Here is a 115343-nt window from a genome sequence, read left to right on the forward strand (position 1 = left end):
GTATTAATTGAATTTATCTTTGAATTTGTTTCAGTAATCTCTGACTCTAGCTTTTCTAGTTGTTTGGTTACATTAGATTGTTCGCCTACTACATGATCAATCGATTCATTTGTTTCATGAATATCTTTATTTACTTCCGCTTTTTCACTTTTAATTTGATTCTCTCTTTGCTCTAATTCAGATAAGGAAGCAGCAGTAGCATAACCTCCGGATAATAATGAGCCAGCACCAACCGCTAGAGCAATATTAAATGCAATTATTGACTTCTTCAAGCAATGATCCCCTTTCAATGTCTCCACATGTTAGTTTATGTATCTTGCCTTCTCTACTAAGTGACTACTATCTATATAAGTGACTCTTAATTGTTTTTTAAAAATTTATTACCAATCAAGCCAATCTTTGGTACCGTCTTATTATATCAATCTAGTGTAATTTTTCTACCTTTTAAACATTACATTTATATTTCGTCAATTTTCGCATTTGTAATATATTTAATAAACGGACTTTTTCTATTTCTTTCGGCATGTTTTTCTCCATTTTTCTCTCTCCACATCAATAAAAGTAGTTATTTTAACCTAGTATTAAAATCCCATCTTTTCACATCTTTCTTTTATTCGACAAAAAGTTTATATTTTCTGACTACTTAAATAAACAAAAAAAGCCTATTTCTTAACAGAAACGGCTTCTTATAAATGGACTCTAACCTTTTTTAGTTATATAGATTTCAGGAAGTTTCTTTCTTTCTTCGAGGTGCTCTTTTTTTCGCTGGTTTAGCTGCAGGTTTTGTTTGATCAATGGAAGCTTGCAATGCAGCCATCAAATCAACTACATTGGAAGCTGCTTTTTTGCCTGCAGCAGGTGTGACAGTTTCTGATTGCTTTTTCTTTTCAATTAGTTCCAATAAAGCTGTTCTATACTCATCATGATATTTGGAAGGATCAAATGTGGTTGTCAACTGATCAATTAATAAAATAGCTGTATCCAATTCCTTCTGTACAACTTCTTCAACAGCCGGAATATTCGGTACATCTGCTGCCTTTCTTACTTCATCCGGAAAGTGAATAGTTTCCATTAATAAAGTATTTTCTAAGATCCGCACGACAGCAAGTGACTCCTTAGCGCGAATTGTGATTTTTGCAAGACCAACCTTGCCTGAGGTTTCCAGCGCTTTCCTAAGCAAGGAATACGCCTTAGTGCCACCCTCGTTTGGTGACATATAATAGCTCTTTTCAAAGTAAATAGGATCGATTTCTTCTATTTTAACAAAATCTATGATTTCAACTGCCTTATCCTCTTGCTCTTTCTTCAGCTTTTCCAGCTCTTCTTCATCCAGAACAACAAATTTCCCTTTTACGTACTCATAAGCTTTGACAATGTCTTCTTGCTCCACCTCTTCCCCGCAAACCGAGCATACTTTTGAATATTTTATAGGTGCATGACATTTATTATGTAATGTTCGCAGTGGTATATCTTTATTTTCTGTTGCAGCATGGAGCTTTATCGGGATACTAACGAGTCCAAAACTAATGGTTCCCTTCCAAATTGTATGCATAAATACACCTTCCTTTTTGAATATCATAACCAAAATCATTAATATCATGATTTTTACAACAATCTCTGCCAATTCTAGATTTTTAGTTTTGTTCTTCTTTTATAAAGTCTATAATTTTTTTGAGTTGCTTCGATTGATCCATTGTAAAGTAATTCTCAAACGGATTCAGTCCTTTAAAAACGCGATCCTTAACGATATTCATAGAATATTGATCTGTTTTCAATCCTGTCTTTATTTCTTCCCAAAACAATGGCGCTGCAATACAGGGGCATTGTGTCTCCCTAGGTGAATACGGACATATAATCGTCTTGTCTTTATCATGCTGGATATAGTCGATATAAAGCCGGTTTCCTCTATTTTTTTTCAATCGTTCCGTTGTAAAATCATCAGGAAATTGATTAACCAGAAAGTTGGCGATGAATTCAGTGAATAAACGTGTTTCCGGATAGCTGATGGTCCCTTCGATCAATGGAATATGGATTTGAATTCCTTTTCGTCCTGACAATTTCACATAAGCAGTTAATTGAAATTGATCGAGAATTTTCTTCATTTCCAGTGCAGCTTTTATAGCTAACTGTAAATCACCTAATTGAGGCGGATCAAGATCAAAAACAATTTCTGCAGGATTTTGTTTCTCCATTTCATTGAATGGAATATGAAATTCAATTGCTGCCTGGTTTCCGAGCCACAAAAGAGTCTCAATATTATTACACACGGTATAGTTAATTTCATGATTTATGGCTGTTTCCACAAACCCCGGTGCATAATCTGGAGTTGATTTTTGATAAAATCCTTCTGAGCTCACGCCTTCAGGATACCTCTTAACCGTTAAGAACCTATCCTTTAAAAAGGGGAGCATGAAGTCAGATATGGAAAGAAGATAGTCCATATATACCTCTTTTGTTACTGATTGTTCTGTCCAGATCAGTTTTCCTGGATTTGTCATGTTTATATTCTCAAATTGGGATAACACCAATTTAGTCCATGTACAGGTTGTCCACTTCTCGCTCACTGCCAGACTTACATAAACAGGTGATACCAATTTAAATTGTGCGATGGCCTTATAACCAATTTGTACACAAATCCCTGGCGGTACTTGATAGATTCCTGTTTGATGTTTTGTCCCAGTTTGTTGCAAAATGGCTAGGATTGCCTGCCGTTCTTCCTCCGTGAATCCTTCTTTCACTTTCCCCACTTCCAGAATTTCACCCTTATAAAGGACAGCCACCGTACAAACTTTTTTCGCACTATCATATTCAGTTAAAAAGCAAAGTCCTTTATACCTCATAATTCAAGCTCCATTAAGCATTTCTCTGGATCATGTTCAACAAATGACTCCAATAAAGGCTGCCTTAGTGTCATGGATTCGGTCCATTCCAAATACGATACTTTGACTGTATAAATGGGTTGAACCCATTGATACTTCTTAGGTTGGTCTATTTTTGTATTGAAAGGATTTTGGGATTGAGAAGCTTTCTCCATAAATTGTTGAATTACCTTCCATCCCTCTTGTGTATAGCATCCTTTCCCTGCACGGCCGATATAATGAAGTTTTCCTGAAGAGTCGTACAGCCCTAATGCCAATGATTGCAATTCGCTCCCCTTTAACAAATAACCACCTACAACAGCGATGAGGTCTTTATAAAACTTAACCTTTTGCCACCGTCCATCTTTCCCGTTCAAACTATATGGTTTATGCAAATCTTTAGCGACAATCCCTTCCAGATTTTGTTCCATGACAGCTTTATACAATCCTTCTCCATCCCGAAAATTTTCAACAATTTGGACATAATCTGTAGGCATAATAATTGATGACAACAGTCTTTGACGTTCTTCAAGCTCCTCTTCGATGACCCATTTACCGTTCAAGTACAAAATATCAAATATCATGTATAGAATAGGCCTTTCCTTAATTGCATCCAAAATAATAGGGGAACGGTTCATTCTGTCTCGCTTCATAACTTCATGAAATGAAGGTTTTCCGTTATGTAGAGCAATGATTTCTCCATCCAGAATCACTGAGGATGCAGAACAATAGGTATCCAAATCCGTCAGCTCAGGATACTGTTTTGTTCTATTATTCAAATTACGATTAACCAGTTCTACTTTATCATCCACTTTATAGACCAACATTCGTACGCCATCCCACTTAACTTGGAATATCCATTCATCACCCCTGGGTATCACTTCAGCAGAAATCGGCTCAAAGGGTTTTACTGGATTCATATCTATCTCCTTCCATCTAATTAAATGAATTTCATTCGATAGTAAAGTATGAAGAAAATCAAATAGATTGTGTTTGAGTGTAACCATGGATAATGCCTCTGGCACTATTCTCACTAAGAAATCATAACAATATACCTGTTTCTATTTTTTCTTTTGTAAATATGGTTAAATTTTCTTGAAAAGAGTATTTTTATCAAATAGTATGAGGAGGAAGATGTTTGAAATACAACTATTTAAACCTTATATGATAATAAAAATAAAGATAGCCTCAGCAAATAGTAGAAATCGCATCATTCTTATGCCAATTATGCTATTTGATTTAGTGAAAGGAACACGATTATGGCTTGCGTACACCAATTTGGAATTCTAGATTATTTTGATGACCAAAAAAAATACAATGATTACACCCCGCACACCTACAATTGCATTTCTGTAAATGACGATATAATCAATCGTCTAAGTAAAGATCTATCAACCATGAAAACATATTTTCATTCCTTCAATCGCCCTGAATTGGGATTAGCTTACTATGGAATAACCATTATTCCACCTGAATCTTTAGTCTTATTTTATGATGCTGTTGTATCCTCTCGTGATTTCAAAAGTTCCAATGAACTAAGTAGACTGGCTTCAAAAATTATGAAAGCCACGGAAGAAAAGAAATATATGATTCATTACGGAGTTTAAATTAGCTTTGTTCATCCTTAAATAAGAGGGAATTATTTTTGCTCACAATAAAAAGGACAGCCATGACTTGGCTGCCCTACTATTTAAATTAATTCATTACTACCTCTTTTAACCATCTTCACTGTTACATAAAATAAGGGTTACTCCTGTCTCTTTACAATAACGATTCTGTACCGTCTACGTATATTTCAGTGCCGGATATATGGCTTGATTCATCTGAAGCAAGGAAGTATACCAAGTTGGCTACCTGTTCCGCTGATCCAGGTCCATCTGCCAACGGCTGCATTCCTTCTGGATATTCGATTGGTATTTCGATTTCTTTTAAACTTTCAGATTTAGTCGTGCTGTTATCGATATTCGTTTCAATTGCACCTGGACAAATTGCGTTAACACGTATCTTATATCTCGCCAACTCAAGTGCTGCCATTTTCATAAACCCAATTTGACCTGCTTTTGATGTACTATAGGCTGCCATTCCAAAGCCCGAATACCTTCTGTTTCCATTAATGGAGCTAGTGATAATAATACTTCCTCCATCTGTTTTCATATGCGGAATACAGTATTTAACAAACAGGAATGTGCTTCTGAGATTTGTTTCTATTACTTCATCCCAATCCGCAACATCAAATTCCTCAATCGAAGACCATGTCCCATTTATTCCAGCATTACTGAACAGAATATCAAGCCTTTCCCACTTATTCATAACTTGAGAGATACCTTCACGAATTTGGGCTTCATCACGAATATCTACCTGATAAACACAGGCTTCTCCTCCAACATTCGTAATTTCTTCTTTTACTTTTTCTGCATTTTCGACATTTATATCCATAATACATACACGAATATTATTTTCAGCAAATTTCTTAGCTGCGGATGCTCCTATTCCAGAACCACCACCAGTGACGATTGCGACTTTTTTCTTTAATTTTTCTGACAAAGTCATACGTTTCACATCTCCCATGTTTCATTTCTACTTATTTATCCATTTAGCGTAAGAATGAAACGTACCATTTCTTAAGTTTAGATGTATATGTAGAGGGATACTTCTTAATATTGACTAATTTTTTTAAATTTTTTCCCAAATACTCTTATAAACGTTATATCTAACAGATATAATGAACGTATCAAGCATGCTACCGAAAGGAGAAACAACAGGTTTATGTTCTCACTCAACCAATTTATAAAAAGCAGAGGGTTCATTCGTTTTCTCACCATCTTATTTTTGATAGGTGTCTTCTATGCACTTAGAGATATGATGAACTTAATTCTGTTCACCTTTATTTTTATTTTCTTAATGGGCGGTCTGGAAAGAATCATATCCTCTACCATTACCAAATTCAGTCCAATTCGGGTCAAACCTCAAATCATCATCATCCTGCTATACACAATTATGATTTCCGCTTTGGTTATGATCGTCTATAAATACATACCTATCATTACAATGCAAATTACCGAACTTGTAAAAGTAATTATTGATTTTTATAAGCACCCGCCGGATAATACAGCCATTGATATTGTGATCAGCGCTATGCAACAATTTATATCACCTTCTGAGATTGAGGCAAATGTGGGGGCCATATACAGTTATGTAGCGGATATTGGTAAATTGAGCCTTCAGCTATTTTTGGCCCTGTTGTTGAGTTTATTTTTCCTCTTGGAAAAAGATAAAATCAAACGATTTACCCGTTCCTTTAAAAGTAGTAAATTGGGCTTGATTTTCACTGAATTGGAGTATCTCGGTACTACCTTTGTGAACTCATTTGGTAAAGTCATCGAAGTTCAATTTTTAATTGCTTTTGTAAATGCCGGTTTATCAACTATTATTCTCTATTTCTTAGGTTTTCCACAGCTACTGGGACTTGCCATCATGATCTTTTTATTGGGGCTCATTCCTGTAGCCGGGGTCATTATTTCTTTGATTCCCTTATGTACGATTGCCTATAATATAGGCGGAGGTATGCATGTATTATATGTTGTGGTCTTAATAGCAGCGATTCATGGATTGGAAAGCTATGTTTTAAATCCGAAATTTATGTCTGCCAAGACTCATTTACCTACCTTCTTTACATTCCTGGTACTGGTATTCGGAGAACATTTCTTAGGCATATGGGGGCTGGTTCTTGGGATTCCTATTTTCATCTTTGTATTAAAAATGCTTGAAGTCCCAGAAACTGAAGTAGAGGAAACAAAAGAGATTTAGCCAGAAATCCTCATTCAACTATCTTATAAAATAGGCATGAGCTGGATGCAATATACACAGCCTCATGCCTTTTATATTGTTTTCATTTTATATCATTCATTGTGCCTTAAAGAAAAAAGGTAGGTTAGCTTCCTGTAATCTTTAGACACCATCCAACCTTTAGTAGAGTAAATGATCCGATCTTCAGCGTAAATTCCACACAATTAAACCCTTTGTCTGTATAACGTCAATAATTCTTTTGTAAACCCATCTATATTAGAAAAATCGTTTTCCAACGTTTTAGCAAGCTGTCCATTTTCTATAAATAAAACCTGGTCGGCAATCTCTGCCGCAACGTCCATCATATGGGTGGAAAATACCGTAATTGTGCCTGCCTCTTTAAGCGTTTTGATGATAGCGATAAATTCGTTAATCCAAAAGGGATCAAGCCCATTGGTTGGTTCGTCCATGATTAGCAGTTTTGGTTCATCCAAAATAGACTGTCCCAATAATAACCTTTGCCGCATTCCTTTTGATAAATTTTTGACAAGTTCTTTTCGTTTCTCGTATAACCCTAAATTTTCGATCACATCTCTCACTCGATCCTCAGATACCTCGCGAATAGCAGCATAAAAAGACATGAACTCTTCTACATTCATTTCTCCCTGAGCATAGAACTCATCAGGCATATATCCAATCTGTGATACATACTCTTTATTTTGCTTAACCATATGAATCTCATTAAGGATAACTTCTCCTGAAGATGGTGTAGAAATACTGGCCAATATATTCAAGATCGTACTTTTTCCTGCTCCATTCCCTCCACATAATGCAATACATTGGCCTTCCTGTACAGATAAAGAAAAAGGGTGCAGCGCTGTTTTCAATTTATACTGTTTTGAGATATCAATCACATTCAACTTTTTCATTGTGCTCTTCTCCTTTTCAAGAACCAAATAGAAAGGAAGCCTAGAGCGGCTATATACACAAATGCATACAGAAACAACACTCCCCATACGATGCCTTCGTTAAATAACGGGACCAGTCCATCATAAACTTGACCAAAAATTGAACCGCCATCCAACCTGATTACCAGGAAAAAGCGCAGAAACTCTGCCGGATTAACCATCATCGCGATCTTCATGATGGGACCAATCATCGTATAAGGTAATGCTCCTAAAATTGCGATTAAGGCAGTCGGCCAAATCATGATAAGGAAAAACCAAAGGGCAACGGATATAGTTAGTGCCTGCCATCTCGTGCTCACAAGTGACCCTATGAAAAGACCCAGAGTCAGGAAAAATAAGATTAACAGGATGCTGAATAAATAAAGAACAAGCATCCACGTTAAGGAAATATCAATACCGGTTACTAAACCAATGATCATGCTTAGCCAGTACGCCAGCGAAAAACACACTGCCTGAGCGGTAAATTGTCCGCCAAGTTTCCCAAAAAAATAAGATACAAGGTCTAATGGATACGTACATAATAGTCTCCACTGTCCATTTTCCATTTCGTTGGCCACTGAAAAAGATCCAAAAATCAACATAAATAGTGGCAATATATATAACATAATATTAACAACGGTCCCCGTAATATTTGTATATCCAGAGATTGCTCCATTTGTGCGCTCTAGAGCCAACAATAGAGAAATGACAACAATCCAGAGAATAGCAATGGAATAATAGGAACGACCGCGTGCAGTCATTCTCCATTCAGAGCTCCATATGTTCCACATGTTCCTTCCCTCCCATATCTACATAAAAGGCAACCATGCTGGCTGCCTGTTTTACTTTACATTTCACTATGTTCATGACTATCTGTATCTTCATGTTCCATCTCTTTATGCTGTTTCCAATCATGTTTTTGCAAGTCTTCGTAGGATAATAATTTTCCTCCTGACTCAGTGGCAAACTCTTCAGCACTTGATTGATCTTCAAAAGAAACGACATGGTAAGACATTGGAGTTTTGATATCATCGCCATAGACGAAATAAGATTCTTCCATATCTATCCATTCTTTAGAATGATAGTCTCGTACAAAGGTCTTATTAATTTCCTGATCTTCATTTTCATCTGTCCAGTTATACATGCAGCCAATATCATCAAACACCATTGTTTTTCCACTAGTCAGGATTATTTCTGTTGCATGTTGATTATCCGCTACAGACATATTACAATTCGCACAAGTATCATTTTTTGGATCAATCGCTACAGGTTCAGCTTCATCTTTACTGCATGCAGACATTAGCATGATCGCCCCTATACCAACTAAAGCTGTTTTCCATATTGATTTTTTCATCCTTTTTTCCTCCCTTTTATGAATAGAATTAAACTGCAAATAAATAATAATCCGCTGACAAGCCAAACGGCTAGACCAGCATGATTAGTTTGTTTATTAGATTGGATGGGTTCCATTAAAGGAGCCGAATCCGTTAATAACCCTTCATCCGTGCTTTTCAGCATTTTTTGCAAAATCGTCATCCCTGGAGCCTGAAAAAAGAGTTGGTATTCAGGAACTTCCTCTGTTAAAGCCAAAAAATAGGGATCGGCCCGGTAAATTAGCTCGCTTATTCCATCACTATCAGAATCTATCCTTGAGGAAGCATCCCAGTAGTTCCCATCCACTTGATTCCCCTCACTATTGATGGCTTGAGCGTCATTTACATTTCCAAGAAAATTATTGTGATTGACTCGATTATCTTCTGACTCTTTAAACTGAACACCGACAAAGTTCGATTGCAGTTTGTTTTCTTTGACAGAATTGGAACTTGATTTTTCAATAAATATCCCTATGCGATTATTATGGATCTCATTGTCTGCAACCTCTACATTCCTTGAGTCATACAGTAGTAGTCCTTGGGAATTTACATTCTCATTGTTTTGGGAGAATATATTCTTTCGTACAATCGCTTTTTCCGCTCCCATAATCATAGCCCCAGTAAAATTATCAACAGATTCATTTTCTTCGAGTAAACAAGAATTGGAATACATTAAATGCACCCCATAATGGGCATCACGAATGTCATTTTGTTCAAATATATTATGATGACTGTATTCTACATAAAATCCATCTTGAACACTTCGAATTGAATTCCTACTGAACACATTGTGACTAGATTCCCATAAATGAATAGCATGACCTTCAGAAGTCCCCGTAAATGAACTATCTTCCACAATTACATGATTGGCTTTATCCAGTTTAATACCAACTCCAGCAGATTTTATCGTTAATCCGTTAAGATTATGGTCATCCCCCGAAAGAACCATTGCAGCCTCATCTTTCGGCATGTTGGCGGCGTTAATTTCAACATTTTCCATCTCAACCTTTTGACCTGTAATCGTTATAAAGGATTGATCACCCGTAAAAGTTAAAACCGTATCTTTTGTACCTTTAATCGTAATTGGTTTCGTAATGGTAATTGGCTCTTCATAGGTACCACTTTTAACCATTAACGTTCCCCCAGCGGGTGTTTGGTCGATTTGCTGTTGAAGAGTAGCAGAGTCTGCCAAAATACTCGGATTATAAGTCATCCATAACATTATGTGTAATACAAAAACACGTAAACCCTTCCTCATAAGATCACCCTTTTATCAATCACCATGTATTCACCCCCGTAAAGTTGATGGATGATAATATGGATTTTATTTATATAATTATTTTACTCGAATAATAATTCTGAATTCCAGTAAAAAGGTATATCTGACACAAGAGGTATTTTTATTAAAAAATCAAATATTCCATGATATTAGTATTTACAGAAGAAGATTGTACCGTAGAAATTATTTCTTCAAAAATAACTGGATATAAATTACAATAAGAAGAAATGATTTGCTACGGTTGTTCCATACATATAAATCCTTTTTCTTAAAGCAATTCACCTTTAACCTCAACGGCTAATTTATAATAGACAGATTTCGGCATACTCTTTAATAAATTACATGTTTTATTAATTTGTTCCAAAGCTTCATCCTTATCTCCCTGTTGATTCAAACAAAGAGCTATATATATTCCAGCAGAGTGCACCATCCCTACATCAATAGGATGAATTAACATATTAGATAATTGGCATTTACGTAAACTTTCCAAAGCTTGATCTACTTTACCTAGGCCAAATAGGGCTTTTCCATGTTCCAGATAAAAGAGTTCTTCTATTTTATCTGGCATCCCTGCATATTCTTCTAGATAGGTTAAAGCGGTTGAATAGTCCTTTGTTAATTCATTATGATAAACCGCATATAAAATTGGGAACATCATCAGTGCTATCCTGTTTTCCGAAAAAATCGCATATTGCTCAGACTTTCTTATTAATCTAAGAAACTCCTGATCATCCTTCATCACAAGAGGATAATTGGAAGCAATCCTGTATATATCATCCATTCGATAATAGACATTCGTTTCATTTGATAGTTGAATAGCTTCCTGCATTTTCAAATGGGCTTTTTCATATTCTTCCAAAGCCAATAAGTCGATCCCTTCATCCAGCAAAAGCTTTAATTGAAAAACAATATTTTCTTCAAGACCATTACCAGTGTAGTTCTTTCTGATTTCATCCAGGCAGGATAAAGATTCATTCCATTTTCCAAACCATAAGCAATATTGATGATAGAGCCATAATGTTTCAGCACTGTCTAAGAATAAAGAGTTCTTCTGAAAATAGGCAGCTGCCAGTTCAATATATGTATTCATATTAGGTTTATCTAATTGAAAGCCCGCTTCCGCATACAGACTGTATAATTTAGCTTCAATGACGCCCTGGGGCATATTGTCTGAAACTATCTTAGATAATTTATCGTAAATAGCGGAATATTTTTTTTGATTACGCTCATCTTTGATTTCTTTGAGTAACGGTAAATAATTTTCTTTTTCAGTTAGAAGATCACCCGGTTCACAACCAAGTTGTTCAGCTATATAAGCAAGTACGCTCATCGAAGGGGTAGCTTTACCATTTTCAATTTGGCTTAACATCCCTTTTGTCAATCGATCTCCAGCCAATTCAGATTGAGTCAGTCCCATTGATTTCCGTAAAGTTCGTATTTTATCGCCAAGCATGATACTCCCTCCCTATGGAAAGTATACGGTAATGTATTCCAATCCACAAATAAAAGTTTAATTATTTTAAACTTTCTGTTGACTTACCAAAATTTGTATTTATATAATAAGTTTAATAATATTAAACTTTGAAATTAAAGGAGAAAAGCCCATGAATGCAGGTTATACGGAAGCAGAGCAAGATCGTTTAAGCGCAAGGAATATTTTATTATTTGTCACAGGAAAATTCATCTCGTTGTTTGGTTCAAGTATCTATTCGTTTGCCATTGGATTATATATTTTGAAAATCACCGGTTCAGGTACGAGCTTTGCGCTTGCTCTTGTATTTGCCTCTGTCCCCCGGATTATCTTCGGACCAATCGCCGGTACACTGGCAGATCGCTATAATCGAAAAATGATCATCATCTCATCTGAAATATTAAGTGGATTACTCATGTTTTTCATGATTGGCTACTCTCAATTTTTTGGATTTCCTCTTGCATTACTATATACATCAGAGGTTCTGCTCGGGATTTTTTCTACTTTCTTTTCTGTGACTGCATCTTCTACGATTCCCTCAATGGCTGGGAATAAATCTATACAAAAGGCAGGATCTTTAAATCAATCAGCATCCTCCCTTGCCGGAATTTTGGGGCCAATTATAGCTGGTATTTTATATGGCTTCTTAGCAATTGAAGAAATCATACTATTAACTGGAATCACTTTTTCACTGGCTGGTGTCATTGAATTATTCATTATTTTTAACCTTTATACGGAGAAGGCGGAGAAACAAGAAAAGACGCCATTCATGCAAAGTTTGACTGAAGGTTTCTCGTATTTAAAAGAAAATGTATTTCTATTCTCCCTGCTAAAAGTATCTCTTTGGATTAACTTCTTCTTTGCGGGTATAAATGTTGCCATCCCCTACATCCTGAACACTTCACTGGAATTTTCTTCACAATCATATGGAATTGCTGCTTCGATGGTTTCCGTTGGTGCCCTTATCACTTCATTAATTATTTCACAACGCCCGGAAATGAAAAATAAATTAAAGAAAATCCGCCTTGGCTTAATTGGGTTGGCTGTACTAGTCATGATGATTGGCTTGCCACCTATGCTCCATTTGACTTCACAGATTGTCAATGTCAGTTACTATATCATCGTCCTTGGGGTGATTGGTTCTATCGTCATGATCGTAAATATCCCGATTCATGTATTAATCCAGCGCACAACCCCGAGTCATTATCTTGGACGGATATTTGGATTGGTCGAAACCATTGCATCTGCTATCTCTCCACTCGGGATGATCCTGTTCGGCGTTTTGCTCGACTATATCCCATCTTATGTGATCCCGCTCATTACCGGATTTTCATTACTCTTAATCAGCATGATTGCTATGTCAAAAGTAAAAGAACCAAAGGAAGTCGAATTAGCAAGTTAATAAAGGAAAAGCAAACGACCCAGCTGGATTGTTGTCCAGCTGGGTTATTTTTATGTGATTTATGATTTAATACTGAACATAAGGTTTCCTTATCCATTTTCAGGGTGTATTTAAATCATTCCTCCCTGATTCAGTTGAGCCCACCCTTAATGTTACAGATTTGAATGTTGATATAGCTTGAATCCAGCCAAATTCAGACATAATCCGGCCGATTCTTTTGCGAATCCAGCCAAACTTAGCTTTTATTCAGCCAATATCTCATCTAATCCGGCCAATCTAAGCCATATTCCAGCCGATCTCTTAAATGACTCTCCCTCCCTTTTTAGCCAAAGCTGTCTCGCTGCCAAAATAAAAAGGCTCCTTCACGCTGCATATCACTAGCATGAAGAAGCCTCAAACTCTTACTTTGTATTAATTTTTCTCAGGAAATGCCTTGGAATATAAATTATATCCACCATCAAGATTCTGAACTTTAATACCATTTCCTTCAAGTATTCTGGTAGCTAAATAGCCTCTCATTCCTACTTGGCAGGTAAGATACAAATCTTTATCAGTCGGAATCTCTGATAAGCGTTCTCTTAGTTCATCTACAGGTATATTAATCGAACCGGCAATTGCTCCTTTAGCAACCTCCTGTGGCGAACGAACATCAATTAAGTAGCCGCCGTTTTCCACAATGTCATCAATTTCATGCCATTGTACGGTGCTGGCCATTCCTTCTATAATATTTGTAGCTGCATATCCAGCCATATTTACCGGATCTTTTGCCGAGGAATATGGTGGAGCATACGCAATCTCGATATCAGGAAGATCCAACGCTGTTAATCCACCTTTTATAGCTGTGGCGATGACATCAATACGTTTATCCACACCGTCTTTCCCAACAGCCTGTGCTCCATATATTTTCCCTGTTTCCTTATCAAAAATAAGTTTTAAGTGCAGTTGGGAAGCACCTGGATAATAACCTGCATGGCTGCTTGGTGCTACATGGACAACTTCATAAGGAATACCTAAGCGTTTCAAAGTCTTTTCATTGTTTCCAGTCGAAGCGACTGTTAAATCAAACACTTTTGCAATGGAAGTACCTAGAGTCCCACTATATATACTTTCTTTCCCATGAATATGATCAGCTACTAAACGACCTTGACGATTCGCTGGCCAAGCTAGCGGTACATAGGTATCCGTACCGTTAATGTAATCTTTAACTTCAATTACATCACCAACCGCATAAATAGAAGGATCGGAGGTTTGCAAATGCTCATTGACTTTTATTGCATCACGGATTCCCAGTTCAAGACCGGCTTCTTTGGCAATGGTGCTTTCCGGTTGAACGCCAATCGCTAAAAGAATCATATCCGTCTCTACTTCCCTGCCACTTTTCAATCGGATGACACGGCCATTCTTCTCAATAGCTGAAACGCCATCTTCTAGGACTAGACGAACTCCCCTATCTTTCAAATGGGTATGGACAATCTGAGCCATTTCCAGGTCAATCGGTGCCATCACCTGATTGCCCATTTCAATGACCGTTACATCAATGCCGCGCTCCCGTAAATTTTCAGCCATTTCAAGTCCAATAAACCCGCCTCCAATGACGACTGCCTTCTCAGGTTTTTCTTGATCGACTTTTTCTTTAATACGGTCCGTATCAGGTACATTCCGCAATGTATAAATAGATTTTGCTTCCTCAATGCCCGGAATAGCTGGCCAAACAGGTTTAGATCCCGGTGATAGAATCAACACATCATAGGATTCTTCATATTCTTCTCCTGTCATTGCTTTTCTGGCTGTGACAGTCTTCTTCTCACGATCTATCTTAATAATTTCGGTCCAATTACGGATGTCTAAATGATAACGTTGGCCCATTCCCTCAACGGTTTGAACCAGCAATTTATTACGATTTTGGATTACATCCCCTATATAGTAGGGAAGGCCACAATTGGCAAATGATATATATTCACCTTTTTCAAACATGATGATTTCATCTTTTTCACTGAGACGACGAAGTCTTGCTGCTGCTGATGCTCCACCTGCAACACCGCCTACAATTAAAATTTTCATCTTTAACGCCCCCATCACTATTATTATTTCAATCGTAATATACCCATATGGGTATGTCAATTTTTCCATTTCCCACAGGACAGAATTTCTTTATTTCCTTTATTCAATAGAGAACGTATCCGGTTGACAGACTTATTCCAGAAGAATCGTACAAAAAAAGCAAATCCAATTCAATTCTTAATGAAAAAGAAATTGGACTTGCTCAGTATACTTTTAAAATGCTTTTTTCAAGTAATATTCTTCATGTTTTTTAACTTCCTCCTGATTTTTAGGAAGGAATCGATAGAATAGGATTCCACTTGCTAAAAGGATAACCCCGAATATAAATGTTTTTAAATCAGCGGTTCCTTTAATGATAACCCAAATGGAGTAGGCGGTTGCCAATACGGCTATTGCCCCATCTATGATTCGGGAACGCATTTCACTAGGTTGATACGTTTCACCAGTCCAAACTAATTTCATTTGGAAGGTGGACGAGATTAAATAAGGCACTAAATAGGAAAGCGTCGCTATATAAATAATGAAGTCAAACGCATGGGCAATTGAATTTGAAATGGTTGAAAAGATGAATAACTGACCCAAACCATTTGAAACCAGCATAGAAAAAACAGGAATATTATGCTTATTAATCTGCATGAATTTTGGTATAAATAATCCTTGTTTGGCTGCCTGGTATGGTATTTCAGCACTTAATAAAATCCAACCGATTGTGGAACCAAATAAACTGATTAATCCAATCACCGCTAAAGCTTTCCCGCCGATCGGCCCTAATACCGTTTCGATTGCATCGATTAAAGGTTTTTCTGACTGAAGAAGCGCATCCTGTGTTAATAATCCCATAACAAGCGTACTGATTCCCATGTAAATGGCCAACGCAATCAATAGACCTAATATAGTCGCTCTCTTTACATCCGCTTTTTTCTTAGCCCTTGATGCGAATACAACTGCAGATTCTACACCGACAAACGCCCATAAGGTAGAAACAGCCGCAAAATTCACCTGACTGAGCAATCCTCTACTTTCCCCATCTATCATACGGGTCTCTGCAAACGGTAAAATATTCGATTGCTCGAAAGCGAATAGCCCAATGATAATAAATAATCCAAAGCCCACCACTTTGGCAGCAGTCGCAACAAAGTTTAGCTTACCTGCATTCTCCATGCCCTGCATGATAAAGAAGTGAACGCCCCAAAGCATGAGGGTACATACCAGGAATGTTAGAGCATTACCCACTTTCAGAGTAAAATTCCCTATAGTAAACAGTTCAGCTGTACTTGTTAGGCTTGGGAAAAAGGTGGATAAATAGCCAGCAAACGTAGTAATAATCGCGATATTACCAGCAAAATTTCCAATCCAATACCCCCATGTGGACATAAAGCCTGATAATCTTGAAGCTAATGAATTTTCCTTAAATAATTCCTTCGCATAGATTTGCGGACCACCTGTTAAATGTGGTTTACGAATAGCCAGATTTCCAAATACTAAGGCAATCGTCAGTACACCTAAACCTGTTAATCCCCATGCCATGATGACTCCGGCAGGACTAGCTACTTCTGCTAATGTTCTTGGCAACATAAAGATACCGGATCCCACCATATTGCCGACCACAAATGCCGTTAAAACCCATAAACCTAGTTCCTTCTTGTTTTCCACGATAATTCCCCTTCCAAAGCTATCCTATACTCTCTCTTTGAATTATCCATTTTTCGTGTCATGTAAGTGTTTGTAAACAAAATAAAAAACACACCTTATCGTAAAGGTGTGCAACATTTATATATAGCCACACCAGACAATAAACGGATAGTTCTCCATGGTATGCATACCCATATAGGTATACTAATATTCCCATGACAGTCCTGCACCTGTTCGGATACAGTCCCAGCTGCTCTTTTCGGAAAAAAAAGAGCGCTTCGGCAGATTTTCCTTTCAACCAAAGTCAACAAGCTTTCCGGCTCTCGTTTCGTTTACTAATAAAATCCGCGACCTCTACCTCATCTTGTTCTGATGAGGATTTATATTAAATTTAGTCCTATTTAAAGGATACAGGGAAATTCTGATTTTTGTCAACAAAAATCGACACAAGTATTTTAGTATGAATTAATTTTTCTCAATCCATTTATTCTGATAATCTGCAATGCTTTTATATTCTTCTTCCAATTTGCGATATATATTGATATAGATAGAAAGTAACTCTTCATATCTTTCTACATTTGCTTGGATCGGTCTGTGAACATGTGTAGTTCCTACATAATCAGACACTATAGATAGATCGTCGATTTCACCAAGCGCATACCGGCCAAGTACAACAGCACCTAAACATGAACTTTCAAAACTTTTAGGTACGTCGACTTCCTGATTAAAAATATCGGCCAGCATTTGTCTCCAGAGCGCTGAACGTGCAAATCCTCCCGTTGCTCTGATTTTAGTAGGTACTCCTATCAATTCCTGTAAAGCCAACAATACTGTATAAAGATTAAAAATGACTCCTTCAAGGACCGCTCTTATCATATGTTCCTTTTTATGATGAAGTCCCAAGCCAAAGAACGACCCCCTGGCATCAGGATTCCATAAAGGTGCTCTTTCTCCTGCTAAGTATGGATGGAATAATAATCCGTCTGCTCCTGGTGCCACTTTCGATGCAATCTTAGTAAGTACATCATACGAGTTTATTCCCAGTCGTTTAGCTGTTTCCACTTCAGCAGAAGCCAGTTCGTCTCTTAGCCATCTGAATGTCATGCCCCCATTATTGACTGGTCCCCCAACCACCCAATGCTTATCCGTCAATGCATAGCAAAAAACCCTGCCCTTTTCATCCGTAATTGGTTTATCCGTCACCGTACGAATGGCTCCACTGGTCCCGATTGTGACTGCTACGATGCCAGGATCCATTGCATTTACGCCAAGATTGGATAAGACACCATCACTGGCACCAATCACGAACGGGGTATCGGGCAATAATCCCATTTCTGCGGCATAACCAGTATCCATACCTGATAGATAATAGGTAGTTGGGACAGGCTTAGATAAATAGTCATCTGTAATACCTGCAATCGATAAAGCTTCCGAGTCCCATTTCAGATTTTCAAGATGAAACATGCCTGTTGCTGAAGCAACCGAATAATCTATCAAATATTGTTTAAATAGCTTAAAAAAGACATATTCCTTAATTGAAATGAATTTATGCGTCCGTTCTTTTAATTCAGGATACTCGTTTGTCAGCCAAGTTATTTTGGTCAAAGGGGACATCGGATGAATCGGAGTTCCCGTCCTTCGATAAATCTCTTGTCCATTTAGTTCATTTTTTATATGGTCCGACCATTTTTTCGAACGGCTGTCAGCCCATGTTATACATTCAGTTAACGGGATTCCATTATGATCAACAGCAATCACGCTATGCATAGCCGAACTAAATGAAACCAATGACAGTTGATCCGCCTTTATTTCACTTTGGTTCATTACTCCTTTAATGGTCTCCAGAACCGCATGAAAAATCTCATCCGGATTTTGCTCTGCTATAAGTGGAGTAGGACTGTTTAACGGATACTCTTTATGATGGGTACCCATAACGGTTGAATCTTCCGAAAATAAAACAGCCTTTGTGCTTGTGGTGCCAATGTCCACACCTATATAAAACATATCTATCTTCCCTCATTTCCCTAAAAGCTCATACTAGATTCTTACCTTTATTCATATTTTTATAAACAATTTAACACGTTTTTGATATCTGTGATTATTTTTTTCAAGACTGGCAAATACTTTCTACTAACCAATACGAACTTATAAACTCGAAGGATGTGGCATTCATATTGAAAAGAAAACAACTAGCTTTCCTTCCTCCACTCCTACTATTAATTGGTTTATCTATTTATTTTACGAATCTCAAAGAGCCGGTACCTAAGGAATCCATAACGGTAACGAAACAAACTGGCATCAAAGAGGGCCAATTCGCTCCAGATCTTGAGTTAAAGACAGTAGATGGACATTTAGTACGTCTCTCAGATTATCGCGGTCAAAAGATACTACTGAATTTTTGGGCAAGCTGGTGTCCACCCTGTAAATCAGAAATACCAGACCTAAAGGATTTCTATACCGAACATAAAAAAGAGAATATGATCGTATTAAGTATTAATATGACCTACGCAGAGAAAAACGAACAATCCGTACACGCTTTCCAAGATATGTATAAGATAAACTATCCAATATTACTGGATAAATCGGGTAATACCGCGAAATTATATGGAATTATGACCATCCCCACCAGTTATTTCATTGATTCTAAAGGTCTTATCCGTAAGCGAACCATTGGACCTTTACAAAAAGAAAATATAGAAAACCTAATTGACACACTAGATTAATGATTTCATCGATCTCACACGGAAAATATCACATAATAGACAAAATTTTACTTAAAATAATCATAAATCCGTAGTAAAATAAACTCATAAAAGGTTAATTTTAACTCAAGGGGTGTTGTTTCACGAATGAAGGCATACAATATTTTAATTACATTGATGCTTGTACTAATCAGCGTATTGTCTATTAAAAATTTGTATACAGGACAATGGGACATACAGTATGCCATGTTAAATGGCGGAATGGCAATCATTGTTTTAGGAATCTATACAGCCTATATACAATCCACAAAAGAACAATCTAATTAAATAACAGCTGGTTTGGAAAAATCCAAACCAGCTTTTTATATACTATTCTTTTTTTCTTGCTATTGCCTGAACACAAACAGGTTTCGGTAATGGTACGCTAGTTCCTGTATACGTTGGAATTCCATCCTTATTGATTTCAAATAATACTAATGAATCAGTCTGCTCATTTGCTACAATAATGACATTTTCTTCGTCTATTAATGTAAAATTCCTCGGTCCCTTTCCCTCGGTAGGTGTAAAAGCCATAATTTCCGGCATACCTGACTCAGAAACTTTATACGTGACAATACTGTCATGTCCTCGATTTGAGGCATATAAAAATTGACCATCAGGAGTAATATGCAAATCAGCCGCTGTATTTTCCTCTTTGTAATCATCCGGCAAAGTGGTGATAACCCCCAAAAGAGACGTTGGAACATGATCTTCATTTAGTTCAAATACAGCGATTGTATTACTTAATTCCTGGATCACATACATAATGGGCATATTTGGGTGAAAAGCAAAATGCCTTGGACCTGAACCTGGAATAGTAGACATTTCCCCAATATTGGTAAAATCATTTGCATCATATATATATATTTTATCTGTACCTAAATCAGCTGCCACTACAACGGAAGAATCTGGTACTGGCACGATAGAATGAGCATGTGCAGCATCCTGTCTATCTGCCCAAACCCCTGAACCGATATGTTCATTTGTTGTTGTATGTTCACCAAGTGATCCATCCTCCTGGATAACAATCTGTGTTACCGTGCCCCCATAATTGCTGATGTATAAACAGTCGTTATTTTCATTCAGGCTCACATAACAAGGTGCCATTCCATTAGTCGCTTTTCGATTCAGTTCCCTTAACTGATCTGTCTGCCTATTGATCCCGTAGGAAACAACCATTCCATATCCCACTTCACTTACCGCATATAAATGTGTTTGAGCTTTATTTATAACCAAATACGAGGGGTTTTCTATCCCCGTATATTTCTCGATTAATTCCAGCTTTTTTTCTTTTAGATTTAATTTAAACAAATGAATTCCAGCACTATTTTCTTCTGCGTAGGAACCCGTATAAATCATCCATTCCTGTTGAGCGTTTTCCTGAATATTACCCATCTTACCTGCCCCCAATCCAATTTATCTATCTATCATTTCGGCTTTTTCACTCTATTCCCCTTTTTTACTATATTGAATCTCAAAAAAACCCCACAACCCGTATTTATGGATTGTGAGGTAAATTTACGCGTATACGTATTAGTTCATAATAGGCTCAGCTTTCGGATAAGCTGCATCATGCAGCTCAGTTTCAAGCTCTTCTGTATAAGCCTCTGTCTGCTGATCCGTCCAGTGCAGTACTTGTTTCATATATGAAATCACTTGATCTTTATATTCATGTACACGTGCAATATCAAATAAAATCATGCCTGTTCTGCGATTAAAGAAATCAAGTGGTGTATAAGCCATTTCATATTCCATTGCATAGGTCAATTTTGTGAACACGGATAATGGCAATCCAATTTCTTTAGCTTTTTCTTTATTTTTGCGTGCCATTTCAAAAAGGATTGGGGCATTTGATCCATATTTTGAAATAATCTCTCTTGCTTCTTCATCTGACAAACCAGTGCCGGCTGCTTTTTCTTTTGTTTTGCTAATATAAGTATTAAATTTGGTTGAACCACCAACTCGGCCGCCTGAAATCGGCATTTTTTCCGTATAACAATTGCTAAAATGTTTATACCCTTCATCCCTGAATTGTTTCGCTACTAAATCTAATACTGTTTCTGCCATTTTTCGATAACCTGTTAATTTTCCACCCGCAATTGTTATCAATCCGGAATCAGATACCCAAGTTTCATCTTTTCTGGAAATCTCTGAAGCACCTTTACCCTCTTCCATAATCAAAGGACGAACACCAGCCCAACTGGATTCAACATCCTCTTTTGTTACATTAACAGAAGGGAACATATAGTTAATGGCATCCAATATATAATCTCTGTCTTGATCCGTCATTTTCGGGCTAACCGGATCTTGATCATAAAATGTGTCTGTAGTTCCAACATAGGCTTTCCCTTCACGAGGTATAGCAAAGACCATTCTTTCATCCGGTGTATCAAAATAGACGGCTTGTTTCAATGGGAAACGAGATTGGTCAATAACCACATGTACACCTTTAGTATGCTGTAGTACTTTACCTTTTTTCGAATGATCTTTTTCACGGATAAAATCTACCCATGGACCAGTCGCATTAATGATTTTTCTCGCTTTAATCTCGAAGGTGCCTCCATCCATCATATCCTTAACGATTACGCCAACGATTTTTCCATTTTCATAAATTAAATCCTCCACCTTGGCATAATTCAGCAAGCTGGCCCCTTGATCGAACGCTTCTTTCATTACTTCCATTGTCAGGCGAGCATCATCTGTTCTGTATTCAACATAATAGCCGCCGCCCTTTAAACCTTCTCTTTTAACCAACGGGGCTTTTTCAATCGTTTCTTCTTCTGTTAGCATTGTGCGACGTTCTTCTTTTTTCACTCCTGCAAGAAAGTCATACATACGCAACCCAATAGAAGTAGTAAATTTACCAAATGTACCCCCTTCATGGAAAGGCAGCAACATCCATTCCGGTGTAGTAACATGAGGGCCGTTTTCATAAACGATCGCTCTTTCTTTCCCAACCTCTGCCACTACTCCCAGTTGCATTTGTTTTAGATAACGCAATCCTCCATGCACCAGTTTAGTCGAACGGCTTGAAGTACCGGCTGCAAAATCCTGCATTTCTACAAGTCCTACCTTCATTCCTCTCGAAACGGCATCCAACGCAATCCCTGCCCCGGTAATACCGCCACCTATTACAAGAACATCAAAATGTGTATTCTGTAATTTACTTTTATATTCATGTCTATTTAAACTATTTAAACCCATACTCTTGTTCCTCCTCTAATGGTAGTACTATATAAATATAAATAAAAAGAGACCACAAAATACATTACCCTCATTGTAAGGAATGTACTCGCGGTCTCTCGATTTCTCTAACCTAATATTAACTTATCTTCAGTATATCATTTTTTGCGAAAAATTCTACAATATTAAATTATGATTTAAAGCTTCTTGTACTTGCAACTGCTCTTTCCCAACCATCAACCAGTTCAGTACGCTTTTCTTGGTCCATTGTAGGTTCAAATGATTTGTCGATGATCCATTGGGAAGCAATTTCTTCCTGGCTTTCCCAGAAACCAACAGCAAGACCCGCTAAGTAGGCCGCTCCGAGTGCAGTCGTTTCGTTGATTTTTGGTATTTCAACCGGAACATTTAAAATATCACTCTGGAATTGCATTAAGAATGAATTTTTAACTGCACCACCATCGGCACGCAATGTTTTCAATTTAATCCCTGATTCTTCTTCCATTGCATCAAGGACAGCATTTGTTTGGTAGGCTAATGATTCAACTGTTGCCCTAATAAAATGATCCTTTGTAGTCCCTCTTGTTAGACCGAAGACTGCACCTCTTGCATCACTGTCCCAATATGGTGTACCCAGACCTACGAAGGCAGGAACGACATATACTCCATCCGTAGAGTCTACTGCCCGGCAATATGTTTCAGTATCGGCTGCATCCTTAATCATTCTTAACCCGTCACGTAGCCATTGAACTGCGGAACCAGCTACAAAGATACTTCCTTCTAGCGCATATTCTACTTTTCCATTTAATCCCCAAGCTAAAGTCGTCAATAAACCTTTTTCCGATTTAACTGGTTTATCACCTGTATTCATTAGCATAAAACAGCCTGTTCCATACGTGTTTTTAGCCATTCCTTTTTCAAAACATGCCTGGCCAAACAATGCTGCCTGTTGGTCACCAGCAATACCTGCAATTGGTATACTCTTACCAAAGAAGTGATAATCAATTGTTTGTGCATAAACCTCAGATGACTGACGAACCTCTGGAAGCATAGATTTTGGAACATCTAAAATTTCCAGCAAATCATCATCCCATTGTAGGTCATAAATATTGTACATCATGGTTCTTGAAGCATTGGAATAATCCGTAACATGCGCTTTACCACCGGATAGCTTCCAAATTAGCCATGTATCAATTGTTCCGAATAACAATTTGCCTTCATTCGCTAATTCACGTGCTCCATCCACATTATCCAGGATCCATTTAACTTTTGTTCCTGAAAAATAGGCATCTATTAATAAACCAGTTTTAGAATGAAATAAATCATTGTGACCAGCTTCTTTCAGTTCCTCGCATATATCTCTTGTTTGACGGGATTGCCAAACAATCGCGTTATAAACAGGTTGACCTGTCTCTTTATTCCAAACCACGGCTGTTTCACGTTGATTTGTAATTCCAATTCCTTCTATATCGGAGGCGTCTATACCCGATTCTGAAAGACACCCTGCAATAACAGCAAGCACTGATCCCCAAATTTCACTTGCATTATGCTCCACCCAGCCTGGCTTAGGAAAATATTGTGTAAATTCCTTTTGAGCACTATGTACAATTTCCCCTTTTTTATTGAATAAAATAGCTCTGGAACTGGTTGTTCCCTGATCAATTGATAAAATATATTTCTCCATTTTTTTCATCTCCCATCTACTAATTTTTATATTATAATCGATTTCTATAAAGTTAGTAACTTATAACCTAGCTTTTACTGGATTATTTGCTTTTCGTAATGCTTGTTCTGAATCCTTGTTCGTCATGAAATAAGCGATTACAAGGATAGCTACAGTGGCAGCTAATACTGTCCAGAAAGACCCTGTCACCGTATTATTGAAGACTGCTTTATGGAACAAAGCCCCTAAAGATCCCCCTAGAAGTGGTCCTACAACCGGAATCCAGGCATATCCCCAATTAGATGGCCCTTTCCCAGCAATCGGAAGAAGCGCATGTGCAATACGCGGCCCCAAATCACGCGCTGGATTGGTAGCATACCCTGTGGTACCACCGAGAGCCATACCAATTCCAACAATCAATAGACCGACTGCTATTGGATTTAATCCTTCCGTAAATTCATTCGCTCCAATAAACTGCAAGCCAAGCACTAAAATAAAGGTTCCAATTATCTCACTTAATAAATTAGAAAATGTGTGAGGAATAGCAGGACCAGTTGCAAAAACCCCTAATTTTGTCCCTGGGTCCTCAGTCGCCTCCCAATGCGGTAAGTATTGTAAATAGATAAGAGTTGCTCCAATAATTGCTCCAATCATTTGCGCTAAAATATATCCAGGTACATCTGCCCAATCAAAATTCCCACTAAACGCTAGACCAAATGTGACAGCAGGATTTAAATGAGCACCGCTGATCCCACCAACCGCAAAAACACCAAGTGTAACACCAAGCCCCCATGCTATAGTAATCACGATCCAACCTGCATCTTTTGCATAAGATTTAGTCAAATTGGCTCCCGCACACACGCCTGCTCCAAAAACGATTAAAATCATTGTACCTAATACTTCTCCCCAGAATGGTGTCAATTCTCCCAGCTCCCTTTTTATTAATAAAGAAAAAATGGAGAAACAGACCTACCAAAATATTCCTATTTTCAAGGAATACGGCCACCTGTGTCTCCATGTCTTTTCACATACCTATTAACTTAACCAAAGTGTAAAACTAATTGTAAACGCTGTCAAATAAAAAGAAAAAAATAGGGAATATGTATTATTCCCCTGCAAAATACTGCCAAAGTTCGCGTTTGGATGAGGTTACAGATACAGCTCCCGCTTTAAGCGCTTTTTCTGCTTCTTCAACTGTTCGTATTAATCCCCCTGCAAAGATTGGCAATTTGATTTCTCCCGCAACTTCTTTAATCATATTTGGAAGTGCACCTGGAAGGACTTCTATATAATCGGGCTGTGATTTTCTGACTATCTTATAACTACGCTCAAGCGCATGACTATCAATCATAAAAATTCGTTGGACAGCGATAGCTCGATGTTTCTTCGCCTCTTGAATAACTGCTGATTTTGTAGATATGACACCATAAGGTTTAAATTCCTGACAAAGGAACTGAGTGCCATATTCATCACTTTTAAGCCCACTGATCAAATCGATATGGAAAAACAGTTGTTTATCAGCCGCCTTGGCCATTTGGGTAATATGTTTGATTTGTCCAATATGAGTATCTAAAATAACCCCTATTTTAAAACCAGATTGTAAAAATTTTTCAAAGTCCTTCATAGTCGAAGTTGCTGGCAATATTTTCTGATTCATCTTATCTCTCCCCCGTTCGGACCCTCTGTTCATAAAAAAATCCCTTTCAGTATAGAATACAATTAAACAATGCATTCTTCTACTAAAAGGGATTCACAATAGGTTGTTAAACTACTAGTTCTGGATCATCTGCAGAATCTTTCTTTTTGAAAAAGGATAATCCAGCGGAAAGGGCAGTAAATAGAACCAAGAACACTAGCAGTATTGTTCCATTAGCAAACATCATACCAAAGTCATCCAGTGATACTAAGGCACGGAAGCCTGCAATGGAATAGGTCATCGGTAAGAAATTGCTTAGATCCCGTAGATATTCAGGGAGCATATCGATAGGCAACGCAGATCCTGTCGTAGAGAGTTGCATTACCAGAAGCACCACACCTATAAATAAGCCAATGTTGCCTGCAAGCATAGCCAGGAAGAAAACAATCGACAGAAAGGAAATGCTCGCCAATACAGCAAATAAGATGAGTAATAGACTATTCACAAGCCCTGAATTTACAAAGAAAATGGTAAAGACAGAAAGGAGAATGGCCTGACCAACCACCAATAAAGCAAGGAATCCATATCTTCTTGCATACCATGCGAAGCCAGATACAGCCACATCCGCCGGTTTTCTAACCCCTACAACCAATGTCATTAATAACACACCTACAAATAATGCTAATGATAGGATATAGGGTGCATTGGCGTAACGATAATATGGGTAACTATTAATTTTTGAATCTACCAGCTCAACCGGAGAAGAAAACATTTTAATCGTATCATCTGTTGCGTTGATGCCAGATGTTTTTGCAGCTCCGTCTCCTAAACCGCTGGATAACTCCTTGGTACCATCCTTAATTTGACCAACACCCTTATCAATTTCAGTTACTCCATCCTTCATTGTGCCCCAGCCTGAATTCACAGTGGCATTACCATCTGCCACTTGCTTAGAGCCATCATGTAACTGTTTAGATCCATCGACAGCGGTTTTCCAGCCTGCATTCACAGTAGCGTTTCCACCCGCCACTTCAGCTGCACCATTCTTCAACGTATTTAAAGATGTCGACAATGTACCCCATGCACTGTTTACTGTTTCTGTGCCTGCAGCCACTTGCTTGGAGCCATCATACAACTGCTTAGAACCTGTGACTGCGGTTTTCCAGCCATCATTTACGGTTGCATTACCATCTGCCACTTGGACAGCGCCATTATTTAAGGTATTTAAAGAAGTCGATAATGTACCCCATGCATTATTGACTGACCCTGTACCTGCAGCTACTTGTTTGGATCCAGCATAAAGCTGTTTAGAACCGGTAACTGCTGTTTTCCAGCCTTCGTTAACTGATTGGTTACCTGCATTTACTGTAGTAAGGCCTGTGTTTAATGCATTAGCACCATCAACAGCTGTCTTCCAACCGTCACTAACTGATTGATTCCCAGCGGCTACCGTAGTTAAGCCACCCTTAATAGAACCAACTCCATCTGCAATGACTCCCCAATTAGTATTTACTGAATCAGTACCAGTTTCTATTTCCGCTGCTCCAGTTGCTAACTTAGTTGCTCCTTTAACAATTGTCTCTTGGCCCGGGATAATTTGTTGATTAAAAGCACTTGCCAATGTTTGTACCCCTGGTTGCAATTTACCAGAAATCCCTGCAGATAAGGATTCCGCTCCATTTTTTAGACCATCTTTACCTCTAATACCCTGATCAACTGCTTGGATCCCGGATGCTACATCTTGAGCTCCCTTTAATAACTTTTGAAAATCCGGATCATCTTTTATTCCTGGATAGATTAGCGCGATTTTATCTCCTAATTGTTTTATTCCATCAGCTACATCATTTGATCCTTTTGCAAGAGCCGGTGTATTGTCAGCTATTTTATTAACACCATCTCTTAATGCTGCACTTCCTCCCACCAACGAAGGCATACTATCATTGAGTTGATTTACGCCATTTTGTGCTGACTTCAATCCATCGAACATATCAGTGGTTCCCGTTTTTAACTCACCTGCTCCTGCATTTAATGCTTTACCACCATCTGCAAGTTCCTGAATTTTCCCTTTATTCCCATCCAGTTGAGAATATAATGTTGCCGATCCATCTTTAAGATCATTCGCACCCTTTGCAAGTTCTTCAATATCCTCAGATTTCCCACTCATAGTATTATATAAATCTCCTGATCCTTCCTTAAGATCTTTGGTTCCTTTTGCAAGAGCTTCAATATCCTTCGCCTTCCCACTAAATGTTCCGGATAAGGTCCCTAATCCATCTTCAATTGTCTTCGATCCATCCGCCAGCTGTTGAATTTCAGCAGATTTACCACTTACTGTGGAGTGAATTAAGCCAGATCCATCTCTGAGATCAGCTGCTCCATTTGCTAGTTTAGCAATATCAGCGGACTTACCTGCCATGGTGACATTCAACTGACCTAATCCCTGCTCAACCTGCTTCGATCCATCTGCAAGTGTGTTGATGTCACTAGTCTTACCACTAACCGAGGAATAAATGAGACCTGATCCATTACTGACCTGGGCTGCTCCATCTGCTAGCTTGGTGATGTCAGCGGATTTTCCTGCCATGGTGCCATTCAGTTCACCCAATCCCTGTTCGACTTGCTTAGACCCGTCTGCCAGTTTTTGAATATCCCCTGCTTTTGTTGTTAATGAATCAAGTAAGGTTCCAGTACCTTTCTGCAGGACAACTGAACCTTCATGAAGCTTTGTTGAACCATCAGCACCAGATTTGAATCCTTCCGCCACCTCACCAAGTTGGGCAAAAACTGTGCTTGTATAGGTGGCTGTAATTGTATCAGCAAGCTGTTCCTTGATTGTTCCGATAGCTGTTTTTGTTGCGGTTGCAGCTATAAAATGCAATCCTTCATTCTGCGTATACTTTAGTTCAGGTCTCACCGGATTTTCGTCCATTACGGTCGAAACCTTTTGTGAAAAGTCTTCTGGAATTTCAATAACCATATAATATTCATTATCATTAAGTCCGCGAGTTGCTTGTTCTTTACTGACAAATCTCCAGCCAAGATCATTCCCTGCTTTAAGCTTTGCTACCAAATCATTTCCTACATTTATTTCTTTACCATCTGTTACTGTGCCTGCATCATTATTCACAACTGCGACTGGCAAATTTGATAGATTATCATATGGTCCCCAGCTTGGCGTTAACATAATAAGTCCATAAACTAACGGTACCAGTAAAACGGCAATTAATGAGACCCAAAAACCTCTCTTACGGCTGAGTTCTGACATCCGATTTCCGTTGCCTAAAGCGTTCATGCATTACCCCCAACTTGTCCGATTTATCTATATTAAGGTGGTTATGAAAGCGCAACCACTCGTGTACAGATATATATTCTGAATATTAAGTCAAATTCCTCTATAAATTTCACAAATTTGTAAAATAATTAGATACTTCGTCCCTTTTTAACTTATTATTAAGATAAACTTATGAGATAATTTAAGATAAACTTATCACTAGTAATTATTTAGACCCATTTCAAACCAAAAACTTCAATAAAAAACTTCCCTACTTATAGCGGGAAGTTTTCTAATTTATCATTTTGGTCTTTCTAACACAAATTGTTCTCCAACTTTCATATAGTTTTGTCCGGAGAGTCGTGATACCGGCTTCAGTAATTCTGTATCAATTATGCCGTTCGTATAAATGGATTCATCAATATGATAGAGAACGATATTACCAATTATTAAATCACAACCAGCATCTTCAGCTGTATGACCCCCTAATGGAATAACTTTATGTACCGTACATTCCATTCGGATCTTTGCAGGAGCAAGGCCTGGAACTCTGACGCTGACACTATCGACTGTCTGAAACGGAGATCCTTCAAGCTCACTTCTTTCGGGTGGAAATTCTGCAGCTGTCCAATTGGCCCCTTCTACATTATCCTCATCGGTTATATGGACCACAAATTCTCCTGAGTCTATTGCATTCCTTGATGTATCCTTTCTTTCACCGTTCCTTCGCTGAATGGATACAGCAATCAGCGGGGGATTTGAACTGACAATGGTAAAATAACTAAAAGGAGCAATATTAATAACTCCTTCGTTAGATATAGTTGAAATAATAGCAATCGGCCTTGGGACAATTGCTCCTGTTAAGAGTGTATAATTCTCTCGTTCGCTCATTTCGCTTGGATTTAAAGATAGCATGTTATCATCTCCATTTTATGAAAACTCCTGAGAAAACCACGACACTGCAGCCCCTACTTCAGACTGTGTCAACTGATGTCCATTTTGTTCCCAGTTAATGGTTACGTTGGCGCCGGCAGCCTGCAGCATCTCATTTAATTCTTCCGTTTCATTTGATGAACAAATCGGATCGTTTATTCCTGCACCAATAAAAATTGGCAGACCTGTCATTTCAGGTAACATCAATCCTCTGATTGGAACCATAGGATGGTGCAAGATAGCTCCCTTAAATGTATCTTGAAAATGAAATAGCATGCTGGCAGCTATATTAGCCCCATTAGAATACCCAACAACCACAACTTGATCACGGTCAAATCCGTATATGACAGAAGCTTCATTCAAATAATCCCTTAGTTCTTTTGTACGGAATCGTAAATCTTCTTCATCAAAGACACCTTCAGCGAGCCTCTTAAAAAATCTCGGCATTCCGTTTTCCGAAACATTCCCCCGGACACTCAATATGGATGAATCTGGTGAAATCATTTTTGCAATCGGAACTAAGTCTTCTTCAGTTCCACCCGTACCATGCAACATAAAAAGGGTTGGCAGTTTCGTATTGATCCCTTTAAAAAATAAGTCTCTCATTCTTAAAATTCCCCCAATCTTTGTCCTGAAACGTTCCTAATTTTCCCTCTATGGACCCTGTAGTTTTTATATCAAAAGCTCACTAAAATAATAGCCATTACTTAATAAGAATAAAAATTATCTTGAAACTAGTATATTATAGAAACCCATTTATTTCAAAATCGAAATAAATCATGCACTATTAAACTCGATTTTTATGAAAAATCGGTTCAGTTTTAAATAGCCAAGAAAAAAGATCCTGATCAGTTTATATAACTACCAATCAAGACCTTTTTCATGCAAACCAATGATAAAATCTATAAATTTTCATCTAATCCTTCTCTTATTCTCGTTTTCTTTTCTTTCGGTTCAGTCCATTTAAATAGCTTATTTAGCTGTTTAAATATACTTTTAGAGTTTTTGGTTAATATCGGGCCAAGTATCGCCAATATTAAAACATATAATGCCGAGAAAGGTTTCAACATCTCGGAGAGTCCACCGGCAATCCCTATATTGGCTAATATAATGGAAAACTCACCTCTCGAAACAATCGTTAGCCCAATATTCGCAGAGGATTTATGTGACAATCCTGCTTTTCGGCCGGCAATCATACCAGCAATAAAGTTTCCAAGTACTGTTAAAATGACTGCACCAAGCGTTAACCAAACTGCTCCGCCAAGCGTAAATGGATCAATACTTAATCCAAAGCTAAAGAAGAATATGGCACCGAAGAAATCTCTAAATGGTACGACAAGCTTTTCAATACGTTCACTTTGTTCAGTCTCAGAAAAAACTAAGCCCAACAGTAGTGCCCCAATGGCTTCCGCAACATGAATGGTTTCGGAGAATCCTGCAATAAAGAAGAGGGCAGCAAATACGACAATGATAAAAATTTCGTTAGAGGATATATTTAATAATTTGTTTAATATCGGTGTGGCTTTTCTTGCAATGATAAAAAATAACAACATGTACCCAAAGGCAATTAAAACGGAGATTATAGAAGAACTGACGGAAGTGGCATCACCCAATACTAACCCAGAGATAATAGATAGATAAACAGCCAGGAAGATATCTTCGAACATAATAATACCCAAAATCAATTCGGTCTCTGTGTTTCCTGTTCTTCTGAGATCAACAAGTACTTTAGCAACAATCGCACTTGAAGATATGGTGATAATTCCCGCAATGATTAAGACATCCAAAATAGGAAATCCTGCAATAATTGCATATAAGAAACCTAAAGTAAAGTTTATTGAAATATAAATAGATCCGCCGACCACAATAGATTTACCTGATTTAATCAACTTGCCGACTGAAAATTCTAATCCAAGATAGAATAGCAAGAAAAGAATCCCAATTCTACCCAGAAACTCAATCATCTCAGCACTCTCAATAAATCGTAAATCAATAATGCCTATTTGCGGTGCATGCGGTCCTACCAGCATTCCAAGGATTATTAAAAATGGAATAATGGAAAATTTAAATTTACCGGCAAGGACTGCCGCAATAGCGACAAGCACCAAGGCAGTTCCGACTTCAAATACCATATGGTCCATTTAAACCGACTCCCCTTCTGCGAAGAGAGCTTGCTTCATAAATGCATTTACATCTTTTCTTTCCCCGGACAATACAATGGTATCCCCAGCATCAATAATAGAAGATGGTCCAGGATTTAATATTTTCTTATCGGGCTTATGCAAAATAGCAATGATATTAACAGCGAACTCTTGTCTAATATTACTTTCATCAATTGTTTTCCCTGCAAGCTTTGAATTTTTCTTTACCTTGACCCACTCTATTCGTAAATCATCCAGAGCTAATTCAATTGATTCAATTGCTTGTGGTTTATACACCATTCCACCTAAAATGGCCGCAATCTGTCTGGACTCAGCATCATCAAGAGTTACACTAGAAATACTTTCATCCAAATCATCAAAATCATAATGATACATATCTCTTCTTCCATCATCATGCACAATAATGACGATCTTTTCATCCTCCTTTGTCATGACTTCAAACTTCTGCCCAATGCCCGGCAGAGCACTCTCGCGTATTCTCAAATCATTTCCCTCCTTATGTTATAAAAAAAAGAGGCCTATTTTTATAGGTCTCTTCATTCTTGTAATATATATAAATTGTATAGTTTCTCACAAATATTTTCAAATAATATGATTTGTCTAACCAATTTACCTGCCCAATCAATTAAGACTAAAGGGAATAACCCTTCTATTCACTTATGAAATGATGAGAAGAAGAGTCTCCACTTTAGACGGTCTATCTTATACATCCACTACGTTTTACGCTCTACCCAGTAGCGCCTCGCCATACATAACTCATCTTCATATTTAGTCCCCTCCATCTGGATGATTTCAATTGATTTGCCTGTATGCGGTGAGTGGAGTAGTTTCCCATTTCCATAGTAAATCCCTACATGATGAATAGCCCCTTGTCCTTTCTCGTATGCAAAGAAAAGTAAGTCCCCCGGTTGCATTTCAGTTAGCGTAAGCTGCTTGCCACCCTTTGCCTGCTCACTAGCATCTCGTGGAATTTGATAGCCGTTTGCCTTACACATTGTATAGACGAAACCAGAGCAATCGTAGCCATAACTGCTCATCCCGCCCCATAAGTAGGGCAGGTCAATAAATTGTTCTCCACACGTAACAATATCCGCTCCGCTTCCCTGTATCCTTGTTTCATGTATATTGTATAAAGTTGTATCATTTTTTTGTAGTAATCCAGTACCTAAGGGAGTTTCGACCTGGATCTGTTCAGCTTTTTCACTAAGGAACGGCAATTTCGTTTGATAGCTCAGCAATAGGGTTTCTTTTGATTTTTCAAGTGAAAGTAAGGCTTTTTTACTCGTAATCACAGCAGCTGTTTCAGTTGAAGACGGTACATAATTTTCCAATTGACACAAAGGTACCCAACCAGGATAGCCTCTCGGGTCTTTCCCGGATGACTGCTCGATGGCAATGATAAAACCCCAGTCATTTTTACCTTCAAGCAATAAAACTTGTTCACCAAATAATAATTGAGTTTGTATTCTGTTCTTTTCACATAGATCAAGCCGTTGTTCATCATTCATACACAGAAGCCATTCTTCCAGTTGTACGGGATGCCTGATAGCGGATTGATCTGACGCTCTAAATGACTGATTCGTCGTCCAAACGTTGGCTACTGCTACATTTACCGTCATTATTTCACCATCGTATGCCACTTCGAACCCCTCCTCTTACGTTAACTGAACCTGTTGAATCCCTAATCCCACCCTTTCCGGCAATGTAAATTTGCTGCCGTTATACTGAATACCTCCATCAATCAGGGAATGGGATAGCATGAGTGGAGCATCAAAATCATAACGGGTTATGTTGGGTTTACTTGCGGCAAAATGAGCAGCTGCCGTTATGCCTAAATGCGTTTCAATCATACTGCCCATCATACATTCTATCCCAGCCGCTTCCGCTAATTGATTAATATGCTGCGCGTGAAAAATCCCGCCAGATTTCATCAGTTTAATATTAATAAGGTCAGCACTGCGCGTACGAATCACTTCCAAAGCCTGTCTTGGGGTAAACACACTCTCATCTGCCATAATGAACGTATCTACATGATTGGTTACCTGTCTGAGCCCCTCCAAGTCATCTGCCTTCACTGGTTGTTCCACCAATTCGATTTCTAAGCCCATATCCTCCATCCAATGAATCGCTTGAATCGCTTCTTTAGCTGTCCAACCCTGGTTTGCATCCAGTCGAATCGTAACTTCATCTCCTACACATCTTCTAATTTCCTTCACTCTGGCAATATCCTCTTTTATGTCACCGAGCCCTACTTTTACTTTTAAAATAGTAAACCCGTTCTTTACATAATTCAGTGCCTCCTCACCCATTTTTTGCGGTGCATCTACACTTACCGTATAATCCGTTTCAAGCTGAGCATTACTTCCACCTAAATATTGATATAACGGCAACTTACTATACTGGGAAAGACAATCATAAATGGCCATGTCAATAGCTGCTCTACCGCTGGAATTCCTGGTCATTAAAAGGGATAGGTCATGAAAGATCTCCTCAAAATGCAATAGATCTTTTCCTATTAAATAAGGCTTAAAATACTCCTGGATGGCCGTTTCTATCGATTGTAGTGTATCTCCCGTAATCACAGCGGTCGCAGGGGCTTCTCCCCAACCCATTAACCCATTATCACATTGAACTTTCACAAAGATAGAATGAGCCGTGTTTACAATCCGCAAGGCAGTTTTAAAGGGTTTTAATAAAGGAACTTGAATACGAAACGTATCAATACTAGTTATCTTCATTTTCTAACCCGCTCTCAATCATAAGGGTCTTCTCAACTGTGTTCATCCTGGCTTTCACACCAAGTGGTATTCCGACATGTGGATTGCAATGGCCGATCTTAAATCCGCTCATAACAGGCTTATTGATTAGATTTGTATAGTGGGTCAGCACCTGATCCAAAGTCAACGTCTGCTTACTACTCGGTTCGCAATCCGCAAAATCACCAATAACCAGTCCGGCAATTTCATTTAACTTTCCAGCCAACCATAACTGATTTAAATAACGGTCAATATTCCTTGGCTCTTCGTGAATATCTTCTATTAATAGAAGCTTTCCTTTTGTATCAATTTCATACGGAGTTCCCAAGGCTGCTGTCAGCAGGCATAAATTGCCCCCCACCAATTCACCTTCCGCTTCTCCCTCGATGAATGTATGTAGAGGTGATAGTTCCTCTGTATAGGTCACTTGTTCCGATTTAAATAATTGGTTAAAGGATTCTTTTGAACGTAAGTGGACATCTTCAGTTCCTATATCGGATGCAAGCATAGGCCCGTGAAAGGTGACTAAACCCGTTTTTTGACGGATTGCCGTATGTAGATATGTAATATCAGAGTATCCCCAGAAAATCTTAGGATTGTTTTTAATTACCTCATAATTGATAGACTCCGCGATTCGTGCTGTTCCATATCCTCCGCAGGCACAGATGATGGCTTTCACCTCTTCATCCCTAAACATTTCTTCAAGATCTTCCACTCGATCTGCGTCTTCGCCTCCAAGATAGCCATATTCCTTATAGAGATGATTGCCCAATTTAACAGACAGACCTAAATCCTCCTCCAAAAAAGATAGCCCTTTTTGAAGATTCTCCTTATTTGGAGGACTTGCTGGAGCAATGACCCCAACAGTATCTCCTCTTTGAATCCGTTTTGGTTTAAGTTGTTTTTGCACTCTTCTCACTCCCCATTGATGAAATAAAGGATGCTCAATTGAACATCCCTGAATTAGCCTAGAACTATAGGTTCATTTTTTTATAGAATTCTTTATTACTGAGAAACTTCTGTTCATTCCCCGCTAAATAAAGAACTAACTCTAAAATATATGTATGTAAAATAAATCAGTCCTATTCAGTTCTATACCTAAAAACAACTAGTCCTTTACTATCGCTTTCCAACGTACATTTTCTTATAACGATCTGAATTATCTAACTACTATAACGACAAGAAATCGTACAATAATGACTTTACAAATGGGTTCAAAAACACTTTTGCTACCTTATATAATAACAATATTTACCTTAAATTTACATAAATAACAACAATTTGGAGAACCACTTTTTAATTCTCAGCAGACAATAAGGTTATTAATAGGTAAATCAAAAGGAGATTTTAATTAGGATTTAGTTTTCTTCAAACTAATGAAGATTAAATAATATATCCACATGAGTGATTACAATAGATATCAACATTTCTGTAATTTACGATCCACACTCATCTACCGTATTACCACAACCTAACCAATGACATAACTTCATTACCTCCCAGTAATAAGCCCTTAAAGGGCTTATCTATTATGGGATGTTTACTCCAAGGTTTCTTATCAGTTGATTTTGTATCGAAAAATATCGCATTGCTCCATTTAGCTTTATAGCACCAAAGGTTACAATATTTATAGGAGGTAGTTGTATGTACTCATTAAATTTTTCACAGAACCTTGCCAACCTGCGCCGTAAAAAGAAACTCACCCAAAAGGAATTAGCGGATTTTATCGGCGTTACTAAAGCATCTGTCTCTAAATGGGAAAACAAACAGAGCTTGCCGGATATCTTACTATTACCCAGACTTGCAGCCTTCCTGGATGTAAGCATAGATGAATTGCTGGGCTATGAAGCACAGTTGAGCCGTGAACAAATCCAGAAGCTATATGTGGAGCTTGCTTCTGACTATACAAGACTGCCATTTGATGAAGTGATGAATAGATCACGTGGACTGGTTCGCCGCTATTATTCCTGTTATCCCTTTTTACTTCAAATCTGCATTCTTTGGCTGAACCATTTTCCTCTTGCAAAAGACCGTGAGGAACAACAAAGAATTTTACACGAAGCTGTAGAACTTTGTGAGCATATTGAGGAAAATTGTAAAGTGATTGATATTTGTAATGATGCTATCACTGTAAAAGCTGTATTCAACCTCCAACTCGGTAAAGCGGCAGAAGTCATAGAAGCATTGGAGATGATGGCTGATCCGACTCGTATCTATCACCAAAGTGATTCAATTTTAGCAAAGGCTTATCTGGCTAGCGGCGATATAGACAAAGCCAAAAGCTATACACAAATCAATATGTATCTACATCTGATATCACTGATCACAAATGCGGTCCAATACCTAGCCATTCATATGGATGAACCTGCAGTATGTGAAAAAACAATCAAAAAAACAGAAGGATTGATTCAGCTGTATGATTTAAACACCCTGCATCCGAATAGTGCAGCACAATTCTTCTATCAGTCAGCGCTTGTCTATATCACACATGGAGAAAAAGAAAAGGCACTGGCAATGCTAAGGCAATATGTTCAGGCAGCTCGAGTGCTTTTTACCCATGAGCAAGCGGTGCTCCACGGCGATGCTTATTTTGACAGGCTGGATGAATGGATTAGCAAGCTTGACCTAGGGGCATCACCACCTCGAAATATGCGCCTTGTGGCAAAGAGTGTATTGGAGTCTTTTAAGCATCCATTATTTACAGCACTTCAAGACGATCCGGAATTTCAGAGAATACAAAGAGAACTTACGGAAGGAGTAAAATATTATGAATGAAATTAAGGAATTCTTACCCTTTATTATCCCTTTGGTTATTGCAGAATTTACATTGCTGGGTTTTACCATATATCATATTTTGACTCATAAGACCTATAAGCGTGGCAGTCGTACTATGTGGCTAGTTATAGTGATAATCGGCATGCAATTCATAGGTCCCATTCTGTATTTCTTGCTGGGAAAAGAGGATGCATGATGAATATGTTGACTTTATCTCATGTAAAAAAGCAGTTTGGAGATAAAAAGGTATTAGAGGATGTCACTTTTTCTGTACCGGAGCATACTGTTTTTGGTTTTGTGGGTCAGAATGGCGCAGGCAAAACCACGACTATGAAAATCATTCTCGGCTTATTGGAGGCAAACAGCGGAGAGATTACTGTTGGCGGAGAAAAGGTTCGCTATGGTGATACTCCCACAAACCGACTCATTGGGTATTTACCTGATGTACCTGAATTTTATTCTTTTATGACTCCTGAAGAATATTTGCATTTTTGCGGGGAGCTCACTGGAATGTCGCCCTCTAGTATCAAGACACGTACCAAGGAGCTTCTGGGGCTTGTGGGACTATCTAACGAGAAACGGAGAATCAAAGGGTTTTCACGCGGCATGAAGCAACGGCTCGGAATTGCACAAGCGCTTTTCAACCGACCTAGACTGCTTATTTGTGATGAACCGACCTCCTCCCTCGATCCTGTTGGAAGAAGGGAAATTCTAGATATTCTTACCACAGCAAAGGAACATACAACCATCCTCTTCTCCACACATATCCTATCCGATGTCGAGCGTATATGTGATGAGGTCGCATTTCTTCACGATGGACATATTGTATTGCAGAAATCGATGGAAAAGTTAAAAAGAGACCATGCAAGCATCGGGTATGAAATTGAGCTAGAGTCCCCTGAAGATACGAAAAAACTACTTTCCGCTTTTCAAAGTATCAAAAAAAGCAATGAGAAACTTCTATTACTGGAACGAACGGATCAGGGACAGACAGAAGCTGTACTACGTTTTATCTTGGAGCATCATATTCCTTTTCGACGTTTCGAAAAGCAGGAACTATCACTGGAATCTCTGTATTTGGAGGTCGTCAGTAAATGAAATCTTTTCTAGCTTTTTTGAAAAAAGAACGGATGGAATGGCTTCGAACAGGACGGGTGCTGATTCTACTGCTAGTATTTATCCTTTTCGGTATTATGAATCCAGCCATAGCAAAGATAACTCCATGGATGATGGAGATGATGGCAGACTCTCTGGAGGGAACAGGCCTTGTTGTTACAGAGGTCACAGTAGACGCCTTGACCTCCTGGACTCAATTTTATAAAAACATACCAATGGCGCTGATTATGTTTATACTGTTGTGCAGTGGATCCTTTACTTCAGAATATCAAAATGGAACACTCATTCCTGTACTGACAAAGGGTCTCTCTCGCTGGAAATTCGTTATGGCAAAGAGCATAATGATATTCACTTCCTGGACAGCTTGCTATTGGATGTGCTTTGGTATCACTTATGCTTACAATGCTTTTTATTGGGACAACAGTATCGCTATGTATACCAGCTTTGCCGCAATGTGTTACTGGATATTCGGGCTTTGTGTGCTGTCATTTATGGTGCTGTTTTCCACACTTTTTTCTAGTAATACCACTGTTTTACTCGGAACTGGAGGTATTGTACTAGCGGTTTATCTCATCGGACTCCTCCCAAAGCTAGAATCCTTCACACCGATGAAGCTAACTGAATCCATGAGTCTCTTAACAGGACTCTCAACACCGGGAGAGTACGTTACACCGCTTGCATTATCTGCCGGTATGGTCGGAATATGCATAGCTGCTGCTGTTATCATTTTCAAAACAAAAAAGATATAATGTTAGGTTAATATAAAAAGCCGCCGTCAGGGATAACTTGACCGCGGCTCTATTTTTATTTGGCACTTCACCTTGAATGCGTCAAGCAACGATAGTGTTGTTATATACAAAGGTGCAAGGTAATTAAGTTTTTGTTACGAAAAATATATATCCTATGTAAATAATTTTTTAAGAGTTAACTCTAGTTCTTCCAGGAGATAACCAGTTCTTCCAAACAAGACCCGCTATAAAAATCAAGAAAAAGGTCAACGCCATTAGGCTTAAATATTTCAGACCAATCCTACTTCCGAAATAAAACCCAATGGCCATATAAAGAGTGGTCCATAGCAAACTTCCTAAAAAGGCGAGTGAGAAGAATTTTGAAGGTGGCAATGCACGCGTTCCAGACATATAGGGAGTTAACTGCCTGAGACCCGGTAAGAAATAACCAAGAATCAATATTCTATTATCAAATTTGTCAAACTTAGCTTGCAAACGTCCCCAGCGTTCTGGTGTGATTTTCAGCCAACCTCCATACTTTTCTATAAGAGGTGTACCAAGTTTCCTCCCAATCATATAGGTAACAAACATCCCGATATTAGCGCCTAACAGAGCCGCACTGATGGACCAGAGGAGATTGAGATTCTGCTCCGCAATAAAGGCACCAATAAAAATGATAAACGTTTCTTCTGGTGCAGGAATTCCTATAATCCCACAGAATAAAACGAGAATGATCACCCAGTATCCATACATCTGTAAATAATGTGTAAGAGCATCCAGCGTCATGTAGTATCCTTCCTGCTTTCAGACCACTTGTTACGTATAAGTATAGGCCTTGCTGCTAAAACAATCTCTTAACGGGACTTATAGTGATTTCCCTGTTCAGTTTCCTTATTTTGATCATCTGTATAGTTGTCTACATCGATTGCATAAATCGGCCTCTGTTTAACCTCTTTAAAAATCTTGCCAATATATTCGCCCACTATTCCAATGCCGATCAACTGCAAACCGCCAATAATCCATACAGAAATCATGATGGATGTCCATCCGGATTGCGTATTTCCCAGCATTTTTTGAAGCAATGCATAGCTCCCTGCCAAAACGCTGACTAGCAGAGTGAAAAATCCTATGTAAGTTACACAGCGGATGGGGGCAACGCTAAAGGAAGTAATTCCATCAAGCGCAAAAGAGATCATTTTCTTTATTGGATATTTTGACTCCCCCGCTTCCCTATCCTTCCGATCATAAAGGACTTCGGTGGTTGAAAAACCGATGAGCGGGATCATTCCTCTTAAGAATAAATTGCGTTCCTTGTATTTTAACAATTCTCCCAGCGAACGCTTGCTCATTAAACGATAATCCGCATGGTTAGGAATCAGTTTTATCCCCAACTTACCCATCATGCGATAAAAACCCAGTGCCGTAGTACGCTTGAAAAATGTATCTGTTTGGCGCTTGTCTCTGACACCATAGACAATATCATATCCCTGATTGTATTTTTCAACCATTTCTTTTATGACATGAACATCATCCTGTAAATCAGCATCAATGGATATGACACAATCAGACTGCTTATGAGCGGTTTTCAGACCAGCAAGCAGCGCATTTTGATGCCCTACATTCCTTGCCAATTTAAGTCCTTTTATCAATGTATTTTGTATGCTTTCCATTTGGATAAGATCCCAAGTATCGTCCTTGCTTCCATCATCTACGAACAATATAGAACTTCTATCTGAGATTAATTTAGATGCCAATAACTCTTTTAGAATGGAAGTAAGCTCTTCAGACGTTTTAGACAAAACCTCCTCTTCGTTGTAACAAGGCACAACGATGGTTAATACAGGTAGATTCATTATGATTAACTCCTTTACATAACATGGTATAGATAAATTCTCCACGCTGAATCTTTATGGTCAAAAACATTCATCAATTCAAGGTCATTATCATCCGCATTGATAATAGGCACAGCCGAAAGAATATATTGACCGCCCATTTCTTTCAGAGTGTCCGTATTCAACTCTAAATTTTGAATCGTTTTAGTTGATCCTTTTCGGTAATCATACTTTTTTCCAAGCTCGTCCACGAAAATATAACAACGGCCGCCCCATTTATCAAAATATTTTTTAAGGTGTGCATTCTTGTCCAGCTCTTTCGCAATAATTTCACGGAACTGATGCTTGTATGCCAATGGATAATAATTGTTATACGTATCCAATGTATAAAAGCCATTATATTGAGCAATAGCGGGATGTAATCCTATGCTTACCACTCTGTATGTGTCCTGAGGTTTTCCAATATAGTTTTCAATCTCAGTAAATTGGTCAACAGCATAAAATTCCTTAAAGGTCGGTGCATGAAGACGTCCATAATACACCTCTGGATTGTAGATAAATAAAACAACCAGTTGTGCAACAATAGCCCCTTGAGATAAGAGCTTCCATCCCCCTCCATATTTCCAAAGAATACGGCAGGATAGGGCGAACAATAGATATAAAACCAATGGTCTTAAAAAATGAAAACGGGCAAAGTTAAAATTATTTAATAATGAAATTTGCTCTTTCAAGGATGCCCAGCCCTCATAAAACCAAAACGCATACCAGGCAGATAAAACAAAATTTAAAATAAATAGCTGTACAAAGTGTTTCTCGCTCTTCCATAGCTTATTTCGATAAATAAGCCATAAAGCAATAAATGAAAGTGGTAAAATAATATATTGATGAAGCGTCAATACATGAGTATGTCCAATTATGTAATTTTTAAATATGAGACGGACAGAGCGCGCGAATCCTAAAGCAGAGCTGAAATATTCGTCGCGGCTAGTTGGTTCCTCAGGGAATACCAAGGAATATACTAAGCGATATTCAATCAATAAATAAATAAAAGTCATCAAGGTAATACTGCCGAGAAATTTCCAATTTGGATCTTTTTTCTTGATCCAGTCATAAAGCCAAAGTAAGCCCATAGCTGCAAGGAAGAAAAAGAATCCCAATACAAAGCTTGAATAGAATGGCAGCAGAATTAAAATGAGCCAATCTGTCCATTTGCTATCTCTTCCTCTAATATTCAAAAAGGCATACAGAGCCAATGGATGGCCTAAAGTAGCGAGCATTCCAGATGGCCAAAAGGGCGTCAAAGCAAAGGCCAGTGCAACAAATACACGGATAAAACCGTGCTCTTCTTTTTTTATGAAATGCTTTCTAAGTAAAAGATACATCCCTAGGAAGGCAAAGAATCTCGTGATCGTCTGGCTGATCGAATAAGCCGTCATAGATGGCAATAAATAATGAAGCCATTCAATTCCACTGAATTCCGTTCCAATCGAATTCCTCGGCAAACCATTGATAATTTGAGGTATGGTCTCATTTATGGGACCGAACAGCATTTGATTATCCTTAAGGACCTTATACCAAGCAATATTCGAATCTAAGTTATCATGAACCCGTATATGCGAATTTTCACCAAGGACGAACATTGGGGCTAAAAAGATGATTAGCAACACCATAGCTGCGGTCAGTAATTTTGTTTCCCCATTCCATTTATTTCTCAATTCCCTCACTATTATACACCGACTTTTCAAGAGAGATTTACAAACAACTATCAAAAATGTAAAATTATAACAATGTTTTTATGGTATCTGTTTAAATATCCAATGTCAAGGACAGACGGGATATTCTGGATGGCGAATAGCTTGCACAGGAGATAGGTGTTAGATAGCATATATAGGTTCATGAAAGTGAGATTTCTCTCGGTTTTAATCACCTATCCTCCGCCTAATCGCAACCGGGGAGCGGGGTATAAAAGTAGGATAGTACGGCTTTCCCCATGACTCTCCCCCCTTTATTTCTTAAATATAGGAACTAGTAAAACTGCTTGTTTCTTCAATTATAAAAAGGAAAAAAAACCAGCTCATCAACTGAACTGGTTTTAAAAGCTTTCTATATAAATCTACTGGATTTCCGTTAGCACTTGGATTAAATCTGTCAGTTTTTTTATTTCATAAGCAGGCTTTACTTGATCGCTTGTTTTTTGATGGCGATGTACCCAAACAGATTGAATTCCTGCGCGGTTGGCACCAAGTATATCCGTCATGAGATTATCCCCGACCATTAGGACATCCTTTTTATCAACTTCCAATAACTTTACAGCATGGTCAAATAATTCCGGAGCCGGTTTACCCTGTCCAAAATCTCCTGATATCACGATATGATTAAAATAGGGAGCTATTTCAGGCGTTATTTCAAGCTTAGTTGTTTGTAATTGCGGTGATCCATTTGTCAATAAAAGGAGTTTATATCTTCCATGCAATTGGTCCAGCACTTCAAAGGTATCTTCATAAATGAAGGGATGCTTTCTTCTTTCCTCAGGAAACGTATCAGCCAATATTTGACCAAAATGCTCATCCTCTATCCCTAAAGCTTTCAACCCATTCGTCCATACATCTCTGCGATAGACCGGCATAATTTGAGCCATCTTCTGAAATTGCTCATGGTTGTCCTGAAAATCTCCCCATAATCCCTCAAAAGGATTAATCCCTATCATTTGCGTGAAAGCGAATGTCTCATACGAGCTGTATAATTTAATCGCTTCTTCCCTAACAGCTGCCTCAAGCTGCTTTGGATCTATCTGAAATTTATCCTGTGCCAGTTTGCAGGTTGCATGGAAAGCTTCCTGCACGCTTTTATGATCCCATAATAATGTATCATCGAGGTCAAACATGATTGCCTTTACCATTATCGGTTCCTCCGTCCTCGCATCAATAACTCTTTTATACAAATCGCTTTATCCTAAACCTTAGCCTTGATTTTGAAAGCTGACACCGAAACTGCCTATACTAGATTTACCACTACCTCTTACACCGTAACACTGGTAAAAAATTCATTATAAAGAGCCGTCACTGCCCGTTTTTCCTGAAGTTCTTTCACACCAAACATCATACTGACTTCAGAAGAACCTTGATTAATCATTTCAATATTGATGCCAGCATTGGCTAAAGCATTCGAAGCCCTGGCCACTGTCCCAACATTCGAACGCATTCCTTCGCCCACAATCATAATGAGGGATAAATTGTGTTCGATTTTCACTTCATCAGCGTGTAATTCGTTCTTAATTCGGTTAATAATAATCCCTTCAAGCTCCGAGTCTATTTGAGTCTGTCTTAAAATGACAGTTGTATCATCAATCCCTGACGGTACATGCTCATAGGACAACTCTAATTCTTCAAGAATCTGAAGAAGTTTGCGCCCAAACCCAATTTCTCTGTTCATTAAATATTTACTCACATAAATGCTGCAAAAATCATTGTCACTCGCAATCCCAACAACCGGTCCGTTTATCAACTCTTTCTTGCTGACAATCATCGTACCAGGTGAAGAAGGATTATTAGTATTTTTAATATTTACCGGAATACCTGCTTTAAAGGCAGGAATCAATGCTTCGTCATGTAAAACACTAAAGCCTGCATAGGAAAGCTCACGCATTTCACGATAGGTCAAGACGCTGATTTCCTTTGGTTTATTCACAATCGTTGGATTGACAGAAAATACAGCATCAACATCTGTATAATTTTCGTATATATCAGCTTGAACTGCGTTTGCCAGGATCGCACCGGTAATATCCGAACCGCTCCTTGGAAATGTCATTACTTTCCCTTCCTTTGTATAACCAAAGAATCCTGGAAAAATGATAATCCCTTGTTTGTTCCTTAAATGATAAAGATTCGTATATGATTCTGCTAAAACCTGAGCGTTCCCCGGCTCATCACTGACAATTAATCCAGCATCACGAGGATTCAGATATTCAGCCTCTACACCTCTTGATCGGAAAAAAGCAGCCACTAATTTGGCGTTATTATCTTCTCCACTGGCTTTAACCGCATCCAAAAACCGATTTTTATCATGCGTATCCTGATTGAGGATCTCCAATAGATCAGCCTTGATTGTATCCACAATAGGTCCTGTAATAGATAAATCATCTGCTATGAATCGATAACGATCAATTACCCTATCAAATAAATGCTGATCACAGCTTCCATTTAACCAGCTTTCTCCACATGCAATAAGCAAATCCGTCACTTTGGTATCAGAAGAAAATCGTTTACCTGGTGCAGAAACTACGACGATTTTACGTTGTGGATCTGAAACCACGATCTCAAATACTTTATTCAATTGTTCTCCCGATGCTAGAGATGTTCCCCCAAATTTAACTACTTTCATTCTGCATATCCCCTATGTTCAATTTTCAGATAATATTAACTATTATCACTTCTCAGCACTAAAGTTTCAAGGGAAAATAAGAAAAATTTCAAATAATATCCATTAAAAATCCCCATTCTAAAGAGTAGTAGTTAAATATGCTTTTTAAAAATGGGGTATAAAGAAGAGAAACAAAGAAGTTAAGAATCGTATAAGGAAGTTTTATCAGAGAAAAGGAAAAAGAAGAGAGCCTGTCGCCGTGACAGACCCTATGTCTTATAAAAACTACTAACGTTGCTTCTCCAAAAACTCAATTGGTACTATTTTCGTTAGCCAAATACCATTTTTCGAACGATAAAACACATATCCTCTTTCATTCATTTCACTACTGTGTACACGATAGATGACCGGCTTCCCATGGCGTTTTCCTACATTGATTGCCGTTTCTTCGTCAACTGACAGGTGAACATACAAACGACTCTTTGGAATTAGTCCAATAAGGTCAATGGACTCCGTATACTTTTCTCCCGTACCATGCCATAAAAACACCGGCGGATCCACAATTTCCAGTTCTACGTCAACCGGAATGGAATGTCCTTGGTTTGCTCGTATCAGAGTCCTATCCTCATTAAAAGAGTATCTCTGTTTATCATCAGTTCGCACAATTTCCTCTAGAATATGCATATCAAAAGGATATTTTTTAGATATTCCCTTAATCAATTCTTCGACATCCGCCCACCCATGTTCGTCCAAGGTAATTCCAATCGACTCTGGTTTGTGACGGAGAATCATACTCATGAACCTGCTTACTTTAATCAAACTCATTTTGTTTCCTCCTTCACGAAATAAAATTCAAAAGAGTATAGAGACTTCGGATTCGTAGCAGAATCTCTCGATATTCGAGCGCACTTATTTTCTTCTATTCTCTCACAAAACACATTATGAAGATTACGAAACTAATAATTTCCAACAACCGATTGGCTCCCGATATAATGATGGAACAATAAAGCCGGGCAATTTAAACAGGGGGCAGGTATCTTGTCCAATCTAGCATCATATTAAAAGAGAATCTAATTACACTGTTGTATATACAGGTGCCGGTATGCCTACTGACTGTGACCTGATAAATCAGAAAGGTGAAATTATTCATAAAGAAAAGTAATGTTTTAAAAGGCGTTGCTGCTCTTTTTATTTAGCTATAAGACCCTACTTTTTATGAACAAATAAAAAAGACTGCAATATTCACAGCCTTTTTAAAACCAATTCAATTCGTTTATTAATTTAATTCTTTATCGTTTCATCTATTTTTAAAATTAAATCGTTCAGTCGCTTATTTGACTTATTTACTTCTTGAACTTCTTTTAATTCTAAATTGATCCATTCAAGAGTACGAGGAATATTGTGTACTATTCCTTCATCAACCCATTCCTTCATTATCCCTTTATTTTTATCAATTGAAATCAACAAATGAATCTCTATCTTTGCAATTAAATCTAAGATGATTTTGTTGGGTTTTTCTGTTTCTTCATAAACCTTATTTAACTCTTTCTGAATTAGATAAATGGTACTTTTGAAGTTTTTAGTTTTAATTGCCTTTTCCCAATCTAAGACCAAGCTATTCAATTTTAAACCTCCAAAACATTGCTTACATTTCCGGATATTATATTATTTTTTTCTCATCATCCGATATGTAGTACAAGTAATATTACCATAATGTTTATTCGGTTAGAATCTAATTTAAAGGTTTTATCATTGGTGTATATTTCCACATCTTTTTTAGTTGAAGTTTTTTATTTAACGATACCATAAAAGGAATGTAAATTATGCGAAACTAAAGATTTAGAATGGCAGATTGTCTCATGTTATAATGGTGAAACAATCAAGACAGGCAATTTAATACAGGAGGCAAATATTTTGTCCAAACTAGCTACTTTATTAAAAGAATCTAACTACACAGTTATATTTACAGGTGCAGGCATGTCTACTGAAAGTGGCTTACCTGATTTCCGCTCAACTACTAATGGATTATGGAAGAAACAAGATCCGGGCACGATTGCCAGTACGGATGCTCTTAATCAAAATGTCAAAGAGTTTTTTGAATTTTATCGCAATCGTGTGGCAGGAGTAAAGGAACATGGCCCACATAAAGGGCATTCAATTCTTGCTAAATGGGAACGTGAAGGTATTGTTCAAAGTATCATCACGCAAAATGTGGATGGATTCCACCAGGAGGCCGGCAGTAACCAGGTAGCAGAATTGCATGGAACCTTACAAAAGGTGCACTGCCAAACATGCGGTAAGGAATATGGCAGTGAAATGTATTTAAATGAATACTATCAATGTGAGTGCGGCGGCAAACTCCGTCCATCAGTGATTCTATTCGGAGAAATGCTGCCTGAAAAACCATTTCTAATGGCAGAAGAGGAAAGCGAAAAAGCAGAATTGTTTATTGTTCTCGGATCCTCTTTATCTGTTACACCTGCTAATCAGTTCCCTTTAATCGCCAAACAAAATGGTGCCAAGCTGGTAATCATTAATTTGGAGCCTACTGCTTTCGACTTTTATGCAGATCTCGTAATTCATAACCGTAAGGCAGGGGAGCTATTAGCCGAAATAGATGCCGAGTTAGCTGAATACTAATGTATTGATCAGGTCAATCTTCTAATAAAGAGATTGGCTTTTTGGTTTTTAGTTATCCCGATCGATTGTTCAAGAATGGAAATAATACAAAAAAAACCGACCCATAAATGAGTCGTAACGAAATCATCCTACTATTATTCACTAACTTTATGATTTTAGAATATCATGATCAACATAGCGTTCACCATTCATAGAACTAATAACATTAATTGCGACTCTTGCTCCATCCCCTGCTGTAATAATCGTATGCATACTCACACCTGCAACTGTGCCAGCTGCCCAGACATGGTCAAGATGAGTTTTACCAGTCTCATCGACATCAATTATTTTTTTGATACGTGGTTCAGTTCCGGGCTTCGTTTTAATGCCTGAAGCTTCAGCGAGATCAACTAACATACCAGAAGCTAAAATAACTTCACTGGCCATATAGCTGGATTCTACCGTTTGAATCATAACTCCGTCATTTTCCACTTCGATTTTTTCAACAGTTTCATTCTTGAATTCAGCGCCGAACTTCTCAGCCTGTTTTTTACCGACTGAAATAAGTCCAGGTCCGGTAATTTCTTCTACACCGTAATGATTTTCAATCCAAGCACGTTTAGTAACACTCTTATCATTGTCTAATACTAATGTTTTCTTGCCTGCTTTGGCAGTGAATAACGCAGCACTTGCACCACTTGGACCTGCTCCTATAACGATTACATCATACATGTACTCAACCCCCCAATAATATTTTCGTTCACCCTTTATTATAACGGTAATAATTACCAAATTCTATTGAGGAGTTTTTTCAAAATACATAAAAAAATCCAGGTGAGTAAGAATTAATACAGGGTAAATAGTAGTATAAAAAAATAACCCTATGCAGATTTACAACGATAAGATATGCAGGATTTTATTCGGTAACAATCATAAAGCCGCAATCATCCTTTGCAAACGTCTATGGAGTTTATCAAAAGTGCAAAAAAACTGTATAAGCAATGTTAACCAAAAAAAGCTACAAACACTGATGTACAGCGTTAGTAGCTTTTTTCGATGTTTCTAAACTTTTGTTTGGGAACTTTATTTGTATTGGAGCTGTATATGGTACTTATTGTTGCCTTACCATTTTTATTTTCTGATGTTAGTATGGTTAGTTTTTATTTATACAGTATCTTCTTCTATATCTGCCTTCAATTCTTTAAACCATTTTAAGTTCACTAAATGGTGGGAACGAGAATTTTCGTTCATGCGACGAAAATAATCAATTTTACCAGGTAATTCTTTAGTGGTAGCTAGGTATTCATTCAGAAGAGTAATTCTAGCTTCAGTTTGATTAATTTGTGCTTGGATTAATTCTAATAATTTATTTTTATCGAATTCATCTGCAAAGAGCAATGTCCCATAGAATTGTAAGTTTACATACTCGGATTTAGTCCCATATCTGGTCATTAATTTATCGAATTCTTCTCTTCCTAAAGACGTGATTTTAAAGGTATGAATTTCACGACCATTATTTGGACTTATTTGATGTGTTTGTACAATCAATCCTTTTTCTTCAAGTTGTTGCAAATTGTAATAAAATGAACCTTTAGTAAAATTAACGATATATTTATAATGTCTTTTTTCCATTAAACTTAATAGTTCGTATCCATGAGCGCCAGGGTTTTGAATAAGTAAGCCAAGGATAAGCAAGGGAATCAAGGTTGCATCACCTTCGCCATTTGTGCTTCAAATTCAGCGTATGTGATTTTACCTAGAGCCAAATTCATACTGTGAATATAAATTTGTTCCGTTTTCGAATAGTTATTGTTTATTTTTAGTGATTGATTTTCATCTGAAAGAGGCTCTAAGATATGACACTTTTTCGAAAATGCTTCGAAATAGCGATAACCGAATTTCCGCTGGGAAACAGCGTTCAAATGAATACCATCTGGATTGGCAGTTAAACCTTCGGCTGATACAAAATAACAATATTGCTGCTCATGAGCAAATCGACGTAATTGTTCGTTGATTTCTTGAAACTCTGTTGAATACTTTCCAAAACCTGTTTTTCCTAGAAAATCACCAAGCTCACCAATGATTAATGGGACATTTTGAAGGTTTAATTCTTTGCGTAAAGTTTCAATGATAAGAGATAACTTTTCATAATACGTTTCATGTAGAGAATTATTACTATCACTTTCACCTTGATGCCAAAGTATGCCACAAATTTCACTAGTTTCAAGAGCAAATCGAGCTTCAGACAAAGCATGTTGAAAAAGAGTACCTTCTGGATGCCAATCGTTCAAGGAACTGCCACCTTCCGCACAAGGAATCAAACCAATTTCTTCATCCGGGTTAGCTTTCGACCATGCCTCTGCAAAAGATGCTGCTAGACTTACACCAGCAACAGGGCGGTCATAGTTAATCGGCTCTGTCATCATTTGCCACTGACCATTGCGAAGCATTTTTATTTTTTCATTATAGATCGGTTCTACCTCATGCAAGAATCCACGACCTGCCATATTTGATTGTCCTAACATCAAAAAAGATTTTATCATTTAAATTCAATCCTTTACATAATAGTCTAATTAGACTTCTAATTATAGAGTCTAATTAGACTATTATCAACTCACTATAATTAGTAAATTATTAATTACGATTTAATACTGAACATTCCCAAAACGGTGTTTGGTAGCTTTACGTGCTTATCGTTGTAAATCCATATTTCTCTGACGGGACCTCGTATATACGAATGCATCCATAAATGTTTATATATAACTACAATAAAAAAGGTACTACATCATTAAAATGTAATACCTTTTTAGTAGTTTGATTATACTATTTCACCGTAGATAAAAGAATACACATCTGGATTTTTTGTGTAATTAAATGATCAGCGAACTGCCTTCTCACGGGTTAGGAGAACATATAAAATCATCGAAATAAAAACTGACACAGCAGCCGTCAAGTAAATACCGTTGTAGCCAAATGAATGTCCAATTTGACCAAAGCTCATGGCTCCTACTCCTATACCTAAGTCAAAGAATGAATAGAACGTAGCATTTGCCATTCCCTTTCGATTTTGGGGTGCTTGGTCAATAGCCCACGCCTGCAAAGCTGGCTGAACACTTCCAAAGCCAAATCCATAAAGGAAAGCCGCAAGCAGCATAACGCTCGTACTAGGCAGCCAGGACAATAATAGCATAGCGATAAAAATCAATAATGTACCTGGTATAAATAAAGCTTTATGCCCTTTTCGATCATATAATTGCCCGGCAAATGTTCTCGTTAACATAACCGATAAGGCATAGATGACAAAATACCATTGAATCCCTTCTACTCCCTTTTGTGCCGTATATAAAGGAAGAAAAGTCGCAATCCCTCCAAACGTAAATGTAATGAAAAATGCCAATACTGATGGTTTCAATGAACTTTTTTCATAAAGATCCAGCATCTTATTGCCAGATGGCTGTACAGTTACTTTCTCAGCTTTCTTAAACTTAATCTGCGTCGCTACCATAAGAGCAATAATCCCCAGAATAGCGCAAATCATGAAAAATTGATTATATGGCAACAGAACAACTAATGCTAGGCCAAGGGATGGCCCAATAGCCATCGCTACATTTCCGGATAGCCCAAAGTATCCCATTCCTTCACCACGTCTTGATGCTGGAACCAAGTCAGAAGCAACCGTACCAGTTGCTGTCGTTAAAGCTCCCCAACCCATTCCTTGAATAATACGCACCAAAAACAGTAAAGCAATACTTGCCATAAATCCAAATGAGCCAACAGTCAAAATAACAACAATCAGACCTCCGAAGTAGACAATCCGTCGCCCCTTCGTCTCCAATGCCTTTCCTGCAAAGGGCCTGATCAGTAGCGCTGAAAATGTGAAAATACCAACCACGACTCCAATAAGCTGGTCACTCCCGCCAAGATGTTTTACATACAGCGATATCGTTGGCAAGGTCATTTGAAAACATAAAAAAACCAAGAAGTTTGCGACACAAATGAAGACAAAATCTCTTGTCCATATTTTTTCTTTCTTTATTTTCTGTTTAATACTTTGTTGTGCTTGATCAATCATTTTATACCTTCTTTCTACTCCTTTACATTAATTATCTTACCCGAATCCTAGACTATCTTTCTATGGAAATTTTAATAATACACAAAAACTCCCTTTTCTATAGGTAAGAGAGTTATATATTGTTATTCCCAGTCAAGAGAGTTTCACACCTGCTTCCTTATGCAGAGGATTGTTTCAACAGACATATTTATCCCTTAAAAGTATTTTCGAGTGTTTCATTCGGCGTTAACTTATTTATTCATTACATTTGTCACTCTTAATTATGAACTTTTTGTCTTAACAAATACAAGACTCAACTTGAATAAATATATTCAGAGTCCATTTAGGTGGAAATATAGTAAGCTATAAGTATTCATACAAATACAAGGAGGATTATATGGAAACAGAAATTGAAATTATACATAAACCACCCAATCCGGAAGAATATATAGATTTACGTATAAATGCAGGATTAAGCTCAAAGAATAAACAGGCTGCGACTATCGCCCTGGAACATTCAATCTTTGCTGTTTCTCTAAGACAAAATGGTAAGCTAATAGGGATGGGCAGAATTATAGGAGATGGAGGCTGTTTTTTCCAGATTGTTGATATAGCAATAAGTGCTGAGACGACTGCACAGGCCCGACAAGCATAAGGAGAGGCTTGGAGGGAATGATTTTTCCCCGCAGAGGCTATCCTTATGACCTCGAGGGACTAGGAGTCGAAGCCGGATAATCAGAGGATTAGGCAGTTTAATTATGGAAACGCTGACAGACTATTTAAATAATCATTTACCATCTGGAGCATACGTCAGTTTAATAGCAGATATTCCAGCCGATAAGCTCTATCAGAAATTCGGATTTGAATATACTGCTCCTCGTTCTGTTGGGATGTATCGAAAAATATAACTCCTCTATTAGAAATTAAAACACTCTTTGATAAAATAAAAGAGTTTACCCACAAAAAAATCGCTCAGAGTCCATAAAAACTCTGAGTTTTTTATCGGCATACAGGTATTGCCTATACTTGTCGATTTCTCACCTCATTTAACCTATAACCACTAAAGCTGTACATTTGCAATTGCAAAACAAACGTACTTTTATACTTATCTTTCTTCTGTGTATTTCTACCTACTTCTCCTCGTTTTCGAGGAGAACCCCAATAATTATCTACTACTAAATTACTATTTTTTTGAAAAGTCTAAAAATTCAAAAGACTATTTATAGGTGTGGTGTTAAATTAATAGTGTGGTAGATACTAGGTTATTTACCTTAAATTTTATTTTTGGCAAGGGGGGATTTATAGGTTTCATATTTTGACAAATCATAAGGAGGTTGGAGCTTTGCATTACAAAAAAACTAACCATGTAGTTTTTGTTTTACTTTCATTTGTACTTCTCTTTTCAAATTTATTAATTGGTATAGGAACAGCCAGCGCTAATACATATGAAAACACCAATCTTAAACCCATCAGCAACACAGGTAAAAAGAAACTGGATGTAAGCAAATATGACCCAGATGAAAAGGTACGCGTTATTGTAGAACTCGAAGGAACTCCTGCAATTGAATACGCCACTAAAAAAGGGGTTATGTTTAAAGAACTTTCCAAATCAGAACAATCGGAATTACAAGCAGGTGTTAAAGATCAGCAAACTGATTTCCTATCATCTGTTAATAAGAAACGTGTAAAATTCGATGTTGAAAACTCCTTCACAGTAGTCGCAAATGGGGTCAGCGGTGAAGTGAAGGCTTCAGACATTTCAAAACTTGAAAGTATCTCTACTGTTTCATCTGTGTATATTGCCAATGAATATAAGCGACCAGAAGTAAAACCTGAAATGGTATCGAGCGGGGATATTGTTAAAGCAGAAGAAACATGGGTCAGAGGATACAATGGTACAGGTACAGTTGTCGGTATTATTGATACAGGAATCGATCCAAGCCATAAAGATATGATTTTGACCGATGAAAATAAAGCTAAATTGAAGAAATCAGATGTAGAATCAGTTTTATCTAAGAACAAACTCTCTGGAAAATATCACACTGCAAAGGTCCCATACGGATATAACTATTATGATAAGAACCAGGAAATTTTAGATTTGGGACCAGACGCATCCATGCACGGAATGCATGTGGGCGGGACTGTTGGTTCTAACGGTTCTAAAGATAACGGCGGTATAAAAGGGATTGCCCCTGAAACGCAATTATTAGCTTTAAAAGTGTTTGGTAACGATGCAGCTATGCCTTCTACTTGGGGCGATATCTATATTAAAGCCATTGATGATGCCATTTTGCTGGGTGCAGATGTGCTAAATATGAGTCTTGGATCAACCGGAGCATTTCAAAATCCTGAAGATCCTGAACAAAAATCCATTGAACGTGCAGTCAATAATGGTGTGTTGATGTCAATTTCAGCAGGTAATTCAGCTCAATTCTCTGATGGATATGCAGATCCCCTTGCAATCAACCCTGATATCGGGCTTGTCGGTTCACCAAGTGTTTCCAGGGATTCGATTTCTGTAGCCTCTGTTGAAAATACACATGTACTTGTAGACAAATTTGAATTAACAATAGGCGGGACCACTTACCAAGCTGGGTATAAAACACAATCCTCTCCCCTTCCATTAGATGTTTTTAATACTAGCGAGAAGGATGTTGTTTATGTTGGAGACGGCCACCCTGATCGATACAAAGACAAGGATGTAAAAGGAAAAATCGTCTTTGCTGTTAGAACAGGTGCCACTCCGAACTACGGAGAAATACAAAAGCAAGCCGAAACAGCCGGAGCTATTGGTGTTATTGTCAGAGGCACTCCAGCACATGGCGATTTTGTAAGCATGGCCTTGAATAACCCTACTATTCCTCTAGTATCATTGCGTGTAAGTGACGGTACCATGTTCGAAGAGAAATTTAAAGCTGCCGGTGAAGTCGGTAAGGTTACATTCACTGGAGAAATGATCCAACTTGAAAATAGTACTGCAGGTCAATTATCCACCTTCACATCTTGGGGAGTGACACCTAACCTAGACTTTAAACCGGAAATTACCGCACCTGGCGGAAAAATCTATTCCACCTTAAATGATAATAAATATGGTGTCATGAGTGGTACATCCATGGCTGCACCTCATGTATCTGGTGGATCAGCACTTGTGTTGGAATATGTGAAAAAAACCTTCCCGAACCTTACAGGGAAAGATAAGGTTCAACGTGCTAAAACAATATTGCTAAATACATCTGAAACTATTAAAGATTCTACAGGTACCACCTACTATTCACCACGCCGTCAAGGTGCAGGTGTGATGCAATTAAATTCTGCTGTCACTTCACCGATTTATGTTGTCAATAAAGGAACAGATGAAGGAAAAGTAACTTTGAAGGAAATTTCAACCGATAAGTTCTCCTTCACACTGACAGCTACTAACTTCAGCAAGAAAGATGCCACCTACACAGTAGATACAAGCGTGCTTACTGATGCTCTCTATGAAGCTGGTGGACATACATTTAATGATCTGACACCTCAGGAAATTAAGAAAGCGGTCGTCACATCGGACAATGAAATAACAGTTGAAGCTGGTAAGTCTAAAGATTTCACAATCACAATTGATTTAAAAAATGCAAAGGCTGATTTAGAAAAAGCGATGAAAAATGGCTACTTTGTTGAAGGCTTTGTGTTCTTAAATGCTAAAAACAAAGAAGATTCACTTCCTACTATTTCCGTACCATTTGTCGGATTTAAAGGGGATTGGAACAAAGCAAACATCATTGATCCAATGAGTAATGATGCGAACTCTTTCTACGGAATGACTGGTCTCGCCGATGCAGATACTGGGGAATTTTACGGAGTCAGTCCATTTGATAAAAATGAAATTGTCGATCCGGGTAAGATAGCCTTTTCACCAAATGGTGATGGACATAATGATTTAGTAGCACCCGCACTATCCTTTTTACGAAATAGTAAAACGGTGGAGTATAGTATTATCGATACAGATGGTAAAAAACTGCGTAAAATAACTACAGATAAAGACCAAAGAAAGAATTATGCAGCAGACTCTGTCATCACTTTTGAACCATATAATACGGAATGGGATGGCAAAGTAAATAACAAACAAGTTCAAGAAGGTCTATACTATTACGAAATTAAAGCAACAATAGATTATGAGAATAAAGAACCCCAAGTATTTAAGATGCCTATCCTGGTTGATAACACAGAGCCAACTGTATCTGATCTTAAATATGATGACTCAACAAAAACAGTTACATTTAAGGCTGAGGATACAAAAACCGGTGCAGGACTTAAGTACATTGAGCTTTCCATCAATGGTAAAACACTAAAGAACTATGTAGCGCCTAATACCACGAATACCTATAGTGTTAAATTAACAGACCAAAAGTATTCCGATGATACTCCTGTGGAAGTGAAAAGCGGAGATAATATCAATGTTATTGCACATGACTATGCCGGAAACCGCGACGCTATATCATTATTGGATAAGACAATCCCTTACATCATTTCTGAAGAGCCTGCACCACTAGGAGTTTATAGAGATCTTGAAGTATTGGTTGAAGGTTATGTAACGGATGATTCCGAGATGGATTATGTTTGGGTTGAATATGAAGGAAAACGCCAAAATCAAGTTCTTGAATGGGATAAAGAAACAAAACAGTATTATTTCTCGGATACACTCGAATTCTCAAAAGAAGGAAAACATGACATTCGTTTCTATGGATCTGATGTAGCCGGCAACAAAATTGATTTTAACAGAGAAATATTCATAGATACAAAGGAACCTACAATCGATATTGATTATAAAGCTTATTCAGCAGGCGAAAATCAAAAGGTTACCGTCAAAGTTGGGGATAATTATAATGCGCTTCGATTACTCGTAAATGGAAATGAAGAAATAAATACTTTTAATGAGTTGGGAGATTTACCTGTACATGCACCTTATTCAGTGACCGAGGGTATAGAGCTACAATTAGAAGATGGCATAAATGAATATGAATTCGTCCTTGAAGATTTAGCAGGCTATCAGGTTAAGAAGAGAATTGAAATTAATAAAGTTCCAGTACCTGTTCAGCCATCCGTTAATGCAGTATCGGATGTAAGCACAAAAATCACAGGTACTGCACCAACTGATTCAAAAGTAACCATTACGGACAAAAAGAACCTAACACTATCTTCTACTGCTATAAACGGTAAATTCTCAGTAGATTTAAAAACCAACCTAAAAGCTGGTACTAAATTATACGTTACTGTTACAGATCCGAAAACTGGATTAGTGAGCGAAGTAACAACGATCACAGTAACAGACAAAAGCGCTCCTTCCAGTCCTTCTGTCAACGCTGTTTCGGATAAATCAACAACTGTAACAGGTAAAACAGAAGCTGGTGCTAAAGTAACGGTGAAAGCTGGTTCCAAAACTCTTGGTACAGCTACGGCTAATAGCAAAGGAAACTATACCGTCAATATCAGTAAACAAAAAGCCGGTACAACCCTTTCTATAACAGTGAAAGATAAAGCTGGCAACACAAGCAAGGCGAAAACAGTTAAAGTGGCCGATAAAACGGCTCCTTCCGTCCCTTCTGTCAATATGGTTTCCGACAAGACAACAACCATAACAGGCAAAACAGAAGCTGGTGCTAAAGTGGCAGTGAAAGCTGGTTCCAAAACTCTTGGTACAGCTACGGCTAACAGTAAAGGAAACTATACCGTCAAAATCAGCAAACAAAAAGCTGGGACTTCCCTATCCGTAACAGCGAATGATAAGGCCGGCAATCAAAGCAAAGCAAAAACAGTTAAAGTAGCAGATAAAACTGCTCCTTCAGCCCCTTCTGTCAACCCAGTGAACTCTAGTTCTACACAAGTCACAGGTAAAACAGAAGCCGGAGCTAAAGTAACGGTGAAAGCTGGTTCCAAAGCTCTCGGTACAGCTACAGCTAACAGCAAAGGAAACTACACGGTCAAAATCAAAAAACAAAAAGCCGGGACTTCCCTTTCTGTAACAGTAAAAGATAAAGCCGGCAATGCAAGCAAAGCGAAAACAGTTAAGGTGAAAAAGTAAATTTCCGAAGAGGTGCTCTGGCAGGAATCCAGGGCACCTCTTTCTTAAAGATTAAAAGATCGATTTCAATACTCTGCTCTCCTAAAAGGAAAGAAGGAACTTTACTTTTAATACCCCATTCCTCACATACCTTCCCCACTTGTTCTAGCTCATTCTATTTGATACCCTTATTATCACTACAAAGATCTCGTCACATTCTAACCTTATTCTCCTCATACACACACATGGTTTCTAAAATCCTCCTCGATAAACAGGTTAAATTGAAATGGACTCTGCTTGCAAAACAGATTTTTGATTGGTATATTAAGTTTTTGATAAAAGTAACTATTTACAACATTTGAACAAAAACAATAACTAGGGGTGGCATCATGAATTACTTATGGGGTTTGTTAGGGATTATCTGCATTTTAGGCATTGCCTTTCTCTTCTCCACTAACAAACGAAATATTAATATTCGTACTGTGGTCGTGGCATTAATCATCCAAATTTCATTTGCTTTTATTGTTTTAAAATGGCCGCTTGGACGAGCAGCTTTTCAAAAAATAACCGATGTTGTAAACAATACGATTGGGTATGCCAATGAAGGGATCAACTTCCTTGTTGGCGGTCTTTATACACCAGAATCAGGTATTACAACGGTGTTCTTATTTAATGTGTTAGGAATCATCATTTTCTTCTCTGCCTTAATCTCCGTTTTATATTATCTAGGGATTATGCAATTTGTCATTAAATATGTTGGCGGTGCTCTTTCAAAGCTATTAGGTACTAAAAATGCAGAGACATTTAATGCGACTGCCAATATCTTCGTGGGATGTACGGAAGCTCCACTGGTTATAAAACCATTTATCGAGAAATTGACGAAATCAGAATTATTCTCTGTTATGGTCTGTGGGTTAGCTTCTGTATCCGGAAGTGTATTAGTAGGATATGCTTTAATGGGAGTACCATTGGATTATTTACTTGCTGCCAGTGTTATGTCTGCACCTGCCGGACTATTGCTTTCTAAGATTATGATTCCGGAAACGGAAGAAAGTCAGGAAGATGCGGAAGGCTTTAAGATGACAAAAGATGAAGAATCTGCAAACGTAATCGATGCAGCTGCTAATGGTGCCTCAACAGGACTTCAATTAGCTCTTAACGTTGGGGCCATGCTGCTTGCTTTTATTGCCTTAATCGCATTAATGAATGGAATCTTAGGTTCTATTGGCGGTTGGTTTGGCTATGATCAATTATCGATTGAATTAATCTTGAGCTACATATTCGCTCCATTAGCTTTCGTTATTGGTGTTCCATGGAATGAAGCCCTGCAAGCCGGAAACTTCATTGGCCAAAAACTCGTTATAAATGAATTTGTTGCTTACAGCAACTTTGCGCCTATGATTGATACATTGTCTGAAAAATCCGTTGTCATTATCAGCTTTGCCCTATGCGGGTTTGCCAATCTTTCTTCTCTCGGCATCTTGCTTGGAGGATTAGGCAAGCTAGCGCCAAGCCGCAGACCGGATATTGCTCGTTTAGGTTTAAAAGCAATAATGGCTGGCGCTTTAGCATCATGTCTAAGTGCTGCTATTGCCGGGATGATAATCGGATAATCAAGAATAGGAAAGACCATCAATAAAGATTTAAAAAAATGAGGCTCCTTATAAGTCATTTAATGACTGTCGGGAGCCTCATTTTTTATGAATCATTGGATAAGCACCCTTTCACTCCAAATAAAGGTTAACCAACTTTTTTCATGCTCTTGTTAAAACCAATCAAAAAAGAAAGAGACATCACATTTTTTAATGACGCCTCTTTCTTTTTTATCTTTCATCTATTAATGAACGCGCACTACACGTCCGTTGAATACTGTTTTCCAATATCCGCTTGTAAGGCTGGCTTTTGCTACACCAGTTGAACTTTGAGAACCGATGAATTTTCCTCCGCCGATATAAATGCCGACATGTCCATCTTTTTTATACGTATCGAAGAAAACCATATCTCCTGGTTGCATTTGGCTTGTCGGAATCTGTCTTCCAGCATATTTCAAAGCATCTGTGCTTGCTGGTACAGAATATCCTCCTTGTTTAAATGCCCAGCTAACGAAACCTGAGCAATCGAAACGGCCTGCTGCAACGTCAGCTGCTGTTCTTCCGCCACCGAATACATATACGGAATTACCGATATATCTATTTCCTGCATTGATAACGGTTTGAATATTTTTATTTTGGGTATTACCAGTAGTATAGCTTGGCTTATTTGTAGAAGAACTATTGTTTGAGCTTGGTTTCTTGTTGGAAGTATTAGCTGGTTTAGAGCTTGTCTCTTCCTTAGAATTAGCACTTACATTAGTAGTTTCTTCTTTTTGGCTATCAGCAATTTTTTCAACTTTTTCTTTAACATTGGAAGTTTCTGCTGCAACAACCGGCTCAATCACAATGTCGATGTTTTTTGCTTTAGCTTCTGCCAATTTTCGTTGACTATCTTCTTCCTTAGCTTTAAGCGTTTCTTTTAAGGTATTTGTTTGATCTTGTTGTAGCTTAATGTCCTGCTGCATTCCAACAAGCTCTGTCTTCATATCTTTTAAGCTTGTAAGCTTTTCTTCCACTGTTGATTGTTTTTTCTCAAGGTCTTTTTGATCTTCTTGAATCTCATCAATTAATTCCCGATCTGCTTGAACAATTGTGGAAACGGCCCCTACTCTTTCAATGAAATCTCCAAAACTAGAAGATCCAAAAATAACTTCAAGATAGCTGTTAGTACCGCTTGTTTGTTGATACGTAACCGCACGTTGCTTTAAAATTTCCTGGCGTTTTTCATTCTTTTCTTCTAGCTTATTGATTTCTTCATCCAATGTCTTAACTTGTTTTTCTGTTTTGACAATATTTTCTTCTGTATCATTAATCATGTTTTGATTATCTTTAACAGCTTTGTCGATTTGAGCAATACGGTTATTTAGAGTCGAAATTTCAGCTTGTACCTCATTTAAAGCAGCTTGTGCTTGATCTACCTCTGCTTGTTTAGCTGGATCTTTTGCGGCACTGGCTGACGGAATACCTATGTAACTGCTGAATCCAATTAATAAAGCTGTATTGAATGCTATAATTCTTTTCTTCATCATTACGTTTTCCCCTGCTTCCTAGTTTCTTTAATCTATCAGGTCTTTCATACCATTTCTATTTATCTAGTTTTCTAACATGATTTAGTATATCATTCGAATTTAACAAACAAGTTATATTAATATTACAGTTATGTTTCAAAGATGTGTTTTATTATTACATTTTGTTAATATACAGTACTTTATCTATCCGTTTAGCGAACTTTAAATCACGTAAAGTGATATAATCAGATAAAATAGTATAAAAATCCTAACGAATCTAGGAGAAAAAAAGACATCGTTTACATTTTCATTTATCACCAATACGATCCAACCATTCGCCTATAATATTATTTAAATATAATATATACCAAACCCTCACGCACGCTCGCTTTTCTAGTAAATGCTAATCTATGATTCCCATCCTTATAGCTTTTACAGCTACTTCCGTTCGATTTTTGGCATTCAACCTTCTCACTATTGTTGATATATAATCTCTAACTGGCTGAACAGCAGCCTTTGTTGTCGACGCCTCTGCAGCCACTGACTTAATAAAATCAACTTCACGCGAGGAGAATGAAATTTTTAGATTTGAATCCATCTTTGTTACAGAAGTCTCAGGGTTTATGAACTCCAACAATAGCTCCCCAGCACTTTGCCCAAATTTCATTAAGGCCGGATATAAGCCTCTATAAAGAGGATGACCGCATCCTTCCACTGAGTCGAGTAGGATTTTTTATGTTGGTCAATGGTAAATGTGATTGGCAATGTGCTCTGCGCCACATTTAAGACTTCTAAAACCTCATACCAGGTTGTATACCGTTCCTACCATTCAGATTTATGATTTCCATGTATTTTCTTAAGAAAAAAGAATCTGGTTCCTCTTCTTTTCTGGCAATCCAATTGATATGGAATACCCCTTGATTAATCAGTCGTTCACAAATCAAATATAGGCTGAATTGTTCATACTTATTTAAATGGACAAGGACCTCGCTCTTCCACTATTCCAAAATTTTTTTAGGGATGAAAAAGGAGGTTGATGGATAAACACGGCTGAAATGATTAAATGGGGGCACACGGCCAAAAAGAGTTTTTGGATTGCACTATTAAGCGGATTTTTAGTATTTGGAGGATTAATAACGTACTTTGACCTCAGCGGAACTGTTTATGCTACTGCGCGTAGTGGATTTAACTAGTTTTTCATTTAGCTTTAATACGACTTCCGCCAGCCAAATGGAGGATAAAACTGAAGATGGATTAAAGGAAATCATTGAAAGTTTACAAAACGCGATTGAAGGCGAAGAAGAAAAAGAAGAAGTAAACGAGTCAGAGGATTAAAATGAAGAAGAATCGGACAAACCTCAAAAGAACCAACTGTAAGAACCTGAACCCTCTGTTACACCTCCTACTAAACCTGAAGAAGAAGACGAAAGTCCAGATTGTGAACAGGGAGAACCTGATTCCCCAATAGAAGATAACTCAGGCGAGACTGATCCTGAACCTCCCACAACGCCTCCTGCCACCTAGAGAACCAAACAATTGCCTATAAAATATCTAGTAAGAGCTGTCGAAAATCCGACAGCTCTTAGGTTTTATAACGGTGTCTTAAATGAACTTACATTTGGAAAGAGATAGGGTTGAATCGTGGTATCGCTTCTTACATAAAGAGGATGCCTGGGATGGCCGTCTCTTGTTGTACCAAGGCAGTTTGGAACATACCCCTTAAACCATTCGGATAGTTCCTGATAATCACGGTGATGAATGGTACAGTTTTCTCCCCAGCCAACTACGATTTCAGATCCACTGTGCAAAGCATTTTCTAAATAGAACCGATTTTCTGGGCCTGTCGCCTTTTCTAAAGGCATATTCCCGAGCTCTCTCCAGTCCCTGCTCCGATAGGCAAATACATTTACCAATTCCATAGAGCCGCAATCCATTTTCTTTGCAAATGAAACACAACGCATAGTCGTACGGTCATCCAACTTGTCATCAGCCGTGCTTGGATTCAAAAGAACAAAGACAGCTTTCCTAAGATTGTAATCATCCCATTCCCGCTTTAGGGAATATCGATAATCGCCTTTAATGATTGCACTCTTTTTCAACCGATTTCCCCCTTTCCGTTTCCTATTATTATGTATAAGCTCTTAGGATGACATTTATGATAAAACTCTGCCAACAATCATAATCATGCTGATTCCTGAGTTTAGTCATTCATTTGATCCGCAGTTTCACTTGTTGTTTGTGGGTGAGCGGGTACGTATCATATTGAATCTGAAGAGGTCCTTCACTTACTTCTTCTGGTTTATAAATGAAACTCGTGATTTCATAGCCATCTAACTCACGGTAATGGATTTCCCCTGTTGAAATATCCTTACCAGTTCCATCAGTAATCGTTCCCCCTGCCGTAACGGTTTCCGAATCCTTAGGGATTTTCATAGAAATATTCACCCTATCCTCTATTATTTCAGAAGATTGCACAAACCCATCTGTAGGATATTTCAAGAGCCTGCCAGTTTTTTTATCCACTTCAATGATTAACTCATCCTTATCAAGAGCATGGATCCCATCAAACAGCAGATACAGTTTCTGTGGTTGCCGAAAATAATTACTTTCAATATATATATGGCTTCCTTCCTCACTGGTATAACCACCGGTAGCCCCCCATATTTCACCACGCTCATCCATTAGCCTAACATGGCTCAAATTGAAGATTTTCTTTGTGTTAGCAGGGTCATAGTCTACCTCAATCCTAACGCTCAATGGATCAATCTCCACTTTTCCAAACGAAATATTTTGTTGATCAATCGTTACAGTTTTATTAATAGCCATCTGTTTATGTTGATCCTTATACATGGAATGATCTATTTTGAGAGGAAATTTAAATGGGCCTATTAAGCCCGAGCTATTTTGAAGATGGAATAAAAGTTCGACTTTTCCTCCGTCTGTTAGCTGTTGATGCAAATCAATATCCAAAGATCCCTCACCATTATCATGGGCGGAATACGATATCGATTGTTGATCATTTTCTTTTCCATCAATCAATAGTTTAGGGAATTCGATTTGTAAATCTTCTGCTGCTCCATCGATATGATAAAAAACCACCAATCTGTGTCTATCAACAATTAAGGATTCAATCGTAACCTTATATCCACTCTTTTCTAGCGTCTCACCAATAGGTTGCAAAAAATCATTTTCTACTGCAGACATATATCCTTTATCGTTTCTGATTAGATTAATAATTTTTTCTGCACCGGGTATAGCAGAGAGAGCATTTGCAAAAGCTGGCGATACACGAACCAGACTAATGCAAGATAAAAGTATAAGTGCGGCAGATGCAAGTCCCCAATATTTAATCTGTTTATTTCTTCGCTTGTGCTTGGCTTTTTGAAACCCTCTTTGAATGACTGCGGCTACTTTTTCATCTGGTATAGGTATGTATTCCATTTGCTTTTTTAGCTCTAACAAATCCTGCCTCTCCTTTTCATACATGGCTGGTACCCCCAGTCTCTTTCATTAATTCTTTTAATTTCTGAAGACCTCTGTAAAGTCTCGTTTTCACCGTACTTGGAGGACATTCACAAATGGTCGCAATATCCGTAATAGGCAGATCCCGTAAATACTTTAATATTATGATTTCACGCGATGGTTCATCCAGATACATAAGGGCCTCTTCTATTTCTAATGGTCTGTAATTATCCGTATAGGCACTTTCCTGTCCAATAAATTGATGGTACTTTTTCTTTGTTCTTAATTCATTTGAACAAACATTTAATAAAATTCTTACAAGCCATGTTGAAAAATAAGCAGGTTTCTTCAGCTTTCTAATTGAACGGTAAGCTCGATAAGTCGTTTCTTGGATAGCCTCGAGGGCTTCTTCTTCATTTTTCAAATAAACAATGGCCATACGATACAATTGCTCCTTATGTTGTTCCAATAAGGTTAAAAAGGCAGCATCATCGCCTTTTACAGCCTTTAGAACTAAGGAAGTCTCTTCTTCCATCCGGCTCCCCCCTGTTTTTCTCTCTATCTATTAGACTATAGACATAAGTAAAAAGTTTCATTAATTTTATATTTTTTCCAAACCAGTGCACTGGTATGGTTAGAAGGATCTTGCTCTTAAAATTATTGTGTAAAGATGATTACAAGAAGAAAATCCGGTTAAGTACCAAGGAAAGTTCCTTTACAGGTAAAATAAAAGACCTCTTAGATGGAGGTCTAGTCAACAAAACATATCTTTTAGGAAGACATAAAATACAAAAGGGTAACCAATGGAAAGATTATAAACACCACGTTTAATACTTGAGTGAACCATAGAAATATCGTCTTTTTATCTGCGACTTTATTAACATATAAAAAGGACACAATACCGATAACACTTGGAATCAAGCCGAACGATGGATATCTTTGAGGTTCCGATTGAATCGAATTAATGATGGCACTTGCACATAATACTAAACTGATTCCCATTAATAGATATGGAATCCAAATTTTACTTTTATTCATTCACTCTACCTTCCTTCTTTCTAAATATAGGAATCCATTAGCTACGTTCATTTTATGTGATTCTTTAATCCATCATTCTTGTCCTAATCAAGCTGTATTATCTATAAAACAAAATAAAAGATAATTGGCAATGTAATTAAACTAAGTACTGTACTAATAAATGTACAGATTGAAACAAACTCCGGCTTTGTATTAAATTGAATGGCATACATCGTGGTATTAGCAGCGGCAGGCATTCCGGCCATGATGATCATTAATTGTTTGAGCAATGGATCAATAGGCAACAGGCATGTCATTCCCCATGCTATTAGTGGAGAGGCAGCCAATTTAATTAGTAAGGCATACGAAACCTTTTCATATTCAATATTTTTTAGACTGATTTTAGCCAACTGCATACCTAAAACGAGCATGATGGTTGGAATGGCTGCACTCCCAACTAAATCGATTGTGGTCATCAAGGAAGGACTAATCGAAATACCGCTATACTGAAAGAGCAGTCCTACAACAGCCCCATACGCAACGGGCATGCGAATGACTACCGCAAGAGTATCTTTCATTCCACCGCCTATATCACTTCCTCTTGCTGCTACATAAAGCCCGATCGTAGACATCACTATACTTTGTGTAACCATTAAAATGATGGCATAATCAAATCCGGCAGCCCCAAATAACAATAAGGCTACAGGAGTGCCATAATTGCCATTATTCATAAATACGGAACCAAGAATAAGCCCGCAAGTATCCTTCAGATTGTATTTTTTAATCAAGGAAATACAGTAAACAATCAAAATAAGCACTAAACAGAGACCGAACGCATAAATCACGATATAGAGATAATCCATCGATAGTTTGTTTGTATAAAACGTTTCAAACACAAGGACAGGCGTCATAAGATAAAGAGACATGGTCGAGATGGTTTTCGTATCAAATCCAATCTTCTTTTCCCCTATATAACCTAAAATAAAAATGACAAATACCGGAATCAATACATGATAAAACTCCACTCTGCAACCCTTCTCTCTCGTTGATAAGACTTCATAAAATCATTTTATACCATTATACCAATTTATCCCTGCAAGCTTTCTCCATAAATCTATTAATTTTAAATTTTTAAAAAATAACTATTCATTTTCTGCTTGTTTATCTTTAAAATAGAAATTATTGGAAGGTAAATACACTAGTAACAGGAGGGTTTATGCAATCGATTAAGAATTTATTTATTCCCTACCAGGGATTACCGAAAGAAATTTATATCATCTTCTTTGCGCGGATTATTAATAGTTTAGGAGGTTTTATACAGCCCTTACTAGTTCTGATTCTAACTCAAAAGATTGGTATGGATAGCGGCAAAGCAGGACTTTATATTACATTATTAAGTGTCATTTCTGTACCAAGTATGATTTTGGGCGGGAAACTGGCCGATACTTTGGGCAGGAAATTTATCATTGTCGTTTCACAAGCCTTAGGGGCATTTACCGTTATTGTAGGAGGTTTTATAGAGCCTTCTATGACCATGGCCTATTTACTCATGCTGTCATCCCTTTTCTATGCCCTATGTTCACCAGCCTACGATGCTCTCTTAGCAGATTTAACCACTCCAGAAAATCGAAAGGGCGCTTATTCATTAACCTATATGGGATGGAATTTGGGGTTTGCCGTTGGTCCTGTCATTGCAGGTCTACTCTATCAAAATCATTTAAACCTTATTTTTATCATCGACGGAACAGCCACCCTCTTAGCTACTTCATTGATTTTAATTTTTATAAAAGAGACAAAAACCAAGCATGTTTTGGTGATAGATGAGCCGGATAGAAAACTTGAGCAACATGTCGAGGGCTCTGTGTTTAAGGTGCTGTTTGCCAGACCTATTTTAATTATGTTCGCCTTTATCATGCTGTGTATTGAATTCGAATATGCCCAATGGGCGTTCACCATTCCGCTTCATTTAGAGGAATTATTTAATGATTCAGGTGCAGCTTATTACGGAACGCTCGCTGGTTTTAACGGGATATTGGTTATCACTTTTACGCCAATCATTACTAAACTGACAAATAAAATAAGACCGATAAAAGTAATAGCCGGTGGAGCTTTATTGTATGCTGTCGCCTTTGGGATGCTGGCCTTTACCACTCTGCTACCCTTTTTCTATGTATCTATTTTCATCATGACAATCGGGGAGATCATGATTGCGATAAATGCTTCAACCTTTATAGCGAATCAAACACCGGCTTCACACCGAGGCAGAGTCAGCAGTATACTCCCACTCGTGATTGGCGCTGGATACGCAACAAGTCCACTAGTTATGGGAAGCTTTATCGAAGCCTATTCAATCACTTCTGCCTGGATGTTGATCGGTATCCTCGGCATCATATCGACAGGATTAATGTGGTTGCTGCAAAAGAAAGAAAGAACAAATCAGCCCGACTCAGACAATGTGAAAGTTGGAGCTTAATCTAATTGGCAAAGGGGCCTTTCATAAGAACCCAAATAAAACAGGTGAAGAATTTTCTTCACCTGTTTTTTATGTATAAAGTTCATAGTTGATAATTAGCCAATCAATAGTTCCTCTTTTGAAACAATCTTCCACCCATTTGAAATTAACCTTTCTAAATAGTCGTCCAGGCTAATTTCCTCCATTTCAATAGCTAGTGGAGACAGCGATACATAGCATTCATTTTTCTCATAATGAACAGTCACTTTAACAACCTCATACCCATTATGAAATCTCGGATCAAAACCGGGATCATCCATAATGTCTCCTCTCATAGGACGGAAAGCTGATTCAACTGTTTTCATTACGATTTCGTTTCTATTAAGTTCTTTTGTAGATGCTAGAAAGATGATCAATTTAATTTTCATGCTTTCCCTACTCTCATATATAATATAAAACTTATTCTAAGTGTATCACTACATAGGCACAATAGAAAAACGATCCGATAAAATAGAAGAAACAGTTTACAATACTAACAAATAGTTTATAGCTTTCTCTAAATTAGGCGACCATTCACTGATAATGTGTTGGATAGGAAGATTCTATTTGCTGCTCCACTGCCCTTGTATGAGTTTTTTTCGTTTCAATTATTTTGTAATTCCCATGCCTGATAACTGTTCTTGTTGTAGCAAGTTTCAATTCATCTGCATATGCTTGAGAAATTTCCACAATGCATGAACCTTCTCTAAGATTTATAATTTCACCAAAAACAAATAAATGACCTCTTTTAAAGTAAATGACATCTCCTATTTCTCCATTTACACCTTGATTGCTACCTTTGAAGTCCATTTCGTAATCCTCCCCTTTTATAAACGAATCAATTAAAAATTATCTTATTGTTACTATCGACTCATTTTTATGTATTTTTACACTTATTTTCAATTTTTTGTTTGCTTATTTTTGGGTAAAAGGATATATTCGCTCATATCTTTACTTTATAATTAAACATATTGAGTTTTTAAAAGATCGTAAGGTAGGTGCAAATATGGATCAGCAGCAATTATATTTTTCAAGTGCAATCGGTAGTCAAAAACCTGAAACCATCCGTAATAAAACAACAGCCTGCCCCTTTTGCCAAAGAGACGAGCTTACCGATATTATTGAAACAAGGGGAGATATCATTTGGTTAATGAATAAATATCCCACCCTTCAGGATACCTATCAAACGGTCATAATTGAAACGGATCAATGTAACGAAGATATAAGAGGATATGAACAAAAACATATGCGTGAATTAATACGATTCAGTATTAACAAATGGCTTGAAGTAGAGAAGACGGGTGAATATGAATCTGTTATCTTATTCAAAAATCATGGTCCTTTTTCCGGAGGCAGTATTCAGCATGCCCATATGCAAATAATTGGGATGAAGCATGTGGATTATCATAAGAATATGGCAATGATTGATTTTGAAGGAGCAGAGATTTACAAGAAATCTGGTATAGAATTAAATGTTTCAAAATATCCAGTCATCGGTTTTACCGAATTTAATTTAATATTGAACACACTAGATGAAATCGATGAATTTGCTGATAAACTTCAAATCCTAGTGCGGTATATCCTAGATGGATTCCATAAGGGATGCACCAGCTATAACCTCTTCTTTTATCATTTTCACGATTTGATTATTTGCAAAGCCATCCCGCGTTTTGTAGTATCCCCTCTGTTCGTGGGGTATAAAATTCCACAGGTTCTTATGAATGATAGCCTTGAGGTGATTAAGCAGCATTTATCCAAGTTACTCCGCTAGGTAACCGTAGGTCTCCCATTTTGACAGGGAGGCTTTTGGTTCCTTTGCCTTTCCGTACGATTACGCCGATTAATACGTTAAATCACGACAAACGTAAGCATACTTTTCCAGAGCCAACTCCCATACTTACAACGCAGATAATCCAATTTCCACAACAGATAAGGACGAGATTCTAGTCTATGTCCATCAACAGCGATCAGCCACTTGTCCTCTTCCGTTTTCACCTGATCAATACTATGCATTCCATCCCTGCGCCAGTCATTAGCCTTTGTGCCATTTAGCACCATATTTATCTCTTTCTCCTGATAGCGGCTTTCACTCAGTTCTGTGATTTCAAATACTCTAACTGCATGTCCATATGTAGGCTTTCCATCCTGTGTATAACGATAAATCCTGTCGTTTTCCACAATTACTCTTCCACCCAGTCTTGTAACATGATGGTTATTAAGAATAAGTGGACTTTCGGGATGCTCGGTCCAGTTTTCTGTTAAAGAGTCTGATTGAAACAGGTGCAGTTGCCCCTGTTTACTTGCAAACATCCACCATTTTTGATTGTAATGAAATAAACTGGGATCGGCATATCTACCATCAACCAATTCAGAAACAACCTCCCAATTATCCGGAAATTGCTTCGCTTTATACAGCAGGATCTTACCCGCTTCGATTGTTTCCGGAATCATATAAAACTCTCCTTCATGCTCAAAAACATAAGGATAAGATAAATGATAGCTTTCTTGTAAAACCATCCGTTCATATTTCCATGAGTGTCCATCCTTGCTATGCGCAAAGCTGATGACTCCCTTCATGGACGTTTTATCAAGTACTTCAAAAAACATATAATACGATCCGTCTCTACAAAGAATAAACGGATCAGCAATAAATTCAGCCGGAATATCTGTAACATCCGTTGCTTTTAATGTTGGTGTTTTGAGTACTTTTTTGGCAGGCTCCTCCGTTACGAGCTCTGTGGAAGTAAATACTTTGATGGACCAAACCCCGACAATAATCTTACGTTTCCATAAAAATAAGCCGCTCCCTATTACCAGCAGACAGCAAACAAATTCCCAACTCAATACAATCACCTTTTCTTTATTTTTCTAAAGCACTCCTTTGCTTTGCGAAAATGCCTCCCTTACCTTGAGAATTAAGAGAGATGTCCTCATTAAAATTTACATGTAACGAGACGTTTTTCTTTATACACGTACCTCTCCATTTTTCTCCTTGACCATCATTCGCTCGAGCCCTTGAGGTTTTGGAAGAAGATGCATCATTCGCATACCCTTTTTCACTGATAAAAAGGCAATATATAAATAGGGATGGATATGGAAAAAGGTCAACTCCTGCTTGAGCTCTTTATCTTGCTGTATGGCTTTATATAACAAGGAGAAATTCCGACGTATATATATTTCAATTTCAGTACGATACAAACCAGCCGGATCTATTTTTCTATACTTAAGTAAAAGCTGATAATGAACCAAATGAGCTTTAGCGATTTCTTTATAAGAGTCTTCTACCAAGTGGCTGTAATGCTTCTCCAAAAATTCATGGCGCTGTTTTAAGCTCTTTAGATAGTCCAAATTCTTCTCAGAAAAGGAACCAACAACGCTATCTGCATGCTGGTAGTAATAATAGAGGGGTTCATGTGTAATCACGTACGTATGAACCCTTTTCATAACAAGATGTGACCAAAAAACATCTTCAAAAAAAATACCCTCTTGAAAGAGAATATCTTTAATGAGTTCTGTTTTATAAAGTTTCCCCCAGGCAAAATTCTTCACGACTTGATTGAGAACAAGCTCCCGCATTAATTGATGATTATCCAATACAACAGGAGAATCATCCCGTTGCTCAAAGCGATCATCATATAGGAGATAATCCTGATAGGCATAATAATGAGCTGTTTGTACAACATCCGCGTTACACTGTTCCATTCGTTCAACCAAACTGTTTACTAAAGTAGGATCAATCCAATCATCGCCGTCCACAAAGAACGTGTACTCACCACTTGCATAAGCCATTCCTGTATTTCTCGCCTCTGATACCCCACCGTTTTCTTTATGAACCGGTATGATCCTTTGATCATGATCGGCATAGTAGTCAATCATTTCCCCACAGGAATCAGGTGACCCATCATTGACTAAAATGATTTCGATATTTTGATAGGTTTGGGCGATCAAGCTTTCGATACAGCGCGGTAAATAGTTTTCCACCTTATACACGGGTACAATCATGCTGACCCTTTTCTGATTCAACATACGCTTCAATCCTCTTTCATCAATAGAAATGGTCTTTTTACGCTTTATTTTTCCACTTAATATATTGAATTAATGCCCGGTATTCATCCACTTGCTCTTTTTCAATAACCGTCGTCTTTAATTCTTCAATTAATTCTATTAATTCCTGATTTAGATTTTCATCCGTTTCAGTATTTTCCTGAACACGCAACAATGTTTTCAAATCAGCATTTAAAACAATCGCCAGTCTCTTCAATACATCAATGGATGGATTTTGATTCACTCCTCGTTCAATATTGCTTAAATAGGATTTGGAAATTCCAGCATTGGCCGCAAGCTGAGTCAGTGTCAATCCTTTGCGTTTACGAATTTCCTGTATGTTTCTTCCTATCATTTCCTTCCCTCCTCCTTAGCTCAAGTTTTCCCTTCCTATCTTACTGTCATCTTCAGACAGTCAATCACTCTCTCCATATCCTCTTCTGTCATATTGGTACCTGATGGAAGACAAATGCCATGGTTAAACAATTGTTCAGATACAGATTCGTCAGCCTGATGGGCAAAAAAATCAACATCTTTAAATAGCGGCTGCATATGCAATGGCTTCCACATCGGCCGGGCTTCAATATTTTCATTCGCCAACGCCTGCAAGCAACGTGTCACGGTCTCCTTATGTTCCAAAGTGACTACCGTCAGCCAACGGTTCGATAAGGTATGTTCCAGTTCCGGCAAAAATCTCAAACCCTCCATTTCAGACAGGGCTGTCCGATACGTTTCATAAATCATTCTCTTCTTTTCAATTCTTTCTGGTAAAACCTTCAGCTGCGCTCTACCGATTCCCGCCAAAATATTACTGAGCCGATAATTAAAACCGACTTCTTTATGCTGATAATGAGGAGCGATTTCCTTTGCCTGTGTGGCCAAAAATTTTGCCCGCTCCAGAGCCTCGATATTATTCGAAATAAGCATCCCTCCACCGGAAGTCGTAATTATCTTGTTTCCATTAAAAGAGAAGACGCCAAATTCACCAAAACTTCCACAGGATTGACCATGATAAAAGGATCCAAGAGCTTCAGCAGCATCCTCCAATATAGGTACTCCATATTTGGAACAAATGGCACAAATCTCATCCATCTTGGCACTTTGCCCATACAAATCTACAACAATAACAGCCTTGGGAAGTTTATTCTTTTTCACCGCAAAATACAGCGCCTGTTCAAGAGCGTCCGGTGACATATTCCACGTATCCGGCTCTGAATCAATAAAGACGAGCTCCGCTCCCTGATAAATTACTGGATTCGCACTAGCAATAAAGGTAAGGGATGAACAAAAAACGACATCTCCTTTTCCCACATTCATTAAAGATAGTGCCAAATGAATAGCCGCGGTTCCTGAATTAACAGCAACCGCCCCCTCTACACCTGCATAGTCAGCAATTTCTCTTTCAAACGCATCAATATGCGGACCTGCCGGAGCAATCCAGTTATCAGCAAGAGCTTCATGAATAAAGGTTGTTTCTTCACCACTTAGATGAGGAGTTGCTAGAGGTATTCTTTTCTTAAAGGCCACTGTCTGCAACGGCTCCACCTCCTTCTTTACTCTCCATAATTCGGGCAGGGACACCCATTGCCTTGGAATAGTCCGGTATGTTTTTAACAACCGCTGCACCAGCTCCAATTTTTGACCATTTACCAATGTTTATTCCAGGGATAACAGAAGCACCGGTCCCAATCAGGGCGCCTTCTTGCAGAATAACTGAACCAGTTAAACAACCCTTGGGAGATACATGAACATAATCCCCAATTTCACAATCATGATCGACAATAGCTCCTGTATTGACAATCACATGCTTTCCAATCTTTGATTCCGCATTAACAATGGCTCCCGGCATGATTACAGACCCCGCATCTATTTGGGCACTTGGGCTAATGATGGCTTCCTGGGAAATGAGTGTACAATATCGCTCAGCCGGAAGGTTCAATTTCTCCGCAATCGCTTTTCGGGTCGCATTGTTTCCTATGGCAATCACTACTTTAACATCAGGAAACTCGTTCAAAATCAAATCAATAGAGAGAATAGGTCCGATATACAAATCCAAAATGGTATCCAGCAATTCATACTTATCATCCAGATAGGCAATAATCTGATGGCTCTCCCTGGATTCGATCAAATCTCTAATTACCTTACTGTGACCTCCATGGCCAATAACCGCATAATTCATTTCACTCACTCCTTCAGCGGACGTTTAAAATAATCTACTGTTGCCATCCCTTGTTTTGTAATGCCTTCAGAATGGATTACCTTTTTGAAGGTCAGGAATATAATCTTCAAATCTAACCAAAGGGAATGATGGTTGACATACCATAGATCGAGCGCAAATTTTTCTTCCCAGCTAATGTCATTACGACCATTGATTTGTGCCCAGCCAGTCATGCCGGGTACGACCAAATGACGTTTGGCTTCTTCCTCCGAATAATAGGGTAAGTACTCCATTAATAAAGGTCTTGGGCCAACAAAGCTTAACTCTCCTTTTAGTACGTTATATAATTGCGGCCACTCATCTAGACTATATTTTCTTAAGAACGTTCCAAATGAAGTCAGCCTTTGTTCATCCGCTAATAAATGTCCATGTTCATCGCAATCATTTGTCATCGTCCGAAATTTATATAGTTGAAATGGTTTCGCATTTAAACCAGGGCGTTGTTGCTTAAAGAGGACAGGAGATCCCAATTTAAATTTGATAAGAATCGCCAGAATAAATAAAAACGGACATAAAAGAATCAGCATGACGAATGCCATGCTGAAATCGACTATTCTTTTCAATTTAATACACCTCACTTGCAAGGATTTTCAGGTGAAAATCAGAAATCTAAAAACTCTTTGGAAATCCTTCCTATTTTAAAAGCAAGTGAATATGGTTTGGCTTCACCTTTGAGGAAAAGCCCCCTTACATAGGAATCGTCGTGTTTTTCTTAAAGTACCCGTGAAATGCTTACGACTGTCTATCTCCCATCCAATAAATCTACCAATGGATGGATCTGCTCCAAACACAGATTATTTCTCCTTGCCAAATGATCCTTGAGGATTGTACGCCCTTCAGCTGAAACAAGTAGGTGTTCGATTGCTTCGGCCAATCCAGTTGTTTTGTTTTCAGCAATCATTCCGGTCTTCCCATTCCTGATTTGTCCACGAAATGCCGGAATATCGGTCACCACTACCGGACATCCGAGTGCAAGTGCCTCTTCTACCGCTACACAATGCGCCTCTGTTCGAGAAGGTTGTACATAGATCGTAGCGTTTTTCATGTACGGATAGGGATTTGCTTTTTCACCCAGTAAGTGAAAGCATTCTTCTATTCCATACTCCTCCACTTTCTTTTCCATTGCTTTTAGCTCCGGCCCGTCACCAATCCAATACCAATGAATCTTCACTCCGCGTCCCACCAGCACTCTACAGGCCTCCACGGCTTCCCAGATTCCTTTTTCCTCTACTAATCTGGCAACCGTCACAACAGAGCATGCGTTTGTAAATTCCTCAGCGATATTCAACTTTTCCTCTGCCTGCACTTGTATGGATGTTCGTGAAACCCTATTATGAATCACTTTTATTTTTGAAGAAATCTCTGGAAAGTATTCTCTTAATGAGCGGCTGGCTGATTCAGATACACAGACAATCCAATCACTTTTCGCAAATGCTTGTTCATCCAGTTCCGGTGCGGGCCAGCCCTGCCCTAAGCTATAATGGTAGTCCATATGGTTATAAACAATTTTTCGTTTTGCGTTCACTTTTTCAATCACATAATAATTACAAAAGAAATCAAGATAGCTGACAGCAGCATCATACACTTTTTCATTCGCAGGAAGTGTGTATCGATAAACGGACCACCTCTGCGCAGTACCTACTCCTTTAGATAACCTGCCGACTAAAGCAGACAACAGCTTGGCCCCCAAAAGGGAATACTGTTTGTCTCTTACCAATTGAGGGATAGCCTGTCCGAGTGGCAGGGAAAATGTTTCATATAATGGCGGCAATAGATTCACCTCACGAGGAACCTGCGAAAATAAAACACCGCTATAATCGAATAAAAGCAAATCTACTTCATACTTTTCATAATCCAATTGATGAAGGAAGGCCAGCAGACTTCTCTCCACTCCACCGGTTTGTAAATACTGAGTCACAAATAATATTTTTTTCTTCATCTTAAAATCACCTAACTTGCCGACATGTACAACTTTGCCCATTGCCGGACGCCGCTTTCCACATCAAAGCCATTCTGTAAAAAGTGTTCATGTATCCGTGATAAAGACGGTCTTGGCTGAGAGGCAGCCCCCAAAATCGCCTCTATCCATTTCTGGATTGGTTCTTCAAGCCCCAGATAAGTGACTAATCCCAGCCCAGTATCCACCGCAGCAGGAACATGATCTGACAGGATACAAGGTGTTCCCGCACATTGCGCTTCAAGTGCAGCAATTCCAAAGCCTTCAAAAAGAGAAGGAAAAATAAAAACATCAAAGAGATACATCCATTTTGGAATATCTGTCCGTATCCCTAGAAAATGAACTGAATTTGTGACTCCTAATCTCTCAGCCCCAGTTTCTGTTTCCAGTTTTAATGGTCCATCCCCAATAAATATAGCGGAAGCTTTTATCCCCTTCTGATGAAGATGATGGAGAAGATGCAGAATAAATGATTGGTTCTTAGATTCTGAGAAACGACCAACATGCCCGATTATAAGATCTTCAGGCGGGATTCCTATCTTCTCCCTTTCCACTTGCACATCCTTCTCATTCAGTGATTGATAGCCTATTACATCAACGGTATTATTCAAGACTTTTAATTTACGAGATCTCTCTCCAAACAAAAAGCGACCCGCCTCATCGCTGCAGGCACAGTATTGATTAGCAAACACCTGAACCAATCCTTTTAAAGCTTGCAGACCCAAAGCCTCTATCCCATGTTCACCCCTATTCCAGCCTGTGCAGTGTGAATGAGAGATACGGATTTTAACATTTGACAAAAAAGCGGCAAACGCGACAATTCCTCCCTGAAAATCAGTATGAACATGCACCGCATCATAATGGCCATTCTTCATGATAGAAACTAATGTTTTAATATAGGTCGCAGGCCCTGCCCTTCCAAGACTATCAATTCGGTAAACCTCGCCCCCCAGTTCTCTGACTTCCTCTTCAAATTCCCCTTTTTTTAACCCATGGGATACAAAATCAAACTGGAGTTCTTCATGATTAATTCTGCGATATACATTCATAATCATCATTTCTGCACCGCCTCTCTCAAGTGCACTCACAACATGCAACACCCTTCTCATTCTCATCACCCACCGAAAAAATGACTTTTATATTCAATACCGAGAGAAATAACTTCCTCATAATAAAAGAAAACAAAATAAAAAATTAAGACTCCAAAGTAAATCAGCTTCCGATCCCTTTCTCTGAATGACTGTACGATCCAAGGAATCAATATCAACTGATAAAGGCCAAAATAGTAATAAAATCTGGCAAATATCCAATTTTGAGTGGAGACAAGCATAAATACCAATCCTAAAACGGACATATTGACTATTACATCGCTCTCAGGAAAGATTTCTCTCAGCCGTTCCCTTCCGATAAAGGCCAGCAATAACGGCACAGCCGTAACAAGTACACGTACAATGCTGGCTCCTCCTTCAGAGAAGCTTTGATAATGACCGTATTGCGTCGATTCCAGTGCGGAAAAAAGCAATTCTGAGAATTGATTGAACCCAACTATAAGAACCACAGATAAAAAAAGAAGCAAAAACGTCGTTTTAGACCACGCCTTGCTTCTGACAAAAAAATAAATAGGAATCATAATAATGGCGCTCATATGGACACTGGAGGCCAGCAATACAACACATCCGTACTTTTTCCAATTTCCTTCTATTAAAAAGGTTGTTCCCACAAATAAAATGGCTGCCGCGAGAAATTGACGCAGCCCATTCATGGAGGTTAAAAAGAGACCGCTTGTGATAAATACATACAAGCCTACTTCGATTAAGCGGCAGTATTTATAGAGCACCATTACAATCAGGCCGTTAGTAAGTATGGCGGTCACAAAAATCAACAGTTGCGGATTCATGGAAATCTTCTGGAGCAGCATTTGTAACAAACCAAACCCGATATCCTTATTCTCGAAAATATACGCCCAATCCATTCTGTTTATTTTGTAGGCATGCATATAGAAAAAGGTATCCCCAATATTTGAACGTAATCCCGAAACACAAATAAGTGTCAGGAGGGAAAGCAGAACGAACATCTTATTTGGCCTGATTGATATCGCACCAAAACCCATATCATGTGAATAAAATCTAGCCATCAAAGCAAACATCATTACCAATGCTAAATTTAAATATAATACTGTCATAACAGTCTCCTTTCCCCAACTGAAAGACAGTCGAGCCTAGGTTGCCGTTTTTCTTCTGATATAGGCATAGAGTAAAAAGCCCGGCAATAGGGCTAATCCAGTCAGCCATTTTTCAGGTGTATCCCGAAGAAATTGTTTATTCCGATCGAGCATACTGCTCGACACATAGTGGATTGCCTGTCTGAATTTAAATAGCGTGCCCGCCATAGGAAGCTTCATTAATTCTGTTCGATAAAAGGCAAATCCCTTTGGATTACGCCGGTATTGGTAAAGCATATTAAAGCTTGAACCAGCCTCTAAATATTCAACACAACAGAGGACTTCATTCATCAATAGCATTTCATACTCACAATCAAGCCTGAAATACTTATAATCGAGACCGACATATCGTTCATTTTCAAATAAAGGATATGGGTATTTTTTTGTAAGACTTGTTCGATAGACGAGCTTTTTATCACCCTTCACGCCATGCTTATGATAGAGATTGAATAGTGTAGATTGTTCCAAATCCTCAGGCAACCTTGTTCCAATGATTGCTCCGTCTGAATAGGCATCGAGGCCAATGATGCCCCCCACATTTCCACTGCCATGGCTCCCCCAAAAATTGAGTATTTTCTCCACAGCATCCGCTGGCATATAATCATCGGAATCAATACATAGATTTAACTCTGAATTTATTAGACGATAGGCTGTATTATGAGCTCCATGCATGCCCTGGTTTTCCTGATAAACATAGCGTATCTCTACAATTCCTTCCTCCATCCAAGAGCGGACCAGTTTTTCTGTGCCATCATTAGATCCGTCATCGATAATGAGCCAACTGAAATCCTGGCATGTTTGGTTTTTCAGGCTTTCGTAACAAGTCCCTAAACAAAAGGCTCGATTGTACGTTGGGGTAAACACCGTCAAACGTTTAAGAGAGGGGGTCAACGCTAGCCCTCCTTTCTTCATCTGGATTGACAAGATGTAAATAAAAATGATTCATCCACTCAGCAGTAGACCGGATATCGTATCCCTTCACAGCCAGGGTACTTTCCGGAATCTCTCTTCTGACTTCTCTCTTGGCAAGATAGCGTATTTTCGCCAGCCATTCCTCCACATCACCCAATCTGACATAGCGAATTAACTCGGCACCCAAATCCACCTCCTGAGTAATATGTTCAGACAAAATACAGGGGAGGCCGGCAGCTTGCGCTTCGATGATTGTGACCGGTAATCCCTCATGAAAGGAGGGAAATAGCATGAGATCAAACGCCGTTAATAGATCAGGAATATCATCCCGAATCCCAAGAAAAAGAACTTTATCCCTTACTCCTCTTCTGACAGCCAACCCTTCCATTTGTTTGCGCAACGGTCCATCACCAACTAAAATGAGCCGCGCTTCAGGGAAAGACTTCACTGTTCGACCAAAGACCTCAATCAGGAAGGCATGATTTTTTTGAACATGAAACCGGCCGACATGGCCTAGCACAAGCGCATCATCCTCCAGATTCAGTTTTTTCCGAATGAGTTGTCTCCTATCCTCTGAAAATAAGAACCGCTCGCTCTCTACTCCATTTTTGATAATATTGGCTGTCAAAGAAGATTTGCCAAATAACCATGCTGCCGCCTTTGTCGAACAAGCTGTATAATGGGTAGCGGCTTTACGAATATGGGTTCCTGAATACCATTTATATAATTTGATTGCCCGGTTCCCTTCACTTTCTGTATTATGACTATGCGCAATGCGAATGGGAACCCCGCTCTTTTTCGCTGCTTTGCAGACCATTCCACTCATCTTATCCAAATGGGAATGAAGTATGTTATATTCGGGATGGCTTAAAAAAAATTCCTTTAAAAGAATTTGGTATTTAAACGGACCTACCTCAGAAATATAAGGAATTCGATGAATCATTCCACCCATATCTTCTATTTCCTTGTCAAACACCCCGGGCTTGCATGTCAAGAAATCAAATTGAATGCGGTTTCGATCGATATTTCTATACAGATTCATTATAAATGTCTCTGCACCGCCACGATTCATATTCACCACTGCATGCAAAACTCTTATTGGGCTGTCCACGCTTCTTCCTCCATTTCATGCATATAGTTTTGATAGATTCGGCTCACTTGCTGTAACACTATGCCAACACTGTACGAACTCTCCATGATTTCTCTTCCATAGGCCCCCATAACGGTTGTCATGGCAGGGTTCATATAGAGCATGGTCAGTTTTTTCACCATATTCTCCATATCCTCTTGTTCCACAATCCAGCCGTTTTGGCAGTCTTGAATTAGTTCATTATGGCCCCGGTTTCGAGTCGCAATAACGGGCAATCCACAAGCCATTCCTTCCATTACATTAACCGGCAACCCTTCACGGCGGCTTGCTGAAACAACAACATCACAAATGGGTAAAAGCCTATCTATATCATTTCTGAAACCAAGGAATTCCACGTGTTTCGAGATTTTCAATTGATTTGCCAGTGTTCGACATTCTTCAAGCAATTCTCCTTCACCTGCAAGCAGGAGCTTTACATTTGGAACGTAATCTAGTAAATGGGCCACCGTACGAATCAAAAACTGGTGATTTTTATTTCGGTTGAATTCAGCTGCATAAAATAGAAGATAATCATCCGCCAAATATCCGAAATTCTGTCGTCTGTCTAATTTATCTGCCTTCCCGATCGGTCTAAATTTTTCAATATCAACACCGACCCCATTGATTTTCTCGATTCTCCCCGCATTAAACGGATGCTTTTGAAGTAGTCCAAAATCTTCTTCATTAATCGTAATCAGACAATCCGTATAGTTTGCGAGCCATTTCTCAATCGGATAGTAGACTAGCCAATTTACATAGGGCGCATGTTTATAAAAATGAAATCCATGTACGGTATAGAGTACATTGGTTCCTTTTTTCCTCGCCCTTCTGGCTGCCAGCCGGGCGAGTAACCCTCCCATTGGTGTGTGGCAGTGAACGATGTCGTAATTTTCCTGATTCATTATCTTGGCAAGCTCAAGATAGGCAGCACGATTTTGGAGATGGAAAGGAGACCGATGCACTGGAATGGTGTACTTCTTATCCACATAAGGAAGTTGAAGATCCCCACCGGCAGCAACATGAACCATCCATCCCTGCTCCTTGAACCACTTCATAACCGGCTGATGAAAGGCTTTGAAATGATAGTCTACCGTGGCACAAAAAAGAATCGTTTTTGTCATCCCCTCATCCCTCCATCACCAATCCGACAACCCTTGGCCTTTGATCATCAGCCAACATAAATAATCGCTCTTTTAATTGCTCTCCGGTATACTTCGCATACTCCCATGCTTTTCTATATAACTTGAATACCATTGAAAAAAATAAACTAACGAGGATGAACATGACTCCAAATAGCACTATATCCTTTATTGCCGCCGTTATATACGCGTTTACCAGAAATATGCCGTAAAGAACAGCTGTCAGAATGATAAATGAATCCATTAGAGCGAATATCCAAAACCGCTGTTTATTAGTCATTGTTCTCCCCTCCTTCTTTGGTCCTATTCGTAAAGCCCTTACCTATATGCCGCTCTCCCATATAAGTAAAGACTTTACTGGTCAGCTATGAAAAATTTGCGCCATTTACATTTTTTGAAAGCACGAACAATAAAAACGCTATAAAATCAAAAGGGCATCTAACCCGTCCTCACATCACCTCCCCGACGACTGGCGTCTAAGGCTATCACCCACAAGATGACCGAGTACCTCCATTGATAATGGTCAGGAGACATCACCACAGATATAAATCCCATTAAAAGCACGATTCATTCTATATAAAGAACAAATCAATCAAAAAAAATAGTTATCTATTTAAAACTCCGCCAATAATGGTTGCTTTCGCCATCTCCAACATTTTGCGAGCATGGGTTGCATCCTCTATGGAGGTACGGTCCTTTTGAATGACCAGCAATACACCATCACACATATGAGCCAGCAATTTAGTATCGGTTGCTTCTAAAATGGAGGCAGAATCAATAATGACCTTGTCATACTGTTCAGTAGCCTCATGTAAAATCTTATCCATCACGTCGGAGCCTAACAATCCTGCTTTTGGAACTGTTCCCCCACTTGTCAAAATTCCCAATGTCTCCAACCAATTAGGATAAACGGATTGCCCTAACGTCGTCTTCCCTATTAATAGATCAGCCAAGCCAATTGTATTACGGATTCTAAACAAGGAATGGATCGCCGGTTTACCTAAATTCGCATCAATCAGCAAAACCTTTTCTCCCTGCAATGCCATGGAGATTGCCAGATTAGAAGAAATGGTCGTTTTACCTTCTCCTTCTGATGGAGAGGTAACCAAAATAATGCGACAGTCAGCCCCCTTCTCTGAAAAATGAATATTTGTCTGAATTTCTCTAAACTCCTCAGAAATAAGCGTTCGTTTCACCGAAAATGGTAATATTCTTTTCTGTATCGATTTAAGAATTATTCTTCTGGTCATAATGGAAATTCCTCACCCCTGTGGGTAACCAAGACTTTTTGTCCGTTTATACCCGTTGGACTTCTCTTCACTCGATTAATCTTTGAAACTCTCCCGATCACCGGTATACCAATTAAGTTTTCCATATCTTCCGTACTGCGAATAGAATGATCCAGTGAATCCAGCAAAAAGGTAAAACCAATTCCCACAATCACTCCCAAACCAAATGCAGCAATAAGCAGCTTCGTATGGTCTTCATTGATGGGAGTTGAATTCTCCTTTGCCTCTGAAAGAAAATGAACATTATCAAAGTTAATAATAGAAGGCACTTCTTCTTTAAATATTCTTGCTGTTGTATTGGCAATATCTGCTGCCTGCCTGGGATCTTGATCAACCGCCCCAATATTGACAACCTGTGAATTATCAATACTCGTCACCGAAATTTTCTCTGCCAAATCTTCCGGACTCATGGAAAGACCCAGCTCCTGACCAACCTTCTCCATCACTTTGGAGTCTGTAATAATCACCTGAAGAGTATTTCTCAAGTCGGCATCCGCTTCGATAATAATCGTCGCCGATGATTGATAGAGCGGAGTCGTGAACCATTTGATATAGAATAAACCACAAATAAGTGTAAGAATGGCAAAGATGGCGATAATCCCTGCTCTCTTTTTTAAGACACTAATCCAGGTCCTGATATTGATTTCCTTTGAATTCCCGGGATTCATCCAACTCCCCCTATCTTCTTTTTGGCCTTCCTGACCCACCTAACTAATTCTACAAAAGTTTAAGAACCAAGCAGCTGACTAAATACCCCTTTCTTTTCTTCAGCAAGTTGCTTGTATCGTCCGGTTTGCACAATCCGACCTGCATCGAGAACAAGTACTTGGTCGGCATTGCGAATCGTAGATAGCCTATGAGCGATAATAATAATAGTCATCTTGCCTTTTAATCGATCGAGTGCGTCCTGAATTTTGGATTCGTTTTCTTGATCCAATGCACTTGTCGCTTCATCTAATATGAGGACGGATGGCTTTCTAAGAATGGCTCTTGCCAAAACAAGTCTTTGTCTTTCCCCACCAGAGAGTCGAACACCGCGATCTCCTATTAACGTATCCAAACCATTCGGCAATTTATGAACAAATTGAGCAGCTGCCGCAAACTCTAATGCTTCCCACAAATTTTCCTCTTTTGCTTCCGGGCAGATTAACATAAAATTATCGCGAATACTCCCATTAAACAAAAACGGATCCTGAGGCACATAACTGATGTTTTGCCTGAACAAGTATCTGTTCTCTTCATTCACTTCAATTCCGCCGATATTGATCTTTCCTTCATCTGCTTTCAACAGGCCCATCATTAAATCAATTAGCGTACTTTTACCTGCCCCTGATCTCCCGACAATGGCTGTCGTTGATTGAAACGGTATGGTGAGATTAATCGTTTGTAAAGCATATCGTTCCGAGTCTGCCTGATAGCGATAGGAAACATCTTGGCAAGTAAGGTCGCCTTTAAAGTGAACAGAAGTCCCTTGTATGGTCGGTGCCTCATTCGATGATTGAGATTCCTTTAGTAGTTTCGTTAAGGAATCAAAGGCGGGAAGCGCCGATGCAATTTGTTCCATACTGTATTGGATAGCCGTAAACCTTGGCCATAATCTTGAAAAAATCAATACAATCACAATCAATTCCTCAGGTGCAGAATGAAACAGATTAAAAGATAAATAGATAAAAAGGGCAACTAATAAAGCCTGAGAGGTTTTATAAAAGAATTGTGATTGCGCCTGAACATTTGCATTTTGCATGCGTTCCTGTGTATACCGATCATTGAAACCCTTTAACCACTTATTCATCGTGTGTTCCAAAGAATTACTTTTAATTTCCTTCATACCATTTAAATGATCGGATATATCTCCATAATAGGATCTGGCAATTTCCGTTGTCTGATTCCCTATCGCTTCTGACTTTTTAATATACCTTCTCGAAAACAGCCCCAGCACTCCGCCACAGCATAAAACAAAAAATGTAATTTCAGGAGACAACCACAGAGCAATACCAATTTGGATGATCGTAAAAACGACAGAAGTAGCCAGGAGCAGGAATTGACTGATTCCTACACTCACTCTATTCAATTCATCCGTGAGGCTGTTTAATAAGTCAGAACGCCGTTTCTTCAGGAAAAACAACCAATCCGCCCAGAGTAAGGACTGATATATTTTTGTGCGCAGATGATTGGTGTATCCTACATAAATCATTCTGTTTTGAATCGTTAATTTCTTTTGAATCCAATTCTGTCCTGTGATAATGACTACATAGATGACTAAAATGATAGCTAAACCTATTGCAACAGGTATCTCCTCTATAAAGGCAAACCATTCGCTAAAGGGCAATGTCTTTCCCGCCTGGTCCATCATACCGCTCATTTCAATCATCGGAATAAGCAGAAGGATGCTGATACTCTCTATAAAACTAACGATTACCATCCCAAGTAAATTCACATAGAGGATTTTACCGGCATACGTCCGTAATTCCTGGATAAACATCCATAAAGATTTCATCTTTGCTCTCCCCTAACTAACGATCTGCCTCCACATCCACAAAAACGGCCGTAGCGGAAAATATAAAAAATGCAGTGATTTAGGCAATGGCAATGTCTTTGCATCGTCAATACAAGGATAAAGCGCCCCAATCATTCGAAAAACTTTTTGCCTTCTGGTCATAATCGATTGATAGTAGCCATCAGCCTTCTTGGCAAACCGTCTTGAAAGTGTATCATCGTGGATATCTATCTCGTTGCTAATTAAAAAGAGAGCATCTTCAGCTAATTGATACGAGTGCTCCGTCACATGACCGACAAGCGAGAGCTTCTTGTCTATTAAACTCTCTCCCAATAAATCGACTTGAGCAGCGATATGGGAAACCTGATATTTTCGCTGCATCTTTTTTATCACTCGCCAATCTGTGATTTGCTTGGACAGGTCTGCCACATCAAGCAACCAGCGCAAGCGGAACCATCCATGGCGTGCACCATGTACCATCAAAAATAAATAAAGATCTTCGGTGCCGAGTAAATAAACAGGTTGTTTAGTCAAAGAACTGACATTCTTGCGATTCCAAAGTTGCTCAAAACTTGGCTCTTTCGCCCCACCCGGATGCAGCTTCCAATGAACCTCTATTTTTCGCAAGGAATCGGGATGCAAGTATTCCACATGATGATTTTTCCATTTCCAATCTCCTAAAACCGATCGTTTATAGGTATCTCTTTTATATCCTCTTTCAAGGAGGATGGCATCAACCCTATTAAAGTCTTTTAAAGAGATTAACAGATCAAGATCATTGGAGGTTCGCATCGATAGATTTCCGTATAGTTGATAGGCAAGCGCAGGACCCTTAAGAAATAAACAACGAATCCCCTGCTCTTGAAAACTAACTGACACTTGTTCCATTTCAGCACTTAATTTCATCATTTGAAAGGTGTTTTGTTGATAAAGATTGCGGAGCTGAAACATTATTTCCTGAGGAATTTCTTCGTTTAAACCCTCGTTCAATTTTTTGTAAATAATGGGATACAGCCTGTGGTGCTTTACAACCTCCAGAAATACATACCAATTGATCGAGCTTTTCATTAAATGGTGAACGGAGTCCCTGTCATTTTTGATCAAGGCGAGCATCAGATTCAGCTCTTTGGAAAAACCAGTCACAAGCAAAGTATGTCTATCCATCATTTTTCCTCCTTTTGATCTCCCACTCGTTTAGCAAAGGTCCCTACTACTGTATATTCTTCCTTCCCATTCATCCCTGTTACAAAATACAAACCACTCCGCAGCCAAGCGTGAGCCTTCAGCTTACCTTCCTTATCTCTTGCCGTTGCCATATAAAGAGTACTCTCGATACCCCGGCGCTCAAGCATTCTCATTCCTGCAATTGCCATAACCAGACATTTACTTTCCCAAAATGTATATCTGCTCATTGTTTCAAGACTTTTGGAAACGGACTGCAGGATTTCAGCATGGGCTGGCATATAAGTTAGAGGAGTCTCCTCCATCTTGCTGCCGAGTGTTGGGGCAACCTTGGAGAAGGGCAGACTCTTTTGAATCCTAGCCACGGCTAAGGAGCAATAAGCTTCCATATACATCAAGAAGGTTTTAGCATCTAAAGAGAGCAGGGTCCGAGCTTTATGAATGAGGTTCATGAACAAAACTCCTTAGGATGTAATAGTTTGATTAATTAACTCTTCTTTTCTTAAAAGGTCTAGGAATGATCGAACCTGAATTTCACATTCTTCACGACTCACGTCATATTCTTCTGTTAATCGATCCACAAGCTCCTCGATAGACTTAGGTTCATTCAACAACTCCCAGATCAATCCACCAACTTCACCTAAATTGTAATATTTACCATTATGAACACTTAACATGACTTTCTCTCCATCCATATCACTGACCACATTGCCTTCCTTATGTACAAACTTCTCGACTGCCGCAGCATTTATTTGACTGCTCATTGTTTCCTCCCCTTCCCCGTTATATCTGTAATCGTCATTACTAATTCATGAACAGAAAATGTTGAAATCGGCCTCCTCAACTGATAAATAGCCAGTTGATTACTTAATTCGACCGAATGACCGAAATGCCAGTCCATTAATCCAAGCGGTTTTAAAAAAAGATTTCGATACGTGTGCTTATACAAGGTATGCAGCCGTTCCAATCCTTTCACCGGAATGATAGAAACAGCACTCTCTTCGACAGGCACTAGTTCGATAATACCGGCGAGCGGTACGGATTGTTGGAGGAAACTTTTCCCTACTGGTACAGAAAATTTCGTTTCCCTTCCATATAAAGGCTTATATTCTGAGGATTTCATTCCAAAATGATCCAATGATTCCTGCCAAAGCTTTTGTGATGGATAGGATGGAATGACCATTGGCTGATCCCCAGTAAAACAAATTGGAATAACATCATCGCTTAACAATTTAAATCCCTGATCCATAAAGGCTGAAGCCAACGTGGATTTCCCGGCACCCGACTCACCGACGATGGCATATGCTTCACCATCAAGCACAATAGCACTACCATGAAGAGGCAATAAATGATGCTGCATTAGAATAATTCCCATACAGGTCCCTAACACATAGAGCCTGATTTCATCTTCATCTGCCCCAGGCAGCGGCGAGATGCTGATCGTTCTTCCTTTTTCAACAGCAAAGATGGCCACCTCTTCAATTTCAAATAAAACCCGGTTGGCCCGGACAAAATATCCTTTTTCTTTTTCTGTGATCTGGTTCCATTCATCTAGTAAATGTTCATATTGTATGGCGATATCCAATGGAGAGTTTGATTTTTCAAGTTGAATTAATTCTGGTAGCTTCATCTCACTTGAGATAGTAAAACCAAACGCTTGGTACATCACTTGTTTCAATGTCTGAACCAACTTCATCACTCCAATTTTTATAAAAAGCCCTTATACGATAAAGTTGTATAAGGGCACTTTTCTTCTCGGTACAATCAGCTTCCTCTATGACCGCCGTTAAGCTCTCCACCACTAAAAGTCATTTTTACATCAAGAACCTCAAGATTCGGTTTTTGCCATTCCTTTTTCATTCTTTCACCCCCTTATATGTATGCGTTCTTTATTTAGAACAATACAAGCATAATCAGCCCCTATCATTCTAATATTGCATTGGATTATTCCTATCTATTCATAGGAATAATCCAAATTACAATCTGTTTTGCACACTTCTCCAAACCATTTATAGATAAATAGTCACTAGTTCTTTATAGAGAACTAATATATCCTAAAAATATCATCTCTTGTAAATTCTGTCAAACTAATTTACTGAAAAATATAAATAATATTATAATAAACATAAAGACCCACTAAACGACAAAATCCGCATTCATAAAGAGCCTAATTTACCTATTTTTCGTGTAATTTCTATATCTTATTGTGCAAACAATTTTATTGGGATAGAGTGAGCAAAAATTACTAGTCACTTTACAAGTTAATCCTTCTTTTTTGGATACACCTTCTTAAAAGACCAATCTTGCCTCCAAAATTCATCTTGACTTTATTTGCCTAACCCTTTATATTAAATATTGTTCCACTACATACTATTCTGATTCCGTAGCTCAGCTGGGAGAGCACCACCTTGACAGGGTGGGGGTCGCTGGTTCGAACCCAGTCGGGATCATACTTGATTTTAAAAAGGCTCAAACCGAATTATAGGTTTGAGCCTTTTATCTATTAATAGAGTGGGGACAGTGCAGCTAGATTGTGTGTTTTGGGATACCCCCTTTAAACACTCTCTTCATTTCCCAATAGTTTAACGATGATTGTATCCTTTACAATAAAAGCCACTTGCCCCATACATACATCCTCGAACGTATCATAAATTCTGCCTGCACTACGTGTGCCTTTTGCGACTGTTTGATAATTATTAGCCACATAGCCTACCTTGCCAATTGTATCGAGCTCTGCTTGAATGGCTTCATCATCATGTTTATTATCCAAGTCTTTTCTTAAGATAATCTTTTGTCCAACCTTAAAAATATCCGGCCCAAAATAATGACCAACACCTACAACTGATATATATTTCTCTGCCATTCCTATCCCCTCCATCTACATCTTTTATTACTTTACTCTCTATTTATATACGATTTTCACTGCAATTTAGTTTCACAGTATCCCTTGTCTTAAAGTGGATATCCATCTTACATTAAGTTATTTTATTGCCTCTGACACAGGCAAAGGCCTAGCTTTACTAGCTTTTTAAACCGCATGTACTTTTCTCTTTCACATTAATAATAGATAAAACTCGCTATAATATAGTAAATATAAAATAAAAAACAAATTGTAATTAAGAAGATTGAACAAATGTTTAGTAAAGTTGAATGTCCTCTCCATTTAACAAATTTATAGATTAGTGAGAAAAGAACTAGAATAATTAGTTGTACCGAAAAAGTGATATAGATATAGGCTTTTACCGGTCCTTCGCCAGATAATCCAATATAAATACCTGTACCTGCTAAAACTATGCCTATTAATCCATATATCCCAGAAATATTATCAAGATTGCTTCTTCTAAATTTTACTGTTTGAACCGGAAAGAATGATATTCCTAGCACCATTAAACTTAATGAAATATGAAGTACCAATTCTAGCATAAAAAATTCCTCTATCCTTCTCGCATTACTTTTGGTGATCTTAAGAATTTATTTCTAGCTTTTTTCTTTAACTCTAACCCTCTTACAGGTGTTTTTAAATGATTTTTTCGGATAGTTTCCAATCTCTCAGCATACCTCCATATTGAATGTTCAATTCCCATTTCATTTAGTTTCTGTCTATTCTTATAATTACTAAAGCATATCGAACATCAGGAGAAAGATATACTTCTCGTACAGAATGAGCTGGTTTTTTACTTCCTTTTATACCCACCCTTATCATTAAATGCTCAGCCCAATATGTAGTTGATTCTTAAGAGTATGAGTTTATAAGTAAGAATTTGTCTCTATACAAAACAATAAATCAGAATGTAAGGTTAATATATAACCTTGCTTTATTTATAAATCATTGTTCTTTTAAACAAATTTCCAATATAGCTGCTACCCTATTTAAAACCTAAATGAAAGAAGGAATGAAGGATGGAAAAGCTAGAAGTGATAGTGGAAATGAAAGAAGGAAATCTGATTCGTCTCTATGCCAATAAAGTATACGATACACTAGGAGAGACCTATCACGGTGATATCTTCACGACAAAAAGCGAACTGTTAAAGCATTACCCAGATTGCGAAGTAATGAATGGATACGGTTTAGTAGATCCACAAACCAATCTTTTAATCTCCGGAATAGATGATTGGTTTGATACGATAGAAGAAGCGGTGACAACACTCCAAGTATTACATCACAAACAAGAGCTGGATGCTTTATATGAAGCAACAGCAAACTACTATAACCTGCTCAAATCAAACGCTAAATTAGCAAGGATAATAGAAGAACTGGACAATCGCAATACAACATCATTCCCCCAAAAAGTACTTTCATTATATATGATTACTGGTTTCGCGATTGATTGGTTCCCGGATAAAATCGCAGAAGAAAAACGGCAAGAGGTCATGAATGTATTAGACCACGCATATGCGAAATGCTCAACCATTGTAACAGCGCATCAACGAGCAAAGAAAGCTCTAATAATTATCACGGCAAAGGAATACATAGGTCTACAAAGACAATCTTATTTACAACATTAAAGAAGAAAAACAACTACTCATAATATGTAGTTGTTTTTTATGTTATACCTCACTTAAAAATGCCGCTACCACAATCTAAATGTATTTCAATCATTTTTCAAAATTATTTGATTCTTATTCCCCTTTAAAGAATAGTAAGCTTATATAAAAAAGGTAATTTGCAAAAAGCACCCTGTAAAGACATTATTTTGCCTACTTTAGTCATATACATACTTACCTAAATAGTGACGAATCACTGATTAATTCTGAACGTACCACCTCAATTTCCTATTAGGTAAAAGAAAAGTGTAGTAAATGGTCAACCACATTAAGGGGGAGAGATTATGCATTATGATCATATTGTTATTGGAGCCGGGTCTATGGGGATGGCAGCTGGTTATTTTCTAGCAAAAGGCGGAGGAAAAACATTATTATTGGACGCATTTAACCCACCGCATGACAAAGCCAGTCACCATGGGGGAACACGTCTGATTCGTTATGCATATGGAGAAGGATTGCAGTATGTGCCATTTGCTTTGCGTGCTGGTGCTTTGTGGCAGGAGCTTGCGGAAAAAACAGACAATACAATTTTCCACCAAACGGGTGTTATTAACGTGGGGGATAAAGAAGCACCGTTTGTCCAAAATGTAATTGCGAGTGCGCAAAAATTTAATCTGCCATTGGAAGTTTTTACAGCTGCTGAAGTAAATGAAAAGTGGCCAGGCCTACAGTTACCAGAAAACTTCCTCGGATGTTTTGAGCCAACTTCTGGCGTATTACAAATCGCAAATTGCATTGCTGCATACCGAGAATTAGCTGTAAAAGAGGGTGCCCAAATTCGTACCAATAGTCGAGTTGTACAAATAGATGCACAATCGGATAAGGTTACGATTCAGGATTCAGATGGTGCAACATTTACAGCGGATTCCGTCGTTATTTCCGTTGGGGCATGGGCCGGAGATTTATTAAAACAGTTGAATCTTAATTTGCCATTAAATCCAATTCGAAAAACATTTGCTTGGTATGATGGCGACGAAGCGTTATATAGCGAGAATCATTTTCCGGGATTTGCTTTTCAATTAGGAGAAGCAAGCTATTACGGCTTCCCTAGTATTGAGGGCTCAGGATTAAAAGTAGGCCGGCATGATGGCGGAGTTCCTGTAGATCCAGATTCAGAAAAACGACCATTTGGTGATATCCCAGAAGATGTGGATGATTTAACCCAGTTCCTTAGTACATATATGCCTTCTGTTGGGTCATTAAAGAATGGAAAAACGTGCATGTACACCATGACACCGGATGAAGATTTTATCATTGATTTACATCCAGACTATAAAAATATTGGTATTGCTGCAGGATTCTCTGGTCATGGATTCAAATTCGCCAGTGCTGTTGGTGAAGTATTGAGTGATCTCATTACGAAAGGTTCTACAGAATTAGATATGACACCTTTTTCGATTAAACGCTTTACCAAGTAAACAACCCCTTTATGCTTTGCTCACGGTATTTTAATTGTATGGCCTCTTACCCTATCATTTTGCAAAGTAGATAGAAAATGGCTAGATTCATAATCCATGTACTAAACCATATCAAAAACAGAAGAAGGTATTTTCCTCCTTCTGTTCTTGATATACAAAGTGTCATCCGATTAAAATTTGATATAGAGATAGGATCATCCTCTTCTCCCTCTCTATCTTAATCATCTACATTAATAGCTTCATTAAATTACCTAAGAAAATACCCACTATACCGAAGTCGGTATCGCCAAATGTTGTACCTTCATAGCCTAAGTCCCCTAACACTGGTAATAATAAGGCCGGTAAGAAGCTAATCAGAATACCATTAACAAATGCACCTAACATGGCCCCTCTTCTGCCACCCGTTGCGTTACCGAATACACCGGCTGTGGCTCCGCAGAAAAAGTGTGGAACCAGACCAGGAACGATTACTGTCAAGCCCAATAACGGAAGTAAAATCATACTTAGAATACCTCCGAGAAAGCTAAAGATAAACCCAATTATGACAGCATTTGGAGCGAAAGGAAATACAACTGGTACATCTAATGCCGGTTTTGCATTAGGAACTACTCGATCCGCTACCCCTTTAAAAGCTGGAACAATTTCTGCTAATAATAATCGAACACCAGCTAACACGATATAAACACCTGCAGCGAATGTGATGGCTTGGATAAGACAAAATACAATAAAGTTTTGACCGCCGCTCAACTCATTTTCAATATAAGCTGGGCCAGCGGCAATCGCAACGATAAAGAACATAATTAACATAGTTAAAGAGATTGCTACAGATGTATCTCTAAGGAACCCTAAACTTCTTGGTACTCGAATCTCTTCTGTTGACTTAGCTCTATTACCTGCTCCTTTACCTACCAATCCAGCAACCCAATATCCGAATGAACCAAAGTGACCGATTGCAATATCATCCGTACCTGTAATCCTTCTAACAAACGGCTGTAGCAAGGCTGGGCTTAAAACCATTAATAATCCTAGAATAAGAGACCCCGTAATAATTAAAACGACTCCATCCAGTCCGCCTGTCGATAATACGACTGCTAACAAACAAGCCATAAACATAATATGGTGTCCTGTTAAAAATATATATTTAAATGGAGTGAAGCGAGCTAATAGGATATTAACAACCATACCTAACAACATGATTAGTGCTGTTTCAGTACCGAAAGCATTTTGCGCCATCGCAACGATCGCTTCGTTGTTCGGGATAACTCCTTTTATATCGAAGCCCTTCTCTAACATTTTTCCAAAGAAATTGAGTGAACCCGTAATGACAGCTGCACCAGCACCAATAATGAGGAAGCCCATAATTGTCTTCAATGTTCCAGATACAACCTCGGTAGCTGCTCTTTTCTGCAGCAATAAACCAAACAGAGCGAATAAACCAACCAAAATTGCTGGGGTGCTTAATATATCTATAATTAAATCCATTTTATATTTCCTCCAGATGTTTCTCTAAAACCATTTTGATTTCCCCGACATTGAATAGATTAATAAGCGGAATGACTTTTCTACCGTTCCCTTCTAACTGTTCCATGATTTCTGGTGAACCAATATAGTAATCTACTGTCTCTGTTTTAGCGGAAGCTAAATCAGTATGACTTACTTCTGCCTCCCTATTCATTTCCTGCAAAGCTTTCTTTACATTCATTTCTGTGATGAAACTACTCCCTAACCCATTGCCACAAACAACTAATATTTTCATCATGCTTCCTCCTAATGAATTGATGTAAGTAATTGACTTAAAAATTCTTCCTCGGATTTAGAATGAATTAGTTTGTTAACATTCGTTTCGTCACCTAATACAGCGGCTAATTCAGATAGGGCTCCAAGATGTGATTGATCATCGACCGCTGCTAACACGATGATCAGTTGAACTTTATGACGCTCTTTATCCGAAAACCATACCGGTTCTTTCATCACTAGAATGCTTAATCCCAACTGCTTCACACCGAATTCTGGTCTTGCATGGGGTAAAGCGATATTAGGACCCAGTACGTAATAAGGTCCAATTTCCTTGGTGTTATTGATTATTTTATCTACATATCTCTGTTCGATAGATCCATCTTCCAACAAGGGAGCAGCGGCTAATTGTATAGCATCTTCCCATGTTTCTAACTGGTCTTTGAATTGAATGAGATTTGGTTTTAGAATCTGATCTAACACGATTCACCCTCTTTCTGGACTCGCCTGGATGAGTTATTACCCAATCATATAATTCTACTTGCCAATATATTCCCTCTATCTTTCTAAGATTTATTTAGGACATCTTATCGTGCTCCACGTCCAGCTCCTTTAAAAATACCAACCCTCTTTTCTTAAAAGGATAGAATGCAACTACACCGCAAAAGGATAGGATTAGATATTAATTACCACTACCAATAATCCACCCGCTTACTTACTTTAAAGGGCACTATATACCATACTGATTTTTAGTAAATTATTTACTTGATATCCTTTTTAAAGATTAAGATTATTTCTATTAATTATCATGCAGATTCCATTTAGAATACAAAAAAAGCCAGTCTTAGACCGGCTTTTTCTGTCGATTATTATAGGCTGCTGCTTCGCTAAAAGGGCTTATTCTACTTCCCCTTCAAAACGAATCAATGGGCAAGTGGTCCAATCATAATTCTGCACTTCTTCCCACGTTTTGAAATAAGCCTGTAGTGATTCAGTGATCATTAAATTGCAATATTCATCTTTTTCGTGGAAGACAAAAATAGGTTTACCAATTGCATAAGCTAATCCAATCTCAAACATGGTTCCAGAATCAGTTTCATCATAGATCGCGAAAATGAAATCAGCATCTTTTACATTGTCTACATCATTTTTAAAAACGACATCTCTCCAAGGCTGCGTATTATACACATAATCTTTATATTGATGTTCTCTTGGACTAAATACTTCGAAGCCCATATTTCGTAGTACTTCTTCTGCTTTCGATAGTCGTTGTGCCTGATTATCATTAAACCAACCACTTGCTAAATAAATCTTTTTGCCTTTTAAGTTCATGTTGTCCCCCGAATAGTTATTATATTAACAGAGGAATTATATTTTAATACGAAACAAATAACAAGCATGGGCCCGCTATTAATTTAAATAAAATATTGGCAATCGTTATTCTTTAGTTTATTTAATTTTCTATCTAATAATAAATAAAACTCGCAATAATATAGTAAACATAAAGTAAATAACTAATTGTGACTAAGCAAATCGAACAAATATTGATTAATCTTGAATGTCCTTTTCTTTTAATGTGACGATAGATAAGCAAGAAAAGAAGTAGAATAATCAATTCTACAGAAAATGTTAGATAGTAATAGTCTCTTATAGACTCTCCTCCTCCAATGTACATACCTGTACCTACTAGAGAAATGCCTACAAATCCATAGATCCCCATCATATTTTCCAGCTTACTATTCGTCACATTTACCGTTTGAATGGGAAAGAACGCTATACCTAATACCATGAGACTTATCAAAATATCAAGTAAAAATACTAGCACGATTGAATCTCCTCTTCTTTACTCATTACATTTTAATAGTATATCGGCATTTCCAAAACTTTCAAATTTTATTAAAAATTTACTTGAAAAATTCAGAATAATCATAGATAATCAAATTATTGATAGTGTCACTATCAAAAAGCATCAAGGGGGATGATTTCATGTCAAATTCAATACCTACGCATTGGGATAAAGAAGTAGATGTTATTGTTTTAGGGACTGGTGGTGCTGCATTGACAGCTGCTGTGGCCGCTTCTGAAAGCGGTTCCAATATTCTTGTGTTAGAAAAAACCCATCAAATCGGGGGTACAACTGCTTTTTCAGGTGGAGTTCCTTGGATTCCCTTAAACCCTTACATGAAAGAAAAAGGATTCGAAGATAACCGTGAGGATGCTATTACCTACATCAAACGCTTAGCACTTGGCCGAGCGGATGATCATATGATTGAAACGTTTGTAGATAAGGGCCATGAGATCATTACATTTTTACGTGACCATACGCCCGTTAAATTTGTTTCTCCAAACTCCTATCCGGAATATTATGCCCGTATGGATGAGGCGTTAAAACACGGAACACGTTCCATGGATCCTGCACCATTTGATTTAAACGAAATTGGCGAATGGGGTCCGTTAGTACGTCAAAATCCTCTCTTCCCTCCTTTAACATTAGAAGAAGGTGGTGCGGTTGGAGGAATTGACTTCCAGTTAGTTGCAGACCGAATGCAAAATAATATTGTCACTATGGGTCGTTCATTAATTGCTTCTCTATTTAAAGCCTGTTTGGATCGTGGGGTAGAAACCATAATTGAAACAGCTGGTAAAGAATTAATTATGGATGAGGATGGACAGCGAGTTATCGGGATTGTCGCTGAAACAAAAGATGGTGAAGTTTTACGTTTTCACGCAAGCAAAGGAGTTATTCTTGCATCTGGCGGATTTGAATGGAACAAGCAATTAGTCAAAGCCTTCTTAAAAGCAGAGTTCACTCATCCAGTCACACCTCCTGGCAACGAAGGAGACGCACTGATGATGGCTATGAAGGCTGGTGCAGCGCTTGAAAATATGAGTGAAGCATGGTGGTACCCAGCAATGGTGGATCCAACATTTGAATATGAAGATAATGTAATGGCGCAGCTCGGTGGGGGTCGTAATGGTCCAAATTCTATTATCGTCAATAAATATGGACGTCGATTCGTACATGAAGGAACAACCTATAACGATATGCCAAGAGCATTCTTTAATTATGATCCAGTAAAAGTCGAGTTTCCAAACAAAGGACCAAACTGGATGATTTTCGATCAACAACTAAAAGATAGCCAACTAATCATTACAATGGCGCCTGGTGAGTCTGCACCGGAATGGGTGGACCAAGCGGATTCCATCCGTGGACTGGCAGAAATAATCGGTGTCGACCCGGATGGTCTGGAAGATGAGATCCGCAAGTGGAACGACTATTGCGAGCAAGGGGCAGATCCTGATTTCCACCGCGGTACCATTCAGTTTGAAGCTTTAACAAATGGCGGAGGAAGTCCTGAAAACAATCTAGGAAAAATTGAAAAAGGTCCATTTTATGCATTACCTATCTATTTAGGGGCGCTCGGTACGAATGGCGGACCTAAAATCAATGAAAATGGACAAGTGGTTAATTTTAAAGGGGAACCAATTAAAGGATTATATGCTGCCGGTAATGCTTCAGGCAATCCGCTTGGTCCTATTTATCCGAGTGCCGGTGGAACGATCGGACCAGCTATGGTATTTGGATTCTTAGCAGGACAACACGCAGCCAATTCATAACAGAACATGTAAATAGAGGCTTCATTATAGTTAAGATTTTTGTGGTAATGAGGCAATGAAGCGAATAAGCTATACCATTAAAACCAATCTAAACAGAAACGGGAAGGTGCAAAAATGCCACAAGGAACACATACAGTAGAATTACCACTAGATATTCAAACAATTTGGGAGTTTGTTCATGACATGAATAACTGGGCTCCACTTGTACCGGGATATATTGATCATGAGATCTTAAGCGAACGCCAATCTACCTGGGCTTTCAAGGGTGACTTAGGATTTATGAAAAAAACAGTTAAGCTGCAAATTGATATTAAAGAATGGAACGAGCCTTCTGAAGTCATTTTTGATTTAAAAGGCTTGTCCGATAACTTTAATGGCGGAGGCTATTTCCGTGCTGAAGTCATTGATGAAAGGACAACAAAAATGTCAGGCCATCTTGATATCACTGCTGGCGGAATGATGAGTGCAATGGTAAACCAAATTTTAACCAAATTTGTCCCACAAACAGCACAAGAACTGACAGGCGCGATTGCAGAAAAACTACTTGAGATCAATACAGTAAAATAAAGAGAAAAGCGGTCATTTCAGCGTGGACTGCCCCTAAAAATAGTTTCTGGGCAGCTCACAGCATGTGACCGCTTATTTATTGTTTCCCATTTTTTAAATATGATAGGATAATATCCTTTACGATTAGTAAATTTTCCTTTTTAGGGGAAGGGATAAAAACATCTTCTGGTATTAAAGAATATAAAGAATATTTCTTTACAGCCGTTCCAAACATATTCATAATCGTACTTACTACCATTTCATTCGTTTGCGAAAGCTGTATGCTTCCATCACTCTTACCTTCATTAATAATCGTAAAAATAATACCGCTAATCTTCCCATACGCCTTATGTATTTCTTCTAACAGTCCCACTTCAATAGGCATAAAGGCAATATACACTTCAAAAGCTTCCAACAGCTTAGATGAAGTCCTATTTTCTTCATTAATATAGTTAACATAAGCAGTTAACACATCATCCATCTTTTCTATTCCTATTTTCTTCGATTTACTAATTTCTTCAAAAATAGGTACTTGTTGTTCTATTACTTCCTTTATAACTTCGATAATCAAATGCTCTTTCTTTGGAAAATAACGAAATAGCGTGGCTACCCCTACATTAGATTCATCTGCAATCTTTTGCATGGTTGTCTTTTCAAACCCGTGCTCAGCAAATAACACTCTCGCAGCTTGAATCATCCTTTTTCGTCTTTCGATTTTTTTATCCATTTTATCACCTACTACAAAACATTATACTACTTTATCAAAAAGAAGCAGTTAGCTTGATAAAAGTAATAGGAAAATAAGTTATCATCCACTGTGATAAATTTAATACCATAACCTTCATATTATAATTTAACATCAGCTTTCTTAACATTCACCCATTTATAATCGTTGCTTTATTATTTATAGATTTATTATTTTCCAATTTCGTACTTTGATAACTAAAAGATCTTTTCAACGGAATAGATGAGATTGTAATAGCCGCAATAAGTGCCGGAATGGAAAATACAAGAAAACTTGCATAGACGGGGAAAGATCCGGACAATAAATATCCTCCTAATGATGGTCCTATAATCGCTCCGATCCTGCCAACACTCAAGGCTGTCCCTAATGCAGTTGAACGCATATGTGGTGGATAGAATGATGAATTAAAAGCATTATTCAAATTCTGGGCACCGATTGAAGCAGCACCGGCAAACGCCGTCAGCATATAGAGAACCCATGTATCCGGGTTAAACCCCAGCATGATCAAACACACACCGCCAACTGCATATAAGACAGAGAGTACTTTTTTTGACCCGATTCGGTCAGCCATATACCCTCCTGTTATTGATCCAATAATGGCACCAATATTTAAACTCAATAGGAACAAAAGACTTGATGTTAATTCATATCCTGCTGAAATCATCATTTGCGGCAGCCAAGTACTTAATCCGTAAACGAGTAGGAGTCCCATAAAACACGTCGTCCAAAAAAGGATCGTTGCCACCCCGCGCCCTTCTTTAAATAATTGTGTAACAGGCATCCCTTCAGATTCCATATTAGCTACTAATACATCCTCGTTCCTCGGGATATAAGAAGGATTTAACCGATGTAATAGCTGCTTTGCTTCCTCATCCTTTTCTTCTTTCACATAAAAATAAATGGATTCCGGTAATGTTTTGATCATCAGAGGAAGCAGGAGCAAAGGAAGCGCACCAATGAAGAACATCCATTGCCAGCCCAAATTCGGTATGACCCAAATGCCGAATACAGATACGATTATACCGCCGATTGAATAACCGCTAAACATGATGCCTACCATGATATTCCTGATTCTTTTTGGGGAAAATTCAGACGTCAGCGTGACTAAGAGCGGCGGGAGGCCACCAAGTCCGATTCCAGCTAGGAATCGAACAATCGTGAAGACGATGATTGAATCCGTCAATCCAGTGAGCAAGGTAAACACACTGAACATTGCCACACAAACGATTAAGACTTTTTTACGGCCAATCTTATCAGCCGCCATACCGCACAGGAGTGAGCCGATTAAACTCCCCACCAATGTTAATGAACTAATAACCCCCAACAAGGTTGTGCTAACTTGCCATTCTTCTTTTAAAGCAGAAATAACAGAACCGAATACAACCAAATCATACCCATCAAAGAGAATCAGGCAAATACACCAAAACAAAACGGTTGCATGCACTTTGTTAAATCGACTAGAATCAATTACATCCATTACCCGTATTTTATTCATCATTATCATTCCTTCTATAAAAACTATCAATTAGGTCTAACCCTATGTAGTTAATTTCTTCTATTTGTTCCTCACTGCACACCGCACACGCATAATGAGGATGAACGTCAATATGTGTGACAGCAGCCTCTGACATGCGGCCATGGTCTACTACAGTACCATCTCCCTTCACCGTAATTCTTTTCAAATCTGCTTGAAAGCCTATTCCCAAATACTTTATATAGCTTTCCTTTGCTGTCCATAACCAGTAAAATGAATGGCTATCCTCGAGAGAATAAGTAATTTTTTCCTCGAAGCTCCAAATGCTTTTGAATAAGCTATACTCTCTATCTTCCCGCTTCTCAATATCAATTCCGACGGAGTTCTGGCCAATTATGCACACTGCGTATTGACCGGCATGCGAAATATTGAAATGGCGCTCGTTACCCGCCACTTCATATTTCCCGTATTCATTCACGGTAAAGACAAGATTGGAAACATCCATTTTTAATTGCTTGGCAAGTATCATATTTGTTAAAGCATGGGCAATAAGTGAGCGAATCTGATCTTCGCGTCTTTTCAGCCGACAGATTTTCTCCCTCGTAATGCTGTCAATGGTTTGTAGCAGATGATTGAACAGTTCATCTCCAATTGGCTCGAGTGCAGTTACATACACACTAGTCATACTTTTTCTCCTTGAATGACACCTAATCCTGATTTAGCGAAAAAGCTAAAAACAAAGCCTGCCAACAGTAACCCGATTGTTCCTAATAAAGCGAACTTGTAAGTAAGAAGATGATTAAAATAACCTGTCGATAAGGAAAGAAGCAGAGCTACAATCGCTATCCCTGTTGCTGCTCCAATTCGATTCAGCATATTATAAAGCGTAGATGCTTTCCCCATATTCTCATTTGTTACATTGTTAAACGCACTAACTTGAGAACCTATGACCGTATGGCCTAAAAAGATGCCAATACAAAACATGAGAAAGCGTAAAAGCCAAGGATTTGCAGAAGGACCCAACAGAATAATGAAAGTAAAGATGACGATTGTACCCAGCAAACCACCTTGGATGGCTGCTTTCATCCCAATATGCTTAGCTGTTTTCGGTAAAAGCCGTGAAGCAGCCATTAATCCCAATGCTTCCGTAAAGGTGATGAGTGAGCTTTCCAAGGCTGAAGCAGAATAAGTATTCTGATACATTAAAGGAAACAAATACAGCATTCCCATTAACGCGCCCATCGAACTCATCGCAACTAAGCTTAACGAACCAAATAATCGATCTTCATACAACCGCATATCAAGCAGCGGGGCATCAATCGTTAGTTCATATCTATAAAACAGGCCTAACAAAAACAGGCCCACAATCCCAAAGATAACGACCTTTAAAGTAAATCCTTCCGAGGCTATTGCACTTAAAGCCACCATGATAAACGGCAGTCCAATCGCTATCATTGTATATCCTTTTAAATCAAATGTGGTTTGGTATAAATCAAATTCCTTAACCGACATAGTGCCTATGATGACGATTGCCAAACCAATCGGCACATTGATCAAGAACGCCCATTGCCAGGACATCAATTCTGCAAGTACTCCCCCTATCAGAGGACCAACCGCCGGGGCAAAGGCGATTGGCAATACCAAAGATTGTGATAGGTTTTTACGTTCTTTCGGCGGAAATGTACGGAATAACAGCGTCATGCTGACAGGTGTAATGATGCCTCCTGACAAACCTTGCAGAATACGTCCTCCTATTAATGCATGGAAGGATGAGGCCACTCCACATAGGAAAGACGCTACTGTGAAACCAGCTAGAGCGGCAATCAGCACTTTTTTTACTCCAAACCGGTTTGCGAGATAGCCGGCTATAGGCAAGCAAACGGCAACACTGACCAAATAAGCAATGTTAACTCCATTTGTTACATTCGCTGGCACAGCAAAATCCGCAGCAATCGCAGGCAATAGTATATTTACAATGGTTCCATCCATCGAAACCATGAACATGGATACCACATATAACACCATAATCGCTATGCGCTGGGCTTTCACTTTACAGGAACCTCTTCCATTGTTTTACGCAAACTTTTTGGGCGCATATCTTGCCAGTGCTCTTCAATAAATCCCTGACAAACCTTCTTCATCTCCGGACCGAAACAAGCAACCCACCCAGATGGTACAGCAATGACTTCCGGCCATAAAGAATATTGTTCTTCTTCGTTGATCAATACAAGGTATTTGGCATTTTCATTTTCAAATGGATTATACATATTGCTCATTCTCCTTTTTCGGATAATAAAGTATTCTTTAATGTTTGACCGATTTCTGCCAATGGATCCGGTTGGCACATATCCTTATGACGGCAATGAACAGGTTGACTTGTAATAGTACCTTTTATATACGGAGACCAGCTTTCTGCATCCACTTTAGGAATCCATTCCGGCACAACCGTTGATTTAAAGAATAATGCATCGCCATGATATACATTCGCTTTATGTTCCTTTAATCTGCGAATGGAATTTTTGTAGACTTCTTTTAAGTGCACAAACGTATCTTCCGACAAGGAGGCAATCGCACTCCCTTCTTTCTTAAGTTGTTCGATGACAAACTCTTCTGTTACCTCTCTATCCATTTCCGGCTCATAACCGGCCAATGCAAGCAAGGCCACTAACGCTTCTTGCTCTTCGCTTACTTCAAATGGAGGGGTGAAATGCATCGGATAAGCATCCATAATAGCGAGCAACTCCAGTTTGTCGCCTTGCCTTTCAAGCTGCACAGCCATTTCCTGAACAATATTTCCGCCAAGTGACCAGCCTAATAAGCGATACGGTCCCTCAGGTTGTATTTGTTTGATTGACTGAATATAACCAGCTGCCATTTCAGCGATAGATTGCGGCAATTCTTCTGTTTGGCCAATCCCTTTAGCTTGCACTCCATATAAAGCAAAGTGAGAAGGCAATGTTTTTAACAGGCCTGCATAACACCAACTCAAACCACCTGCCGGATGTACACAGAACAATGGCTGCTCTCCTATACGAAGAGGCAGTAATATCCCTAATGCATCAGACTGTTTATCATTTTGAAGCTGATCAGCCAACCCTCTAACAGTCGGCGCTTCAAATAAATGTCCGATACTCACCTCTTTTCCGAATGCTTCCTTAATTCGTCCTATCAATTGCACTGCCAATAAAGAATGACCCCCTAGCTCAAAGAAACTGTCGTGGATTCCGACTTGCGGCAAATTCAGTACATCCTCAAACAATTCACAGAGCAGCTCCTCTTGCGGTGTTTGCGGAAGTGCTTCCGCGTTCACTCTGAATTCCGGCTTCGGCAAGCTCTTCGTATCTAATTTCCCATTAGCCGTTAATGGCATTTCATCAATGGTTGTGAATGTTGATGGGACCATATAATCCGGTAAATCAATTGCAGTAAACTCTCGTATACCTTTAAGATCAATATCATTAGAAACCAAATAGGCTGCCAGGCGGACATCACCAGGAGTATCTTCACGAACCATCACAGCTGCTTGTGCAACGGATGGATGCTTCAGTAATACATGTTCAATTTCACCCAGCTCAATCCGGAACCCGCGGATTTTTACTTGATGGTCAATACGCCCAATATAATCAAGGGCGCCATCCTTCGTCCAACGCGCCAGATCTCCTGTGCGATACATCCGGCTTCCGTTATCACCAAATGGATTGGCGATGAACCTCTCTGCTGTGAGAACTCTGCGCCCGAGATATCCACGTGCCAGGCCCTCACCCGCAACATACATTTCCCCGATTACACCTGGTGGAACCGGCTTCAATTGTGCGTCCAACACATAAATAGTTAAATCCGGTATGGCGATACCAATCAAACTGCTTGCGTTAATCTCAAGGCTTTCTTTCTGTAATGCAACATAACTAACATGCACAGTCGTTTCCGTAATCCCATACATATTGACTAATACAGGAGCCGTATCATCATGGCGGCTGTACCAATCCTTTAGGCGCGGCAAATCCAATGCCTCTCCGCCATAAATGACATACCTCAATGAGAATTCCTGACTGAGTTTCTCATTTTCCTTATCGGCCTGCATCAATTGATAAAAAGCAGATGGTGTTTGATTTAAGACGGTCACTTTCTCATCCGCGAGCAATTGTAAAAAGTCCTTTGGTGAGCGGCTTACTTCATATGGCACAATGACCAGCTCTCCACCATTCAATAGAGCTCCCCAGATTTCCCATACCGAAAAATCAAAGGCATAGGAATGGAAAAGTGTCCATACATCCTGCTCATTAAAATGGAACCACTGATCCGTCGCGTGAAGGAGTCGAATGACATTTTGATGCGGCACAATCACCCCTTTAGGGCGGCCGGTCGATCCAGATGTATAAATAATATAGGCTGTATTTAATGGCCAAAGTGAAACCAGGCGTTCCTCATTTGCCACATTTGTCCCATCATAATCTTCTAAAGAGAGTTGATTTAGGTAAATTTTATTTACCTGATTGATTTTAATTGAAAGGCTTTCTTCATTTCGAGCAATGAGACAAACAGGTTTTGCATCCTCTAAAATGAACTCAATCCTCTCTTTTGGATAAGCTGGATCAATTGGCACATAGGCCGCTCCCGTCTTCAAAACAGCCAAAATGGTAATAAGTATGTCCATTGATCGAGGCAATAATAATGCTACATATGATTCAGCTTGCACACCTTGGTCAATCAAATAACGTGCTAGCTGATTGGATTTTCTGTTCAGTTTCTCATATGTAAGTGATTCACCCCGATAAACCGCTGCTATACGATGAGAAAATTCTTCAGCCCTCGCTTCAAACAGATCAATAATCGTTGCTTTCGGAGATTCGATTGAAGCGTCATTCCACTCATAAATCGTTTGCTGATACTCTCTCTCCGTGATGATGTTCAATTCATCAACCGTAGGATTTTGTTTTAATTGGGCAAGAACCATCTCATATCGGCGCATGAGTAATCGAATGGTATCTTCATCATATAAATCCGTTCGGAACTCTAGTCTGGCCTCAATGCCGTTTGCTCTCTCTTGGTCAAACAACTCACGCATTTCAATGCTCAAATCAAATTTTGCTGAACCTACCATATGTAAATCGATTTGTGCTTCATTCTCATCTAGTTTAATGGAGGGCATTGGTGTGTTCTGCAGGGCAAACATAATTTGAAATAATGGATGGCGAGAAGCCATACGAGGAGGGTTAACCTCTTCTACGATCCGATCAAGCGGGATATGCTGATGCTCGTATGCCTCTACACTTGTTTTCTTCACACGCCTGATTAATTCTGCAAAGGTTGGATTACCACTTGTATTCGTCCGCATGACAACGGTGTTGATAAACATCCCGATTAATTCAAGCGCCTCTTCTTTTTCACGTCCGGCAATTGGGCTGCCGAGAACTATGTCTTCTCCTGCACCCAGCTTTGTTGCAAGCGCCGCGAATGCTGCTTGAAGAACCATATAAAGCGTTACATGATGTTCTTTTGCGATTAATTTCAACTCGTTATGTAATCGCTCATTGATAGTGTACGTAAAGGATTGTCCACTTACTTTTACCGAAGGTTGACGTTTCCTGTCCCGGATTAAATCTATTTCTTCCGGTATGCCTCTCAACTGGTTCGACCAATAGTTCAATTCACGTTGAATGAAATCTCCGCGATTCAGTTTCTTCAATTGCCATAACGCCAAATCATGGTATTGATAGGGTAATGGAGGCAATGGTCCATCATGATAAGCCTTTTGCAAATCCTCTGTAAATGTCGCTAATGACCAGCCGTCTGAACTGATGTGATGCATATTAACAACCACAATCTGTTCATTAATAATCGTTACTTTAAAGCCTGGTTCATACTGCAAGTCAAATGAATACTGGACAGCATCATGAATCGCTTGCTGTTCTTCGTCTCTTGATACATATTTGAGATCAACGGCGGCAGGCTCTTTTGTAATGAATTGATAGGGAACCCCATCTACTGCAGGATATCTTGTCCGCAAGATTGCATGCCGATTAACAACATAATCAATCGCCTTCTTAAACTTTTCTAAATGCAAGGGCTGTTTAAATGTAAAGATTAATGGGATGTTATAGGTTGGACTCGGCCCTTCTAACTGATGAATAAACCATAGACTGCGCTGATTATAGGATAAAGGAAGCCTGTCCGTATCGCTTATCACCGCCATATTGGTTTCTACCCGATCCGCCCCCTGGATAGAGTGGGCGAGCTTTTCTACTGTTGTGTTTTCAAATATCAATCCAATTGACAATTCAACTTGAAACTTCTCTCGTATCTTTAAGAGCAATTGCGTGGCCAGGATAGAGTGGCCTCCAAGCGCAAAGAAATCCTCATCAATTCCAACCGGTATAGCTAACACTTCTTCAAACAGCCCACAAAGAACTTGTTCTGTCTCTGTTCTTGGAGTCTTTTTCTTGGTATTGCCTGCCGTAGGTTTAGGCAGCTGACCCCGGTCAATTTTCCCGTTGTTCGTCATTGGCAGGCCAGGAAGTAAAACAAGATGTGCAGGTACCATATAATCTGGTAGCTGTTGCTTTAGTTGATCCAAGATTGATTCCTCATTTACAGAGCCAACCACGTAGGCAACGATTCGCTTATCTCCCGGTACATCTTCACGAACCACAACAACCGTCTGTTCAACTCCTGGCAGAGCAGCCACTTTTGCTTCTATCTCGCCCGTTTCAATTCGAAAGCCGCGAATTTTAATCTGATGATCAGCACGGCTAATATACTGCAATGTTCCATCCTTATTCCATTTCACTAAATCGCCCGTTCGATACATCCGGCTGCCTGGCAACCCGTATGGATTGGCAATAAAACGTTCAGCAGTCAATGAAAATTTACTGTGGTAGCCTCTGGCTACTCCTACACCTGCTATATATAATTCACCGACCGTACCACAAGGGATTGGCTGAAGCATCGGGTCTAACACATATACTTGTGTTTGCATGATTGGCCTTCCTAACGATGGAATTTGCAATACCGGGGGATCAATGGCCATTGTTGTTGACCAAATAGTCGTTTCTGTTGGCCCATACATATTTTGAACATGGGCTCCCGACTCATTCAAGGCATTAGCCAAAGGAATGGACAGGGCCTCTCCTCCGATCAAAACTTGCAGCCCACGCAATGATTGCGGTACATATTGAACAAGCATTTGCCATACAGTAGGCGTTGCCTGCATATGGGTGATTTGGCTTTTTGAAATAATACCTGCCAACTGCAGCGGTTCTTGGACTTCCTGTTTGGATGCCAGTACGACTGTTGAGCCATGCAGCAATGGCAAATAGATTTCTAAAGCAGAGATATCAAAGCAAACGGTCGTGACTGCCAGCCATTTGTGATCGCCATTTAAGCTAAAATGCTGCTGCATGGCCTCTAAAAAGTTCACTAAATGCGGCATCTCAATCACGACACCTTTAGGGTTTCCAGTTGATCCAGATGTGTAAATCATATAAGCCGCTTGGCCAAAGTTCGGGATTGTTCTGAAATAGCGTCCATCATACTGGATATCTGTAACATTGACTAGATTATGTGTGGTTGTAAAAGGAACTTCTTGGCTATTAACAAGAACAACCGGGGGTTTTGCATCTTGGAGCATATAATCCAATCGTTCTGCCGGATAATCCGGATCCAAGGGAATATAAGCTGCCCCTATTTTCAATACTGCTAACATGGATGCAACCATCTCAATAGAACGATTCATACAAATACCGATAAACTGCTCAGGCTCTACCTCCTTCTCCAAAAGAGCTTGAGCAATCCCAGTAGTTAACTGCTCTAATTCTAAATATGTAATGGATCGTTTATTCATTTCAACCGCACTATGATTAGGTGTTCGCTTCACCTGTTGTTCAAACTGTTCATAGACTGATAAGGACTGATTCGTTTCTTGATCATTATTCCATTCAATGAACTGCTGGCTTCGCTCCGCTTCCGTTATGATTGGAATTTCGTATATACAGATATTTGAATATTCCAATAATAAATGAAATAGCTGACCAAATCTCCTTGTATGTTCTTTTACTTCTTCCTCCGTATAACAAAGGCTATTGGCTGCAACATCTAAATGGAATCCATCCCCAGAACCATACAGATTGAAGGTAATATCTTCAACTGGGCCTGTTGCTACTTTTTTGCTATATCCAACGGCAGAGCCAAAAGTGGTTTCATCATAAAATGGCATGAAATTTACTTGTGGTCCATACAATAGTTCATCCGAAGTCAACTTCAAATCACGTCGAAGCTGCTCATGACGGTAGTATTGGTGCTTTCCTACTTTTCTCATTTGCTGCTTTACCTGCATACAAATTTGTTCAAAGGTATCCGTATAATTCACATCAATCCGAAACGGAACAATATTTACCTTAGTACAAGGTACATTCATAGCCTTAGTCCCGACACGTCCCATCATCGGTACATTTAAAACAACTGTTGAAGCAGCCGTTAGCCGTTTTGTGTATACAGCTACTGCCGCTGTAAATAATTGTTGGACATTGACTTTTAATTTTTTCGCCAATTGTTGTGCTTTAATCCATCTATCTGGTTCAATGATCGATTCCTCTAAAATGACTTCGCCAAAATCGGGAGTCGCTTTATCTGCTAACGACACAATCTCTACGCCATTTAGCTGCTCTAGCCAAAATGCCTTATCTTCCCTATACTGATCGGACAATTTATACTGCTGCTCCTCCATAACCACAGCCAAATAATCACCGAATGATTTCAAAAACGGTATATTTTGAATGAAAGCTTCATATCGTTCTGAAATTTGCTGGAATAGGAGCCTGAAGCTGTACGCATCGCTGACTAAGTGATGAATACGTAAATATAAATAATGCTCATCTTCTTCATTAATAGAGAATAAAATAGAACGAACAAAGTCATCTTTTACCAATGACACAACAGTAGAAACATCTTCTTCAATTATTTGCTCCATTTCTACAACTGTCATATTGTCTTTATATTCACATGTATTGGGTATCTCCTCTTTTAGGCTGTGCTTAACTTGCCCATCCTCTTCAAAACACTTGATGTGAAGTGCACTGGCAGACAAAATCGTTTCATTTACCGCTTTTAGCAATAATGGGATATTGATTTCTCCATGGATGCGGATATATTCTGCTGTATTGTATAGAGCACTTTTTGTCTTATGATGGGCATACCAAATCCCTAATGAAGAGTCTGTTAAAGGATAAATGTTCACTGCCAGCATCCCTCCTTACTGAACCGTTATTTTTCTTTGAATAATGCGAAGCCACGCTTCCATTGTTGGCTCTTCGGCTAATTCCATGAAAGTGACTATAATCTGTTGTGAACGAAGATCCTCCGTAATTGACATGAAAGCAATTGAATCGAGTCCAGCATCGGTTAAATCCTCATCATTCTCTATATCTGTCATATCCTCATCCAAATAAGGCAAAATGATTGCATACAATTCTTCTTTTGTCATCGTGACTCCTCATTTCTCTTAGCTTTTTCTTCTATTAGCTGTTGGTTTTTTACGAGTTGCTCACGCAAATCTTTTTTTGATACTTTTCCTAAATGTGTCATCGGGAAACGATCAACAAAAAGAAACTCATCCGGTATTTTATATGTAGCCAATCCACGATCTTTTAGAAATCTTTTCAGTTCTCTTTTCGTTGCCTCATATCCATCTCGCAAGATGATGAATGCACAGCTTTTTTCTCCCATATAATAGTCCGGCTTAGCCACTATGGCAGCATCATGGACTGTGTCGTGTGCAAGCAAATGATTTTCAACCTCTTCAGCAGCAATCTTTTCTCCGCCACGATTAATTTGATCTTTATCGCGACCTTCTACCGTGATGTATCCATCTTTGTCTACAGACACGATGTCTCCGGTCCTATAGTATCCGTCTTTTGTAAAAGCTTTGGTATTATGCTCAGGTGCTTTGTAGTATCCCTGGATAGTATAAGGACCTCGTGTGAGCAGGTGACCCGGCTGACCTACAGGTACTTCCTTATCTTCATCATCAACTACTTTGATTTCATCATACGGGGACATTGGGCACCCTTGTGTATGTATTCTCGTCTCATATGGATCATTTAAGCGAGTATAATTGACTAATCCTTCCGCCATACCAAACACTTGCTGAAGCGTACAGTTAAAAGTGGGTTCCATTCGTTTTGCGGCTTCTGAGCTGAATTTCGATCCGCCGACCAATATAACCTCAAGGCTTGTTAAGTCCTCTTTTCGATTTGGCTTAACGTCAAGCCAGTGCAAAGCAATTGGCGGAACAAGCGGAACCATTGTCACGCGATGCTTCTCAATTAACGGAAAAGCTTCATCTGGACTTGGGGTCAAACTTAATACAATTTTTCCGCCGGCATATAATGTTCCCAGTATTCCGGGAGAACTCATAGGATAATTATGTGAAACAGGCAACACAACAAGAAAAACAGTTTTCTCTGTTACGTTACAGCATTCAATACTCCGTTCAATCGTGTACATATATTCATCATGTGTACGAGGTATCAGTTTCGATAAACCCGTACTTCCGCCAGATAACTGCAAGAAAGCAACATCGCTGCCTAGGATATTCACTTCTTCAAACGGTTCAGCAATAAAAAGGGATGAATAATTGATGAATTCTTGTTCCTTACCGACAACGATCACATGTGATAATGATGATGCTTCCTTTTGTACTTGACGCGCTAATTTGCGGTAATCAAACCCAGTGAAAGTATCCATTACGATATAGGCCTTTGCTTCTGAAAACTCACAGAAATAGTTGATCTCGTTATAGCGATGAGATGGAAGTGCAAAAACAGGCAATGCACCTATAGTAAATAAAGCAAAAACTACTTCCACATATGGAGTGATGTTCGGCAGTTGGACAACCACCCGATCTCCTTGAACAATTCCTAAACGCTGCAAGCCAGCCGCCAGTTGGTTCACTCGTTCATTCAGTTCCTGATAGGTTGTCTCGGTCTCGTCATCTACAACAGCAATATATTGAGCGAATTGTTTACTTCGCTGTTTTAGCATCTGTCCAAACGTCAAACCCTTCCAGCACCCTGTTTGTCTATAAAACTCAACCCTTTCATCTGGCCAAGGTGTAAATCCATCTAACATACAATCCCTCCTGGCATAGTAACATCGACTCCACTTTACTGAGAATGATTATCACTCTCATTGACTTTCTATGCTACTCCTGTTCTTGAAAGCGGTCAATAATTATTCCTATTTTTGTAACTTTATAACTAGAGAAGTAAAAAAATGGACTAAAGCAGATTAAACTTTAGTCCTTTATAAATGCACGAACTAGACGAAAAGATAGATATTTATTTGGTACAAAATAGGTTGTTATACTTATCAATACATAATCAAACAAATACTATTTTTCTATAATTATTTCTTTAAAAAATCCCCAAACAAAATAAAGTGAGGAGCCTTTTGACTCCTCACTTATCCAACCATTTTGTTCTCAACCTATTAATATATGGGATGGCCTAATATCGGACTAGTAACAAAATGAACAAGATGATCAAATTGAAACACGAGCCTCTCCCCCTTCTATTTATCTATACCTAGATAATGATTGGCTACTTGTAAAAATACCCGTCCTAATTGCAGTAGTGCCTGTTCATCAAAATCAAATCGTGGATGATGGTGTGGGAACTGTGTTTCTGTTTTTTCATTAGATGCCCCAACATAAAAAAACGCTCCCGGTCGCTGTTCCAGGTAATAAGCAAAATCCTCTGCCCCAAGGGAAATTTCTTTTTCAACAAAAGCATCTTCAGAAAGCGTTTCTTTTACAATCTTTTCGATTAATAAAGCTTCCTCCTTATGATTGACTAAGACGGGATAACCGTGCGTGTAATCTAATGAATATTCTATTTCGTCAGCCACTGTCATCCCTTCGAGAATGGCACGTATCTCTGTTTCAATTTGTTTACGAACCTCGGAATTCATCGCACGGACGGTTCCTTCCAAAACGGCAGAATCCGCGATAATATTAAAGGCGTTCCCAGCATGAAAGCTCCCCACCGTGACGACAGCCGGTTCAATCGGATTAATCCGTCGACTGACTATTTGTTGCAGATGAGTAACTAATCTGCTTCCATTTGCCACCGCATCAATAGTTTGATGTGGTCGCGCTCCATGTCCGCCTCTTCCCTGCAAAGTAATTTTAAACGCATCAACAGATGCCATGATCGGCCCTGATTTTGTAGCAATCTTTCCGATTGGCAACTCTGTCGCAAGATGACCACCGAAGACAAGATCTACTCCATCCAAAGCGCCATCCTCAATCATAAATTTTGCTCCGCCTGGAGGCTTCTCCTCCGCATGTTGAAATAGGAAAACTACTTTCCCCTTTAATTGATTACGATGATGAATTAAAACTCTTGCAACCGCCAGTAAAGCCGAAGTATGCCCATCGTGTCCACAAGCATGCATGACTCCCTCCATCCTTGATCTATACTCAACACTTTTTTCATCATGAATAGGTAAAGCATCAAAATCAGCTCGGAAGGCAATTGTTTTCCCGGGTTGACTCCCCTCAATGACACCAACTACCCCATTCCCTCCTACCTTTTCCTTCACGTTGATTCCAAAGCTGCGCAGCTTATCTGCAATGAACTTAGCCGTATTGGATTCTTGAAATGATAATTCGGGATGTTGATGTAAATATCTCCTCCATGAAACCATTTCCTCAAAGTTTATTTTTAGTTCTTCATAATATCTTTCTGGCATCTTTACACCTCAATACCTGCCCAAATTTTAATTCCGAGTATTTTTATCATCTTAATTATTAAACATAATTTTACAGTTCACCTAAACATTGCGTCAACAATTAATTCCGATTAATTATCTATGATTTATGTGAATTAATAAAAATTAAAGCTATCTATGCAGGTATAAGGGTCTGAACATACCAATCTACATTAGCTTCCTATTCGTTTTACTTTCAAAATCCCCTATAAAAACACTAACCGATCATTACCTGTATAATTAAGGTAATCGGTAATCTCTGAACTATTCTGTTTTCTAAAAGAAAGGTAGTGGGATATGCATTCGTTCATAAAAGATATCATTGATTCTACAAAGCTACGGTATGGGTTGGATCACTATTATCTAGAAAGATATTCATTCTCTCGAAAATTGAACATTTTAAATAAAACTGAGTATACGCTGTGTATGGAATGGTTTCCCAATCAGGTAACGGAACAAGAGGATGAAGATCTTAATCCTGAAGGGACAGCGGTTATTGACTTTAATATGAATAGCCAAAAATATGAACGTATTATGTTTGTGGGTGGTATATCTTTCGCAAATGGGATCAGATTTGCTGACGTTAATACAGAAACCATCGTAAAATGGATTAAACACGAAACAGGATTAATATATGGAGAGCAGTTTCACCTGCATAAGGAAGAACGTGGAGATTTTCACTTTAAAGCTGGCCTGAATGGGATACCTGTTTCTCCTTCTGGTTATATCGAAGTGAATGTAGACGAAAGCGGTAATCTGATTCTATTTTCTAAACATGGCTTTTTCCCTCCTCAAGAACGAATAAAGAGAGAGGCATACACCCTTTCTTCAGAGAAAATAGAATCCCTGGCGTGGGAGCAATTAAAATTGGTTAAATTCCCATCATCTAAAGATGAGAAACTCATTCCTATATATGGGATAGATGAAATTTATATAACGAATGATGGTTTGTCTACCATTCCAAATGAGTTTACTACAGATAGAGGGACCTTGAATATAAATAAAACGATAGACTGGGATGACCCGATACATAAACCATTTAATAGAAAAGAAATTAATTTAGATTGGGAAGTAACAATTGAACAAGCTTTATCATATGAGCCTAGTCCTGATTCATTCCCAATAACTGAAGCTGAGAGAGAAAAGTGTTTAGAGACAGTCATTGA

Annotated in this window: 102 protein-coding genes, 1 tRNA gene, 1 pseudogene and 1 riboswitch (2 of these 105 running past the window's edge); of the genes and pseudogenes, 22 read left to right on the plus strand and 82 right to left on the minus strand. The window is 38.6% G+C overall.

Translation table 11 applies throughout. The annotated features are described in order from the left end of the window. The 4 genes from AC58NB_RS09850 to AC58NB_RS09865 all read right to left on the minus strand — a co-directional run. Window positions 1-272 carry the 5' end (the start) of a murein hydrolase activator EnvC family protein gene (locus AC58NB_RS09850; RefSeq protein ID WP_497426651.1) on the minus strand. Its footprint begins 1135 nt before the window's first position, so the window shows 272 of its 1407 coding nt (coding positions 1-272); it begins with the start codon at window positions 270-272; the stop codon falls past the left edge of the window. 452 nt (window positions 273-724) lie between these two features. Next, window positions 725-1552 (minus strand): non-homologous end joining protein Ku, encoded by an 828-nt coding sequence (gene ku, locus AC58NB_RS09855; protein WP_497426652.1) that lies wholly within the window; start codon window positions 1550-1552, stop codon window positions 725-727. A gap of 82 nt (window positions 1553-1634) precedes the next feature. Continuing rightward, window positions 1635-2840 carry a non-homologous end-joining DNA ligase gene (gene ligD / locus AC58NB_RS09860; RefSeq protein ID WP_497426653.1) on the minus strand — a complete coding sequence of 402 codons (1206 nt, stop codon included), beginning with the start codon at window positions 2838-2840 and terminating at the stop codon, window positions 1635-1637. Next, complete coding sequence (locus AC58NB_RS09865) at window positions 2837-3778, minus strand: ATP-dependent DNA ligase (protein WP_497426654.1); 942 nt, start codon at window positions 3776-3778, stop codon at window positions 2837-2839. The genes ligD and AC58NB_RS09865 overlap by 4 nt, the downstream gene beginning before the upstream one ends. A gap of 339 nt (window positions 3779-4117) precedes the next feature. Here AC58NB_RS09865 and AC58NB_RS09870 point away from each other — a divergent pair, with 339 nt between their 5' ends. After that, window positions 4118-4465 (plus strand): short-chain dehydrogenase, encoded by a 348-nt coding sequence (locus tag AC58NB_RS09870; protein ID WP_497426655.1) that lies wholly within the window; start codon window positions 4118-4120, stop codon window positions 4463-4465. Window positions 4466-4619: 154 nt separating this feature from the next. Here the strand turns inward: AC58NB_RS09870 and AC58NB_RS09875 are convergent, their stop codons facing one another. Next, on the minus strand, window positions 4620-5408 hold the full coding sequence (locus tag AC58NB_RS09875) for an SDR family oxidoreductase (protein WP_497426656.1): 789 nt from the start codon (window positions 5406-5408) through the stop codon (window positions 4620-4622). A 216-nt stretch (window positions 5409-5624) separates the two neighbouring features. Here AC58NB_RS09875 and AC58NB_RS09880 point away from each other — a divergent pair, with 216 nt between their 5' ends. After that, complete coding sequence (locus AC58NB_RS09880; protein WP_497426657.1) at window positions 5625-6665, plus strand: AI-2E family transporter; 1041 nt, start codon at window positions 5625-5627, stop codon at window positions 6663-6665. Between the two features lie 203 nt (window positions 6666-6868). On the opposite strand, the gene AC58NB_RS09885 is transcribed toward AC58NB_RS09880, so the two are convergent. The 5 genes from AC58NB_RS09885 to AC58NB_RS09905 form a co-directional block, all read right to left on the minus strand. Further along, on the minus strand, window positions 6869-7573 hold the full coding sequence (locus tag AC58NB_RS09885; RefSeq protein ID WP_497426658.1) for an ABC transporter ATP-binding protein: 705 nt from the start codon (window positions 7571-7573) through the stop codon (window positions 6869-6871). Then, window positions 7570-8382 (minus strand): ABC transporter permease, encoded by an 813-nt coding sequence (locus AC58NB_RS09890; RefSeq protein ID WP_497426659.1) that lies wholly within the window; start codon window positions 8380-8382, stop codon window positions 7570-7572. Before AC58NB_RS09890 ends, AC58NB_RS09885 begins: the two co-directional genes overlap by 4 nt. 56 nt (window positions 8383-8438) lie before the next feature. Next, the gene (locus AC58NB_RS09895) at window positions 8439-8945 is read right to left on the minus strand and encodes a nitrous oxide reductase accessory protein NosL (protein ID WP_497426660.1); all 507 of its coding nucleotides are present in this window, start codon (window positions 8943-8945) and stop codon (window positions 8439-8441) included. Next, window positions 8942-10177: a right-handed parallel beta-helix repeat-containing protein gene (locus AC58NB_RS09900; RefSeq protein WP_497426661.1), complete on the minus strand. Its 1236-nt coding sequence runs from the start codon at window positions 10175-10177 to the stop codon at window positions 8942-8944. The genes AC58NB_RS09895 and AC58NB_RS09900 overlap by 4 nt, the downstream gene beginning before the upstream one ends. A 334-nt stretch (window positions 10178-10511) precedes the next feature. Further along, entirely contained in the window at window positions 10512-11696 is a 1185-nt protein-coding gene (locus AC58NB_RS09905) for a helix-turn-helix domain-containing protein (protein WP_497426662.1), read from the minus strand. A gap of 151 nt (window positions 11697-11847) precedes the next feature. On the opposite strand from AC58NB_RS09905, the gene AC58NB_RS09910 reads away from it, so the two are divergent. Then, window positions 11848-13116 (plus strand): MFS transporter, encoded by a 1269-nt coding sequence (locus AC58NB_RS09910; RefSeq protein WP_497426663.1) that lies wholly within the window; start codon window positions 11848-11850, stop codon window positions 13114-13116. Between the two features lie 411 nt (window positions 13117-13527). Here the strand turns inward: AC58NB_RS09910 and cdr are convergent, their stop codons facing one another. From cdr to gntK, 3 genes are all read right to left on the minus strand, one after another. Further along, a complete protein-coding gene (cdr, locus tag AC58NB_RS09915) occupies window positions 13528-15177 on the minus strand; it encodes a CoA-disulfide reductase (protein ID WP_497426664.1) in 1650 nt (549 codons plus the stop codon). 213 nt (window positions 15178-15390) lie between these two features. Continuing rightward, window positions 15391-16830, minus strand: a complete 1440-nt coding sequence (locus AC58NB_RS09920) for an amino acid permease (protein ID WP_497426665.1) — start codon at window positions 16828-16830, stop codon at window positions 15391-15393. Between the two features lie 140 nt (window positions 16831-16970). Continuing rightward, window positions 16971-17174, minus strand: a riboswitch (Lysine riboswitch). A 100-nt stretch (window positions 17175-17274) separates the two neighbouring features. Then, window positions 17275-18813, minus strand: coding sequence for a gluconokinase (gntK, locus tag AC58NB_RS09925; RefSeq protein WP_497426666.1), 1539 nt, complete (start codon window positions 18811-18813; stop codon window positions 17275-17277). A gap of 170 nt (window positions 18814-18983) precedes the next feature. Between gntK and AC58NB_RS09930 the strand changes: the two genes are divergently transcribed. Both AC58NB_RS09930 and AC58NB_RS09935 read left to right on the plus strand, forming a co-directional pair. Then, on the plus strand, window positions 18984-19532 hold the full coding sequence (locus tag AC58NB_RS09930; RefSeq protein ID WP_497426667.1) for a peroxiredoxin family protein: 549 nt from the start codon (window positions 18984-18986) through the stop codon (window positions 19530-19532). Window positions 19533-19658: 126 nt separating this feature from the next. Further along, complete coding sequence (locus AC58NB_RS09935) at window positions 19659-19838, plus strand: hypothetical protein (protein WP_497426668.1); 180 nt, start codon at window positions 19659-19661, stop codon at window positions 19836-19838. A gap of 42 nt (window positions 19839-19880) precedes the next feature. On the opposite strand, the gene AC58NB_RS09940 is transcribed toward AC58NB_RS09935, so the two are convergent. From AC58NB_RS09940 to AC58NB_RS10000, 13 genes are all read right to left on the minus strand, one after another. After that, window positions 19881-20945, minus strand: coding sequence for a lactonase family protein (locus AC58NB_RS09940; RefSeq protein WP_497426669.1), 1065 nt, complete (start codon window positions 20943-20945; stop codon window positions 19881-19883). Window positions 20946-21083: 138 nt separating this feature from the next. Continuing rightward, complete coding sequence (locus tag AC58NB_RS09945) at window positions 21084-22754, minus strand: glycerol-3-phosphate dehydrogenase/oxidase (RefSeq protein WP_497426670.1); 1671 nt, start codon at window positions 22752-22754, stop codon at window positions 21084-21086. 169 nt (window positions 22755-22923) lie between these two features. Next, the gene (gene glpK, locus AC58NB_RS09950; protein ID WP_497426671.1) at window positions 22924-24417 is read right to left on the minus strand and encodes a glycerol kinase GlpK; all 1494 of its coding nucleotides are present in this window, start codon (window positions 24415-24417) and stop codon (window positions 22924-22926) included. Window positions 24418-24477: 60 nt separating this feature from the next. After that, a complete protein-coding gene (locus AC58NB_RS09955) occupies window positions 24478-25317 on the minus strand; it encodes an MIP/aquaporin family protein (protein WP_497426672.1) in 840 nt (279 codons plus the stop codon). A gap of 184 nt (window positions 25318-25501) precedes the next feature. After that, the gene (locus tag AC58NB_RS09960; protein WP_497426673.1) at window positions 25502-26053 is read right to left on the minus strand and encodes a glycerol-3-phosphate responsive antiterminator; all 552 of its coding nucleotides are present in this window, start codon (window positions 26051-26053) and stop codon (window positions 25502-25504) included. A gap of 106 nt (window positions 26054-26159) precedes the next feature. Further along, window positions 26160-29324, minus strand: coding sequence for a YhgE/Pip family protein (locus AC58NB_RS09965; protein WP_497426674.1), 3165 nt, complete (start codon window positions 29322-29324; stop codon window positions 26160-26162). Window positions 29325-29603: 279 nt separating this feature from the next. Then, window positions 29604-30218: a flavin reductase family protein gene (locus AC58NB_RS09970; RefSeq protein WP_497426675.1), complete on the minus strand. Its 615-nt coding sequence runs from the start codon at window positions 30216-30218 to the stop codon at window positions 29604-29606. A gap of 15 nt (window positions 30219-30233) precedes the next feature. Next, window positions 30234-30842 carry an alpha/beta hydrolase gene (locus AC58NB_RS09975; RefSeq protein ID WP_497426676.1) on the minus strand — a complete coding sequence of 203 codons (609 nt, stop codon included), beginning with the start codon at window positions 30840-30842 and terminating at the stop codon, window positions 30234-30236. A gap of 296 nt (window positions 30843-31138) precedes the next feature. Then, window positions 31139-32377, minus strand: coding sequence for a cation:proton antiporter (locus AC58NB_RS09980; protein WP_497426677.1), 1239 nt, complete (start codon window positions 32375-32377; stop codon window positions 31139-31141). Continuing rightward, complete coding sequence (locus tag AC58NB_RS09985) at window positions 32378-32881, minus strand: cation:proton antiporter regulatory subunit (RefSeq protein ID WP_497426678.1); 504 nt, start codon at window positions 32879-32881, stop codon at window positions 32378-32380. Between the two features lie 230 nt (window positions 32882-33111). Continuing rightward, a complete protein-coding gene (locus AC58NB_RS09990) occupies window positions 33112-34017 on the minus strand; it encodes a C40 family peptidase (RefSeq protein ID WP_497426803.1) in 906 nt (301 codons plus the stop codon). A 36-nt stretch (window positions 34018-34053) separates the two neighbouring features. Next, window positions 34054-35136: a mandelate racemase/muconate lactonizing enzyme family protein gene (locus AC58NB_RS09995; protein WP_497426679.1), complete on the minus strand. Its 1083-nt coding sequence runs from the start codon at window positions 35134-35136 to the stop codon at window positions 34054-34056. Continuing rightward, a complete protein-coding gene (locus AC58NB_RS10000) occupies window positions 35123-36064 on the minus strand; it encodes a S66 peptidase family protein (RefSeq protein ID WP_497426680.1) in 942 nt (313 codons plus the stop codon). The genes AC58NB_RS09995 and AC58NB_RS10000 overlap by 14 nt, the downstream gene beginning before the upstream one ends. A gap of 734 nt (window positions 36065-36798) precedes the next feature. Here AC58NB_RS10000 and AC58NB_RS10005 point away from each other — a divergent pair. The 4 genes from AC58NB_RS10005 to AC58NB_RS10020 are packed head-to-tail and all read left to right on the plus strand — an operon-like array spanning window position 36799 to window position 39794. Next, the gene (locus AC58NB_RS10005) at window positions 36799-37929 is read left to right on the plus strand and encodes a helix-turn-helix domain-containing protein (protein WP_497426681.1); all 1131 of its coding nucleotides are present in this window, start codon (window positions 36799-36801) and stop codon (window positions 37927-37929) included. Beyond that, window positions 37922-38125, plus strand: a complete 204-nt coding sequence (locus AC58NB_RS10010; protein WP_497426682.1) for a PLDc N-terminal domain-containing protein — start codon at window positions 37922-37924, stop codon at window positions 38123-38125. The genes AC58NB_RS10005 and AC58NB_RS10010 overlap by 8 nt, the downstream gene beginning before the upstream one ends. Then, window positions 38125-39027, plus strand: a complete 903-nt coding sequence (locus AC58NB_RS10015; RefSeq protein ID WP_497426683.1) for an ABC transporter ATP-binding protein — start codon at window positions 38125-38127, stop codon at window positions 39025-39027. The genes AC58NB_RS10010 and AC58NB_RS10015 overlap by 1 nt, the downstream gene beginning before the upstream one ends. After that, window positions 39024-39794, plus strand: a complete 771-nt coding sequence (locus AC58NB_RS10020; RefSeq protein WP_497426684.1) for an ABC transporter permease — start codon at window positions 39024-39026, stop codon at window positions 39792-39794. Before AC58NB_RS10015 ends, AC58NB_RS10020 begins: the two co-directional genes overlap by 4 nt. A 168-nt stretch (window positions 39795-39962) precedes the next feature. On the opposite strand, the gene AC58NB_RS10025 is transcribed toward AC58NB_RS10020, so the two are convergent. The 7 genes from AC58NB_RS10025 to AC58NB_RS10055 form a co-directional block, all read right to left on the minus strand. Beyond that, entirely contained in the window at window positions 39963-40559 is a 597-nt protein-coding gene (locus tag AC58NB_RS10025; protein ID WP_497426685.1) for a DedA family protein, read from the minus strand. Window positions 40560-40627: 68 nt separating this feature from the next. Then, window positions 40628-41626 (minus strand): glycosyltransferase family 2 protein, encoded by a 999-nt coding sequence (locus AC58NB_RS10030; RefSeq protein ID WP_497426686.1) that lies wholly within the window; start codon window positions 41624-41626, stop codon window positions 40628-40630. A 14-nt stretch (window positions 41627-41640) separates the two neighbouring features. Then, on the minus strand, window positions 41641-43329 hold the full coding sequence (locus AC58NB_RS10035; protein ID WP_497426687.1) for a DUF6044 family protein: 1689 nt from the start codon (window positions 43327-43329) through the stop codon (window positions 41641-41643). 389 nt (window positions 43330-43718) lie between these two features. After that, window positions 43719-44504, minus strand: a complete 786-nt coding sequence (locus AC58NB_RS10040; RefSeq protein WP_497426688.1) for an HAD family hydrolase — start codon at window positions 44502-44504, stop codon at window positions 43719-43721. A 119-nt stretch (window positions 44505-44623) separates the two neighbouring features. Then, window positions 44624-45985, minus strand: a complete 1362-nt coding sequence (locus AC58NB_RS10045) for an aspartate kinase (protein WP_497426689.1) — start codon at window positions 45983-45985, stop codon at window positions 44624-44626. A gap of 267 nt (window positions 45986-46252) precedes the next feature. Continuing rightward, a complete protein-coding gene (locus AC58NB_RS10050; protein ID WP_497426690.1) occupies window positions 46253-46789 on the minus strand; it encodes an RNA 2'-phosphotransferase in 537 nt (178 codons plus the stop codon). Window positions 46790-47245: 456 nt separating this feature from the next. Beyond that, window positions 47246-47587 carry a hypothetical protein gene (locus AC58NB_RS10055; protein WP_497426691.1) on the minus strand — a complete coding sequence of 114 codons (342 nt, stop codon included), beginning with the start codon at window positions 47585-47587 and terminating at the stop codon, window positions 47246-47248. Between the two features lie 291 nt (window positions 47588-47878). Between AC58NB_RS10055 and AC58NB_RS10060 the strand changes: the two genes are divergently transcribed. Next, a complete protein-coding gene (locus tag AC58NB_RS10060; RefSeq protein ID WP_497426692.1) occupies window positions 47879-48604 on the plus strand; it encodes an NAD-dependent protein deacylase in 726 nt (241 codons plus the stop codon). Window positions 48605-48751: 147 nt separating this feature from the next. On the opposite strand, the gene AC58NB_RS10065 is transcribed toward AC58NB_RS10060, so the two are convergent. The 4 genes from AC58NB_RS10065 to AC58NB_RS10080 form a co-directional block, all read right to left on the minus strand. Beyond that, a complete protein-coding gene (locus AC58NB_RS10065; protein WP_497426693.1) occupies window positions 48752-49315 on the minus strand; it encodes an NAD(P)/FAD-dependent oxidoreductase in 564 nt (187 codons plus the stop codon). Between the two features lie 432 nt (window positions 49316-49747). Then, window positions 49748-50287: a PadR family transcriptional regulator gene (locus AC58NB_RS10070; protein ID WP_497426694.1), complete on the minus strand. Its 540-nt coding sequence runs from the start codon at window positions 50285-50287 to the stop codon at window positions 49748-49750. Beyond that, window positions 50284-51126, minus strand: coding sequence for a sialate O-acetylesterase (locus tag AC58NB_RS10075; protein ID WP_497426695.1), 843 nt, complete (start codon window positions 51124-51126; stop codon window positions 50284-50286). Before AC58NB_RS10075 ends, AC58NB_RS10070 begins: the two co-directional genes overlap by 4 nt. A 335-nt stretch (window positions 51127-51461) precedes the next feature. Beyond that, on the minus strand, window positions 51462-52655 hold the full coding sequence (locus AC58NB_RS10080) for an MFS transporter (RefSeq protein WP_497426696.1): 1194 nt from the start codon (window positions 52653-52655) through the stop codon (window positions 51462-51464). 376 nt (window positions 52656-53031) lie between these two features. On the opposite strand from AC58NB_RS10080, the pseudogene AC58NB_RS10085 reads away from it, so the two are divergent. The 3 genes and pseudogenes from AC58NB_RS10085 to AC58NB_RS10095 all read left to right on the plus strand — a co-directional run bounded on the left by AC58NB_RS10085 (window position 53032) and on the right by AC58NB_RS10095 (window position 60287). Next, window positions 53032-53542 (plus strand): annotated as a pseudogene (locus tag AC58NB_RS10085) (GNAT family N-acetyltransferase). Window positions 53543-53976: 434 nt separating this feature from the next. Beyond that, window positions 53977-58695: an Ig-like domain-containing protein gene (locus AC58NB_RS10090; RefSeq protein ID WP_497426697.1), complete on the plus strand. Its 4719-nt coding sequence runs from the start codon at window positions 53977-53979 to the stop codon at window positions 58693-58695. 368 nt (window positions 58696-59063) lie between these two features. Further along, window positions 59064-60287: a NupC/NupG family nucleoside CNT transporter gene (locus AC58NB_RS10095; RefSeq protein WP_497426698.1), complete on the plus strand. Its 1224-nt coding sequence runs from the start codon at window positions 59064-59066 to the stop codon at window positions 60285-60287. A gap of 224 nt (window positions 60288-60511) precedes the next feature. On the opposite strand, the gene AC58NB_RS10100 is transcribed toward AC58NB_RS10095, so the two are convergent. Both AC58NB_RS10100 and AC58NB_RS10105 read right to left on the minus strand, forming a co-directional pair. Beyond that, the gene (locus tag AC58NB_RS10100; RefSeq protein WP_497426699.1) at window positions 60512-61795 is read right to left on the minus strand and encodes a coiled-coil domain-containing protein; all 1284 of its coding nucleotides are present in this window, start codon (window positions 61793-61795) and stop codon (window positions 60512-60514) included. Between the two features lie 382 nt (window positions 61796-62177). Then, window positions 62178-62408 (minus strand): hypothetical protein, encoded by a 231-nt coding sequence (locus AC58NB_RS10105; protein ID WP_497426700.1) that lies wholly within the window; start codon window positions 62406-62408, stop codon window positions 62178-62180. 509 nt (window positions 62409-62917) lie between these two features. On the opposite strand from AC58NB_RS10105, the gene AC58NB_RS10110 reads away from it, so the two are divergent. Further along, window positions 62918-63109, plus strand: coding sequence for a hypothetical protein (locus AC58NB_RS10110; RefSeq protein ID WP_497426701.1), 192 nt, complete (start codon window positions 62918-62920; stop codon window positions 63107-63109). A gap of 254 nt (window positions 63110-63363) precedes the next feature. Here the strand turns inward: AC58NB_RS10110 and AC58NB_RS10115 are convergent, their stop codons facing one another. The 5 genes from AC58NB_RS10115 to AC58NB_RS10135 all read right to left on the minus strand — a co-directional run bounded on the left by AC58NB_RS10115 (window position 63364) and on the right by AC58NB_RS10135 (window position 67278). Next, window positions 63364-63873: a DUF1643 domain-containing protein gene (locus AC58NB_RS10115; protein WP_497426702.1), complete on the minus strand. Its 510-nt coding sequence runs from the start codon at window positions 63871-63873 to the stop codon at window positions 63364-63366. A 109-nt stretch (window positions 63874-63982) separates the two neighbouring features. After that, window positions 63983-65260, minus strand: coding sequence for a DUF4179 domain-containing protein (locus AC58NB_RS10120; RefSeq protein WP_497426703.1), 1278 nt, complete (start codon window positions 65258-65260; stop codon window positions 63983-63985). Next, the gene (locus tag AC58NB_RS10125) at window positions 65253-65771 is read right to left on the minus strand and encodes a sigma-70 family RNA polymerase sigma factor (protein ID WP_497426704.1); all 519 of its coding nucleotides are present in this window, start codon (window positions 65769-65771) and stop codon (window positions 65253-65255) included. Before AC58NB_RS10125 ends, AC58NB_RS10120 begins: the two co-directional genes overlap by 8 nt. A 236-nt stretch (window positions 65772-66007) precedes the next feature. Next, window positions 66008-66274, minus strand: a complete 267-nt coding sequence (locus AC58NB_RS10130; protein ID WP_497426705.1) for a hypothetical protein — start codon at window positions 66272-66274, stop codon at window positions 66008-66010. A 101-nt stretch (window positions 66275-66375) separates the two neighbouring features. Further along, complete coding sequence (locus AC58NB_RS10135; protein WP_497426706.1) at window positions 66376-67278, minus strand: AEC family transporter; 903 nt, start codon at window positions 67276-67278, stop codon at window positions 66376-66378. A 191-nt stretch (window positions 67279-67469) separates the two neighbouring features. On the opposite strand from AC58NB_RS10135, the gene AC58NB_RS10140 reads away from it, so the two are divergent. Then, the gene (locus AC58NB_RS10140; protein ID WP_497426707.1) at window positions 67470-68726 is read left to right on the plus strand and encodes an MDR family MFS transporter; all 1257 of its coding nucleotides are present in this window, start codon (window positions 67470-67472) and stop codon (window positions 68724-68726) included. Window positions 68727-68821: 95 nt separating this feature from the next. Here AC58NB_RS10140 and AC58NB_RS10145 read toward each other — a convergent pair whose 3' ends face one another. Both AC58NB_RS10145 and AC58NB_RS10150 read right to left on the minus strand, forming a co-directional pair. Continuing rightward, complete coding sequence (locus AC58NB_RS10145; protein ID WP_497426708.1) at window positions 68822-69133, minus strand: hypothetical protein; 312 nt, start codon at window positions 69131-69133, stop codon at window positions 68822-68824. 145 nt (window positions 69134-69278) lie between these two features. Further along, window positions 69279-69554: a DUF2187 family protein gene (locus tag AC58NB_RS10150; RefSeq protein WP_497426709.1), complete on the minus strand. Its 276-nt coding sequence runs from the start codon at window positions 69552-69554 to the stop codon at window positions 69279-69281. 196 nt (window positions 69555-69750) lie between these two features. Here AC58NB_RS10150 and AC58NB_RS10155 point away from each other — a divergent pair, with 196 nt between their 5' ends. After that, a complete protein-coding gene (locus AC58NB_RS10155; protein WP_497426710.1) occupies window positions 69751-70515 on the plus strand; it encodes a DUF4931 domain-containing protein in 765 nt (254 codons plus the stop codon). Window positions 70516-70592: 77 nt separating this feature from the next. Here the strand turns inward: AC58NB_RS10155 and AC58NB_RS10160 are convergent, their stop codons facing one another. The 21 genes from AC58NB_RS10160 to AC58NB_RS10260 all read right to left on the minus strand — a co-directional run bounded on the left by AC58NB_RS10160 (window position 70593) and on the right by AC58NB_RS10260 (window position 89192). Beyond that, window positions 70593-71588: a glucosamine inositolphosphorylceramide transferase family protein gene (locus AC58NB_RS10160; RefSeq protein WP_497426711.1), complete on the minus strand. Its 996-nt coding sequence runs from the start codon at window positions 71586-71588 to the stop codon at window positions 70593-70595. 120 nt (window positions 71589-71708) lie between these two features. Then, on the minus strand, window positions 71709-72770 hold the full coding sequence (locus tag AC58NB_RS10165) for a glycosyltransferase (RefSeq protein WP_497426712.1): 1062 nt from the start codon (window positions 72768-72770) through the stop codon (window positions 71709-71711). Between the two features lie 37 nt (window positions 72771-72807). Further along, entirely contained in the window at window positions 72808-73143 is a 336-nt protein-coding gene (locus tag AC58NB_RS10170; protein WP_497426713.1) for a helix-turn-helix domain-containing protein, read from the minus strand. Between the two features lie 35 nt (window positions 73144-73178). Continuing rightward, a complete protein-coding gene (locus AC58NB_RS10175) occupies window positions 73179-74324 on the minus strand; it encodes a DegT/DnrJ/EryC1/StrS family aminotransferase (RefSeq protein WP_497426714.1) in 1146 nt (381 codons plus the stop codon). Next, window positions 74305-74967, minus strand: coding sequence for an acetyltransferase (locus AC58NB_RS10180; protein ID WP_497426715.1), 663 nt, complete (start codon window positions 74965-74967; stop codon window positions 74305-74307). Before AC58NB_RS10180 ends, AC58NB_RS10175 begins: the two co-directional genes overlap by 20 nt. Window positions 74968-74972: 5 nt before the next feature. Further along, window positions 74973-75569 carry a sugar transferase gene (locus AC58NB_RS10185; protein WP_497426716.1) on the minus strand — a complete coding sequence of 199 codons (597 nt, stop codon included), beginning with the start codon at window positions 75567-75569 and terminating at the stop codon, window positions 74973-74975. A 179-nt stretch (window positions 75570-75748) separates the two neighbouring features. Next, window positions 75749-76945: a glycosyltransferase gene (locus AC58NB_RS10190; RefSeq protein ID WP_497426717.1), complete on the minus strand. Its 1197-nt coding sequence runs from the start codon at window positions 76943-76945 to the stop codon at window positions 75749-75751. Between the two features lie 11 nt (window positions 76946-76956). Continuing rightward, the gene (locus AC58NB_RS10195; RefSeq protein ID WP_497426718.1) at window positions 76957-78072 is read right to left on the minus strand and encodes a glycosyltransferase family 1 protein; all 1116 of its coding nucleotides are present in this window, start codon (window positions 78070-78072) and stop codon (window positions 76957-76959) included. Window positions 78073-78077: 5 nt separating this feature from the next. Next, a complete protein-coding gene (locus tag AC58NB_RS10200) occupies window positions 78078-79145 on the minus strand; it encodes an EpsG family protein (protein WP_497426719.1) in 1068 nt (355 codons plus the stop codon). Window positions 79146-79181: 36 nt separating this feature from the next. Then, complete coding sequence (locus AC58NB_RS10205; protein WP_497426720.1) at window positions 79182-80075, minus strand: glycosyltransferase family 2 protein; 894 nt, start codon at window positions 80073-80075, stop codon at window positions 79182-79184. Continuing rightward, window positions 80059-81207, minus strand: a complete 1149-nt coding sequence (locus AC58NB_RS10210; protein WP_497426721.1) for a glycosyltransferase family 1 protein — start codon at window positions 81205-81207, stop codon at window positions 80059-80061. Before AC58NB_RS10210 ends, AC58NB_RS10205 begins: the two co-directional genes overlap by 17 nt. Continuing rightward, window positions 81192-82346 carry a glycosyltransferase family 4 protein gene (locus tag AC58NB_RS10215; protein ID WP_497426722.1) on the minus strand — a complete coding sequence of 385 codons (1155 nt, stop codon included), beginning with the start codon at window positions 82344-82346 and terminating at the stop codon, window positions 81192-81194. Before AC58NB_RS10215 ends, AC58NB_RS10210 begins: the two co-directional genes overlap by 16 nt. Before the next feature lie 4 nt (window positions 82347-82350). After that, entirely contained in the window at window positions 82351-82644 is a 294-nt protein-coding gene (locus AC58NB_RS10220) for a hypothetical protein (protein ID WP_497426723.1), read from the minus strand. A 325-nt stretch (window positions 82645-82969) separates the two neighbouring features. Continuing rightward, the gene (locus AC58NB_RS10225) at window positions 82970-83614 is read right to left on the minus strand and encodes a CpsD/CapB family tyrosine-protein kinase (RefSeq protein ID WP_497426724.1); all 645 of its coding nucleotides are present in this window, start codon (window positions 83612-83614) and stop codon (window positions 82970-82972) included. Next, window positions 83611-84321: a YveK family protein gene (locus tag AC58NB_RS10230; RefSeq protein ID WP_497426725.1), complete on the minus strand. Its 711-nt coding sequence runs from the start codon at window positions 84319-84321 to the stop codon at window positions 83611-83613. Before AC58NB_RS10230 ends, AC58NB_RS10225 begins: the two co-directional genes overlap by 4 nt. A gap of 59 nt (window positions 84322-84380) precedes the next feature. Next, window positions 84381-86150: an ABC transporter ATP-binding protein gene (locus AC58NB_RS10235; protein ID WP_497426726.1), complete on the minus strand. Its 1770-nt coding sequence runs from the start codon at window positions 86148-86150 to the stop codon at window positions 84381-84383. Between the two features lie 12 nt (window positions 86151-86162). Further along, window positions 86163-87314, minus strand: coding sequence for a nucleotidyltransferase domain-containing protein (locus AC58NB_RS10240; RefSeq protein WP_497426727.1), 1152 nt, complete (start codon window positions 87312-87314; stop codon window positions 86163-86165). Beyond that, complete coding sequence (locus tag AC58NB_RS10245) at window positions 87314-87784, minus strand: lasso peptide biosynthesis B2 protein (RefSeq protein WP_497426728.1); 471 nt, start codon at window positions 87782-87784, stop codon at window positions 87314-87316. Before AC58NB_RS10245 ends, AC58NB_RS10240 begins: the two co-directional genes overlap by 1 nt. A gap of 12 nt (window positions 87785-87796) precedes the next feature. Further along, window positions 87797-88096 (minus strand): lasso peptide biosynthesis PqqD family chaperone, encoded by a 300-nt coding sequence (locus AC58NB_RS10250; protein ID WP_497426729.1) that lies wholly within the window; start codon window positions 88094-88096, stop codon window positions 87797-87799. Further along, complete coding sequence (locus AC58NB_RS10255; RefSeq protein WP_497426730.1) at window positions 88093-89022, minus strand: aldolase; 930 nt, start codon at window positions 89020-89022, stop codon at window positions 88093-88095. Before AC58NB_RS10255 ends, AC58NB_RS10250 begins: the two co-directional genes overlap by 4 nt. 74 nt (window positions 89023-89096) lie before the next feature. Then, window positions 89097-89192, minus strand: coding sequence for a paeninodin family lasso peptide (locus tag AC58NB_RS10260; RefSeq protein ID WP_497426731.1), 96 nt, complete (start codon window positions 89190-89192; stop codon window positions 89097-89099). A 517-nt stretch (window positions 89193-89709) separates the two neighbouring features. On the opposite strand from AC58NB_RS10260, the gene AC58NB_RS10265 reads away from it, so the two are divergent. Next, a tRNA-Val gene (locus AC58NB_RS10265) sits at window positions 89710-89782 on the plus strand. Window positions 89783-89886: 104 nt separating this feature from the next. Here the strand turns inward: AC58NB_RS10265 and AC58NB_RS10270 are convergent. Beyond that, window positions 89887-90195, minus strand: a complete 309-nt coding sequence (locus tag AC58NB_RS10270; RefSeq protein WP_497426732.1) for an HIRAN domain-containing protein — start codon at window positions 90193-90195, stop codon at window positions 89887-89889. A 1037-nt stretch (window positions 90196-91232) separates the two neighbouring features. Between AC58NB_RS10270 and AC58NB_RS10275 the strand changes: the two genes are divergently transcribed. Continuing rightward, window positions 91233-91838 (plus strand): hypothetical protein, encoded by a 606-nt coding sequence (locus AC58NB_RS10275; RefSeq protein WP_497426733.1) that lies wholly within the window; start codon window positions 91233-91235, stop codon window positions 91836-91838. Window positions 91839-92161: 323 nt separating this feature from the next. Then, complete coding sequence (solA, locus tag AC58NB_RS10280) at window positions 92162-93295, plus strand: N-methyl-L-tryptophan oxidase (protein WP_497426734.1); 1134 nt, start codon at window positions 92162-92164, stop codon at window positions 93293-93295. A gap of 225 nt (window positions 93296-93520) precedes the next feature. Here solA and ulaA read toward each other — a convergent pair whose 3' ends face one another. The 5 genes from ulaA to AC58NB_RS10305 all read right to left on the minus strand — a co-directional run bounded on the left by ulaA (window position 93521) and on the right by AC58NB_RS10305 (window position 96854). Next, entirely contained in the window at window positions 93521-94777 is a 1257-nt protein-coding gene (gene ulaA / locus AC58NB_RS10285) for a PTS ascorbate transporter subunit IIC (RefSeq protein WP_497426735.1), read from the minus strand. A 1-nt stretch (window position 94778) separates the two neighbouring features. Beyond that, window positions 94779-95054 carry a PTS sugar transporter subunit IIB gene (locus AC58NB_RS10290; RefSeq protein WP_497426736.1) on the minus strand — a complete coding sequence of 92 codons (276 nt, stop codon included), beginning with the start codon at window positions 95052-95054 and terminating at the stop codon, window positions 94779-94781. Between the two features lie 8 nt (window positions 95055-95062). Beyond that, window positions 95063-95512, minus strand: a complete 450-nt coding sequence (locus tag AC58NB_RS10295; RefSeq protein ID WP_497426737.1) for a PTS sugar transporter subunit IIA — start codon at window positions 95510-95512, stop codon at window positions 95063-95065. Window positions 95513-95926: 414 nt separating this feature from the next. Beyond that, window positions 95927-96361, minus strand: coding sequence for a nucleoside 2-deoxyribosyltransferase (locus AC58NB_RS10300; protein WP_497426738.1), 435 nt, complete (start codon window positions 96359-96361; stop codon window positions 95927-95929). A 133-nt stretch (window positions 96362-96494) separates the two neighbouring features. Beyond that, entirely contained in the window at window positions 96495-96854 is a 360-nt protein-coding gene (locus AC58NB_RS10305; RefSeq protein WP_497426739.1) for a hypothetical protein, read from the minus strand. Between the two features lie 161 nt (window positions 96855-97015). On the opposite strand from AC58NB_RS10305, the gene AC58NB_RS10310 reads away from it, so the two are divergent. Both AC58NB_RS10310 and AC58NB_RS10315 read left to right on the plus strand, forming a co-directional pair. Next, window positions 97016-98647, plus strand: coding sequence for an FAD-dependent oxidoreductase (locus AC58NB_RS10310; protein ID WP_497426740.1), 1632 nt, complete (start codon window positions 97016-97018; stop codon window positions 98645-98647). Between the two features lie 114 nt (window positions 98648-98761). Further along, window positions 98762-99214, plus strand: coding sequence for an SRPBCC family protein (locus AC58NB_RS10315; RefSeq protein ID WP_497426741.1), 453 nt, complete (start codon window positions 98762-98764; stop codon window positions 99212-99214). Between the two features lie 76 nt (window positions 99215-99290). Here AC58NB_RS10315 and AC58NB_RS10320 read toward each other — a convergent pair whose 3' ends face one another. The 9 genes from AC58NB_RS10320 to AC58NB_RS10360 form a co-directional block, all read right to left on the minus strand. After that, window positions 99291-99920: a TetR/AcrR family transcriptional regulator gene (locus tag AC58NB_RS10320; RefSeq protein ID WP_497426742.1), complete on the minus strand. Its 630-nt coding sequence runs from the start codon at window positions 99918-99920 to the stop codon at window positions 99291-99293. A gap of 148 nt (window positions 99921-100068) precedes the next feature. Further along, complete coding sequence (locus tag AC58NB_RS10325; protein WP_497426743.1) at window positions 100069-101436, minus strand: MFS transporter; 1368 nt, start codon at window positions 101434-101436, stop codon at window positions 100069-100071. Beyond that, the gene (locus AC58NB_RS10330; protein ID WP_497426744.1) at window positions 101426-102097 is read right to left on the minus strand and encodes a 4'-phosphopantetheinyl transferase family protein; all 672 of its coding nucleotides are present in this window, start codon (window positions 102095-102097) and stop codon (window positions 101426-101428) included. Before AC58NB_RS10330 ends, AC58NB_RS10325 begins: the two co-directional genes overlap by 11 nt. Continuing rightward, window positions 102094-103461: a DHA2 family efflux MFS transporter permease subunit gene (locus AC58NB_RS10335; RefSeq protein ID WP_497426745.1), complete on the minus strand. Its 1368-nt coding sequence runs from the start codon at window positions 103459-103461 to the stop codon at window positions 102094-102096. The genes AC58NB_RS10330 and AC58NB_RS10335 overlap by 4 nt, the downstream gene beginning before the upstream one ends. Then, a complete protein-coding gene (locus AC58NB_RS10340) occupies window positions 103458-103679 on the minus strand; it encodes an MbtH family protein (RefSeq protein ID WP_497426746.1) in 222 nt (73 codons plus the stop codon). The genes AC58NB_RS10335 and AC58NB_RS10340 overlap by 4 nt, the downstream gene beginning before the upstream one ends. A gap of 5 nt (window positions 103680-103684) precedes the next feature. Continuing rightward, window positions 103685-110653 (minus strand): amino acid adenylation domain-containing protein, encoded by a 6969-nt coding sequence (locus tag AC58NB_RS10345; RefSeq protein WP_497426747.1) that lies wholly within the window; start codon window positions 110651-110653, stop codon window positions 103685-103687. 6 nt (window positions 110654-110659) lie between these two features. Next, window positions 110660-110890 (minus strand): phosphopantetheine-binding protein, encoded by a 231-nt coding sequence (locus AC58NB_RS10350; RefSeq protein WP_497426748.1) that lies wholly within the window; start codon window positions 110888-110890, stop codon window positions 110660-110662. Next, window positions 110887-112536, minus strand: a complete 1650-nt coding sequence (locus AC58NB_RS10355) for a (2,3-dihydroxybenzoyl)adenylate synthase (RefSeq protein WP_497426749.1) — start codon at window positions 112534-112536, stop codon at window positions 110887-110889. Before AC58NB_RS10355 ends, AC58NB_RS10350 begins: the two co-directional genes overlap by 4 nt. A 441-nt stretch (window positions 112537-112977) precedes the next feature. Continuing rightward, window positions 112978-114159: a M20 metallopeptidase family protein gene (locus tag AC58NB_RS10360; RefSeq protein WP_497426750.1), complete on the minus strand. Its 1182-nt coding sequence runs from the start codon at window positions 114157-114159 to the stop codon at window positions 112978-112980. A 315-nt stretch (window positions 114160-114474) separates the two neighbouring features. Between AC58NB_RS10360 and AC58NB_RS10365 the strand changes: the two genes are divergently transcribed. Further along, window positions 114475-115343, plus strand: partial view of a hypothetical protein gene (locus tag AC58NB_RS10365; protein WP_497426751.1) — the 5' portion only. 400 nt of this gene lie beyond the right edge of the window; the window shows 869 of its 1269 coding nt (coding positions 1-869); it begins with the start codon at window positions 114475-114477; its stop codon lies beyond the right edge, outside the window.

Source organism: Pradoshia sp. TA40_28 (genome assembly GCF_059694525.1).

Coding starts and splice junctions, on each gene's coding strand:
- AC58NB_RS10140 (WP_497426707.1), top strand. CDS start 67,470: ATGCAATCGATTAAGAATTTATTTATTCCCTACCAGGGATTACCGAAA.
- AC58NB_RS09885 (WP_497426658.1), bottom strand. CDS start 7,573: ATGAAAAAGTTGAATGTGATTGATATCTCAAAACAGTATAAATTGAAA.
- AC58NB_RS09870 (WP_497426655.1), top strand. CDS start 4,118: ATGGCTTGCGTACACCAATTTGGAATTCTAGATTATTTTGATGACCAA.
- AC58NB_RS10345 (WP_497426747.1), bottom strand. CDS start 110,653: ATGCTGGCAGTGAACATTTATCCTTTAACAGACTCTTCATTAGGGATT.
- AC58NB_RS10100 (WP_497426699.1), bottom strand. CDS start 61,795: ATGATGAAGAAAAGAATTATAGCATTCAATACAGCTTTATTAATTGGA.
- AC58NB_RS10245 (WP_497426728.1), bottom strand. CDS start 87,784: ATGAACCTCATTCATAAAGCTCGGACCCTGCTCTCTTTAGATGCTAAA.
- AC58NB_RS10235 (WP_497426726.1), bottom strand. CDS start 86,150: ATGAAATCTTTATGGATGTTTATCCAGGAATTACGGACGTATGCCGGT.
- AC58NB_RS10230 (WP_497426725.1), bottom strand. CDS start 84,321: ATGAATCCCGGGAATTCAAAGGAAATCAATATCAGGACCTGGATTAGT.
- AC58NB_RS09890 (WP_497426659.1), bottom strand. CDS start 8,382: ATGTGGAACATATGGAGCTCTGAATGGAGAATGACTGCACGCGGTCGT.
- AC58NB_RS10020 (WP_497426684.1), top strand. CDS start 39,024: ATGAAATCTTTTCTAGCTTTTTTGAAAAAAGAACGGATGGAATGGCTT.
- gntK (WP_497426666.1), bottom strand. CDS start 18,813: ATGTTTTATATAGGTGTGGACATTGGCACCACAAGCACAAAGGCTGTT.
- AC58NB_RS09975 (WP_497426676.1), bottom strand. CDS start 30,842: ATGAGAGACTTATTTTTTAAAGGGATCAATACGAAACTGCCAACCCTT.
- AC58NB_RS09910 (WP_497426663.1), top strand. CDS start 11,848: ATGAATGCAGGTTATACGGAAGCAGAGCAAGATCGTTTAAGCGCAAGG.
- AC58NB_RS10350 (WP_497426748.1), bottom strand. CDS start 110,890: ATGACAAAAGAAGAATTGTATGCAATCATTTTGCCTTATTTGGATGAG.
- AC58NB_RS09865 (WP_497426654.1), bottom strand. CDS start 3,778: ATGAATCCAGTAAAACCCTTTGAGCCGATTTCTGCTGAAGTGATACCC.
- AC58NB_RS09875 (WP_497426656.1), bottom strand. CDS start 5,408: ATGACTTTGTCAGAAAAATTAAAGAAAAAAGTCGCAATCGTCACTGGT.
- AC58NB_RS09940 (WP_497426669.1), bottom strand. CDS start 20,945: ATGGGTAATATTCAGGAAAACGCTCAACAGGAATGGATGATTTATACG.
- AC58NB_RS10155 (WP_497426710.1), top strand. CDS start 69,751: ATGGATCAGCAGCAATTATATTTTTCAAGTGCAATCGGTAGTCAAAAA.
- cdr (WP_497426664.1), bottom strand. CDS start 15,177: ATGAAAATTTTAATTGTAGGCGGTGTTGCAGGTGGAGCATCAGCAGCA.
- AC58NB_RS09990 (WP_497426803.1), bottom strand. CDS start 34,017: ATGACGGTAAATGTAGCAGTAGCCAACGTTTGGACGACGAATCAGTCA.
- AC58NB_RS10290 (WP_497426736.1), bottom strand. CDS start 95,054: ATGATGAAAATATTAGTTGTTTGTGGCAATGGGTTAGGGAGTAGTTTC.
- AC58NB_RS10145 (WP_497426708.1), bottom strand. CDS start 69,133: ATGAAAATTAAATTGATCATCTTTCTAGCATCTACAAAAGAACTTAAT.
- AC58NB_RS10025 (WP_497426685.1), bottom strand. CDS start 40,559: ATGACGCTGGATGCTCTTACACATTATTTACAGATGTATGGATACTGG.
- AC58NB_RS09965 (WP_497426674.1), bottom strand. CDS start 29,324: ATGAACGCTTTAGGCAACGGAAATCGGATGTCAGAACTCAGCCGTAAG.
- AC58NB_RS10330 (WP_497426744.1), bottom strand. CDS start 102,097: ATGACTAGTGTGTATGTAACTGCACTCGAGCCAATTGGAGATGAACTG.
- AC58NB_RS10325 (WP_497426743.1), bottom strand. CDS start 101,436: ATGATGAATAAAATACGGGTAATGGATGTAATTGATTCTAGTCGATTT.
- AC58NB_RS10360 (WP_497426750.1), bottom strand. CDS start 114,159: ATGCCAGAAAGATATTATGAAGAACTAAAAATAAACTTTGAGGAAATG.
- AC58NB_RS10260 (WP_497426731.1), bottom strand. CDS start 89,192: ATGAAAAAGGAATGGCAAAAACCGAATCTTGAGGTTCTTGATGTAAAA.
- AC58NB_RS10275 (WP_497426733.1), top strand. CDS start 91,233: ATGGAAAAGCTAGAAGTGATAGTGGAAATGAAAGAAGGAAATCTGATT.
- AC58NB_RS10310 (WP_497426740.1), top strand. CDS start 97,016: ATGTCAAATTCAATACCTACGCATTGGGATAAAGAAGTAGATGTTATT.
- AC58NB_RS10165 (WP_497426712.1), bottom strand. CDS start 72,770: ATGTTGAATCAGAAAAGGGTCAGCATGATTGTACCCGTGTATAAGGTG.
- AC58NB_RS10215 (WP_497426722.1), bottom strand. CDS start 82,346: ATGACAAAAACGATTCTTTTTTGTGCCACGGTAGACTATCATTTCAAA.
- AC58NB_RS09945 (WP_497426670.1), bottom strand. CDS start 22,754: ATGGGTTTAAATAGTTTAAATAGACATGAATATAAAAGTAAATTACAG.
- AC58NB_RS10190 (WP_497426717.1), bottom strand. CDS start 76,945: ATGAAGAAAAAAATATTATTTGTGACTCAGTATTTACAAACCGGTGGA.
- AC58NB_RS10045 (WP_497426689.1), bottom strand. CDS start 45,985: ATGAAAGTAGTTAAATTTGGGGGAACATCTCTAGCATCGGGAGAACAA.
- AC58NB_RS10075 (WP_497426695.1), bottom strand. CDS start 51,126: ATGATAAAATCTTTTTTGATGTTAGGACAATCAAATATGGCAGGTCGT.
- AC58NB_RS10320 (WP_497426742.1), bottom strand. CDS start 99,920: ATGGATAAAAAAATCGAAAGACGAAAAAGGATGATTCAAGCTGCGAGA.
- AC58NB_RS09905 (WP_497426662.1), bottom strand. CDS start 11,696: ATGCTTGGCGATAAAATACGAACTTTACGGAAATCAATGGGACTGACT.
- AC58NB_RS10200 (WP_497426719.1), bottom strand. CDS start 79,145: ATGACAGTATTATATTTAAATTTAGCATTGGTAATGATGTTTGCTTTG.
- AC58NB_RS10355 (WP_497426749.1), bottom strand. CDS start 112,536: ATGTTAGATGGATTTACACCTTGGCCAGATGAAAGGGTTGAGTTTTAT.
- AC58NB_RS10125 (WP_497426704.1), bottom strand. CDS start 65,771: ATGGAAGAAGAGACTTCCTTAGTTCTAAAGGCTGTAAAAGGCGATGAT.
- AC58NB_RS10065 (WP_497426693.1), bottom strand. CDS start 49,315: ATGTATGATGTAATCGTTATAGGAGCAGGTCCAAGTGGTGCAAGTGCT.
- ku (WP_497426652.1), bottom strand. CDS start 1,552: ATGCATACAATTTGGAAGGGAACCATTAGTTTTGGACTCGTTAGTATC.
- AC58NB_RS10220 (WP_497426723.1), bottom strand. CDS start 82,644: ATGACTAATAAACAGCGGTTTTGGATATTCGCTCTAATGGATTCATTT.
- AC58NB_RS10270 (WP_497426732.1), bottom strand. CDS start 90,195: ATGGCAGAGAAATATATATCAGTTGTAGGTGTTGGTCATTATTTTGGG.
- AC58NB_RS09935 (WP_497426668.1), top strand. CDS start 19,659: ATGAAGGCATACAATATTTTAATTACATTGATGCTTGTACTAATCAGC.
- AC58NB_RS09900 (WP_497426661.1), bottom strand. CDS start 10,177: ATGACTTATAATCCGAGTATTTTGGCAGACTCTGCTACTCTTCAACAG.
- AC58NB_RS10150 (WP_497426709.1), bottom strand. CDS start 69,554: ATGGACTTCAAAGGTAGCAATCAAGGTGTAAATGGAGAAATAGGAGAT.
- AC58NB_RS10300 (WP_497426738.1), bottom strand. CDS start 96,361: ATGAACTTAAAAGGCAAAAAGATTTATTTAGCAAGTGGTTGGTTTAAT.
- ulaA (WP_497426735.1), bottom strand. CDS start 94,777: ATGGATTTAATTATAGATATATTAAGCACCCCAGCAATTTTGGTTGGT.
- AC58NB_RS10170 (WP_497426713.1), bottom strand. CDS start 73,143: ATGATAGGAAGAAACATACAGGAAATTCGTAAACGCAAAGGATTGACA.
- AC58NB_RS09980 (WP_497426677.1), bottom strand. CDS start 32,377: ATGGACCATATGGTATTTGAAGTCGGAACTGCCTTGGTGCTTGTCGCT.
- AC58NB_RS09880 (WP_497426657.1), top strand. CDS start 5,625: ATGTTCTCACTCAACCAATTTATAAAAAGCAGAGGGTTCATTCGTTTT.
- AC58NB_RS10195 (WP_497426718.1), bottom strand. CDS start 78,072: ATGAGAAGGGTGTTGCATGTTGTGAGTGCACTTGAGAGAGGCGGTGCA.
- AC58NB_RS10040 (WP_497426688.1), bottom strand. CDS start 44,504: ATGGTAAAGGCAATCATGTTTGACCTCGATGATACATTATTATGGGAT.
- AC58NB_RS10005 (WP_497426681.1), top strand. CDS start 36,799: ATGTACTCATTAAATTTTTCACAGAACCTTGCCAACCTGCGCCGTAAA.
- AC58NB_RS10340 (WP_497426746.1), bottom strand. CDS start 103,679: ATGTATAATCCATTTGAAAATGAAAATGCCAAATACCTTGTATTGATC.
- AC58NB_RS10250 (WP_497426729.1), bottom strand. CDS start 88,096: ATGAGCAGTCAAATAAATGCTGCGGCAGTCGAGAAGTTTGTACATAAG.
- AC58NB_RS09995 (WP_497426679.1), bottom strand. CDS start 35,136: ATGAAGATAACTAGTATTGATACGTTTCGTATTCAAGTTCCTTTATTA.
- AC58NB_RS10030 (WP_497426686.1), bottom strand. CDS start 41,626: ATGAATCTACCTGTATTAACCATCGTTGTGCCTTGTTACAACGAAGAG.
- AC58NB_RS10315 (WP_497426741.1), top strand. CDS start 98,762: ATGCCACAAGGAACACATACAGTAGAATTACCACTAGATATTCAAACA.
- AC58NB_RS10095 (WP_497426698.1), top strand. CDS start 59,064: ATGAATTACTTATGGGGTTTGTTAGGGATTATCTGCATTTTAGGCATT.
- AC58NB_RS10180 (WP_497426715.1), bottom strand. CDS start 74,967: ATGAATTATGCGGTTATTGGCCATGGAGGTCACAGTAAGGTAATTAGA.
- AC58NB_RS10080 (WP_497426696.1), bottom strand. CDS start 52,655: ATGATTGATCAAGCACAACAAAGTATTAAACAGAAAATAAAGAAAGAA.
- AC58NB_RS10130 (WP_497426705.1), bottom strand. CDS start 66,274: ATGAATAAAAGTAAAATTTGGATTCCATATCTATTAATGGGAATCAGT.
- glpK (WP_497426671.1), bottom strand. CDS start 24,417: ATGGAGAAATATATTTTATCAATTGATCAGGGAACAACCAGTTCCAGA.
- AC58NB_RS10120 (WP_497426703.1), bottom strand. CDS start 65,260: ATGTATGAAAAGGAGAGGCAGGATTTGTTAGAGCTAAAAAAGCAAATG.
- AC58NB_RS10050 (WP_497426690.1), bottom strand. CDS start 46,789: ATGAGTTTGATTAAAGTAAGCAGGTTCATGAGTATGATTCTCCGTCAC.
- AC58NB_RS09970 (WP_497426675.1), bottom strand. CDS start 30,218: ATGCTATCTTTAAATCCAAGCGAAATGAGCGAACGAGAGAATTATACA.
- AC58NB_RS10225 (WP_497426724.1), bottom strand. CDS start 83,614: ATGACCAGAAGAATAATTCTTAAATCGATACAGAAAAGAATATTACCA.
- AC58NB_RS10240 (WP_497426727.1), bottom strand. CDS start 87,314: ATGGATAGACATACTTTGCTTGTGACTGGTTTTTCCAAAGAGCTGAAT.
- solA (WP_497426734.1), top strand. CDS start 92,162: ATGCATTATGATCATATTGTTATTGGAGCCGGGTCTATGGGGATGGCA.
- AC58NB_RS09895 (WP_497426660.1), bottom strand. CDS start 8,945: ATGAAAAAATCAATATGGAAAACAGCTTTAGTTGGTATAGGGGCGATC.
- AC58NB_RS10015 (WP_497426683.1), top strand. CDS start 38,125: ATGAATATGTTGACTTTATCTCATGTAAAAAAGCAGTTTGGAGATAAA.
- ligD (WP_497426653.1), bottom strand. CDS start 2,840: ATGAGGTATAAAGGACTTTGCTTTTTAACTGAATATGATAGTGCGAAA.
- AC58NB_RS10010 (WP_497426682.1), top strand. CDS start 37,922: ATGAATGAAATTAAGGAATTCTTACCCTTTATTATCCCTTTGGTTATT.
- AC58NB_RS09960 (WP_497426673.1), bottom strand. CDS start 26,053: ATGAATCAGAAAATATTGCCAGCAACTTCGACTATGAAGGACTTTGAA.